Raw genomic sequence first — 115,343 nt, 5'->3', positions numbered from 1 at the left:
TTGACATAGCCATTAATAACAATGTTAAATGGGATGTGTTAGAGGGTTCTAATGAAACTGATATAGATTATGCTTGTTATGATTTTGAATCTGTGATGTTGCATGAATTTGGACATGCTTTGGGTTTATGCCATCCTGCCGGTGCTAATATCAACAATGATGTTATGCACGGCAATATAATGAATGCTCAAATAAGAAGAACTTTAAGCAATTTAGATGCAGAAGCATTAAAAGCACTTTACCCTGCAACACCTCCTTACCCACCCTGTGAAATTTTTAGGCCTGATAATGGATTTGATAAAGGCACAAAACAATCAGGAAATAATGGCGGCGGCGGCAGTATCTGTCATTACATACCGCCCGGTTCATTTTCTACAGAGGCTACCCGCGAGATGGCATTTTTTTGGGAACAAAATCTCGGCAATAATTTTAACCTTCTTATGCGTCGGTTTGTGCAAAATACCGATGCTCTAAACGATATTTTTACTTCTACTGACAGTAGATATGACGGTGTTCAAAATGCTTTAGACGATTTATTAATTATCCTTACACCCTTGCTTGAAGATAGTTTTGCCGAAAATGATTCGGTAAAAATTACTACGGCTCACATCAATGCCGTTTGTTGTTGGATAGAAGAAATGTTGCCGATGTTTGATATTTTAGATTTTCATCGCGAATCGGCTTTTTTATTAGAATTGAAAAACCTGCAAAAAGGGTTGAGCGCGCTGCTTGACAAAGATGTTCGTACCGCCTTGTTTGATTATGATAGTATCAGTAGTTTTTCGGGCATGGGTGAATGTGTATGCTCGTCATCTAAGCGGGGTTTTGAGGAAAACAGTTTGTCGGTAATGATGTATGAAGGTCGTCCTTGGTTGCGAATATACCTTGAAAAAGAAGCAAAGTTGCAATATCATTTGTTCGATTTAACCGGCGCACCTGTGTTGGTACTACATGAAGGGCATTTACCGACAGGAGTTCATCTGACAGAAATTTCATCAGGGACATTAAAACCCGGATTGTATTTGGCAGTACCCTTTTTAAACAATGTATTTCAACCCGCTATGACTGTTAAATTTACAGTGTTACAATAATCATTGATATTGATGTTACCAAATCCGTTAATTTGCGGTTTTGAAGTATCGTGGTATGCACTTTGTCAGTATGGAGGTGTTGCGGTAATGCTGTTGTTTGGTTGTTGGTATTATAAGCATGGAATAAAAGAAAGGTTTCTGCTATGGTGTACAACATTGTTATTTTGGTATATAGGCTTTTTAGCCTTGTTTGGTGCGCGTTTAGTGGGAATGTTAGAGTATTTTCTTGTTAAAGGCAGATTTGGTTCGATTGATGTTTTGTGGCAATACCCGCACTATGGGCATTTTAGTTGGTGTGGGGCTTTGCTGTTTATTGTATTGTTTCTGCCGCCGATTGGAAAAAAGCTGTTGGGAGTTTCTGCTTTTTGGCAATATTTCGATTTTGTTGCTATTTGCCTTTGCATGTTAACAGTTATAACTAAGCAGGGGTGTTTGTTATCGGGCGATGGCTGTTATGGCGTACCTACTGCATTGCCTTGGGGCATGCACTTTGCTTATGGACCGGTGCCTTCTTTACTTCCGGTTCATCCCACTCCTTTATATGACAGTATGTTTTATTTCTTGTTGTTATTGTTACTTTTGCACATCAACAAAAACAAACATTTTCAGGGTCAAACCATGCTGTGGTATTTTATGGCAAGTGCTATTTTTTATATCTTATTAGAAGTGATACGCATTAACCCCAAAATTTGGGGTGATATTACATTGCCACAAATCATTTACCTGATTGTGTTGGGTTATTGTGGGTATTTATATAATTTGCTAAAAAGCAAACCATCTTCACTATCCGTTTAGCGTAAGTTATTGATGCTTTCATGCTAAATTTGCAACAATTTCTACATTGATGTTCACTTGGTTTAAAACAAGTTAACGATCAATCCGTTTTATTGGACGTATCATTTCAACTCAATTCATACACTCATAAAAAATTATTCACCACAATGAATGCTGTAAATGCAAAAGACCACAATCAGCCCCCTTTAGTATCGGGCTTGCCTATTGTCGGCAGTACTTTTAGCTTGATCAACGCTCCGATTGATTTTATCGTTGAGCAGTATCACAAACACGGACCGGTTTTTAAAGTGAATACGGTCAATCAGCAAATTATTTTTTTAGCCGGATTGGAGGCCAATCAGTTTTTGTCGCGAGCCGCCAACGATTATTTAATTACCGGCGAAATATGGGGAAGTTTCGGCAAATCGGTAGGAGCCGATAAGTTTTTGGTCGCTCTTGACGGGGAAGAACATTTTAAAATGCGCAAGGTGATGATGCGCGGCTATTCGACAAGGATGATTGCCAACCGAATTCCCAAAGTAGCCGACATTACCCGGAAAATGGTGCTCAAAAAATTGAAAAACAAAGGCGAAATTAAAGTAGCATCGTTTATCCAACGCCTGATTACCGAGCAAATGGGCATTTTACTGGCCAATCGCGCCCCCGGAAAGTATTATGAACCCCTTTCTTTTTATGTGCGCACATTGCTCAATGTAAACATTGTCAAAATGTGGCCACGAATTGCCTTGTATCGCCCTAAGTTTTTGATAGCCCAGGAAAAAGCCAATAAGTTTGGCGAAAAAATTATTTACGAACACCTCACCGCTCCCAATCCCGAAACCCCCGATTTGGTGGATGATATTCTCAAAGCGGTTTATGAAGAAGGCTTGGAACTCAATCGCCCCGAATTATTGTTGGCGGTCATTGGCCCGTTTCTTGCCGGTATGGACACGGTTACCAATACCCTTGCATCCATGATTTACGCTTTGGCAAAGCATAGAGATGTGTTGAAACGCTTGCAAACAGAAGTAGATGCTGCTTTTGAAAACGGACTGCCCGATGTGAAAGAGGTGAACAATTTCCCCATTATGCACGCCACGCTTATGGAAACCCTCCGCCGCTATCCGGTAGCCTCTATGATACCCCGAACGGTGGCAGTGCCTTTTGAATTTGGAGGATATCGGATGGAAAAAGGACAAACGGTGTATATGGCTCAAGGCGTTACCCACTTTTTACCCGAACTGTTTCCCAATCCCTATGAGTTTGACATTGACCGTCACCTGCCTCCCAGAAACGAATACCGTCAAAAAGGCGCGCTTAGCCCTTATGGTATTGGCGCTCATAAATGTCTTGGTTTTCAGTTGGGCGAATTGCAAATGATGCTCACCATGGCCATTTTGGTTCACTTGGTTGATTTTAAATTAGTCCCCGATGATTATGAACTGAAGTTTCAAACCATTCCCACGATTGGGCCCGAACCGCGGTTTACAGTTCGCCTCATTCCTCGTAATATCCATAAACGGATGAGCTTCTGAAAAACGGGGTGAATCTTTTGCTTTTTTTAATTTTGCCGGCAAATCAGCCAATTAGTAGTGTTGTTTTGCCGGCAAAAATTCCGGTTTGTTATATTGAGCCGTTCAATTGCAGGTAAGTTGTTGAACTTCCATTCTGAACCATCTGCAATTATGGATGATATTGCAAGCGCATTGTTCCTCTATGTCCAGATGTTTTGATGTTTAACCGCCGGTTCAGCATAATCAAAAAACGGCAGCGGAACAACTTTTTTGTTCGACACTGCCGTTTTTTACGTTCAACTCAATCTATATTTTGCTTATTCGGAAACCTGATAAGGGGTATTCTCCAATCCTTCGGGAAGTTCTCCTATTTTTAGATGATTACCCGGCCCGGTTGGGTCGCAAATGGTATATTGCTTGTTTTCATAGATAACTGACCTGCCTTGTGGTTGTGGAAGCAATACTGCACAAGTTACATGGTCTTTAAACTCCAGCAATAAAACTTCAGTGTTCAGGAGTTTTTCTACCAGATATTTGAATAAAATAGCCCTGTCTTCACAATCGGAATATGGATAGTACAAAGTTTCTTCAGCGCTAAAAGCCAAATTGGGGGTTTTATACACCTCCATGTCTGTTTTATATTCAAAAGCAGTGCGGACAAAACTCAACAGTAATCTGACGGCTTCAGTATTGTTTTTATTTTTCAAAATGTTTTTCAGTGAAAACAAGAGGGAGTTCTGTGCATTTTCTGATAAGGGAATTTTGGCAATATCAGAAAGTGGCAAATTTGGATATTTCCACCTGATATAGAGCATGTTTTTATCAATATCAACATCAAATTTATAGCTATTGTTGTCGTGGATAAACGACAATGTCTTTGTTTCCAGATCAGGATTAGTAAAATTGGGTAGCTTATTTAACTGGAAAGAAAACGACTTACCGGTGTTCAGAACTTTGAAAATGTTTAAAGAGTTGTGAATCAATCTGTATTCTAGCTGTTTTTCCAACGATGACAAATCTATCATCCAGCCTTTTCCATAATCGCGATATGCAGCTTCATATATCTTTTCATCGCTGTAAACCACCAGATGCACCTCTTTCCCGGTATAGTTGATTTCGGCTATATAGCCTGATTTAGTTAATAAAAACCAGGAAAACAATGCATGGTAAGTGATGTTTTCTTTAGGGAATATAGCTTGTACACTTTTTCTGATTAACTGATAGTATAACCAGTCGTTTAACCCCATATTCTTTTTATGGTAAAACAGGTTTCCTAACAAAACATGGTACTTAGTGGCACTTAAATCCTGATAAAACCGGTAAAAAGCCTGTTCATTCTGCTCCCCTTTAAATGGCAGTAGCATAGAACTGCTATATGCTATTTCAATTTTTTCGGAGAAAAAATTGACTTCTAAGGTTTTCTTGTCGCTAAGCGAAGTTTGAGCGTTAAGTGTATAAATGGAAATTGTAAGTAGTAAGAGTAGGAGTTTTTTCATAAAAAACAAATATGGGTTAGAGCAGGGTTTAGTCGGTGCTAATTTAGAACTTTATATTTGTGTTGACAAGAATTTTAAAAAAATATTTGTATTTTACTAAAAATATGACAATTTTAGACGTGTTAAGCAAATTTGATAGAGTTTTCTGGTTTTGTTTGCTCAAAGTTAAGTCCGGGTTGGGTTGACGGTTGTTTTTAGAGTATCTAAATCATCAAACAATTTTGAAGTGATTTGACAAATCAACATGGCTGCCACACATTAAAAAAAAGAAGGGAGGCGATATCTTTGTAATTTTGCGAATTGCAAACCCAAAATCAAAGTATATGCCTCCCAACATTCTGCCTTTAGAGTTATATAAAGACATCCTGTCAGTAGCAAAGATATTACAATTAAGGGATTTTCTGTACTGTTTTATGTGTATTCGATATGGAGTAAGTGTACGGAGTTTATGCCGCTATAGTAACTACTCTGTTCGCACTTGGTTTCGTTTTATGTCAGAGGACTACCTGTGGGAGCGCATTCGTATGAAGTTGTTTTTAGAGTGGGTGTATCAACCGGAGGAGAATTATATTATAGCCATAGACAGAAGTGGTAGAAGGGAAAAGTCGGGACAAGACCTATGGTTTGTCAGAAGTTTTGGAGCAGCATTCAGAAATGCCCCATATTCGGGATTTGTTTTTTTGTGCTTCTCTGATAGCTGTGGGGAAACGGAAATCATATCCGATGGTGGTAGAGCAAGTCGTACAGACAGAGGGGGGACAGGAAGCGGATAGCGGAACAGAAAAAGAAGGCATTAGCTGGCAAGCGGCGCAGTGCCGAAGGCAGATGTTTGGTTCGTGGCAGGAAGCAAGGCAGCAAAAACCGACCCAAGCAGCCCAATCCTACGGCATCCTTTCGGGCATTCACCGCCTTGTTAAACAAGTTGCTTTCGTGCTTACCGGGCATCAACCTGACCTATATGGTAGCAGACTGTGCTTATGCCTCGGGCAGATTATTTCTCTGCGGTAACAAAGACCGGACTTCACCTGATTACCCGTTTGCCTGTAAATGCCGCCCTCGTCTATGCCTACTCAGACCCAGTAGCCCCAAAACATCGGGGAAGACCCAAAAATACGGAGAAAAAGTAGATTTGAACAACCTTGATAACCAAGAACTGAAAGACACCAAAACCGAAAATGGTCTCCTTACTCAGATATGGCAACTGCCCTGTTACAACAAATCCTTAAGCAAAAACCTGTTAAATGTGGGGATAGTAAAAATAACCAATTTGAAAACCCAAAAAGTAGCCTTCTCTAAATTTTGCACCACCGACCCTAACCTCGACTGGCAAACTATGATAGATTATTATAGTTTGCGTTTTCAGATTGAGTTTGACTTTCGGGATGCCAAACAATTTTTCGGACTATCCGATTTCAAAAACTACACCTCGAAAAATCTGACCAATTTTGTTAATCTATGCTTTACCGCTACCTTGACGGCTAAAATTTTGCAGGCACAATATCAGGTTAAATACAATAACCCTAACTTTAGCATTTTAGACCTCAAAATACTCTGTAATACGCGTTTTACGGTCAAAACAGTTATTAAATTGGTACGAAAATCGCCCGATTCAATTTTTAATACTCAATTCGCAGACGGGTTTATGCCAACAGATTTGGTCAATGTCGCTTAAATATCTATAATATAGAAGAAAAAACACGACCGTCTTATCTTATATTTGTGGCAGCCTTGTTGACAAATATAAACAAAAAAATTTTGGACTATCTCAGTTCGTTCAAAGTTGTTTTGCCGAAATTAGGTCGAAAAACCCCAAAATCGGGGAGGCCAGTTTGTCCGTCCATGTTTATATCTGTTGAAAAATAGCCGGTAAAAAAACCGATACTGCTTCGCCACAAATTGAAGTCGTGAAATGTTACTGCACCGTCCTGATTAACGTCTCCGCACGAAAGCGCCCAGAAACCATTGCCTTTGTCTGAAAGAATTAAATTGCCATATAGGGTGTTTTGAGGCAGTCTCAAATCACAGGTACTACCTGATGCACAGGCATTGCCATTGGGTAAGGTGATGGGGTTACTGCTCATTGCCGCCAAATGATTGCGATGTTTTACGGCAATAAAATAACTTCCGGTCGGGAGACCGGTAAAAGTTACTCCCGGTGAACCGTCTGCATCTTGCAAAGTACCATTGTTGAGCAATAACGCAGCTTTACGGGCTTCGACTACTGCGGGATTAGCCGGATTTCGGGCTTCAAGCACCTGAGATTGAATGTTTGTATTCATTGCTGTTGCTTCGGCGTTGAGGGCACCTTCTAAAAACAGACGCAAATGAACCGTTGGCTGAGGAATAACTTCGGCAATGGTTACAATTTGAAAATAGATGTAATCGCCTGTAGAGTTGCTGTCGTTATTGGCAGCGTTACCCACAGTGTAAAAGGTAATATCCCCTGTTCCTGTTGTGGATGGGGCTATCCAACTAAAGTTAAAGGTATAAGTATCGGTCATGACAGGGGCATTTTTATACCGATATGTGTGCTGCTTGCATAAGCCTTAATCTATGTTATTGGGAACCCAGGTGCCAACATTTTCATTTGCAGCATTACGGGCAACCATTGAAAACCCCCATCTTTTTTGACCAATATGGCTGAGGGTTACCGACATTTGGTAAGTTTGCCCGGCTATGTATTGATTGTTTCCGGCATTAAATGTTACTAAAATTGATCCGCTTCCTCCGGTGCCTGGACTATGACAACTCAGGCAGGTTTCGGTGGTTCCCGGTGCACCGGTCATGTTTTGTGGTGGTGTTTCTTCGTTTCCGGATACATAATTGCCATTTTTCCAAAATGAAAACAGCAGGAAACAAATCAACAAGATTAATATCTTAGATTTCATGAGTGCAATCAGAATTATCTTTAAACCTATTCAAATCAACTTAAAAGTAGCAAAGTTAAATCAAAAAAGGGCAACTCTTCCTCTAGTTTTATTTGTTCCACAAACATCAAAGACGGGATAAAGAATTAATATTCCTTTACCCCGTCCGGTTTATTTAAAAAAATCTGATTATTTTTTCAAAATTGCTTTTTGCATAGAGGGAGTGATTAAAATAATCCTTTGAAAGGGAATATTCATCGCTTTCACCTTTTTAAAAGTCAGGCAACTACTTCCTTGATCATCGCAAGGATCCACGGCACCAATCCCCATTTGTTGGGTTAATAATGTTTTTTGAGGCGCATCGAGGTGAGTAGTTGATTTGCCGCAGGTTTGACTGCCATCGCTTTTTACACAACAACAACGCCCGTCTGAGCTGATGATTAACATGCCGTTGGTACAGGTAGGACAATATTCTTTTACAAGTATTTTCTCTGTTGATGAAAATTCTTTAACAGTAGTAGCAAATTGTGCTTTTGATTCCTGGGTATTATAGAACAAGCAGGTGAAAAATGCAGCTAAGAAAATTAAGTTTTTCATGTTTGATTATTTGAATTGTTGTGATAAATTTAACCTAAAGAGGATAAGTAGGTAAAGATTTTTTAACTGATTACAATATTACACATTTTGGAGTTAAGAACAATAGTCTTCAGGAAAGTTTAAATCAATTTGAAGTTTTTTTTTGTTTTAAAATAGAGGATAGGTTATTTGACCTACCCTCTGATTGTAACCCCAAAAAACAAAGCCGGATATTCGAATAAAAAAGTAAGATACCCGGTTTTGTTTGTAGTTGGGTATTTTATTATTTAGTAACAGGAGCCAGGGGCATTTTCTCCTCCTTCAGCTTTCGTAATTCTGAACCAACGTTCTCCATTGAGGTAGGTTTTACCGTCTTCATAGCCAAGTCTATACTGAGATACATCGCCATCGGCATAATTGAGTTGTAAGATTGCGCCGCCTGCGTTGTCGTCTTTAATCACCCATGTACCGTCGCTTCCGCTGTTGCCGGCGTTGTAGGCGCTTGCGCCGGGGGCATTGACACTGAAATTGCTGCTGCCGGCGTAGGTAAAGTATCCCTGACTGCATAAATCCATGCTGCGTTTTACCGAATATCCGCCATAGCTGTCGCCATATCCCGAACTGTATGAACTCATATAGGTCAATCGGGTATCTGACAGTAAATCGCGCCATTGTCTGGCAGTTGCCGAGTTAGAACCTCCATTGTTAGAGGTTTGGGTGTGGTTTTTGATTGCCGGTTGAGTGGTGGCAGTGTTTGTATGTACAGGGGCAGTTCCTCTGTTAAAATTAAGAGTAACATCGCTAGTTTGATACGTTGAGGGATCAACGATGGAAATAGTAAAATCCAAACGGCTTCCACGAACGACTGCATGATAAGCGCTGACATCGCCACTGCTTGTTTCCTGTAATAAACCGTAGGATCCGTTGCCCTGAAGGGTGCCTAAAAAATTCGGCAGTTTCATTGCCCATAACTATTTGTCCTACGATGCCATCTTCATAAGGCATAATTTGCATGGAAATGTTTTGATTGTTGGCAGTGGTATAATAGGTGCCTTCAAAACTGTTGCTGACCTGAGCATAAGCACTGCCTACGGATAATAGCAAAAAGAACACTGCGAAGAAGAAAGATGCTGTTTTCATTGTTTTGTTTTTTTGGGGTAGTTAATTTTTGTTTTTGAAGTTAATTTTTGTGAGTAGTTATTTCCGTCTCACAATACAAAGATACCTCAACCTGTTTGGGTGCTGCAACCAAGTTTTACAAAAACATAGGTTTCTGATAGACCTTTATAGTTGGAAATGCTTTTAAATAAAGGGTTGGAGAGAGTTTGGACTTTATTACAAATGCTTGTAAACTTCGTTATTTTTTTGGAATAAACGGGAAAAATTGTCTTTAAACATATAGTAGCTGATCCGTTAGAGTATTAAAATTCCTTTTTAAATTGAGATTAAAAGTCAACAAGGCTGCCACAAATATAAGATAAGACGGTCGTGTTTTTCTTCTATATTATAGATATTTAAGCGACATTGACCAAATCTGTTGGCATAAACCCGTCTGCGAATTGAGTATTAAAAAATTGAATCGGGCGATTTTCGTACCAATTTAATAACTGTTTTGACCGTAAAACGCGTATTACAGAGTATTTTGAGGTCTAAAATGCTAAAGTTAGGGTTATTGTATTTAACCTGATATTGTGCCTGCAAAATTTTAGCCGTCAAGGTAGCGGTAAAGCATAGATTAACAAAATTGGTCAGATTTTTCGAGGTGTAGTTTTTGAAATCGGATAGTCCGAAAAATTGTTTGGCATCCTGAAAGTCAAACTCAATCTGAAAACGCAAACTATAATAATCTATCATAGTTTGCCAGTCGAGGTTAGGGTCGGTGGTGCAAAATTTAGAGAAGGCTACTTTTTGGGTTTTCAAATTGGTTATTTTTACTATCCCCACATTTAACAGGTTTTTGCTTAAGGATTTGTTGTAACAGGGCAGTTGCCATATCTGAGTAAGGAGACCATTTTCGGTTTTGGTGTCTTTCAGTTCTTGGTTATCAAGGTTGTTCAAATCTACTTTTTCTCCGTATTTTTGGGTCTTCCCCGATGTTTTGGGGCTACTGGGTCTGAGTAGGCATAGACGAGGGCGGCATTTACAGGCAAACGGGTAATCAGGTGAAGTCCGGTCTTTGTTACCGCAGAGAAATAATCTGCCGAGGCATAAGCACAGTCTGCTACCATATAGGTCAGGTTGATGCCCGGTAAGCACGAAAGCAACTTGTTTAACAAGGCGGTGAATGCCCGAAAGGATGCCGTAGGATTGGGCTGCTTAGGTCGGTTTTTGCTGCCTTGCTTCCTGCCACGAACCAAACATCTGCCTTCGGCACTGCGCTGCTTGCCAGCTAATGCCTTCTTTTTCTGTTCCGCTATCCGCTTCCTGTCCCCCTCTGTCTGTACGACTTGCTCTACCACCATCGGATATGATTTCCGTTTCCCCACAGCTATCAGAGAAGCACAAAAAAAACAAATCCCGAATATGGGGCATTTCTGAATGCTGCTCCAAAACTTGACAAACCATAGGTCTTGTCCCGACTTTTCCCTTCTACCACTTCGTCTATGGCTATAATATAATTCTCCTCCGGTTGATACACCCACTTCAAAAACAACTTCATACGAATGCGCTCCCACAGGTAGTCCTCTGACATAAAACGAAACCAAGTGCGAACAGAGTAGTTACTATAGCGGCATAAACTCCGTACACTTACTCCATATCGAATACACATAAAACAGTACAGAAAATCCCTTAATTGTAATATCTTTGCTACTGACAGGATGTCTTTATATAACTCTAAAGGCAGAATGTTGGGAGGCATATACTTTGATTTTGGGTTTGCAATTCGCAAAATTACAAAGATATCGCCTCCCTTCTTTTTTTTAATGTGTGGCAGCCATGTTGAAAAGTTGAAGCGGGCAATTTGCATGAGCAAACTACCCGCCTCGATTATGCTTTCAGGATTTTATGCACTTAAAATCCACTGCTGTTATTGCTTTCGTTGCCTTCCGTTACGGTGTTTTGAGTATCTACTACGATGGTGAAGGTAGCGGGGTCTGCCCAGTTATAGATGGCGGTGCTGGCATTATCCTGATGAGCGTGAACATCGTTTCCGTTGTTGCAGGACAACATGCGCATCAATTTCTTTTTAGATTTAGGACGTGCATAGCTGAATGATTTGGTTTCACCTGCGTTCATATTGGTAATGGTTTGTTCTTGTAAAACCGTGTTTCCACTTTTGAGTTGAACTTTAAAACTGCCTACAATCGGTCCACCGTTGTTCTTTACGCTCCAGGTAATGTTTGGCCAAGTGATTTCTTTTGTAACTACGGCTTGGCTTGTGCTGGGCGAACCAATGGAATTTTTTACTGTGTTGAGTGTGGCGTTATCGCTGCCAACTTTTCCTAAAGAACCACCGCATGAAGCGTTACTTTGCAGGGTATATTTTCCGGAAAGTGAACCTGGAACCAGGTCAGGTCGGGGATACAAGGTAATAGAAGGAATGGTTTTGCTGATTATGTGGTTGCAGAAAGTATGGGTTTCTGCAAATTTTATGCTTGTGATATTTGCCTGAGTGGTAGCTTTAAATACAACAGTGAATGTGCGGCTGGTAGAACTTCCTCCAGAGTTGACACTTGAACTTTGAACTTTTGAATCAGACAGGTCAAGCTTATTAACCGAAGTGCCGGTTATTGTCATTTGATACGTGCGGCCTGCTACTAAAAAGCTCGGAGTTGCTGTGCCTTCTTTTATAGTCAAAGTGCTGATTGTCGGTCGTTTGCGAATATCTACCTTAAAAGATGCTGTTAGCGTGTTGGCAATACCGAATAGGGATATGGTTACTCCATCCTGCTGAACAACATTTGTTCCTACGTTGATGTTAACATCTACCCATGTTTTGCATCCGTCAAAGTCGCCGATACCACCACTGTGTTTGCTTCCAATGGTTGCACTAATTCCAGAAACTCCAGATGAAGCTGAGCCAACTAAGTCACCAAACTTCACAAATACACGGATTTTTTGAGTTTCACCGGTTAATAAATTAGGTCGGTCGCTATTGCTTGTGTAGGTATGTCCGCACATCGTGCGTTTGCAAATGGTTTCTACTGCTTGTGCAGCTTGGAAAACGAAAAGGCCAATTACAGTGATTGCGATGGCAAAAAATTGGCGGGCTGAAAAATTGCTTTGTGTTTTCATGGTCGAAAAAGAATTTGGGGTTAAGAAATTTGAAAATTGTTTTTTGTTGTTGTTTTGAAATTGATTGTTGATGTTTCTTGTTTTCATGACTGCTGTTTTTGGGGTGTTAAAAAATTTTGTTGAGAAAAATTGTTGAATAATGCTTTCGATTTTCGTTTTCATGTTTTCTGAATTTTGGGGTGTTTGAAAATTTTGTGTTGATGATTTTGTTTGTTTGTGAAAGGCTGTTGTTTCCGTCTCACAGTGCAAAGCTACCGCAGCCCTAAGCTGCACGAACACCAGATTTTGCCAAAACATAGGTTTCTGATACCCTTTACCTTTCTTGAATCCTTTATTCCAAAGGGCTACAGAAAAGGAGGGCAGACGAATTAAATTTTGTAAAAAAAATGGAAACCGCCCGAAAAAACTTACTTTTAAGCCAACAAGCCCGTTTACTCATGCCCTCCGACGACCTTTTTACCCTCGTTAAATCACTTACCCCTGCCGAAAAACGGTATTTTAAACTCTTTGCCCAAACCCATGCTTCGGGCGAGGCCACCAATTACCTCCTCCTTTTTGAAGCAATGGATAAGCAAACCGAATATGACGAAGAAGCCATCAAGAAAAAGTATCGTAAAGAAAAGTTTGTGGCACAACTGACCTTTACCCGAAATGCCCTTCGCAACAAAATCTTGGATGCTCTTTGCGCCTATATCGGAGGCTCAAAAGACAATACTATAGTGTTTGAGTTCAGGCAGGCGCTCAATCACCTCCTTGCGTTGTATCGAAAAGGAATTTACGGGCAGATGGAAAAAGACCTGAAACGACTCCTGAAAATGGCAGCCGATTATGAAATGCCCATCTATACACTCGAGTTGTTGCAATGGCAACGCAGGCTGTTGTTAGAGCGAACCGACCGAAACATTACTGAGGATTTGGACGCACTGATTGAGGAAGAGCAGCGCGCTCAACAACTTCTTCAAAATGAAGCCCAATTCAAACATCTGCACGACCGTTTATTGGTTTCTTTAAAAGTGCGCATTCGCGCTAAAGATGCCGAGGCACTCCAAAAAATGGAAGAGCTGATACAAATCCCCCTTTTGCAGGCAGAAAACAATGCCTTAACGCGGCAAGCCAAGCTGTTTTACAACGAAATTTGGGGATTTTACCATTGGCGGATGGGCAACTTTGCATCAATGTATGCCCACCACAAACGAATCATCGAAATCTGGGAAACCAACGACTTGTTCCGAAACGAACACAGGCACGAATACCGAAAGGCTTTGTGTAATTTTCTAAATAGTTGTCACGCCTTTCAGAAATTTGAAGATTACCCGCCCACACTGGTTAAAATTCGCGCCCTTGCTGCTAATGATGTTCCTACCGAAGTCAAGATATTTCACATTTCCTTCTACCACGAACTGTTGTATTATCTCAATACCTTTTCGATTGCTAAAGGTGTAGCCGAAATTCCTGAACGCCTGCCTCAATTAGAAGCGTGGAAAGACCAAATTCACAGTTCCCGACTGCTGACCATTTATTATAATATTGCTTTGGTCTATTTTTTTGCTCATCGTTTTGGCGATGCCCTGACCTGGATTAACGAAATCCTCTCGCATCCCAAAGCCGATACCCGCCGCGAGGTCTATCATACGGCACATATCCTTCAATTGGCCATTCATTATGAGTTAGGGAATATTGATTTGCTCGAAAATCTGCACCGTTCAGTTTATCGAAATTTGAAAAATGCGGACGAACTTCAGTTGTTTGAACGATTGCTGCTGTCCAATTTTAAAAAATTAGCTACCGTCAATGAATACGACAAGAAAGCTATGCGCAGTTATTTTGAAAGTTTTGATAAAGAGTTGAAAGAACAGTTGTCAGAATTTCCCCAAAAGCACCTTTTGGGTTGGTTCGAGATACAAACATGGTTGTCGAGCAAACTTAATGGAATGACTATGAGCGAAGTATTAATCCAGAACAAATAGCCCGGATCCACTTAAAGTTACAGGCAAATGCTCTGATGATTCTCAAATCCACTGAGGATGCCGATACTTTTTGCTCTTTAAAATGTCAATGAGTTTATTATCTATCAACATTCTGTTTGTAACTTATTGTAACAGAGATTACTTTTTCATGATTAGAATCCTTTATAATTGATTCAAAGGTATTTTGCCTGCTTATTGCCCCAACCAAAAGGCTGACTTATACCTTATTTGAGCGCAGTATCAAATTGAACACGAAATAAAAAAACGGCAATGTAATATTGAATTACACTGCCGTTTTTTGTTTTTTGATTTATTTCTTAAATCTGACTATCTGGGCAATCTGATTTCGTGCGTTTCACCATCCGCAGTGGTAAGAATTGCAAATCTGTTGCATTCGCCGTCACCGTAGTCTAAAGTAGCGGTTTCACCGTTTCTGGTAAGTTCTTTTACCCCACTGACAATCCATCTGCAATTGTGTCTTTTTATGAGTTGCTCGGTGATAAGCGTACTGTATGCCACTCCGGTTTTACTGGTGCCACTGCTGTTTCCGGTAATTGCCCAAACATTATCCCAACGAGTATCTGGAGTATCCCACCCTTCAATCATGGTTACAGTTTGAGTCGCTTCGCGAGTCGCAATCGCACCATCGGGATAAGTCAGTGAGCCTCCGACAAGCGTGTGTGTATGGGACGGCTGCCCTTCATCATTCAACCCATTATTCGTTGTGGTATGCGTGCCCTGTACTAAAATGCCATTTACGGTATAATCCTGAAAAGTTTTGGTTTTAGTAGCACCCGGATTGCTCATGGCATCAGAAATGGTAATGATAATCTGACCGGAACGAATACGTCCGCCATCGCTTTCACAACTTGTGCCAAAATCAATGGTGATGGTGTTAGGATAAGTCCCTTCGGGGGCGGTTGAGGTAATTACAGGACATTCATCTGTTGTTTTTCCACTACCGCCGAAACTTTCGGCATATAAGTCTGTCAAGTCAACCACATCGGCAAACAAGTCTTCGGCATTGCTTTCATCGGTAGCAATAGTAATATTTTCATTATTGTTGTTGATAACCTCTTCCTTTTCGCAAGCAATAAAAGTAAGGGCAAACAAGGTCAGGACAAACAGGAACGATGAAACAACAAAGTTTTTTTTTCGGGTAATCATGGTAGTTTGGTTTGATGATGTTTAAAAAAATAAAAATAGAAACGTTTTAAATTATGCCGGCTTAGCTGTCGTGTTGTTGGCAGTTTGACAATTGGTTAATTTGCTTTATTCCCGCACTTTAAAAAAAACAAAAAGAAATTATCCTGTACCAATAATCAAGAACTGTCGTGCCGCAAAAAGAATTCAGGAGTTTATTGTCATATTCAATAAAAAAGTCGGTAATATTAACACAAGATAAAGTTATTTGCCCGGAATATCTATGTATGGGGTTATCTATATTTATTTGACTCAACATTTAAAGACCTGCAACAGGTTATTATCTTTGCGCCGCTTTTTAGATTACTTATATATGGCGTAAGACTAAATTTTCTACAAAACAAAAAAACAAATCAATGAAGTACGATGTAACAGTCATCGGTTCGGGTCCTGGAGGATATGTTGCTGCAATCCGATGTGCGCAATTGGGGTTTAAAACGGCCATTATAGAGCGCTACAACACATTGGGCGGCACCTGTCTCAATGTAGGCTGTATTCCTTCAAAAGCCCTTTTAGACAGTACAGAACATTATCATAATGCCCTGCACAGATTCGAAACACATGGCATCAAAATAGATGGCAATTTAAGTATTGACTTTGCACAAATGATGAAACGCAAAGAACAAGTCGTGCAACAATCTTGTGATGGCATCAACTACTTAATGAAGAAAAACAAAATTGATGTGTTTACCGGGCATGGTTCTTTTGTCAATACCAATACCATACAGATTGTAAAACAGGACGGAACTTCTGAAACTATCGAAACCGGAAAAACCATCATAGCCACCGGCTCGAAACCATCAACGCTGCCCTTTATTACCCTTGATAAAAAACGCATTATCACCTCTACTGAGGCATTGACACTGTCAGAAATTCCTAAAAGTATGGTGGTCATCGGGGGAGGGGTTATAGGTTGTGAACTGGGGTCGGTATATGCGCGCTTAGGAACCGAAGTAACGATTGTGGAATATATGGACAAACTGATAGCGGGCATGGATCACGATCTCGGCCATGAATTGGAACGTTCCTTGAAGAAAACAGGAATTAAATTTCACCTCAATACCGGTGTTACGGCAACAAGCAATGAAGGGACATTTGCCAAAATAACTGCCCATAATCATAAAACCAATACTGATATAGTATTGGAAGCAGAATATTGTTTGGTGGCAATCGGTCGGCGGCCTTACACCGATAACCTTGGGTTGGATAAAATCGGGATTACCCTAAACAAACGGGGGCAAATACCGGTCAACAAACATTTGGAAACCGAAGTGCCCGGAATTTATGCCATTGGAGATGTAATAGAAGGCGCTATGCTGGCACATAAAGCCGAAGAAGAAGGGGTATTTGTAGCTGAAACCATTGCAGGCCAAAAGCCACATATCAATTATCTGCTGATACCCGGTGTCGTCTATACTTGGCCGGAGGTTGCAGGAGTTGGTTATACCGAACAGCAGCTTAAAGAACAGGGCATCTCCTATAAGGTTGGCAAGTTTCCGTTTAAAGCAAGCGGCCGCGCACGCGCGAGCATGGATAAGGACGGGTTGATAAAAGTGCTTGCCGATTCGAAAACCGACGAAATACTTGGAGTACATGCTATAGGCCCCCGAATTGCTGATATCATAGCAGAAGCAGTTGTTGCCATGGAATACCGCGCATCTGCCGAAGATATTTCGCGTATGAGTCATGCCCACCCCACCTATACCGAAGCATTTAAAGAAGCATGTTTGGCAGCCACCGGCAATCGGGCATTACATATTTAAGTTAGTGAATTGTGGCTGATTGTCAGTCTATCAACTGATGAATGAATACCTGTATCGGGTAACATTAAAAACTTTATCTTTGCGGCATGAATACTCAATTAAAAATATACAATACGCTTACGCGTCAGAAAGAACTATTTGAACCGATTAATCCTCCTTTTGTAGGTATGTATGTGTGTGGGCCTACTGTTTATAGCGATGTACACTTAGGCAATTGCCGCACTTTTATCACTTTTGATGTGGTCTATCGTTATTTGCTCCATTTGGGATTTACGGTGCGCTATGTGCGCAATATTACCGATATGGGGCATTTGGAGGATGATGCAGATGAAGGGGAGGACAAAATTGCCAAAAAAGCGCGTATGGAAAGGCTTGAACCAATGGAAATTGTTCAACGATATACCAACGGGTTCAGAAAAGTCATGCAACAGTTTAACAACCTTTCACCCTCCATAGAACCTACTGCAACGGGACATGTGGTAGAGCAAATGGAAATGGTTCAGAAAATATTGGACAACGGATTAGCCTATATAAAAAATGGCTCGGTCTATTTTGATGTGCCCGCCATGATCAAACGGTATCCTGATGTTTACGGTAAATTATCGGGAAAAGTGATGGATGATTTGTTGCAGGAAACCCGCGATTTGAAAAATCAGGACGAAAAAAACAGCCCCACCGATTTTGCTTTATGGATTAAAGCAGCCCCTCAGCACCTGATGCACTGGAATTCGCCCTGGAGTATCGGTTTCCCCGGGTGGCATTTAGAGTGTTCGGTCATGAGTACAAAATATCTGGGCGAACAGTTTGACCTGCATGGAGGGGGCATGGATTTGCAGTTTCCACATCACGAAAACGAAATTGCCCAAAACGTGGGATGTTGCGGCGCAACCCCTGTGCGGTATTGGATGCACGGAAATATGCTGACCATTAACGGGCAGAAAATGTCAAAAAGTCTGGGCAATTCAATCTTACCCGGCGAATTGTTTGAGGGCAACAATAATTTTATGTCTCAGCCTTTCAGCCCCATGACTGTCCGATTCTTTATGATGCAGACCCATTACCGGAGCACATTAGATTTTTCGGATGCGGCATTGCTTGCGGCAGAAAAGGGTTATAAGCGGCTGATGGCTGCTTTGCAGCTTCTTCCCAACCTGAAACACCCGGGTAATACCCAACCTCAGGACCCGGCAGAAGATAAAGCTGTTCAGGATGCCTGTGATGCCTTATACCGGGATATGAACGATGATTTTAACACTGCCATGGTTTTGGCCGATTTGTTTGAGCTGGCCGGAAAAATTAATGCCATCCACAACAAACAACTACCGGACAATGCCCTTGGTATTGACACCTTTAATCGCCTTCAACATGTATTCCCTGCATTTATACAAGATATTCTGGGCTTGAAAGACGACACTGCCTCCAACAATAATCAACTGGCAGACGGGTTAATGGGTTTGGTGCTTGACCTGCGAACCGAAGCCAGGAATAAAAAAGACTGGCCAACTTCAGATTTAATCCGCGACCGGCTAAAAAACCTTCGAATTGTGGTCAAAGATGGCAAAGAAGGTTCGACCTGGACCGTAGAATAACGAAAAATCTGTAAGGATTACAGAATAATTTAAACATGACTGTTTTAAACAGAAAGCCTATAAACGGCATTATATCCTTTTAACTATGAATCTATTCACCCGTTTGTTTTTGCTGGTTTCAATCACAATAGTGTTTTTTGTTGCAGGTTGTACCTCTGATTCTAAACTGCCTCACTCAAAAGATACAACAACACCCGATTCGGGAACTACAACTGCCAATAATACCGGTAAACCGACTATCAATATCCCAAACTTTAGTGCGGACTCGGCTTATGCTTTTGTGCAGAAGCAGGTAGATTTTGGACCACGGGTGCCGGGCACACCGCAACACAAAGCCTGTGCCGAATGGCTGGAAGCTACTTTGAAAAGGTTTGCTCCGGAAACATTTACCCAAACTGCCACGGTAAAAGCTCATAACGGCAAACAACTCCCCATGTACAATATTATCGCAGCGTTTAACCCTCAGGCATCGCGCCGGATTATGCTGTGCGCACACTGGGATACCCGTCCCAACGCAGATCAGGATACCGAAAGAAAAGACGAACCCATCTTAGGTGCGAATGACGGCGGGAGCGGGGTAGGGGTTTTGCTCGAAATTGGCCGTTTGCTTGCAGCCAACCCGGTGTCCAATTTGGGGGTAGATATCATTTTGTTTGACACAGAAGATTACGGCAGTTATTTGGTGGATGATTCTTTCTGTTTAGGTTCTCAGTATTGGAGCAAAAACCTGCATACCCCGGGCTACAAAGCCGAGTTTGGCATTTTGCTGGATATGGTAGGTGCTCCCGATGCCTTGTTTATGCAGGAACTAAACTCGCTGAACTATGCCCCGAATGTGGTGAAAAAGGTTTGGAGCGTAGCCAACGATTTGGGATATGGCAGTTATTTCATCAATAAGCCCACCCGGTCGCCAATTACAGATGACCACTTATACATCAATAAACTTGCCCGTATTCCTACCATTGATATCATCCACTACACTTACGAAGGGAGTTTTGGTGCGTTTTGGCATACTCACAAAGACAATATGAAAGTAGTCAGCAAAACTACCCTTCAAGCAGTCGGGCATACCCTGACCACTGTTTTGTACAGGGAAGGCGCAAATTATAATTAGTCAGTCTGAAGTTCAGTTAAGATTTACCGGAGTTTTTCCCGGATTAGCTCCAACGTTTCAGGGTTACTCCATTGGTTATAACCTGTATGTGTGTGAACTATCTCGCCTTGAGTGTTAATCAGAAAGGTTTGCGGGTATTCAAAAACACCCAGCCATTTAGCACTGCTCTTAAGTTTGAAATTAGTTAACCCATTTGGCTGATGTCGCAGGTAAGTCTGAATAGTGTTCAGGTTTTCGTCTGACAGGCAAACAAACGCCACTCCTTCCTGTTCCAGAATTTGGCGGGCTTTATCTAATTCCGGTTTTTCGGCCCGGCAGGGCGGACACCAGGTTGCCCAAAAATTGACCACCACAGGCTTGCCGTTAAAAGTGTTCAAATCTACTTCGTTCCCCTCTAAATCGAGAACGGACAAATCTAAGATGCTTTGACTTGTGGGCGTACATCCGCTGTTGAAAAGCACAGAAAACACAAACAGAAACAAGAGCGCTTTTTTTGAAAGAAAAGACATGATATTCAGGGTTATCTAAAGAAAAACAAAAAACCCAAAAGAGGCGAAAAAGTTCGCAAAATAAAAAACCCCGGCAAGGATAACTTGCAGGGGTGTTGTTATAAATAAGAAAAGCGCCCTAGCCAAATTGATTTGCACAGCCGGAATATCCGTTAATGCAGGATTTTTAATCCGCTCAAATGTAGGATAAGGGATATTGCTTTTCAACTTTTTTTGACAATATAATGACAAAGTGATAAATCTTGACTACTATTATGCGTGCTTTTCTTCAAATGTCTTCATCACATCCACCAGAATTTTAACTCCATCCAGATCCATAGCATTGTATAAAGATGCTCTGAATCCACCAACCAACCGATGGCCTTTGATGCCCACACATCCGTTTTCGAGCGCAAAATTCAGAAAGCTTGTTTCTAATTCGGGTCGGTTCATCACAAAAGTAACATTCATTAAAGACCGGTCTTTTGAGTTAACCGTGCCGGTGAAAAGACTGTTCCGGTCAATTTCGGCGTATAAATGACCGGCTTTTTCCCGATTATCGGCTTCAATACGTTCAATTCCCCGTTTTTTTATCCATTGAAGCGTGAGATAACACGTATAGATGGCAAAAACAGGGGGCGTGTTAAACATAGATTTGTTTTTAATATGGATTTGATAGTCGAGCATAGTTGGAATTTGCCGGTCCACTTTTCCCAATAATTCAGTATTGACAATAACTAAGGTAGTCCCGGCAGGGCCGATGTTTTTTTGAGCACCTGCATAAATCAAATCAAATTTTGCTGCATCTGTTTTTTTAGAAAAAATATCGGAGGACATATCGGCCACCAAAGGGCAGTTACATTCGGGATATTCGTGAAACTGGGTTCCGAATATGGTATTATTGGTGGTAATGTGAAGATAGGAAAAATCGCTGCCTACTTTTGGGAATGAAGGAATGTATGAAAAATTGGCATCTTCAGAGGAGGCAACTACCGTTGTTTGCCCAAACATTTTGGCCTCGTGAATGGCGTTTTTTGCCCATACTCCTGTGTTAAAATATGCTGCTTTACCGTCTGAAGGGAGCAGATTGAATGGAATCTGGCAGAACTGCATACTTGCACCCCCCCCCAAAAACAGCACTTCGTACTTAGGGGGTAAACTCAACAACTCTTTCACCAAATCCCTTGCTCCGTTAATCACGTTTTCAAAAGTGCTGCTTCGATGTGAAGTTTCTAAAATTGACAATCCTGTTCCGTTAAAATCGAGCAATGCTTGTGCAGACTCTTCAATTACCTCTCGCGGTAAAATGGAAGGACCTGCGTAAAAGTTTATTTTTTTCATAAAGGTATTTTTAAGACTTAAACATGATAGGTTAGATACCGGACTCAAGACGTTAGATGTATGAGTTCAGATGTAAGACTTCAGATAAAAATACGTTGACTTAAAAATATAGGTGGTAAATCTGAAGTGGGTATGGTAATTTACACTTAGACCAAAGCGTTTGATACTATCCCTTTGTTAGGTCAGGTATTAAAATAAAGGGCTAAAAATCTATCTTCTTTCAATTTGAGCACCAATGTTTCGGAGGCGGTCATCAATAAACTGATAACCGCGGTCTATCTGATGGATATTGCTGATGACGCTTTTACCTTCGGCAGAAAGGGCGGCAATGAGCAAGGCCACCCCTGCCCGGATGTCGGGGGATGACATATTGATACCCCGAAGCGGGGAACGCCTTTCAAGACCTATGACTACAGCGCGGTGGGGGTCGCAAAGTATGATTTGTGCGCCCATATCAATCAGCTTATCTACAAAAAACAAACGGCTTTCGAACATTTTCTGGTGAATCAGCACACTGCCTCTGGCTTGTGTGGCGGTAACGAGCACCACACTCATCAGGTCGGGAGAAATACCCGGCCAGGGTGCATCGGCAATTGTCAGGATAGAGCCGTCTATAAAACGCCCGATATGGTAAATTTCCTGTTCGGGAATAAATATATCATCGCCTTTTAACTGAAGTTCGATGCCGAGCTTTTGTTGAAACAGGGCGGGGATGATGCCAAGCTGGTCAATTCTGGCGTTTTTGATGGTGATTTCAGATTGGGTCAGGGCGGCTAAGCCAATAAAACTGCCAATCTCCAGCATATCCGGCAATACTTCGTGCCGGCAACCGTGCAGGGTTTCCACCCCTTCGATGGTGAGCATGTTTGAACCTATTCCGCTGATTTTTGCACCCATATTGTTCAACATCAGGCAAAGTTGTTGGATATATGGCTCGCAGGCTGCGTTATATATGGTAGTGGTGCCTTCGGCCAAAGAGGCAGCCATCAGAATATTGGCTGTGCCGGTAATAGAAGCTTCTTCCATCAAAATATAAGCCCCTTTGAGTTGATCGGCAGAAACGATAAAGGCATTTTCCGTTTCGTCGTAATGAAAGTTCGCGCCTAAAAGTTGCAGTCCTAAAAAATGGGTGTCCAATCTTCGGCGTCCTATTTTGTCGCCTCCGGGCTTTGGCAGATAGGCCCTTTTGAAGCGTGCTAACATAGGACCGATTACCAATACCGAACCCCGGAGTTTACCCGTTTTTGTCCTGAATTCTTCACTGTCCAAATAGTTTAAATCAACTTCGTCAGACAGGAAAGTATAGGTATGAGCGTTGTTACGGGTAACTTTCACCCCCATATCCCTCAATATATCTATGAGTTTGTTGACATCCTGAATGTCCGGAATATTGGAAATTGTAACTTCTTCTTTGGTGAGTAAAGTAGCACTGATAATTTGAAGGGCTTCATTTTTAGCGCCCTGAGGAATTAACTCACCTTTTAACCGCTTGCCGCCGTTTACTATAAATTCGTCCTGGTACATTATTGATAAAGAGGGGATGCTAAAGGTTTTTTTTCCGGTTATTTTTCTTTTTACGTCTGCGGGAGGATTGGCCGTGAGGCTGTCCCTGCCCTTGTTGCTGACCTTTTAACACATTGCCTTGCCCCTGTTTGTTTTGGTTGTTTCCCATCTGTTGGATTGGGATAACCATTGGCTTAGGTACTCCTTTCGAGGCCAGGTATTTTTCTGCCCACTCGTGGTCCAGCAGCCCTTTGGACAGGCTGTTTAAATCGTGTTTAATCAAATCCTCGCTCACATTGAGGTCTTTGTTCCATGTTATATGAACCAGATTCATATAATAAACGATAATCCTGATTAACTCCGCTTTTTTTCTTTCGTCGTCAGTGGCAATTGCTCTTTGAACTAACGCCTCTATGTTTTTGCCATAGTGTTTAAGTTTGATTCTCGAAGAAGGGTAGGGCACTTCCCCGGCTTGCTGCATAATTTGGTCATAACTTTCCGGAGCAGGGTAGGGGGAGTCGATGTCTAATTTGAAATCTGCAATTGCGTGGAGCTGATCCCAAAGCTTATGCCTGAATTCTTCCACATTTTTCAGATTGGGATGTAGCTGTGCCATCAGGTTGACAATTTCTTTGGCAGCAGCAGTCCGCTCCTTTTTGGTTTCTAACTTGATGGTGGATTGTACCAATTTGAGCACGTTTCTTCCATATTCCTTAAACAGCAGTTTCTCCTGCTCTGTATTATAGGTTAAATTTCCTCTTTCGGTCATTTTTTTAATGGTTAATGGTTAGTTTGCCTATTGCACTAAGTCAATTGTCTTACGTCTATTGTCTTACGTCTATTGTCTTACGTCTTTTGTCTTACGTCTTTCGTCTTTCGTCTTTTGTCTTTCGTCTTTTGTCTTTCGTCTTTTGTCTTTCGTCTTTTGTCTTTCGTCTTTTGTCTTTCGTCTTTCGTCTTTCGTCTTTCGTCTTTTGTCTTTCGTCTAAACGCTACATTTTCCCCAATTCGCCTTTCAAAAAGTCTATCACTTTCACCTCTGTGGCATCCATATTGCGCTCCTGAGCAAGATACCAACTGAGCCAGTCGCCGAAATGAATCAGATATAGCAACCGTTCAGTTTTGGTGTTGCCCAATGCGGTCAGTTCATAAATGCTGTCCGTATATTGGCCGATGATCGTTTTGTTGATGTCTATGCGGTACTGTGAACGGTTAAAAACATCGGATGCCCGAAGGAAAACAGGAGCATAGGTATGGTCTTTGGTTCGCCATCCGACAAGTTCATTATGGTTCATTTCGGGGATAATATGATGCCAGCAGAGTTGTTTTCCGTTTTCGTTGATTTGTTGCCGCCATCTGATGGCAACTGAGCCGTAACCGTCCGGGGCATAGATTATAGGTAATTGTTTGGCCATGGTTTTTGCCCATTGAGCCGATTGACTTTTGATGTTTTCCTGCTCGCGGTCTAATAAAGCGATGGCAGCTTCGATTTCACCAATAAAACGGTTGTCAATAAACCCGAAGTATTGAAGGACAAAGAACTGCTGAACAAATGAATAACCCAAACTTGCTCGGGGAGGGCGACCGGAGGGTAGTTTGATGAGGTCTAAACCGTGTTCGGAGGCTATTTTTTCCATCGTACCACCTGTAGTAACACACACGATTTTAGCCTTTTTTTTAATCGCAATTTGCAACGCATGGGTCGTTTCTTCGGTATTGCCGGAATAAGAAGAAGCAATCACCAATGTATTTTCATTGACAAACCCGGGCAGCAAATAGTTTTTATTGACTAACATGGGAATCTGAAGATCGGAGGCAGTCAGGTCTATGACCACATCTGCACCCATGCCCGAACCTCCAAGACCTGTTACTAATATATTGGTAATGGGGTGGGTATGAGGGGTAAACGTTGCTTTTTTTCCAATTTCCAATGCCTCGGCAAGTTGTTTCCCGAAACCCGATATCAGTTCATACATTGTCATGTTTGCTAATTTTTGGTTAAATTTTGTGCAAAGTTACAAACCTAATGGTCAAATACCGAATCGTTGGGGAATTTAAAGAGGAAAGCAGGCTTTTTATGTTGAAAAAGTACAGAGGGTTTGAGAACCGGCATCAAACTAAATTTCGACTGATTTTTTTGGGCAAAACTATATCGTTTGCGACAACATGAATACAGGTGCAAGAATCGGTCAATTTTTAGGGTTGACAATAAAGCATTGCAGGGGTGCATTGCGTCATTGCACAGGTGATTTAAAGTATTGCAGAGTTGCATTGTGTCCTTGCACAGGTGATTTAAAGCGTTGCAGAGTTGCATTGTGTCTTTGCGCAGGCGATTTTATGCATTGCAGGGGTGCATTGCGTCATTGCACAGGTGATTTAAAGCATTGCAGGGGTGCAATAAGTCTATGTGCAGGTGATTTAAAGTATTGCAGGGGTACATTAAGTCAATGCACAGGTGATTCAAAGCATTGCAGGGGTGCATTGACTCTTTGCGGAGCAACAAAAAGCACCTGTCCAAAGGGAATTTCCGTTGCGCAGTTTTTTTCTGCCATAAAAACTTTTGAGAGTTCGATACAAATAAGAAAAGAGCAACTTCCAACAATAATCTTGCCTTGTTTGACCATAAGATTAAAACGAAATACAGTTTTTATTAATTGCTAATTCGTGAATTGTTTCATTAGGATACAGATAATTGGTCAATAGGTAATTTATTTTACAAAACCCCCGAAAATATTTATTAAAATTTGGATAATCGCCTCTGTTTTATAAGGAAATGCGATTTTTTGAATTTTTTTCCCCAATTTTTTTAAAAAAACCGGGTTGAATTGGTTGAATTAGCCTGATATAATGCTATATTTCCGCACCAGAATTTTTAAGGGTATATTTTTTAGAACAAAGAGCCCCGTTTTTCACCAGTATTTTGCGTGAACATTTCAATTTAATCACGCCATTTTTTAATTAAAACAAGTTTAATTCTACAACTAATTCAAATAAATACTTAACTATGAGAGAAATCTACAAAACCTTTAAATGTTTTTTTTATTGTTGTGTTTGTTTTTGCCTGTTCGCTCTATTCAGTTTAGAGGTTCATGCCCAGGCTGGTCAATGTCTTACGCTCGGATGCAGTACCGGTGTCTCTTTTGGAAGTACTCAATCAACTACATCTACTACTTTTGTCAATTCTGTATCCGGTACTTGGGCAGGAGAATATAACACCTATAACGTTACCTCCGGAATGCAGTATGAATGGTCTTTATGTACAGCAGATGGAGCTGTAGTAGGAACAAATACCGACAGCCAGTTAAGCTTACGCAGAAATGACACAAATGCTGCGTTATGCTATAGTGATGACTTATGTGGAGCACATGCTAAAATTTTATGGACTGCCACATTCACCGGTGTAGTAAGGGTGTATATTCACCGTTATAATTGTACCTCATTATCTACCAGTCATACTGTTCGTTGGCGTTGTGTTTCTTGCGGCGGCGGAGGCGGCGGGTGTGTAGGTCCTCCCTACTGCGATCAGACTCAACCAGGTCCGGGGTACACTCTTCTGCCTGCTTGTCAAACTTCAATATGTGCGGCGGATTCGTATTGTTGCTCTACTCAATGGGACAGCATCTGCGCAACTGCTGCTTCAACAAACGCAAATTGTGTCAATTGCCGCTCTACCTGTAGCGGCGGTGGCGGGTGTACTTATACTGTACCATTTTCAGGCAGTAACAGTATTACTACCTGTACCGGTACGATTTGTGAACATGCCGGTACGGCAAATTATAGTAACAATGCCAATGGATTTACAATTATTAATCCTGCAACAGCGGGCAATATGGTTCGTTTAACTTTTACTTCATTTTCTTTGGAATGTTGTTGCGACTTTGTTACCGTATTTAATGGTGCCGGTACCGGCGGTACAACGCTTTTTAACGGAAACTGTACCTCATTACCTCCTGTGTTAACCTCTACTGTAGGACCCTTAACCATTCGGTTTACTTCTGATTTTTCAGTTGTAAGTTCAGGTTTCAGTGCCAACATATCCTGTGTACCGCCCCCCTGTACACTTACTGCTAATGCGGGCTCAAATGTTTCGATTTGCAACGGGTCAAGCACAGTATTAACCGGAAGTTCTTCGGGAATTTCTCCCACCTATTCCTGGTCGCCTTCCGGCAGTCTGAACAATCCAAATATTTCCAACCCCACGGCTTCTCCTTCTACAACAACTACATATACACTTACGGTAACAGAAGGCGCTTGCACGGCAACCAGTCAGGTTACAGTTACGGTCAATCCCAGCCCATCCGCACCTACAAGTGTTACCGCTTCTCCCTCCAATCATTGTCCCGGAGGAGGAGTTACCCAGCTAAATGCGACCTCATCCGGTAACAGTATCCGGTGGTTCACCGTACCTGTCGGTGGCTCTTCTTTAGGTACAAGTGGAAGTGGAGTAAATTTCCCTGTATCAACGAGTAGCTCTACTACCTACTATGCCGAAGCTCTAACCGGTGCCGGTTGCATTTCTTCTACCCGTACTGCGGTAACTGTAACGGTTGGCGATGCTATTCCTCCCACCATTAACTGCCCATCCACGGTTACCGTTGGCAATATGGCGGGGCAGTGTGCTGCTACAGTAAATTTCATCACCCCAACGGGAACAGATAACTGTCCCGGAGCAACCACCATCCAAATTGGCGGGCTGCCCAGCGGCAGCAGTTTCCCGGTAGGCTCTACCACTAACACCTTCCTGGTTCAAGCGGGTAATGGTCAAACTGCACAGTGTAGTTTTAATGTGGTTGTCAATGATACACAAGCCCCAAGTGCCAACTGTCAAAACGCAACTGTTTCATTGGGACCCGGCGGAATTGCATCCGTGTCTGCTTCACAAATAAATAACGGCAGTGTGGATAACTGCGGAATAACAGGCACTTCCCTGTCTGGAACAACAAATTATAATTGTACCCATATCGGAGGCACCTTTACTGTAACCCTTCAGGTAAACGATGCGGCAGGAAACACCGCTACCTGTTCGGCAACTGTTACAGTCAACGATAACAACGGCTACTGTTGCGATGCCCCGCAAGCCATCTGCCATCCATCCCCTTCAGTTATATTAAATGGTTCGGGAACCGCTACTTTAACCCCCTCACAAGTTGATAACGGCAGCACCGCAGACTGTGGTTTGCAATCTATACAGGTCTCTCCCACCAACTTTAACTGTGCGCATGTCGGTTTTCCGCAAACCGTAGTGTTAACAGTTACCGATATCTACAACAATACCTCGACATGTCAGACCACATTAACCGTTGCTGATAATTCCGCCGCCGTCTGTGGTGTGTAAAAATCATCAGGTTTATTTGTCCGGTAATTCCGCCTCAATCACAACAACAGATGTTTATGGTTCGGGCAGCGATAACTGCGCACGGTCAATCTGCAGTCAGTCAGCCCCAATAGTTTTGATTGCAACGATGTGGGTTCCAATACGGTTGTTTTGACCGTAATGGATGTCAATGGCAATACAGCCACCTGTTCCTCTACAGTGATGGTCATTGACAACACCCCCCTTCTGTATCCTGTAAAAACATAAACGTCAATCTCGTCGGAGCATCGGTTACTGTTACCCCTGCCGATGTATATGATTTTGGATCCGATGACTGCGGTACGGTGATTTTGGAATCAGTCAGCCCCAACACGTTTACCTGTTCCGAAACAGGCACCAACACAGTTGTCTTAACGGTCAACGACGGCAATGGCAACACTGCCTCCTGTTCGGCAACCGTAACTGTAAGCGATACCGCTCCACCAATCTTTGGCTCATGTCCTGAAAACATATTGGTCAATGCCGATGAAAATTGTATAGCAATAGCGACCTGGATATTGCCCAACGCAAGCGACAACTGTTCGTCAAATATGATACAAATAGAAGGCTCTGAAAGCGGTCAATACTTCCCATTTGGCAGCAGTACCATAACCTATTTGGCAACCGATGACAGCAACAACACGGCCATCTGTAGTTTTACGGTAACCGTACAAGATGTATCGCCTCCGACAGTCGCCTGTCAGCCCGGCGAGGTTTCGGTTAACCTCAGCGGCTCAACGGCAACGATTAACCCGGTTGAGGTAATTTGGTATGGCTTTGACAATTGCGGCTACCTCTATTATGACTCGGTTTCTCCTGCCACCTTATCCTGCGAAGATGTTGGCAGCAGTCATACGGTTACGCTAACCGTACACGATGGCAATGGCAATTCTTCTACTTGTAACGCAAGCGTTGTGGTTTATGACAATGAAGCACCTGCGGCATCCTGTCAGGATATTAGTGTGGACTTAAACGAATCCGGCAATGTGAGCATTAGTGCCGGAGACATCAATGATGACAGTACTGACAACTGCGGTATATCGGGAATGTCTATAGACGTGAGCGATTTTGATTGCGAAGATGTGGGCGAAAATACCGTAACGCTGACAGTTACAGATGTAAACGGCAACTCTTCAGAGTGTACGGCAACTGTTACGGTCAATGATGATACAGATCCTGATGCTCAATGCCAAAACTTCACCGTCAACTTAGATGTCAACAACAGCGCTTCTGTCAGTGGAGAAGATTTAGACGATGGCAGCAGTGATGCCTGTGGCCTTGCAAGTTTAAGCGCAAGCCCCAATAGTTTTGGCTGCGGGGATGTGGGTGAAAATACCGTAACCCTTACCGTTTATGACAACAACGGCAACAGCAGTTCCTGCACTTCAACGGTAACTGTAGTGGATACCGAACCACCGGTAGCAGGATGTCAGGACGTAACGGTAACCTTAGATGAAAATGGTACGGGAAGCCTTTCCGCTGAACAAGTGAACAACGGCAGCAGTGATAATTGCGATTTCGACCTGTTATTGGATCAGACCGATTTCACCTGTGCCAATCAGGGCAGCAATACCGTAACGCTCACGGTTACAGACGGAAGCGGCAACACCTCGACTTGTTCGGCTATAGTTACGGTTATACCCGGTTTTAGTGCGTCAATCGAGCCAAGCGGATCTACTTCCTTGTGTGAAAATGAGTGCATTTATTTAGATGCCGGACTTTTTGCCTCCTATCTATGGAGTGCTAATGCAGGCAGTTCAACCGGTCAAACGGTAGAGGTGTGCGAAGCAGGAACTTATTCCGTAACGGTAACCGATAGCAATGGTTGTACCTCAACTGCCGAAATTTCTGTAACCGTAAACGCCAATCCTACCCCCGAAATTACCGCAGACGGGCCGGTAATTTTCTGTGAGGGCGGAAGCGTCGGGTTAGATGCCGGTCTTTACAGTGCTTATCTTTGGAATGAATTGGGTGGTAATGCCACCACTCAAAGCATCACGGCTACTGAAGGCGGTATCTACAGTGTTACGGTAACAGATGCCAATGGTTGTACCGGTGAGGCAAGTATTGAATTAACCGAATTGTCACTTCCCGTTGTCAGTGTAAGTGGTACAACCTACGGATGTGTGAGATGAAATCAGTTTTACCGCAAGCGGCGGGCTTGATTATGTATGAGCGGCCCGAACGATTTCACCTCAAACTCGGCAACGGTAACTTTCAGCAATGCTCAGGCAGATATATCCGGTGTTTATACCGTTACCGTAACGGATGCAAACGGATGTAGTTCCGAGTACGAGGTAACTGTAACGATCAGCACCATTGAAGGAGCAATGATAACCGGCAATACCATTGTCTGTCTCGACGATGTTTTGACCTTAACGGCATCCAGGGGCACATCTTACGAATGGAGCGGTCCGAACGGATTTACCTCAAGCGGCCCAAATCTGGTAAGACCCGATGCAGACGGAACGATGGCGGGTGAATATACGGTCAGTGTTTCAGACGGAGGAGGTTGTGTGGTAGTCTTATCTACAACGGTTACTGTATCCGGAGCCGGTTTTAGTGTCAGCATTTCCGGCATTAATTCAACCACTGCTATCGTTACAGGAACTACGGATGTATGTATCGGCGGAACTATCAACCTGATTGCTTCGGGCGGAAACAGTTATGTATGGAGCGGCCCCGGCGGTTATAGTTCGAATGCACACAGCATTTTACGAACAGGTGCCAATACAACGATGTCGGGAGTATATTCTGTAACCGTGAGCAATTCAACAGGCTGTACCGGAACTGCGAACATATTGGTTACCGTCCACACCAATCCATCGGCCACCCTTAGCGGAACCTCCACAATTTGTTCAGGAGGTACCATCACCATTAACGCTCCTGCCGGAGCAGCAGCCTATTCATGGACCGGTCCGAATGGTTTCACTGCCACCGGCGGTCCTTCGCTGATAAGAACGAACGCGAATTCTACGATGGCAGGTCAATACAAAGTAACCGTAACTAATACCGGAGGCTGTACAGCTTCGGCAGCCCGGAGCGTGTCGGTCAGTGCCCCGACAACTGCGGCCGTTACCCCCACAACCTCAACCACAAGCTTCTGCTCAAATGCCAATGTCATCTTTACCGCCACTACTGTCGGAACGGCATATAGCTGGACAGGCCCGGAGGGTTTACAGCCTCAACTGCCGCTATCAGCGCACCACCCGTAGCCGGTCAATATAAAGTAACCGTAACACTAAATACCGGTTGTATTGCCACTGCAACCCGAAATGCCTCAATTATCTCAGCCCCCAACGCAGTCATCACGGGTAATCTGAATGTCTGTGTGGGAGGTACGATTTCCTTGCTGGCATCCGGTGGTAATTCCTACAACTGGAGCGGTCCGGGCGGATATACCCGTATAGGTAATAGTGTGTTGAGAACCGGAGCAACAACAGCAATGTCGGGCACCTATACCGTAACCGTAACCGGAAGCGGCGGGTGTAAAGCTACGGCAAGTGTGGTTGTAACGGTTACTGCCTGCAAAAACGGTGAGGATGCAATAGCCTTTGAAACCTTGTTTGCCTATCCCAATCCGACCAATAATCAGACAACGATTACCTTTACTGCCCTAAAAGCCGAGCAGATGTACTTATCTGTATTTGCCGTTGATGGCAGGGAAGTTGCGGTCTTGTTTGATGGTATGACCGGGGAAGAAACCCCCTACGAGTTTGTGTTTGATGCCACTGAACTGCCTTCAGGCACTTACTACGCCATGCTTAGGAGGGCCGATGGAACTACTCAGCAAATTAAGTTGATGGTGGTGAGGTAATTGACGATTAACAATTGATTATTGAAAAATCCCCCTGCACTTTGGATAATTCCGGGTGCAGGGGGTTTTTTGTTAAACGGAGAATGGAAAATTGTCAATTGTGAATGATGAATACTTAAAAAATCAGCCCTTTGCGCCTAAGCGTTTTTGCAAGAACTAAATATCGTGTAAATCAGTGCTTCAAAAATGAATCTTGAATTCAACAAAGAATTAAAATTGGTGTGATTCATTCGTAGGTCTGAAACGAATCTCTAATACCGCCACATAGTCAAAAAAAACACCCCAACCCCTCCAGGGATGGGAATATTTAGAGACTTAAACCATTCATACGTGGTGCTATATTAAATCATAGTTGGTATAAGTTGTTGAATTTTCTTTTAGGTTTTAATCAACTTCTTCGTGGTTATTTTTATAAGGGTTTGCTCTTGTCCGTTCGGGATGAAGTCCCGTTGAAATCATCTTTCATTTAATTGACTTCTATGTTGTCGAGTTTCTAATCACAACCTGATTTTATAGAATAGTATTTAATACCCAAACAATTTTGTCAGAAAGAATCAAAAAATACAGCGAAATAATAGGATATTTTTGCTGTGCTTTTCATATATTTCGCCGCTATTTAAAAAAAGACAATGTTTATAGCTGTTTTACAAAAAGATAGTTGGAGATCGTTTTTCAAAATCTTCATTCCTTCATCATTAAAACCTTCATTATAAATCTGAATTTTTCAACCGAAAAAGAGTTCTACAGTTATGCGAAGTAAATTTTATGTTTTTGCGTTTTTTTGTTTTTCAATTTTTTTGGCAAGAGATGTACAAGCGCAATGTACCTATTCCATTTGCTTATCTGATACTTACGGGGATGGGTGGAATGGCGGGTATGTTAACGTTGTCGTAAACGGAAGTACGGTATTATCCGGCACTACCTTAGGATCAGGTTTAGGTCCTGCCTGTTATAACTTTACCGTAAGTTCAGGACAAACAATTGTGGTTAATTATTTTGCCGGCAGTTGGGCGTATGAAAATTACTATCGGGTTTATAATGGTGCTTCCGGGGGAGGCACACAAATATATAGTTCAACTATTGGAAGCAACCCGCCAAGTTCTCAAAGCATTACAAACAGTTGTAGCTCCGGTGGCGGCGGCGGAGGAGGAGGAGGATGTACTTATTCCATTTGTTTATCTGATACTTACGGGGATGGATGGAATGGCGGGTATGTTAACGTTGTCGTAAACGGAAGTACGGTATTATCCGGCACTACCTTAGGATCAGGTTTAGGTCCTGCCTGTTATAACTTTACCGTAAGTTCAGGACAAACAATTGTGGTTAATTATTTTGCCGGCAGTTGGGCGTATGAAAATTACTATCGGGTTTATAATGGTGCTTCCGGGGGAGGCACACAAATATATGGTTCAACAATTGGAAGCAACCCACCAAGTTCTCAAAGCATTACAAACAGCTGCTCTTCCGGTGGCGGCGGCGGCGGCGGCGGCGGGTGTGTAGGTCCTCCCTACTGCGATCAGGCTCAACCAGGTCCGGGATACTCTCTTGACCTTACTTGTCAATCTTCAATATGTGCGGCGGATTCGTATTGTTGTACCAGTTTTTGGGATAGCATCTGCGCATCTGCTGCATCAATTAACTCCGCTTGTGCCAATTGCCGTTCGACTTGCGTCGGTGGCGGTTGTACCTTAACAGCAAATGCAGGTTTAAATACAAGTATATGTAGTGGTGAAAATACAGTTTTAACCGGGAAGTTCTTCGGGAAGTTCGCCCACCTATTCCTGGTCGCCCTCCGGCAGTTTGAACAATCCTAATATTTCCAACCCCACTGCTTCTCCTTCTACAACAACTACATATACACTTACGGTAACAGAAGGCGCTTGCACGGCAACCAGTCAGGTTACAGTTACTGTGATTCCTCCAACCTCAGCACCTACAAGTGTAACGGCAAGTCCTGCAACGGTATGTACACCGACAACCGTTCAGTTAAACGCTACATCTCCTGGAAACACCATCTTCTGGTACACACAATCAACAGGTGGAACACCAATCGGTACCAGTGCAAGCGGAGCAAATTTTCCAGTTAACCCTGTAATGACCACCACTTATTATGCAGAGGCAGCTCAATCAATTCCGCCGGGTTCACAAACTTTTAATTATACGGGAACTTCACAGACATTTACAGTCCCTTTAGGAGTAACCTCAATTCAGGTGGATGCAAGAGGTGCTCAGGGGGGAACCGGAACTTCGGGTGCCGGAGGATTAGGGGGAAGAATACAAACTACCGTTTCAGTAACTCCCGGATCTGTCATTAATATCTATGTCGGTGGTCAGGGAGGCAGTTATAATACAGGAACTCCCGGATATAACGGAGGTGGTAGCGGATCGGGAGCTTATGCTTCAAATATAGGCGGTGGTGGTGGTGCATCAGATATCCGTTCCGGTGGCACTGCACTTGCTAACAGAATAGTCGTGGCCGGCGGCGGCGGCGGCGGGGCTTATAACGGATGTGGTGAGCCTGGTGCTGCCGGAGGTGGTTTGACAGGTGCTACGGCAGTTGCCGGTTGCGGATCTTCCGGTGGTGGCGGCGGAACTCAATCTTCCGGCGGACCGGGAGGTGCATATCCAGGTTATACCTCTGGCACACCCGGAACATCGGGTAATGGTGGAAATGGCGGCGTATCTACCGGCGGCGGTGGCGGTGGCGGCGGATATTATGGCGGCGGCGGCGGATCATGGAACGGCGGCGGTGGCGGATCGAGCTATTCTAATGGTTCCGGAACCACGCATACACAAGGCTTCCAAAGCGGCAATGGACAGATCATTATCTCATGGTCAGGAGGGACATCTTGTCCTTCTTCCAGAACTCCTGTAACTGTTACTTATGGCGATACAACACCTCCCACCATTAACTGCCCATCCACGGTTACCGTTGGCAATATGGCGGGGCAGTGTGCTGCTACAGTAAATTTCATCACCCCAACGGGAACAGATAACTGTCCCGGAGCAACCACCATCCAAATTGGCGGGCTGCCCAGCGGCAGCAGTTTCCCGGTAGGCTCTACCACCAACACCTTCCTGGTTCAAGCGGGTAATGGTCAAACTGCTCAATGCAGTTTTAATGTGGTTGTCAATGATACACAAGCCCCAAGTGCCAACTGTCAAAACGCAACCGTTTCATTGGGACCCGGCGGTATCGCCTCAGTTTCAGTTTCTCAGGTAAACAATGGCAGTTTAGACAATTGCGGGGTAGCAGGAGCATCCCTTTCAGGAACAACAAATTATAATTGTACCCATATCGGAGGTACCTTTACGGTAACCCTTCAGGTTAATGATGCGGCAGGAAACACCGCTACCTGTTCGGCAACTGTTTCAGTCAACGATAACAACGGCTACTGTTGCGATGCCCCACAGGCCATCTGCCATCCATCCCCTTCAGTTATATTAAATGGTTCGGGAACCGCTACTTTAACCCCCTCACAAGTTGATAACGGCAGCACCGCAGACTGTGGTTTGCAATCTATGCAGGTCTCTCCCACCAACTTTAACTGTGCGCATGTCGGTTTTCCGCAAACCGTAGTGTTAACAGTTACCGATATCTACAACAATACCTCGACATGTCAGACCACATTAACCGTTGCCGATAATTCGCCGCCGTCTGTGGTGTGTAAAAATCATCAGGTTTATTTGTCCGGTAATTCCGCCTCAATCACAACAACAGATGTTTATGGTTCGGGCAGCGATAACTGCGGCACGGTCAATCTGCAGTCAGTCAGCCCCAATAGTTTTGATTGCAACGATGTGGGTTCCAATACGGTTGTTTTGACCGTAATGGATGTCAATGGCAATACAGCGACCTGTTCCTCTACAGTGATGGTCATTGACAACACCCCTCCGTCTGTATCCTGTAAAAACATAAATGTCAATCTCGTCGGAGCATCGGTTACTGTTACCCCTGCCGATGTATATGATTTTGGATCCGATGACTGCGGTACGGTGATTTTGGAATCAGTCAGCCCCAACACGTTTACCTGTGCCGAAACAGGCACCAACACCGTAGTTTTAACGGTCAACGACGGCAATGGCAACACTGCCTCCTGTTCGGCAACCGTAACTGTAAGCGATTCCACTCCACCAATCTTTGGCTCTTGTCCTGAAAACATATTGGTCAATGCCGATGAAAATTGTATAGCAATAGCGACCTGGATATTGCCCAACGCAAGCGACAACTGTTCGTCAAATATGATACAAATAGAAGGCTCTGAAAGCGGTCAATACTTCCCATTTGGCAGCAGTACCATAACCTATTTGGCAACCGATGACAGCAACAACACGGCCATCTGTAGTTTTACGGTAACCGTACAAGATGTATCGCCTCCGACAGTCGCCTGTCAGCCCGGCGAGGTTTCGGTTAACCTCAGCGGCTCAACGGCAACGATTAACCCGGTTGAGGTAATTTGGTATGGCTTTGACAATTGCGGCTACCTCTATTATGACTCGGTTTCTCCTGCCACCTTATCCTGCGAAGATGTTGGCAGCAGTCATACGGTTACGCTAACCGTACACGATGGCAATGGCAATTCTTCTACTTGTAACGCAAGCGTTGTGGTTTATGACAATGAAGCACCTGCGGCATCCTGTCAGGATATTAGTGTGGACTTAAACGAATCCGGCAATGTGAGCATTAGTGCCGGAGACATCAATGATGACAGTACTGACAACTGCGGTATATCGGGAATGTCTATAGACGTGAGCGATTTTGATTGCGAAGATGTGGGCGAAAATACCGTAACGCTGACAGTTACAGATGTAAACGGCAACTCTTCAGAGTGTACGGCAACTGTTACGGTCAATGATGATACAGATCCTGATGCTCAATGCCAAAACTTCACCGTCAACTTAGATGTCAACAACAGCGCTTCTGTCAGTGGAGAAGATTTAGACGATGGCAGCAGTGATGCCTGTGGCCTTGCAAGTTTAAGCGCAAGCCCCAATAGTTTTGGCTGCGGGGATGTGGGTGAAAATACCGTAACCCTTACCGTTTATGACAACAACGGCAACAGCAGTTCCTGCACTTCAACGGTAACTGTAGTGGATACCGAACCACCGGTAGCAGGATGTCAGGACGTAACGGTAACCTTAGATGAAAATGGTACGGGAAGCCTTTCCGCTGAACAAGTGAACAACGGCAGCAGTGATAATTGCGATTTCGACCTGTTATTGGATCAGACCGATTTCACCTGTGCCAATCAGGGCAGCAATACCGTAACGCTCACGGTTACAGACGGAAGCGGCAACACCTCGACTTGTTCGGCTGTAGTTACGGTTATACCCGGTTTTAGTGCGTCTATCAATCCAAGCGGATCTACTTCCTTGTGTGAAAATGAGTGCATTTATTTAGATGCCGGACTTTTTGCCTCCTATCTATGGAGCGCTAATGCAGGCAGTTCAACCGGTCAAACGGTAGAAGTGTGCGATGCAGGAACTTATTCCGTAACGGTAACCGATATCAATGGTTGTACCTCAACTGCCGAAATTTCTGTAACCGTAAACGCCAATCCTACCCCCGAAATTACCGCAGACGGGCCGGTAATTTTCTGTGAGGGCGGAAGCGTCGGGTTAGATGCCGGTCTTTACAGTGCTTATCTTTGGAATGAATTGGGTGGTAATGCCACCACTCAAAGCATCACGGCTACTGAAGGCGGTATCTACAGTGTTACGGTAACAGATGCCAATGGTTGTACCGGTGAGGCAAGTATTGAATTAACCGAATTGTCACTTCCCGTTGTCAGTGTAAGTGGTACAACCTACGGATGTGTGGGAGATGAAATCAGTTTTACCGCAAGCGGCGGGCTTGATTATGTATGGAGCGGCCCGAACGATTTCACCTCAAACTCGGCAACGGTAACTTTCAGCAATGCTCAGGCAGATATATCCGGTGTTTATACCGTTACCGTAACGGATGCAAACGGATGTAGTTCCGAGTACGAGGTAACTGTAACGATCAGCACCATTGAAGGAGCAATGATAACCGGCAATACCATTGTCTGTCTCGACGATGTTTTGACCTTAACGGCATCCGGGGGCACATCTTACGAATGGAGCGGTCCGAACGGATTTACCTCAAGCGGTGCAAATCTGGTAAGACCTGATGCAGACGGAACGATGGCGGGTGAATATACGGTCAGTGTTTCAGACGGAGGAGGTTGTGTAGTGGTCTTATCTACAACGGTTACTGTATCCGGAGCCGGTTTTAGTGTCAGCATTTCCGGCAGCACCAATGCCTGTGTCAACGGCACGATCTACCTGACGGCCTCAGCAAGCGGAGCAGTATCTTACGAATGGCATGGCCCCGATGGATTAATCAGCCCCGGCGCTTCTTTAACAAGAACAGGAGTTACGACCTTGATGTCGGGCATTTATACCGTGTATGCCACCAACGCCGGCGGGTGTATTGCTTCGGCTACCCGCGAGGTTATAGTTAATTCAACCACTGCTATCGTTACAGGAACTACGGATGTATGTATCGGCGGAACTATCAACCTGATTGCTTCGGGCGGAAACAGTTATGTATGGAGCGCCCCGGCGGTTATAGTTCGAATGCACACAGCATTTTACGAACAGGTGCCAATACAACGATGTCGGGAGTATATTCTGTAACCGTGAGCAATTCAACCGGCTGTACCGGAACTGCGAACATATTGGTTACCGTCCACACCAATCCATCGGCCACCCTTAGCGGAACCTCCACAATTTGTTCAGGAGGTACCATCACCATTAACGCTCCTGCCGGAGCAGCAGCCTATTCATGGACCGGTCCGAATGGTTTCACTGCCACCGGCGGTCCTTCGCTGATAAGAACGAACGCGAATTCTACGATGGCAGGTCAATACAAAGTAACCGTAACTAATACCGGAGGCTGTACAGCTTCGGCAGCCCGGAGCGTGTCGGTCAGTGCCCCGACAACTGCGGCCGTTACCCCCACAACCTCAACCACAAGCTTCTGCTCAAATGCCAATGTCATCTTTACCGCCACTACTGTCGGAACGGCATATAGCTGGACAGGCCCGGGAGGGTTTACAGCCTCAACTGCCGCTATCAGCGCACCACCCGTAGCCGGTCAATATAAAGTAACCGTAACACTAAATACCGGTTGTATTGCCACTGCAACCCGAAATGCCTCAATTATCTCAGCCCCCAACGCAGTCATCACGGGTAATCTGAATGTCTGTGTGGGAGGTACGATTTCCTTGCTGGCATCCGGTGGTAATTCCTACAACTGGAGCGGTCCGGGCGGATATACCCGTATAGGTAATAGTGTGTTGAGAACCGGAGCAACAACAGCAATGTCGGGCACCTATACCGTAACCGTAACCGGAAGCGGCGGGTGTAAAGCTACGGCAAGTGTGGTTGTAACGGTTACTGCCTGCAAAAACGGCGAGGATGCAATAGCCTTTGAAACCTTGTTTGCCTATCCCAATCCGACCAATAATCAGACAACGATTACCTTTACTGCCCTAAAAGCCGAGCAGATGTACTTATCTGTATTTGCCGTTGATGGCAGGGAAGTTGCGGTCTTGTTTGATGGTATGACCAGGAAGAAACCCCTACGAGTTTGTGTTTGATGCCACTGAACTGCCTTCAGGCACTTACTACGCCATGCTTAGGAGGCCGATGGAACTACTCAGCAAATTAAGTTGATGGTGGTGAGGTAATTGACGATTAACAATTGATTATTGAAAAATCCCCCTGCACTTTGGATAATTCCGGGTGCAGGGGTTTTTGTTAAACGGAGAATGGAAAATTGTCAATTGTGAATGATGAATACTTAAAAAATCAGCCCTTTGCGCCTAAGCGTTTTTGCAAGAACTAAATATCGTGTAAATCAGTGCTTCAAAAATGAATCTTGAATTCAACAAAGAATTAAAATTGGTGTGATTCATTCGTAGGTCTGAAACGAATCTCTAATACCGCCACATAGTCAAAAAAACACCCCCCAACCCCTCCAGGGATGGGAATATTTAGAGACTTAAACCATTCATACGTGGTGCTATATTAAATCATAGTTGGTATAAGTTGTTGAATTTTCTTTTAGGTTTTAATCAACTTCTTCGTGGTTATTTTTATAAGGGTTTGCTCTTGTCCGTTCGGGATGAAGTCCCGTTGAAATCATCTTTCATTTAATTGACTTCTATGTTGTCGAGTTTCTAATCACAACCTGATTTTATAGAATAGTATTTAATACCCAAACAATTTTGTCAGAAAGAATCAAAAAATACAGCGAAAAAATAGGATATTTTTGCTGTGCTTTTCATATATTTCGCCGCTATTTAAAAAAAGACAATGTTTATAGCTGTTTTACAAAAAGATAGTTGGAGATCGTTTTTCAAAATCTTCATTCCTTCATCATTAAAACCTTCATTATAAATCTGAATTTTTCAACCGAAAAAGAGTTCTACAGTTATGCGAAGTAAATTTTATGTTTTTGCGTTTTTTTGTTTTTTCAATTTTTTGGCAAGAGATGTACAAGCGCAATGTACCTATTCCATTTGCTTATCTGATACTTACGGGATGGGTGGAATGGCGGGTATGTTAACGTTGTCGTAAACGGAAGTACGGTATTATCCGGCACTACCTTAGGATCAGGTTTAGGTCCTGCCTGTTATAACTTTACCGTAAGTTCAGGACAAACAATTGTGGTTAATTATTTTGCCGGCAGTTGGGCGTATGAAAATTACTATCGGGTTTATAATGGTGCTTCCGGGGGAGGCACACAAATATATAGTTCAACTATTGGAAGCAACCCGCCAAGTTCTCAAAGCATTACAAACAGTTGTAGCTCCGGTGGCGGCGGCGGAGGAGGAGGAGGATGTACTTATTCCATTTGTTTATCTGATACTTACGGGGATGGATGGAATGGCGGGTATGTTAACGTTGTCGTAAACGGAAGTACGGTATTATCCGGCACTACCTTAGGATCAGGTTTAGGTCCTGCCTGTTATAACTTTACCGTAAGTTCAGGACAAACAATTGTGGTTAATTATTTTGCCGGCAGTTGGGCGTATGAAAATTACTATCGGGTTTATAATGGTGCTTCCGGGGGAGGCACACAAATATATGGTTCAACAATTGGAAGCAACCCACCAAGTTCTCAAAGCATTACAAACAGCTGCTCTTCCGGTGGCGGCGGCGGCGGCGGCGGCGGGGTGTGTAGGTCCTCCCTACTGCGATCAGGCTCAACCAGGTCCGGGATACTCTCTTGACCTTACTTGTCAATCTTCAATATGTGCGGCGGATTCGTATTGTTGTACCAGTTTTTGGGATAGCATCTGCGCATCTGCTGCATCAATTAACTCCGCTTGTGCCAATTGCCGTTCGACTTGCGTCGGTGGCGGTTGTACCTTAACAGCAAATGCAGGTTTAAATACAAGTATATGTAGTGGTGAAAATACAGTTTTAACCGGAAGTTCTTCGGGAAGTTCGCCCACCTATTCCTGGTCGCCCTCCGGCAGTTTGAACAATCCTAATATTTCCAACCCCACTGCTTCTCCTTCTACAACAACTACATATACACTTACGGTAACAGAAGGCGCTTGCACGGCAACCAGTCAGGTTACAGTTACTGTGATTCCTCCAACCTCAGCACCTACAAGTGTAACGGCAAGTCCTGCAACGGTATGTACACCGACAACCGTTCAGTTAAACGCTACATCTCCTGGAAACACCATCTTCTGGTACACACAATCAACAGGTGGAACACCAATCGGTACCAGTGCAAGCGGAGCAAATTTTCCAGTTAACCCTGTAATGACCACCACTTATTATGCAGAGGCAGCTCAATCAATTCCGCCGGGTTCACAAACTTTTAATTATACGGGAACTTCACAGACATTTACAGTCCCTTTAGGAGTAACCTCAATTCAGGTGGATGCAAGAGGTGCTCAGGGGGAACCGGAACTTCGGGTGCCGGAGGATTAGGGGGAAGAATACAAACTACCGTTTCAGTAACTCCCGGATCTGTCATTAATATCTATGTCGGTGGTCAGGGAGGCAGTTATAATACAGGAACTCCCGGATATAACGGAGGTGGTAGCGGATCGGGAGCTTATGCTTCAAATATAGGCGGTGGTGGTGGTGCATCAGATATCCGTTCCGGTGGCACTGCACTTGCTAACAGAATAGTCGTGGCCGGCGGCGGCGGCGGCGGGGCTTATAACGGATGTGGTGAGCCTGGTGCTGCCGGAGGTGGTTTGACAGGTGCTACGGCAGTTGCCGGTTGCGGATCTTCCGGTGGTGGCGGCGGAACTCAATCTTCCGGCGGACCGGGAGGTGCATATCCAGGTTATACCTCTGGCACACCCGGAACATCGGGTAATGGTGGAAATGGCGGCGTATCTACCGGCGGCGGTGGCGGTGGCGGCGGATATTATGGCGGCGGCGGCGGATCATGGAACGGCGGCGGTGGCGGATCGAGCTATTCTAATGGTTCCGGAACCACGCATACACAAAGGCTTCCAAAGCGGCAATGGACAGATCATTATCTCATGGTCAGGAGGGACATCTTGTCCTTCTTCCAGAACTCCTGTAACTGTTACTTATGGCGATACAACACCTCCCACCATTAACTGCCCATCCACGGTTACCGTTGGCAATATGGCGGGGCAGTGTGCTGCTACAGTAAATTTCATCACCCCAACGGGAACAGATAACTATAGGCTCTACCACCAACACCTTCCTGGTTCAAGCGGGTAATGGTCAAACTGCACAGTGTAGTTTTAATGTGGTGGTCAATGATACACAAGCCCCAAGTGCCAACTGTCAAAACGCAACCGTTTCATTGGGACCCGGCGGTATCGCCTCCGTGTCTGCTTCACAAATAAATAACGGCAGTGTGGATAATTGCGGAATAACAGGCACTTCCCTGTCTGGAACAACAAATTATAATTGTACCCATATCGGAGGCACCTTTACGGTAACCCTTCAGGTAAACGATGCGGCAGGAAACACCGCTACCTGTTCGGCAACTGTTACAGTCAACGATAACAACGGCTACTGTTGCGATGCCCCGCAAGCCATCTGCCATCCATCCCTTCAGTTATATTAAATGGTTCGGGAACCGCTACTTTAACCCCCTCACAAGTTGATAACGGCAGCACCGCAGACTGTGGTTTGCAATCTATACAGGTCTCTCCCACCAACTTTAACTGTGCGCATGTCGGTTTTCCGCAAACCGTAGTGTTAACAGTTACCGATATCTACAACAATACCTCGACATGTCAGACCACATTAACCGTTGCTGATAATTCGCCGCCGTCTGTGGTGTGTAAAAATCATCAGGTTTATTTGTCCGGTAATTCCGCCTCAATCACAACAACAGATGTTTATGGTTCGGGCAGCGATAACTGCGGCACAGTCAATCTGCAGTCAGTCAGCCCCAATAGTTTTGATTGCAACGATGTGGGTTCCAATACGGTTGTTTTGACCGTAATGGATGTCAATGGCAATACAGCCACCTGTTCCTCTACAGTGATGGTCATTGACAACACCCCTCCTTCTGTATCCTGTAAAAACATAAACGTCAATCTCGTCGGAGCATCGGTTACTGTTACCCCTGCCGATGTATATGATTTTGGATCCGATGACTGCGGTACGGTGATTTTGGAATCAGTCAGCCCCAACACGTTTACCTGTGCCGAAACAGGCACCAACACCGTAGTTTTAACGGTCAACGACGGCAATGGCAACACTGCCTCCTGTTCGGCAACCGTAACTGTAAGCGATACCGCTCCACCAATCTTTGGCTCTTGTCCTGAAAACATATTGGTCAATGCCGATGAAAATTGTATAGCAATAGCGACCTGGATATTGCCCAACGCAAGCGACAACTGTTCGTCAAATATGATACAAATAGAAGGCTCTGAAAGCGGTCAATACTTCCCATTTGGCAGCAGTACCATAACCTATTTGGCAACCGATGACAGCAACAACACGCCATCTGTAGTTTTACGGTAACCGTACAAGATGTATCGCCTCCGACAGTCGCCTGTCAGCCCGGCGAGGTTTCGGTTAACCTCAGCGGCTCAACGGCAACGATTAACCCGGTTGAGGTAATTTGGTATGGCTTTGACAATTGCGGCTACCTCTATTATGACTCGGTTTCTCCTGCCACCTTATCCTGCGAAGATGTTGGCAGCAGTCATACGGTTACGCTAACCGTACACGATGGCAATGGCAATTCTTCTACTTGTAACGCAAGCGTTGTGGTTTATGACAATGAAGCACCTGCGGCATCCTGTCAGGATATTAGTGTGGACTTAAACGAATCCGGCAATGTGAGCATTAGTGCCGGAGACATCAATGATGACAGTACTGACAACTGCGGCATATCGGGTATGTCTTTAGATGTAACCGATTTTGATTGCGAAGATGTAGGCGAAAATACCGTAACGCTGACAGTTACAGATGTAAACGGCAACTCTTCAGAGTGTACGGCAACCGTTACAGTCAATGATGATACAGATCCTGATGCTCAATGCCAAAACTTCACCGTCAACTTAGATGTCAACAACAGCGCCTCTGTCAGTGGAGAAGATTTAGACGATGGCAGCAGTGATGCCTGTGGCCTTGCAAGTTTAAGCGCAAGCCCCAATAGTTTTGGCTGCGGGGATGTGGGTGAAAATACCGTAACCCTTACCGTTTATGACAACAACGGCAACAGCAGTTCCTGCACTTCAACGGTAACTGTAGTGGATACCGAACCACCGGTAGCAGGATGTCAGGACGTAACGGTAACCTTAGACGAAAATGGTACGGGAAGCCTTTCCGCTGAACAAGTGAACAACGGCAGCAGTGATAATTGCGATTTCGACCTGTTATTGGATCAGACCGATTTCACCTGTGCCAATCAGGGCAGCAATACCGTAACGCTCACGGTTACAGACGGAAGCGGCAACACCTCGACTTGTTCGGCTGTAGTTACGGTTATACCCGGTTTTAGTGCGTCTATCAATCCAAGCGGATCTACTTCCTTGTGTGAAAATGAGTGCATTTATTTAGATGCCGGACTTTTTGCCTCCTATCTATGGAGTGCAAATGCAGGCAGTTCAACCGGTCAAACGGTAGAGGTGTGCGATGCAGGAACTTATTCCGTAACGGTAACCGATATCAATGGTTGTACCTCAACTGCCGAAATTTCTGTAACTGTTAACCCCCTTCCCACACCTGAAATTACCGCAGACGGAGCGACAAGTTTCTGTGACGGTGGAAGTGTTGAGTTGGACGCAGGGGAATACAGTTCTTACCAATGGAATGCATTAGGAGGCAATGCGACAACTCAAACCATCACAACAACCGAAGCCGGTACTTACAGCGTTACAGTAACGGATGCCAACGGTTGTACGGGTGTTGATAATATAGAAATAACCATCTATGACCTGCCTGTTGTTTCTGTTGACGGAGTTACACAGGTCTGTGAAGGCGGTACTTTGAACTTTTCCGCAAGCGGTGGAAACGCATACACCTGGGTCGGACCGAATGATTTCAGTTCCAGCTCCGATAATGTGACGATTACCAACGCTGAGGCTTCTATGTCAGGAACTTATACGGTAACTGTTTCAAATGAAAATGGATGTACTTCAGAATATGAAGTGGAGGTATTGGTGAATACAGCACCCGATGCTCAAATAACAGGGAACTTTGTTGTATGCCAGGACGATGATTTGACTTTGGTGGCAACAGGCGGAACGACTTATTCCTGGAGTGGTCCAAACGGCTATTCTTCAACCGGAGCCACTTTGGTAAGAACCAATTTTGATGCTACTATGGTGGGAACTTATTCGGTTACGGTATCAGACAATATAGGTTGTTCGGCAGAAACATCTGTAACGGTTTCTATATCGGGTAGCGGCTTTACCGTAAATGTTACAGGAAATACCAATACCTGTATTGGCGGAAGCATCAGCCTTACTGCATCTGCAGTTGGCGCTGTTTCTTATTCATGGTTAGGTCCGGATGGGTTTGTAAGCAGCGGTGCATCTTTTACACGCCTGAACGCTACGGCCGGTATGTCAGGTATATATACAGTTTTTGTAACCAATGCCAATGGTTGTGTCATCACTGCAACCCGGGAAGTAACGGTCAGTTCTACGACTGCCATTGTAACCGGAACAACCAATGTTTGTGTCGGCGGATCCATCAACCTGATAGCATCGGGTGGAAACACCTATCAATGGAGCGGGCCGGGCGGCTTTAGCTCTACCGGTCACAGCATTTTGCGTACTAATGCCAACACTACTATGTCGGGTGTATATTCGGTAACGGTCAGCAACGCATTAGGATGTACCGGAACTGCGAACATCACGGTTACCGTACACCCCAATCCATCGGCCACCTTAACCGGAACCTCCACAATTTGTTCGGGAGGTACCATAACCATCACTGCCCCTGCCGGAGCTACTTCTTATTTGTGGAGCGGCCCCAACGGATTTACAGCCACAGGTGGTCCGTCAATGACCCGAACCAATGCCAATACAACGATGACAGGACAATATAAAGTAACTGTTACCAATGCCGGAGGATGTACGGCAACTGCTGCAAGAAGTGTATCGGTCAGCGCACCCACTAATGCCGCTGTTACCCCGACCACTACGACAACGAACTTCTGTTCTAATGCCAACGTGGTGTTTACCGCAACTACAGCCGGAGTTGCCTATAACTGGTCAGGACCGGGCGGATTTACCGCCACTACCGCCGCTATCAGCGCACCACCCGTAGCCGGTCAATATAAAGTAACCGTAACACTAAATACCGGTTGTATTGCCACTGCAACCCGAAATGCCTCAATTATCGCAGCCCCCAACGCTGTCATCACGGGTAATCTGAATGTCTGTGTGGGAGGAACGATTTCCTTGCTGGCATCCGGTGGTAATTCTTACAACTGGAGCGGTCCGGGCGGATATACCCGTATAGGTAATAGTGTGTTGAGAACCGGAGCAACAACAGCAATGTCGGGTACCTATACCGTAACCGTAACCGGAAGCGGCGGGTGTAAATCTACGGCAAGTGTGGTTGTAACGGTTTCTGCCTGCAAAAACGGCGAGGATGCAATAGCCTTTGAAACCTTGTTTGCCTATCCCAATCCGACCAACAATCAGACAACGATTACCTTTACTGCCCTCAAGGCCGAGCTTATGCACTTATCTGTTTTTGCTATAGACGGCAGGGAGGTAGCGGTTTTGTTTGACGATATGACCGAGGCTGAAACGCCATACTCCTTTGAGTTAGATATGAGTCATTTGCCATCGGGAACCTATTATGCAGTCTTGCGCCGTTCAGATGGAGCGGCACAGCATCTCCGACTGATGGTAGTGAGATAATGGCTGATTGACCGTGAGCTAAAGAGAAAATCCCCCGTACTTAGTTTTATCTAAAGTATGGGGGATTTTTTGTTTCTTCATATAAATGGCAAAAGAATGGTTTCTCACATAAAGCTGGTTTTAAAACAGTTTTTGTTATTATACGAAAATGACATTTTAAACAGCCCAAAAGGTATTTAAGCAGATATATTGGTAACTACAGATAGATTTTACCATATCCGGTGTAATGTTATTTATTGTTTCAGTAAAGAAGTTGCTGATTAGTTCAAGGCTTGTGAAGTGTTTGTTGGTGAACTTTCTTTTGATGTGGTGCCATATTTTTTCAGCTGGATTGAGTTCGGGACTGTAAGGAGGCAGAAAGACAAGAAAAATATTTTCGGGTATTTTGAGCTTTTTTGCCTTGTGGAAAGCCCCGTTGTCTAAAACAATGATTTTGTATTCAGCAGGAGTTTGAAGGGAAAATTCATGGAGAAACACCTGAAAGGTATTTGCACTGCAACAAGGCATTTCCAACTGAAACTGATCCCTGGTTACGGGAGAAAATGCTCCGAAAAGATAAGTGTATTGAAACACCTGCTGGAAATTGCAAACCGGCTGTATGCCTTTGGCGGTCAATCCCCTCCCGTGCCTGGTATGCAGACCAAAGCGGCTCTCGTCCTGAAAGTATAAATTTATGCTGTCATAGCATGGCGGAACAGACAACGCTATTTCCGCTATTTTTGAACTAAAGTTTTTTAAAAAAAACTACAGCCTCCGCATCCTTTTTCACATGACTTTTGCGTGCTGCCTTCACTTTGCTGCCAAATTTCCTGCCCGCATATTTTAGTAGCGTGTTATACTTAACTTCCTTTTTAAATTCCTGCTCTACCCATTGCTCCTGACTTTGACAGTTAAATGAGATAACCCGTTAATAATCAATGATAATAAGAAATAAAAAACCGCAATTGTAGTGGCAACTTTTTTTCTTAGGCTATTGTTTTTAAGACAATATGCTTACATTTGCGGTATGTTTGTAAAAGCCACTAAATCTAAAAACCATACGTATATTCAGTTAGTGGAATCTTTTCGTGAAGGAAAGACTACCAAGCACAAGGTAATTGCCAACTTTGGTCGCCTTGACCAGTTGCGTGATTCAGGATTCCTACTATCAGTTGGGCAGAAATTGCTGTCATTGAATAACACGCCTTGCATTGGGGCAGAGAATTTGCAGGAAACTGCACGCTTCTGTTATGGTCATTTGGTCTATAAAAAAGTATGGGAGCAACTTGGCATCGGAGAAATTATCAAAAAATGTGCTAAGGGAACAAGGATAAAGTTCGATATAGAAGAGGTGATTTTCTATTGTGTGCTTCATCGTCTGTTGAAAAGCAAATCAAAACATCAAGCATTTAAAGATCAGAAATTGTTTTATGGGCTAGGAAACATAATTGGGTTGCAAGAAATTTACCGAAGTTTAGATTTTTTGTGATAAAAAGCAGGCAATTGAGACACAACTGTTTTACCATAAAAAAGGCGTTTATGCTAAGCCCATCGAAGTTGCTTTTATGATGTAACGAATTATCACTTTGAGACAAACAGAGCAGATGCTTTACGCGAATTTGGGTTTAGCAAAGCTGGAAAGTTTAATGAAGTACAAGTGGTGATGGGCTTATTTATAGATAGCACAGGCAGACCGATAGGCTACGATCTTTTTCCGGGTAATACTTTTGATGGTCAGACGATGGTAGATGCGCTGAAAATGTTAGAAAAGCAGTTTAATATAAGAAAAGTCATTGTAGTAGCCGACAAAGGTCTCAACTCGAAAGAAAATTTTCATTTAATACGTCAAGCGGGTTATGACTACATTGTTAGTGCCCGCTTAAAATCGATGCCCCAAAAGTTGGTACAAAAGATTTTGGCAACCAATGATATGGAGACAAAGACTGTGTGCGAGGATACGGGTGAAGTAACATTTAGCTGGAAAGTGTTGGATTACGAAACAACCTACAGCGATGCCAATAAAAAGAAACAAAAATTGCAAGATAAACTCCTAATTACTTGGAGTGCCAAAAGGGCAGCCAAAGACGCAAGAGACAGGGAAAGACAAATACAAAAAGCAAAAGTCAAATTAGACAACGGAGCGGACTTGCAAAACAAAAAGGGGCTAACCGATTCCTGAAAATGGCGGAGAGTACCAATACAAAAGCTGCTGAAATAGACCAAGAACGAATAGATGAAGATGCAAAATGGGATGGTTACTACGGCATACAGTATAGTAAAACGGATATGACGAACGAAGAAGTCTTGGCAAACTACCATCAATTATGGAAAATAGAAGAAAGTTTCCGGGTATTGAAGACCACCCTATCCACTCGACCAATTTTTCATTGGACACCCAAAAGGATAAAAGGACATTTCATGACCTGTTTTTTAGCATTCATGCTCGAACGGACGGTGGAACTAACCCTAAAGTTTGCAAACATCAACTTAAGTCCATGCAGTATTAAAGAAGAACTCAATCAAATGCAATTGTCTGAACTAACAATTGATGATAAAAAGTACTTGCTGAAAGGTGCTGACACAGCATTAACCAACAAAATCCTTTCGGCATTTCGTATCCCTCCGTTCAAAGACTTAGCTCCAGCGAACTAAATAACCCGTTTTGTAGTGGCAACTATGCCATTTTTAGGAAACTTAACTCGCTGATTATCAATGGTTTGTGAAATTTAACTGTCAAAGTCAGGAAAAAAACTACAGCCTCCGCATCCTTTTTCACATGACTTTTGCGTGCTGCCTTCACTTTGCTGCCAAATTTCCTGCCCGCATATTTTAGTAGCGTGTTATACTTAACTTCCTTTTTAAATTCCTGCTCTACCCATTGCTGCAACTCTATATACCCCGCCAAACCATTATTGGGATCCTTTAACTTCTCTTCTATTCTATCTTGTTCTTCTTGCGTAAACACCGAGTGTCTGCCTGTTTTTCCTTTTCTGCCATTGTGAAGCAAGGCTTCTATTCCCCCTGTTCTATAATTTTTACGCCATGTGTTAATACTTTGACCCCATACCCCTACTCGTTCCATTAACTGCTGCTTCGTAATACCTTTTTCTCCGACCTTCTTCATCTCTATCAACATCAACAGTCGTAAACGAATCATCGCAGGTGACTGACGAAGTAGTTTCCTTATTTCCTCAAAACTCTCTTTTACAGGTATATATAGTGCCTTTGACATAACTATGACTCGGTTTTAAAATGACAAAGATAAAATTAATAACACAATTACTAAATCAAGGCTAAATTGTTTTTCATTTCTGTATTAACAATCATTTGGAATGAAATTTTTATATTTTTGCACCCGTCTTTTTACACTCAAACTTAAAAGCTAATCAACTTAAACGCTTTTATAGATATAATCTATTTTGTTCTTGCCCATCCATTCTTTTAATTTCCTCAAATTTTACATGTTTTATCTTTTTATTCAATTAATACCAAAATATGAACAGGAGTAGTACTATAATAAAAAGTGTATTTTATGCCATGGCTTTATGTAGCCTTTTTTTTAGTTTTTCTAATGAAACAGAAGCACAACCCGGAGCAGTAGGCACCAACAACCTCAATGGAAGTCCCTTTACCTGCACCACCCTTACAGATTTAGGTGCGTTTCGTCAGGCTCGCATACAAGCTAACGTAAGTTCATCCGGTGTTACGTGGGAGTTTCCGGAAACTTGCAGCTATCCGGGCAATGTGTGGCGACCTTACGCATCAGGCACAGGTGCCGTAGCTTTTAATTCGGTCATACCCCCCGTAGGCGGTACCGGCTCAGCTTTATTCAACAGCAGCAACGGCGGCAGTTCCGGCACTTTAGCTACTACTGTTAGCGGACGCTATTATACCTTTAATATAGAAGACAAAACTGCTCCTGATAACCTGTATATGGCGGTATTAGAAACCACTTACAATCCTAAAAGCATCACCTCAGTTACCCGATGTTTGGCAACACCTGCCGCCAATCAGTCGGTGTTGATTAGTATCGCCCTTTCTGCCAATCTCACATCGGGCGAGAACGTATTTGTGCGATATACTACCGATGCTTATGCTACTTCTACCATAGTGCAAGCTACTTTTAGCGGCACACTGGGCATCGCTACCATACCTGCTCTACCTGAATCAAGTGTGGTGAGTTATTATGTGTATTCCAGCAACAGAACCCTGGCAAACATCAATGCAAGTGTAACTTCACATGGACAGATAGCACACGATATGAGTACCTTAAATATTGACAACAATGGCGGCAGCAACTACGGTTACACGGTTATTGCTTCGGTAGGAAGCACATTATATGTAGATGCATCTATAGCCTCAAGCGGCAACGGTTACTCGTGGGCTACCGCCTTTAAAACCTTAGATGAAGCATTGGCTTTGGCACATTGCTCCGCAGTATTCAATACCATCAATGTAGCAGCCGGTACCTACAAGCCAACCAAAAAACCGTATAGTAGTGGTTTTGAAATGACCACTGATGATGTCCGTGATGTTACCTTTCACCTGCCCGATGGTGTAGCCTTATATGGCGGTTTCCCCAACGGCGGTGGCACACGCAACATCACCGCCAACCCTACCATACTCAGCGGCGATTTTAATAATGACGATGTAATTAGCGGTACAAACATCTTACTAAGCATCACCGGCAATACCGAAAACGCCTATCATGTAGTACTCTCTGTATCTGATGCTGCTACCACTATATTAGACGGTTTTACAGTAAGTGGGGGACATGCAGAAATCAACAGTAGTATATCGGTAGAAGGGGTAAGTATTTCGCGGCATTCAGGCGCTGGAATGTATAACCATGCCTCCTCTCCCACCATTACCAATGTTACCTTTACCGGTAATGATGCCCCCTTAAGCACACAAGGTGGCGGTGGCATGTATAATATCAGTTCGTCCGCACCTGCCATCAGTTACTGCACTTTTACCCTTAATTATGGGGATAACGGCGGCGGAATACGAAGCCGTGATTCATCGCCTACCATCAGCAACTGCTCTTTTATTGATAATAGGGGTATTGGTGGGGGTGGAATATCTATTGAATTATCCTCGTCTCCCACCATCAGTCATTGCACTTTCTATAATAACGGGGCTGCTAACGGTGCCGGAATACGAAGCTTTTCTACCGCCCTCCCCGTAGTTAGCAACTGCGCTTTTGTTGAAAACAGAGCCAGTACCGGAGGTGGTATGCATACCGGTGTTGCAAACATTAGCAATTGCACCTTTACCGACAACTTAGCTCCCACAAGCGCAGGCGGTATACATGCTACATCAACTGCCACCATAGTCAATAACTGTATCATTTGGGATAATAACAGTGGAATTGGTGGCACGCCCACCGTTAACAACTCCATAGTACAAGACGGTTATGGAAGCTGTACCAACTGCCCGAATACTAACGGCAATGCCGACCCCATCTTTGTAAATGCCGCCGACCCCGATGGCGCTGATAATATACACCGCACTGCCGATGACGGCATCCGCCTGCTAAGCAGCAGCCCCGCCATTGATACGGGTGATAACAGCCTCATTCCCTCCGGCATTACCACTGATATCATAGGCGCAGCCCGCATACAAAATACGACAGTGGACTTGGGTGCTTATGAAGGAGGAGTTTGCGTCACTTTAACCGCAGCAGCCCCCGCCGCCATAGTGAGCAGTCAAAGTACCTGCGCCGGCTGTACCCTTAGCGGTGGCGTTATAGCCCCGCCGGCTACTGCCTGCCCCGCCGGTTCTATCCTGCAATACTCTACCAATGGCGGAAGCAGTTGGACTACCACGCTGCCCACCTACAATCAAACCACCCCCATAACGGTACTCACCCGTTGCGCATGCATAATAGACAATAATATAGCAAGCCCCACAAGTAGCGTAACTACGGTGCCGGGAGTATGTACACCGGTTTCTGCCGGCATCACCAACAACACCGGCACAACAGGACTTACCTGCACTATTACTGCCATCAACGTTACCGCCACCGGCGGCACAAGCTATGCCTGGAGTGGCGGCGCAACTCCTTCAACGGCTGCCAATAGCTTTGCTGTTGCCGGAACTTATACGGTAACCGTAACCGGAACGGGCGGTTGTACGGCAACGGCGAGTATTGCCATATCTAATTCATCAGATACGACACCTCCAACCTTGGTCTGCCCTATCAATCAAGCGGTTACTACTGACAGCAATGGTACTGGCGATTGTACCGGCGGTTACACCATACTCAACCCTATGTCGGATGATTGCACGGGTGGCACATGGAGTGCTGTTTTTTCGGGGAATTCCAATGGTAATCCTGCCAATGTTTCGGGAATAGCCAACGGCAGTGCCAGCTCAATCATTACCTTCCAAAAAGGGGTTACCACTGTTACACTAAGCGCTACCGATGGGGCAAACAACACTGCCACCACCTGCTCTTTTACCATTACCGTAACCGACAACGAGCAGCCCACTATTACCTGCGCCGGAACTGTTACCATCAACAACACTCCCGGACTTTGTACAGGCACAACCACATTGACGGCGCCAACGGTGAGCGATAATTGTACGATATATGGCAATGCTCTGGATTTTGATGGCTCGAATGATTACATTTCGTTCACAGCCAATCTGTCAACTGTTACAAACTTCACTTATGAAACTTGGGTTTACCCGAGATCAAACAGCGGATGGCAACGAATTCTTGATTTTGGGAATGCTCCGGGTGTTAATATTTTCTTCACAACCTCTTATGATGGTGCAGGCCGACCGCGTTTTGCCATTAATTATGGTGTTGGTGAGCAAATAATTTCCGCACCCAGCCCATTAACCTTAAATACCTGGCAGCATATAGCAGTTACATTAGGAGGCGGCGTTGCCAGAATGTATATCAACGGCATTTTAGTGGCAACCAATATTTCCTTCACCTATACCCCATCAATTGTAGGAGGTACGGTAAACAACTGGATAGGAAGATCACAGTATGCCGATCCTTATTTTAATGGTAAGTTAGATGAAATCCGGATATGGAATGTTACACGAACAGCAGTCGAAATTTCTGCGAATATGAATGCTGAACTAAACGCACAACCGGGCTTGTTAGCAGTTTATCATCTTAATCAGGGAACCGCAGGAGGAGCAAATGCAGGTATCAATACTGCTATTGATGCTTCGGGCAACAGCCGTACAGGCACATTGAATAATTTTGCACTAACGGGAGCAACTTCTAACTGGGTAGGTGGTGTATTTGGCAGTTTAACCAACAACGCCCCCACCACTTATCCCGTTGGCAACACGACCGTAGTTTGGACGGCAACCGATGCAGCCGGCATTACCGCCACTTGCAGCCAAACCGTAACCGTTGTTGACAATCAGCCCCCCAGCGTAACCTGCCCTGCTACAACGACCACCATCAATACCAATGCGGGCGCGAGTTGTCAAATCACCATTCCCAACTATGCAGCCCTGTTAAGCCCTACGGACAACTGCACTGCTTCGGGCAGCATTGTGGAAGCACAAACTATTCCGGCAGGGGCATATAACGTCAGTGGCGATGGAGCGACTGTGGTGGTGAACTATACGGCAACCGATGGGGCAACCGTGCCCAAAACCACCACTTGCACCGTTACGATTACCGTAAACGATGACGATGCGCCGACTTTTACCTGTCCCACGCCAACATTAGTGTTAAATACCACCGGCAACGGTAGTTGCGAAGTAAGCATACCCGATTTGGTGGCGATGGTTTCCGATGCTGCCGACAACTGTGGATTGGCGGCTGTTCCGGTTACTCAAAGCATCCCTGCTGGGGCTTATAGTGGCGTATCGGATGGCAATACCATTCCTGTTGTCGTTACGGTTACGGATGCAGCAACACCTGCTAATACGACTACTTGTACGATTACCTTTACGGTGAATGACGACGATGCTCCGGTGGTTACCTGTCCATCGGCAACGACTGTTATCAACACGAATGCCGGGTCAAGCTGCGAAATTACCATTCCCAACTATGTGGCGATGCTTAGTCCTACCGACAACTGCACGGCTTCGGGTAGTATTGTCGAGGCGCAAACCATTCCCGCAGGGGCTTATAATACGGGGGTCTATCACGGGGCAACGATTACCGTTCAATACTCCGCTACCGACAGTGCAAGTCCGGCTAATACAACAACCTGTACGGTGGTGATTACGGTGAACGACGACGATGCACCCACGCTTGCCAATCCGGGCGATCAGGTGTTGAATACCATTCTGAATACCTGTGCTGCCAACTACACCATCATAGATCCGTTGACCGACAACTGCGTGGCCACCTGGAGTTATACCCTGAGCGGTGCTACTTTTGGTGCTTCCTCCGGCATAGCCGATGGCAGCAACAGCAATGTGATCTCGTTTAACAAAGGGATTACCAACGTTACCCTGAACGGGATTGATGAAGCCTCGAACCTGGCGATGACAGTATGGTTTACGGTAACGGTATTAGATATTCAGGCACCGACCTTGACCTGTCCGTCCAATCAGGTGTTCAATACTGCTCCTAATTCTTGTAATGCCACCTTTACGCTGGTTGACCCGATTTATGATAATTGTCCGGGAGTTACCTGGGGCTTTGGTCTTAGCGGCGCAACAACAAGCTCTAATTCGGGCATTTCCGACGGGGCAAACATCAACAATGTGTCGTTCAATCCGGGTGTAACGACTGTAACGTATAGCGGAGTGGATGCTTCGGGCAACCTGGCAACTACCTGCTCGTTTACGGTGTCGGTTACCGACAATCAGCCACCAACCTTTACCTGTCCGACACCTCCTTTGACACTGAACACGACGGGCAACAATAACTGTGAGGTAGTCATACCCAATTTAGTGCCATTGGTCATTCCTTCTGATAACTGCGGATTGGCGGTACCTGCTGTTACGCAAAGCATTGCAGCAGGAGTATATACCGGTGTCTCGCATGGAAGTACTATTCCTGTTTCTTTGACCGTAACAGATGCTTCGGGAAATACTGCGGGATGTACGGTTACGTTTACGGTGAACGACAATGATGCGCCCGGTCTAAGCTGTCCGTCCAACATTGTTCAGGCGAGCAATCCTTCAACCTGTGAGGCATCAGTGCCATTTACCCTTCCTACACCGACCGACAATTGTACGGGTGCAACCTTAGTGAGCACGCATTTGCCGGGCAGCTCTTTTGTTGTCGGAACGACCACAGTAGTCCTAATAGCAACAGACGGAGCAGGCAACAGCACGAGTTGTTCGTTTACGGTTACGGTCAACGATGTAACACCTCCGTTAGCGGTGTGTCCGTCAAACATTTCACAACCGGCAAGTCCGGGACAATGTTTTGCACCAATTACCTTTACCATTCCCCCTGCAAGTGATAACTGCACGGGTAACCCTTCTGAGTTTTCGAACATCCCATCGGGCAGCAATTTTGCAGTGGGAACAACTACCGTTCAGATAACCGCATCGGATGCGGCAAACAATACCGGAACCTGCAGCTTTACCGTTACAGTTACCGACAACCAAACTCCGGTTGCACAATGTCCGGCAAGTATCACGCAAACAGTAGGTACCGGAGTTTGCAACACGGCGGTTAGCTTTACGCTTCCACCGGCAAGCGACAACTGTTCTGTTGTTCAGGTTGCCAATCCTGCATCGGGCAGCAGTTTTGGTCTTGGCACCTCCACCGTAACAGTTACGGCAACCGATGCCTCCAACAACAGTTCTTCCTGCTCGTTTACAGTTACCATCAACGGAACCGCGCCTCCTGTTGCCAATTGTCCGGCCAATATCATTCAAGGGGTTGATACCGGACAGTGTTTTGCTACCGTTAATTTCACCCTTCCTGCTCCATCGGACGATTGCGGAGCGACCTCGACAGCTAACCCGGCATCGGGCAGTACTTTTGGCATTGGCACCACCACCGTAACGGTTACGGCAACTGATGCAGTGGGCAATATTGGAACTTGTTCGTTTACGGTAACAGTGCCCAATCCGGTTGCTCCAGCGATTTACGGAACACCTACCGGATGCAGCATCGTTACTCTGACGGCAAGCGGAGGGACAAGCTATCAGTGGAGTGGCGGCAACACGCCCAATCAGGCGTTAAATTCGTTTACCACAAGCGGCACCTATACGGTAACCGTTACCAACGGCAACGGATGTGTGAATACTGCAAGTGTGGTAGTAACGGTAATACCAACCACTTTCAATGTAACGACCGTAAGTACCTGTAACAGTTTTTTCTGGCCGATAACGGGTCTGACCTATACTGCAACGGGGCTTTATCATCACTTAGTCGGTTGTCATACGGAAACCCTGGATTTAACCATCGCGAACGGAGGCAACACCACGAATACGACCTATATGTTTGCGTGCGTTAGTTATACCTGGCCGGTAAACGGGCAGACCTATACCGAGACGGGTATTTATACCCATACGGTGGGTTGTACGACTGAAATACTCGACCTGACAATCAACGAAGGCAATGAAACGATTGGCTATGTATCCGGTATTACCAGCAGTATTTGCGAAGGAGAAACCATCAGCACGACAGCCAATGGCGGAACGAACTATCAGTGGAGCGGACCAAACGGATATACGGCAACAGGAGCAATCCTGAATCGCCCAAATGCCACGACAGACATGACAGGTCTATACACGGTTACAATCAGTGCCGGAAATGGATGCATTGAAACCATCATAACGACCCTGATTACGGTAAATACCAATCCGGTGGCAGGTATCACAGGGGTGAATAACCTCTGCATCGGCAATACAATCATGCTGACCGCAACAGGGGGCAATTTCTATCAATGGAGCGGACCGGGAGGCTATACCAACAGTGGTGCTGTTTTAACGCGGGTCAATGCAACTGCACCGATGAGTGGGGTTTATACCGTAACAGTAACCAATGCCAACGGGTGTATCGGTACGGCAAGTATGAATGTAACGGTCAATGCGGCACCGGTGATTACCATTACCGGAGCGACGGCAGTATGCACCGGCAGCATCATCAACCTGACGGCAACTGGTGGGGTAACCTATCAATGGAGCGGGCCGGGCGGCTTTACGTTTAACGGAGCAAACATGACCCGCACGGCGGCAGCCGGAACCGGGGGCAGCTATTCTGTAACGGTAACCGATGCCAACGGATGTACGGGCATCAAAGCAGTTACGGTGAGTGTAACCACCTCAACGGTATCTGCCAATATTACGGGAACGCTGACCTATTGTGCAGGCACAACGATTACCCTGACGGCATCGGGCGGTGTGTCGTATCAATGGAGCGGCCCGGGCGGGTATAGTGCAACGGGCAATGTATTGTCAATTCCCAACTCAACACCTGCCATGTCGGGAGTATATGTAGTTACGGTAACTAACGCAGGAGGATGCACGGCCTCCAACAGCCGCAACATCACGGTATATCCGTTGCCCAATGCGGTGATTACGGGCAATACCAATATCTGTGTGGGTAGCACGCTGATATTAAGTGCATCGGGCGGAACATCCTACGTTTGGAGCGGGCCGGGCTTTAGTTCCACCTCTGCCAATATCAGCCGTGCCAATGCGACTGTGGCTATGAGCGGAACATATACCGTTACCGTAACAGGAACAGGCGGATGTAAATCAACGGCAAGTGTGCTGGTAACGGTCAATGCAAAACCGGTTATCACCATTACAGGTGCAACCAGCGTTTGCAGTGGAACCACCATTACCTTTACGGCAACAGGAGGGGTTAGCTACGCCTGGAGCGGTCCGGGCGGATTTACCGACACCGGCGCAACGATGGAACGCCCCGGTGCTACCACTGCTATGGCAGGGGTTTACAAAGTAACGGTTACCAATGCCGCTGGTTGTACAAATACAGCAAGCAAGAGCGTTACCGTGTTAGCATCGCCCAATGCGGTGATTACCGGAATGTCGTCGGTCTGCGTAGGAGCAAACCTTTCTCAGTCTGCTTCGGGAGGTACCTCCTATTTATGGAGCTTCCCCGATGGACCGACCGCCAACACGGCAGCATTTGTCCGTATCGGAGCAACGCTGCCAATGGGAGGAACCTATACCGTAACCGTTACGGCAAGCAACGGCTGCAAGTCAACGGCAAGTAAAGTGATAGCAGTCAGTGCTTGTAAATCAGATTTGATCGGCGAGGAAATGGTGCAAGAACTGACCGCCTATCCCAACCCGACCGGAGGACTGACTACCATTGCCTTTACCTCCGTTGAAGCCGAACATGTTTCGTTGTCGGTATTTAACACCGAAGGCAAAGAAGTTGCAACGCTGTTCAACGGGCAGACGGAAGCACTTACCAACTACGATTTCGAGTTAGACCTGAGCCTTTTAACGCCCGGCCTGTATTATGCAGTATTGCATCCTGCCAACGGACAAATTCAGCGGATTAAGCTGATGGTGGTGAGGTAATTTTTAATGGTTAATGGTTAAATCCCCCTGTACTTAGGATTATTTCGGGTTCAGGGGGATTTTTGTTTTTAAATCCAGGACAAATCGTTCAAATCAAATTGATAAGCTCTGTTAATCTCCGTAATATTGCGGTTAAATCATTTAATACATGGAATTTAAAACCATTATTGAACCGTTTCGGATTAAAACAGTTGAGCCGATTACGATGAGCACCCAGGAGCAGCGGGAGCAGTATCTGAAAGATGCCCATTATAACCCGTTTCTCCTCAAATCGCGACATGTCATCATAGACTTGCTGACAGATAGCGGCACTTCGGCCATGAGCAGCAATCAATGGGCGGCTATGATGCGTGCCGATGAGTCTTATGCAGGTGCCCGTAGCTGGAAACGATTTGAAAAAGCCGTACACAAACTTACCGGAATGCCGCATATTTTACCCACCCATCAAGGACGGGCTGCGGAAAGAATTTTATACACCTATATCGGCGGCAAGGGTAAATACTTTTTCAGCAATACTCATTTCGATACCACCCGTGCCAATATCGAATACAGCGGGGCAACAGCTATTGATATTCCGGTTCCGGAAGCCAGAGATTATAACTCCCCCTTTCCGTTTAAAGGGAATTTAGATGTAAGTGAACTGGCGAAGCAGATTGAAAAAGTTGGAGCCGAAAATGTTGCCGGGGTCATATTAACCGTAACCAACAACAGCGGCGGCGGCCAACCGGTAAGCATGGAAAACACGCGACAAGTCCATCAATTGTGCAGACAATACAATATCCTGTTTATTTTAGACTGCTGCCGGATTGCAGAAAACAGCTACTTTATTCATAAAAACGAAACGGGGTATGCCCAAAAAACCTACCGCGAAATTGCGCAAGAGATGTTTTCATTGGCCGATGCGGCGGTAATGAGTGCAAAAAAAGACGGATTGGTGAACATGGGCGGATTTCTGGCACTGAGAAACAATGAGCTATCCGATGCCTGTATGCAGTTGCTTATCATTACCGAGGGGTTTACCACCTACGGCGGTTTGTCGGGGCGCGACATGGAAGCAGTAGCTGTTGGATTGGAAGAAGTATTTGAGCCTGATTATCTGAAATACCGGATAACAAGTACACAGTATTTGGGAGAACAGATTCTTCAGAAAGGCGTGCCTATCATATATCCTGTCGGAGGTCATGCCGTATATGTGGATGCTAAAAAGCTCTATCACCATATTCCGGTTCACCAATATCCGGGGCAGGCGTTGGTCTGCGAACTGTACCGGATTGGCGGCATCCGCAGTGTTGAAATAGGCTCGGTTATGTTTGGCAAATACGATGAACGGGGAAATTTAATACCCGCCCCCATGGAATTGGTCAGGCTTGCGATTCCACGAAGAGTTTATACACAATCGCATATAGATTATGTGATAGAGGTGTTTGATGAAATTCTGGCAAACAGACAACAGGTCAGGGGGTTAAAAATTACCAAAGAACCTCAGTTTTTAAGGCATTTTACCGCTCATTTCGGACTATTGGATTAATGGAAGTTCCTTTGTTTTCAGCTTCCGGTTATTTCTGATTTTTAGCCGGTTGCAACATGCTCTCTCTTTGGCCCGTAAATTGTAATTTTAGTGTAAATTATTTGATAGGTCAGATACTTATAAGTTATTTGGCAGAACAATAAACTCAAAAAAACAAATATTTGTTGTTTTTTTTTGCGAAAAATTAAGAACCGTTCTGTTTTGGTGCTTAACTTTTACAAAGAAGAGAAGCATTTTTGCAGATGAAATGTCTGAGATAAAAACTAACCTGTCTGAATGCAATTTCCCAATTTTAACCCCTATAGCATAAGGGTTTTGACCTTGATTCTTTGGTTAACATTTGCCGTGCACCTAAGTGCCAGGGAATACCTTGTGCAAATCAGACATTTTAGCATAGAAGATGGCTTGTCGCACCGCGATGTACAAAGTGTGTATCAGGATCGGCAGAATATGATTTGGTTGGGCACCAAATACGGATTAAACCGGTTTGACGGGTTGAATTTTAAATGGTACACCAAAGAAACAAGCGGACTTCAGGCAAACGATATCACCAATATCATTGAGGGGGCAGATGGCCGGATGTGGTTGATTTCGACAGAACATCACTCATTCGGAGCTATTAAAAACATTGACATTTTTGACCCTGTCAGAGAAAAGGCGGAACCATTCGAACAAGTATTTGGAAAAACAGCACCCTTTGCTCCGAAAGATGTTTTGAGCTTTTGTCGCAATGCTGCCGGACACCTACTTTTTTTAACACAATACAGCGAGTTAATCATTTATGACGGCAGTTTCAAAACTATGCCACTTTGTATTGAAGTGGCTAAAAAGGGGATGACATTAAGCAGCTCGCCTTCAGGGTTAATTTGGTTGGTTTTGAATATCCCGTTTACCGGATCTCCTGAGGACGGAGGCTCGACCACCATCTATGCCTTCAACGAAAAAGGCGAAGAACTAAGACGTTTTAAGCATGAAGATTATGACTTTTCGGCTATTATTGATATGGACGCGTTTGGAAACTGCAAATATATTATAGCTCAAAGTGGAAAGGCCAACCAATTTTACAAGATTATGCCTGATGGAAGGCGAACTAAAGACCCCGAAACGGAGCAATTATTTACCGGCTACTCCCTCAATACCCGTTCCTGGGATTACTATAACAATGTGTTGAAGGCCCATAACTTTTGGTGGGTGAGTACCGGAGATAATAAAGGGGGGGCGGGCTTTATGGGAATTCCATCCAACAATTCAAATACCCTTGTAACAGGAAATAAGTTTGATGGCATTACTTATGTAAATGACATTTTTCAAGACCGGAGCGGCAGATTGTGGTTAGGCACTCAGTTCGGCTTTTATCTGATAACACTGAAACCCAACCACTTTTCAAAACTGCTTTATACGGAAGGCAACGACAGAATGGCTATGCGCGCTATTGTTCAGGATGATGCTGAAAATTTATGGGTTGTTCAGGACAACAGATTTAACTTCTGGAAAATAGACGGGAGAACGGGCAAAGCAGCGATGGTCAATCATTCTGAGGAGATTCAGGACAAATTGCCGGTCGGCAATTATTTTATAGCCCTGTTTAAAGACAGCAAAGGGTTTTTATATTATCAAAGCGAAAATCAGATAGTTCAGTTTAACCCTGTTACACTGGAGTACGAACTGTTTAAAATATCGGATCCCGATACTAAATGGATGTTTTACCGTGTTTGGACGTTTTACGAAGATGAGTTTGGAAAAATATGGTTTTCGATTGATAGTGGGGAAATCGGATTTTTAGAGAACAAAAAGATTGTGATGTTGCCACCTTTAGAAAAGCTGAACGGGGCTGTTTCATTTGCTTATCAGTTCTTTAAAGACCGTACCGGCAATACATGGTTAGTTAGCGACGGGGGATTGTATGGTTTAGAAGTGCAGACCGGTAAAATTTTTGAACGGTATTGGTCAGGTGGGAAGAACCAATATTATTTCCCTTTTGATAACCTCTTGTATATGTATCAGGACCCGGACGGCTCTTTTTGGATAGGCACAAGCGGTTCCGGGCTGATACACTGGAACAAGGGGAAACCTTTGAACCGGCAACACACTTTTACCAACGGACAAAACTCATATAGCCCTGCATCCGGATTTTACGAACAGTTCACTACGGTTCATGGGCTAAGCAACAATGTAGTATATGCGGTTTATGATGACAACTGCGATAATCTGTGGTTGCCGAGCGATTACGGCATCATGCGCTTTAACAAAAATACAACCCGTACTGAAACTTTTTTGACCGGTGACGGAATAACACACAATGAATTTAACCGCGTTTCACATTTTAAAGCAAAAGACGGAACGCTATATTTCGGAGGTTTAAACGGGATTACATTTTTTCACCCCGATCGCTTTTCTGAAACAGAATCTGAGATAAATCCGCCCTTAGTCATCACAGATTATCAGCAGTTTACAGAGGATGGGGAAATTTCTGAAACAAGAAAGTCCGCATTTTTAAGGGATAAAACGATTACATTGTTGCCGGATGACCGCTTTTTCAGATTGGAATTTATGTTGCTCAATTACGAGGAAACAAGCAAGAACCGGTATGCCTATCTGTTAAACGGAGTGGACCGTCAATGGCATTTTATTAAAGATAATGTGGTTAATTTCAGCAGCGTGCCTTATGGCAAACACCGGCTTCAAATTAAAGGACAGACTCCGGACGGACAATGGTCTGATAATTTGTTGACGCTTCAGGTGGTTGCTGTCAAACCGGTTTACCTTCAAATCTGGTTTTTATTGCTTTCCCTCTTTATGTTGGGGCTTGCCTCTTATCTATATTATAGAAGACGGACACAATTGCTTCGCAAACGAAAGCAGGAACTCGAAAAAATTGTCGAGGAAAGAACGCATCAGATTTTGGTGGATAAGGTTACGATTGAACAACAGGCAAAAGAACTCAAATTGCTTGAAAGACAGAAATCCAGATTTTTTGCCAATGTCAGCCATGAGTTACGCACCCCGCTTTCGCTCATTATCGGGCCTGTAGCCACGTTGCTCAAAAGTAAAGTGTTGGAGTTTCAGGATCGTCAATTGCTAAATTTTGTTTATCAGAATGGCAAACAATTGCTTCGGTTGGTCAACGAAATATTAGACCTATCCAAGTTAGAAATGGGGTTTTTGGAGGTTAAAGAATCGGCCATCAATTTTCATGAGTTTATCAATTCCTTAGTTGCTCAGTTCGGCACTATCCATCATGGTAAATCCATCGAAGTTGGGTTGGAAAATTTATCTGACCCACAACTCAATATCCTGACAGATGTGGGAATGTTGGAAAAGGTAATTCTGAATTTTTTGTCGAATGCTGTCAAATTTACCGATCAGGGAGGCACTATAATTTTAAGGGTTGAGGATATCGGTGAACAATTGATGGTGGTTGTTTCTGATAACGGAACGGGTATTCACCCGGAAGACCTGCCGTTTATTTTTGAGCGCTATTTCCAGTCCAAACTGAAAAATGCTCCGACACAGGGCGGAAGCGGGATTGGGCTTTCTTTATGCAAGGAGTTAGCTTTATTGATGGGCGGGACTGTTTGGGTTGAAAGCGAGTGGGGCAGGGGCAGTACTTTTTATTTTCAGTTTCCCAAAAACGAAGCACCTGCCGACCTGGTTGTATCTTCAACTACAAACGAATTGGACAACGTTTTGACGAATAATTCAATGAATGGTAATCTGCAATTGCCGGAAGGAAACAATCCATCAATTGCCGTTAAACCGGTAATTTTGATCACGGAAGACAATAACGACCTGCGAAATTATCTGAACATTTTACTAAGCGACCAATATGAGGTGATTTCCGCCACCAATGGTCAGGAGGCTTGCGAAATCCTTATGTCCGGCAGAATTCCCGACCTCATACTTTCTGATATTATGATGCCGGTTATGGATGGGTTTCAGTTGCTGGATAAGATAAAAAGTAACGACAATTTCCGGCATATTCCCATTATTATGCTGACTGCCCGCGAAGACCTGAAGTCGAAACTTAAAGCGCTCCGCATAGGGGTAGATGATTACCTGACCAAACCTTTTGAGGAAGAAGAACTGAAGGTCAGGATAAAAAATCTGCTCGATAATTACAATAACAGGTTGGAGTTTGCAAAAAGCCCGTCCAATAAAAACAGCCAAAAGCCGGAGGAGAAGCAAATGATCATCAGTAGTGTGGATGCTTTATGGTTGGAAGAAGTTGAAAAGGTTTTTACCCAATATCTTGCCGAGCCTCAGTTTGATATGGATTGGGCTGCCGACAAACTGAATCTGAGTCAACGACAGTTTAACCGAAGGATTAAACAACTAACGGGGCTTGCTCCCTATCAGTATCTCAGAGAAATGCGCCTTCAAACTGCTAAAGTTTTTTTGGACCAGGGTAAATTCAGCACCATTAAAGAGGTGGGGTATGCGGTTGGCTATTCGGACATCAAGTATTTTTCGGCACAGTTTAAAGAGCGTTTTGGCATTTACCCTTCCGCCAGTCTTCATAGTTCAATCCATCACTGATTTTCTTCTGAATGTAATAGAATCCGGAAACTTATAATAAAGCCCATGGCAGGCGATTTTTGTTTCCCTGCAAAGACTTCATGCACCCCTGCATTGGCTTGAATCACCTGCACATAGCCTTCATGCACCCCTGCATTGCTTTTAATCACCTGTGCAAAGAAGCAATGTATCTTTGCAATGCTTTAAATCACCTTTGCAAAGACGCAATGCACCCCTGCAATGTTTTAAATCACCTGTGCAAAGACTTATTGCACCCCTTCAAAGCTTCAAATCACCTGCACAAAGACTTCATGCACCTCTGCAATACTTTAAATCACCTGTGCAATGACTCAATGTACCCCTACAATTTCCCAATGCACCCCTGAAAATTCTGCGAAAATCTGCGTTATCTGCGGGAAAAATAATGTGAACCTGTAATAACTAAGAGCTAATCCGACAACACTAAGTAATTGAAATGTTACTTGAATTAAAATTCTAAAACCGAAATTCAATACAAGATCATAAAAATTGCCTTTAATATGGATTGTAATATTAAAATAGTCCATTCAAGATAATGGCAGTTGATATTTTTTGGAACTGAAACAATTTTGTTATCCTTATCCCGTAGGGATAATATATTGGTAGCTACGAAAAACAACCCGTAATCATCATTCCGTAGGAATGTAATAAAGGTTGTAAAAGATGTTGTTCTATGTAAATTACATGCCTACGGCATTGAGATTCCTTGTACCGGCTGTTCTACCAATATAATATGCCTACTGCATTACATTTATCCCAAAACGCCAGATTTTGGGATATACAGAACAATTGGATTAGACTATAATGAATTGGCAATCCGTATAACTCCAAGATGCAACAGGTGCTCTTTTAGTGCTATTCACTTGGAATTAGTTGTCGGACAGGCACTTAACTGACCTGAGTTGCAATTTTTTTTATCGCAAAGTGCACAAAGTAAGACGCAGAGTTTCACAGCGTTTTTTAAAACATTGACTTAGCCTGATTTAACTCCAACTTCTCTTGTATAAACCTTAGAAAATAGTTGTTCAGGGGGCAAATATTTAAGAATTGGGGCAAAAATGTCCATTTTGACCCCCCAATATGTCCATTTTGTATCCTATTGGGCAATCTAAATTTGCGGCGACAATCACAATCTTATTATGAATCCTGTACGCCCGCAAAACATGATGTCAAACAACAGCAGAATTATCATCGGTGATTTATTTCCCAACCCGCCTATGCCCGATGGTGGGGTCTATCTGAATTGCAGTGGAAGCATACAACATGCGTTGGCTGTCATCATTAAGTCAGATCAGGGCAATGTGGTATATGAAGCAGCACATAACCTCCCTAATTCCGGTGGAACTATTTTTATGGACTTGAGCGCATTGCTACCGGGTGAATATGAAGTCATGATTGTTTGTGGCTATTACAAAGAAAGGCGCAAACTCTATATCTGGGAAACTGCCAAAAAAAGTATATGGAAAAAGTGGTTCAATTAGTTGGGATGAAATACCCGGCACCTTGTCAAGACCATAATCACAAGAAATGTTTTTATTTAACTATAATTTGAGGATCATGAATCTATCAGTACACAATCTCCAACTAATTAAAAAGTCAGCCAAGTGGCTAATTTTATTCTTATTGCCCTTCGTATTTATCAATAAGGCATACTCTCAAAACACTTATTATTGGGTGGGGGGTACCGGTGTTTGGAACGACCTCAATCATTGGGCGACCACTTCGGGTGGCACTATCAAGCATACCATTGTTCCCAGTATTTTGGACAACGTTGTTTTCGATGCCAATTCGTTTACGGCTTCAGGACAATCGGTAACGCTCAATCAGGAAGCTTTTAGTAAGGACTTTTCATGGAACAGTGTTAGCAACAACCCAACCTTCACCGGAGCAGGGTATAACCTCAATATTGCCGGCAACTTTACGGTACAGGGGACACCGTTCACCTTTAGTCATGCAAATGGTAACCTGCTCATCACCGGCGATTTATTAGTTGATGGGGTCAATATGTCGTTTACTAAATCGGGCGGCACTATGACCGTAGGTGGAGCTTTGACCATTCAAAACTCTGCCCCGACATTTTCCCGTACAGGGGGCAACACACAGGTTTCGGGCAATATGACCCTGCAAGGATTGACCGGAGGAACCTTTACGACCAACAACACCGTAACCGTGGGTGGAAACATGACTTTTCAAAATATTTCTTCGGGCAGCTATTCCATGGGCAACGGCCTCAATGTTACCGGTAACCTGACCTTTCAGAATATGACACCTTCTGCCTTCACGGTAAGTGGGTTGGTCATAGCCGTAACGGGAGATTTCCTGATGGATAATGCACCGTTCAATTTCAACCTCAATAATGTTGCCATGACCGTCAATGGAAACTTCTCTATTATCAACGGAGCAAGTACCTTCACCCATAGCAATGTCCTGACGGTGAAAAAATCATTTACGCTCAGTTCGGCTGTTACCTTTAACCAAACAAGCCGAGTAGATTTTACAGCTGTTACCACCGGACAAACCATTACCTCAGCAGGTAAGTCGTTCACCAATGTTCGTTTTAACGGGAGTGGTGGCGAATGGATTCTGCAAGACAATTTTAAAGCAACCGGCACCACCGAACATTTCACCGGTATTTTCCGGTCTAACGGAAAATCGGTTGATTATGGTCAAAACTTCAATGGTGTTGATAATGGATCAGTTCGCACCCTCGATTATGCCGGCACCGATACCGTGCGGGCACAATACCAGTTCAGGGTGAGTGCTAATGTGAATACCATCCTCACTATGGGCGGAGCAGTATTGTTGCTGCATACCGTAAACTGGAGTGAAATGTATATAGATGGAGGCGGTAAAACTTTCGGTACGGTAGTTATCCGGCATTTATACAATACAAATAGTGCTACCAACATCCGTTTCCGCAACAGCAACTCGGTGTATGGCAATGTATTCATCACCATCAATAACGGCTCACGCATCTACAAGGAAGACACCAACAATACTTTTGGCAATATAACAATTAATTATATTAATGCCTCAGTAAACAGTACCGACTGGAACTATATTTTGGGGACAAACACGTTCGGCGATTTCACCATTACCTCGAATGGTTTGAATCCGATGTTTTATTGCGACCAAAATAACACATTCGGGCAGGTAAGCCTGCCTGCCGGAACTAACTGGCAAATCGCTAATGCCAGAGTTCAAAACCTGACCGGTTTGTCGGCTACCGGCACTTGCCTCAAATTCGTCAATATCTACAGTAGTGGATCCGGTTCTACCATTACCGACTCAAACGGCGGCTCAAATGCCATAGACTTTGTTAAACTTACCAATATGGTATTTACCGGAGCAACCTGGAGCGCAACCAATTCGCTTGACTACGGAGGCAATAGCGGAATAACGATGACTCCGTTGACAGGGCAAACTTATTATTGGGTAGGAGGTGCCGGCAATTGGAGTAATACCGCCCGATGGTCGCTCACAAGTGGCGGAGCACCGGCAGGGTGTATTCCCGTAGATGTTGACCATGTAGTATTCGACAACAACTCGTTTACAGGCACAGACCAAACGGTTACGCTCGACATAGCTCCAACAATTACGAACATGACCTGGACGGCAGGCGTAACGGGCGGGCCTAACTTTAACGGCAGTCAGGCTTTAATACTCACCGGCGACCTGAATGTTGCAGGAACTATGGATTGGAACTTAACCGGGACATTGACTTTGCGAAAATCTATCATACTGAACAACACGATGACCTGGAACCACAACAATATCGTGTATTTTAGTGGTACTACCGCCGGCAATACCATCAATATGTCCGGAAAAACCTTTATTAACCGCGCAGTTTTTGACAATCCGGGTAATACCGCAAGCGGACAGTGGACTTTGGCTGCTGCTTTCAAGGTATTGCCCTCTACCTATACTACAATCAATGATGCTACTTTTAGTTCGGGCGGATATAGTGTTGATTTTGGCGACTATTTAGAAGCAAATGGAAATGCAATTAAAGTCATGGATTTTACCGGAACGGATACAGTACGGGTAAAAAGGGGTTGGTATATACTGAACAATACAAATGCCACTTTGACGATGGGCAATGCGGTGGTCTTATTGCGCCAACCTGCCGGCGAAGGCAACCATATTGTTTTTGAGGGTGGTGGTAAAGCCTACTATGATGTAGTGTTCGATGCTAAACAAACAAACGGAACCTACACTATATATGTCCGCCATAACAGTACAACGTTCAGAGATGTCTATTTCAATATTTCGGGTAACCAGAATGTGCGCATGGAACAAACATCTTATGTTTTCCGCGATGTGTATGCCGGTTACCTGAGTAGCAATACGGGCTATTCACCGAACTTCGAGGTTTTCAATAATCATACTTTTACAAGCCTTCAATTCACCAACCCCTCGGTGGTGCCAAAGTTATATCTCCATGCAAGCAACATCATTGATACCCTAAAGTTGTACCATGGAATGAGTGTCTTTTTTGGAAACAACCAAATACAGACTTTACAATCTGTTACCGCGACAAGTCTATGTACCCGTTTGATTAACATTGCCTCTACTTCGGCAGGAAACCAAGCCACGTTAACCGATGCAAGCGGAACCAACTCGCTCGATTATGTTTCTTTGAAAGACATCAAAGCTCAGGGTGGCGCTTCCTGGAATGCATCAAATGTGGTGGACAATGGCAACAATACGGGATGGACAATTACCGTAGCACCTTCCGTAACCTACTACTGGATTGGCGGCACCGGCAACTGGAACGACGGGGCACATTGGTCGGTGAGCAGCGGTGGTGCGCCTGCAGGATGCTCGCCAAACCCACAGGATGATGTGGTGTTCGACAACAATTCCTTCAGCGCAACGGGGCAAACTGTCACCCTCCTTGCAAACGCAATTTGCCGCAATATGACCTGGACAACAGGCGTAACACAAAATCCAACCTTTACGGGGTCTTTTGTAATGGAGGTAAACGGCGATCTACAAGTGTTGGGTACCATGACCTGGGTGCAAAACAACATACTCTACCCTCGCGGCGATTTTATTTTGAATGGAAATGTTACATGGAATCACGCTCATTACTTATATTTTTACTCCGACTCGACCAATAATATCGTCAATACGGCAGGGAAAACGCTCCTGCACGCCGTGGCTTTTGATGCAAAAACAACAGGATCAGCTCCTAAATGGACATTAGGCAGTAACTATAAATTGCAAAATGGCTCTAATCAATATATTACTTATGTGGTAGAAGGAACGTTGGAAACAGCGGGCTATACCGTAGATGCCGGCTATGAGTTTCGGGCTAACGATGGAAATGATGTGCGCACCATCAATCTAACGGGCACCGATACTTTGCGAATGCAAAATGCATGGCGCATCCATTCCGGTGTAAACACCACCTTTATAAAAGATAACGCAACCATTTTGCTTTTAACAAGTTCAGGCGATAACCAGCAATTTGAAGGAGGCAACCGCACCTACAATGACGTAGTGGTGCGCAATACGAGCAACACCCACAACTCCTATATTCAATTTTTGGGCAATAACAATATCCGGGATGTTTTCATAAGATTCCCTTTCACCGGAAATGCGGGCAAGCAAGTGTTTTTCGACAATGTAGCTGTTTTCAGAAACATAGATATAATTTATTCGGCAACGAACAATTTATTGGTGCATTTCCGCAACGGACCTAATACGTTCAACAATGTGAATGTCAATATGTCGAGTAGCGGGAGTTCCTATTTTTATTTTCAAAACACCGGGCACCAGTTCAATAATTTCAATGTACAGTCGGTCAGTGGAAATGCCAACTTTTACTTTCAATCGGCAAATAACCTGTTTCAAGATGTGGTGGTTACCTCGACGAATTTGGGAAGCGCCTATCTGCAAATGGAACAAAACGCAAGTTTCAACAAGCTCGATTTGCCCAATGGGTTTGACATGCTCATCTATGCCGGTCGTACCCAAACAATCGGCAACTTTATTCCTCGCAGCACTTGTTTGAAACGTTCCAAAATTCGCGGGCAAAATGCAACCACGTCTAAAATTTCACAGGCAAGCGGTGTTATCAACACCGAATGGATCACGTTGGAAAATCATACCGTACAAGGCGGAGCCACGTTCAATGCAACAGACGTAACCCAGGTAGGAACTATCACGGGTTGGAATGCGGTGGCAGTGCAGCCCATCACCCTGTTTTGGGTAGGCGGTACAGGCAATTGGAACGACGCTAATCATTGGGCTTTCGTATCGGGCGGCCCCGGCAACGGCTGTCTCATCCCCACATCTATTGACCATGCTGTTTTTGATGCCAATTCTTTCACAGCCGTGAGCCAAATCGTAACGATGAACATCACCGGACAATGTAAAAACATGATTTGGAATAACGTGGTGTTCACCCCAACGTTTTATCAAAACGGAAACACTCAAGACCTGACGGTGTATGGCGACTTAGTCGTGAACAGCACTATGGTTTGGAACTGGACCAACTCCGGCAACAGTATCCTTTACCTAAAAGGCTCTGTTACCATCGCTTCCACTGTTACATGGAACCACTTTAAAGAAACTCGTTTTGAGCCGTTGGCAGGAACCTATACGATCAATATGGGCGGGAAAACGTTTTTGAATAACATCCGCTTCAGCGGTGCCATATCAGCAAAATGGTACCTGTTGAACGGCTTAACTGTCTTTAACTCAGTTACAACTTACTTCGTACAGGGAGAGCTATATTCCAACGGGTATGCTGTTGACTTTGGTTTTGCCTTAGATTTCAACAACACCAATATCAAGAAAATGGATTTCACCGGCACTTCAACGGTAAAGGTACGCCGCGACTGGTTAGGTAACGGAACCGGAACTACACTGGTGTCGGGTGATGCAATCATTCTGCTCGAATCAAGTTTCAGTGAAAACCTTACGTTTAACGGGGGAAGTATTTCTACCTACGGTGACGTAACTATAAGACACCTTCATGCCAATAACCTGACAGTTACCCTCAATGGAAACAATGTTATTCAAGACCTTGTTTTTGAATATACCAACCGTAAGGACATCACTATAAATGGAAATAGTACATTTGGAAATTTCACCCTGACACAGGATTACAGTGTTACATCCAACATCCCGCAACACAGTATTACCGGCATCAATACATTTGGGTCATTCGTTATTTTATCCTTAGGGGTACAAGGTCCCGAATTTTCCATATCGCAAAACAACACTTATGGCAATCTCGTATCAGCGGGTAGAGGTACTCGTCTTAAGTTTGGCAACGGTAAAACTCAAACCATAAACGGAGAAATTTTGGTGTTGGGCACAGGAGGACAGCCCATTTTCTTCAATTCTACAACTGCAGGCGCACAGGCCACTATTTCAAAAGCTTCCGGCAATGTCTGCCTCGATTTTGTCTGGATAAAAGACATCAACGCCACAGGCGGTGCTACGTTTAATGCGGGAATCAACGGGGCCAACCTCGGCAACAATACCGGCATCAACTTTAATTCGGCCTGCGCCGCATATTATTGGATTGGAGGTTCGGGCAACTGGTCAGACCTGAACCACTGGGCAACCTCTTCGGGAGGCTCCACTCTGCACGTCCAATTGCCTACGGAAATTGACGATGTGTACTTTGATGCAAACTCCTTCACGGCGAGTGGCCAAACAGTTACCTTCGACGACCCTAATGCCGAATGTAGGAGTATGAACTGGTTTTCTGCCCTGTATCAACCTACGCTCGCCGGCTCAACAACCGGAATTGATATTTACGGGAGTTTGGTGCTCACCCCTTTTATGAACCAAAACTGGAACGGCACCTGGAATTTTATGGCTCAAAACGGGCAGTCCTCTATTGATACCAAGGGAAAAACGCTGCAAAACTTAACTGTCAATACCCTAATGGGAAGTGTACCGGTATTGTTGACCAACAATTTGAAAATTGCCAACGATTTAACGCTCACAAGAGGAAATTTCCAAACCATGGGATATGGTATAGATACCAAAAACTTCAATCTTGTCGGTACAGAAAGCAGAACTTTACAATTAGGTGCCTCTGTCGTTACTGTCTCAGACGGAAAATGGGATGTGCAGGATGCTACCAACCTGACCATCAACCCCGGAACCTCTAAAATTATCGTGAAAAGTAATGGCGGCTCGGCACATTTCTATGGCGGAAGTAAAACGTACAATAATGCGAATATTTACACCACCACCACGATGAGCAGCACAATGACCGGATCCAACACCTTCAGTGAACTGAAAGTAGAACCGGGGGTAACGCTTTCGCTGGAAGCGGGAAGCACGCAAACAACTACCTCATTACTCACTTCGGGCACTTGTTCCAAGACCCTGACGATACAGTCCACCGTTCCCGGTACACAGGCAAATTTCAGTCAGGCTTCGGGTGTGGTAAGTACCAGTTTTCTCAACCTGAAAGACAATAATGCCACCGGTGGCGCTACATTCAACGCCACCCAAGCCACCGACAATGGCAACAACTCGGGCTGGAATTTTATTAATGTTCCGGCACTTCAGGTATCGGTGGCAATAACAAATGCGACCTGTCCAACTCCTAACAACGGTGTAGCAAATGCAGTGGTCATTGGTGGTTCTGCTCCTTTTTCTTATCTGTGGAATACTATCGAAACTACTCAAACACTCAATAATCTGTCTGCCGGTACATACGCTGTTACCGTAACCGATGGAGCAGGCTGTGTGGCAATGGCTTCGGGAACTGTTAGTCAACCGGCTTCGTATAATTTTGCAGCGACGACTACCGGCAGCATGGTTTGCTACGGTTTAACCAATGGCACTGCTTCCGTAACATTGGGTGGTACTGCGCAGTTGCCTGCAACCTATCTTTGGAGCAACTCTGCTACTGCTGCAACAATAACTAACCTTGCTCCTGCAACTTATTCCGTTACCGTAACAGACGCAGTAAATTGTAAAGCCATCAGATCGGCGGTAGTGGACGAACGACCCAATATCAACACGAACTTATTCGTCAACAGCGGGAAATGTTTAAATGCTCCGATAAGTTTCACCGGTAGCGGAACGGGTACCGGGCTGCAATACGCTTGGGATTTCGGCGATACGGGTACGGCAAATATTCAAAGCCCCAGCCATACTTATACTGCTCCTAACTCCTATACGACACAACTTACCATTACCGACGAAAACAACTGTTCCAGTTCTGCTTTACAGGTATTGACAATCACTACCCCCCCGGCTCTTGCGGCGGTTACCGCCACCAATGCCAGTTGCCTCAATACCTGTGACGGTGCTGTAACCTTAACACCCTCCGACGGGCTTTTGCCTTTTTCAGAAGGGAATTTTGAATTTATCCACAACTTCGATGGAACAGTTTTCAATTCTTCAGTTTTTAGCAGGGATAATATTGCGACCTATTCTCAAAATAACGCACTGAACGTATCACATGCCACCCCTTCATGGGATAAATATGTATATACCAATCAGACTTTTGCCCGCGCAACCGGCAAGGATTTTACCTTTTCCTATTATCATCCGGCAAGTACAAATTCTATGATTGGCTGGCACGGCAACAGTACCACCGGCAACAACACCAGCCGGTATATTGATATGCTCTACGCATTTTATTTCAACGGCAATAGTACACTGAACATTTACGAAGACGGCAATAACAGGGGTACATTCACAGCTCAGGTGCCCGGGGGATATACCACAGATACATGGTATGAGGGTAAAATAGTTCTGAGAAATACCGGTGCCGATTACTACCTGCGCAAACAGGGCGATGCTACTTATGCGCTTGTTTACAGTTCTACATTTTCTACCGAAACCAATCTCAGGGCAGGCTTTACTTACTACAGTTCAGGTACGGCGATAACCGACAACTGGAAAGTGGGGTATTCTAACCCTGCAACTGCAAACGTTTGCCCCGGTACCTACCAATATTTTGTTACAGATGCCAATTTCTGTACAGCTTCTGCTTCAACTACGGTTAGCGTAGGCGATGCAACCCCTCCGACTGTGAATTGCCCGATCAATCAGACGGTGAATTTATCGGCGGGAAATTGTAGTGCCGCTGTTACCGTAGCAGCGCCGACTTTCAGCGACAACTGCACTATGTTAGGTAATGTATTGGATTTTGACGGCACTAATGACTATATCACCATTCCGGGTTCGTTCAATTCCAATTTCAGTAGCAACCGTATCACCATAGAGGGTTGGGTCTATAATGCCTCAGGCTATACACCCAATAACTGTATGTTGGCAGGCGAATCCTTCCTGGGCGATGGTAATATCCGCTTTGCCGTACATTTAATAGGTGGAAATATCTACGCCGGTACGCACCCTGCCAACCTCGCCGGAGTATTTGCCCCATTTGCTACCAATACATGGGTTCATTTTGCCGGCACCTACGACGGCAGTCTAATTCGGTTGTACCTGAACGGCACACAGGTCGCTTCGGCAGCAGTAGCCGGACTGCCAAACGGCAACGAAGAATGGCGAATCGGCCGCCGTTGGGACAATGCAGATTATTTCAAAGGGAAATTAGATGAAGTGCGTATTTGGAACGTTGCCCGCACCGCAACCGAAATCAATGCCAACAAAAACCAGACTATCAGCCCACAGACAGGGTTGGTGGCTTATTACCGGTTCAATCAGGGCGTTGCCGGAGGCAACAACACCGCTATTACTCAGGCAACCGATGCATCGGGTAACAACAATAACGGAACCCTGCAAAACTTTACACTAAATAGTGCAACTTCCAACTTTTTGTTGGACAACCCCAATGTCAGTTTCTCAATACCAACCAACTCCTTTAATTCCACTACCAATGCTTCGGGTACGTATCCTCTCGGTACTAATACGGTAACATGGTCGCTGACCGACCAAAACAACAATATTGGCACCTGTTCACATACCATCACGGTACTTGAACCAACTCCGCCTTCGCTCACCTGCCCCGCCAACCAAACATTGTCGCTTGACGGCTCGAATCAGGCAACGCTACCTGATTATTCCGGTTTAGCAACTGTGAGCGACAACTGCCCGGGTGCTGTTCAGCTTGTGCAATCACCGACAGCCGGTAACACCATAACGGGCACGACACCTGTAACCGTAACTTTTATAGCAACCGATGTATCGGGAAATACCGCTACCTGTTCGTTTACCGTAACGGGTGTAATTATAGATATGTTGGTTGAAGGCAACAGCCAGCCCATTATGGATGGAGATACCTCACCAAGCTCTGACGACCACACGCAATTTGGAAATGTAAACGTGGGAGGAAACTTGGTACGTACCTTTACCATACAAAACACAGGTACAGCCCCGTTAAACATTAGCAGTGTCAATTCAAACAACCCTTTATTTACGGTCGGCGCACTTACTCCTGCATCTCCGATTCCGGCTCCCGGCTCGGCAACTTTTACGGTAACATTTTCGCCAACGGCTACCGGCACACAGAATGCTGATATCGGCATTAACTGGGACGAGGGAGTCTATGATTTTTCAGTACAGGGAACGGGAGTATGCGGCAATACCTGCCTCAACGGTGCTACTCAAAATAACGATTGTAGCTGCAATTGCCTTCCAGGTTATTCCGGTGCAAATTGTCAAATCGTCAGTTATATTTTCTATGGTTATACCAACACCGACTGGTCAACCGCCTCGAACTGGAATACCGGGGTGGTTCCCACTACAGCTTTGCTCAACAGCGGCGATGCTGTAATTGTTGCCGCAAACTGCATCATGCCTGCGCTCAGTATTTCATTCCCTTCGGGTACAACTTTTACAATAAACCCGGCAGTATCGCTGACTGCCGATTTGAATGCTTATATTACCATCAATTCAGGCGTTGTCTTTACAATTAACGGCAATCTCTACCAAGGGCGCGTAACCAACACCGGAACCATGGATGTATATGGCATCTATTCCGCCTTTTATATGACCAATATGTCGGGTGGTAACATGAACGTCAAAACAGGAGCATCGTATTCATGCCCCGCCTGTGCAGAATCGATGCAAGCCGGAAGTTTTGTCAATAATGAGGGCACATTACATGTAGGTACTTCGGGTACTTGGAATTGTACGTTGACCAATTATGCAACAGGCTCGGTAACGGATGGTGGTTTGGGTGCTCAAATTACGATAGGCAGCAGTGGAACGGTTCATAACTACGGGTATTACCTCAGCAGAACCTCCGGAGTAGCGGGCGTTTTCAACAATTACTCGACCGGCATACTCACCATGCCCAGCTCTTGCAATTTTACCATTTACAATGGAGGGCAGTTTTTCAACAGTGGCAATATCACGATACCCGTTGGCGATCCATTCAGTGTAAATGCAGGAGGAACCCTTACCAATAATAGTACAGGCATAATCACCAATAACGGCAGTATGCCGGTTGCACTGACGGCAACGATGACCAACAACGGTACTTACAAAGGCAACGGCACTTTTAGCACCAGCCTGTTTACCAACCAAACGACGGGTTTTGTCGTGCCGGGCAGTTCTCCGGGTTGTTTAACTTATGGCAGTGGATTTACCAATTCGGGTACCTTAAATATCGAAGCAGCAGGAACTACGCCCTGCACCGGTCATGATAAATTATTTGTAACCGGAACTGCTACACTCGGCAACACACTTGCTTTAACCATTACCTTTACTCCGGTTGTTTTAACGATTTTAACCATTATAGATGCCGATGTTTTGTCGGGAACGTTTACCACTGTAACAGGTCTGACGACCAATTGGTCGGTCAATTACAACACTGTTGCGGGGAATGTAGAGTTGGTTTATACGCCACCGGTTCCGGCAACCGCCCTCCACCTAAATGGTGCTGCTCCGTCCGACAATGTAAATTCGCCTTCCATCACCGCCTTCGGCACTCAACCGGTTACAATAGAGTTTTGGGCGAAGAATGAAAGTTCATTTTGCTTCCCTGTCGGTTTTGCCAATTCCTATTTATTTATGTTTGCCGGCGGTAACTTTGTCATCCGTAAAGATTTTGTAGGTGATTACAACACAGGTGCTACGGTGAGCAATACCGGAACGGTGTGGGAACATTTTGCATTGACTTATGACGGGATCAATACTTTCCGTGCATACAAAAATGGTGTACCCACACCAACACCCTCGTTTACCGGCTTTTCCGGCTCGGCTGCTACCGGCACCTTACAAGTTGGCGAACCCAAAGGAGGATATCCCTATACCGGTGCTATTGACGAAGTGAGGATGTGGAGTGAACTGCGCTCCGATGCCCAAATACTTGCCAACTACAATACAGAACTGACCGACATGACCCCTTGTTTACAGGTTTACTGGAAATTCAATCAGGGGTATATTGGAGCAAACAACAGTGCTGTTACTTCCGCTTATGATAATGCTTATGCGGTGAATCAAGGCGGCACACTAACCAATTTTGCGTTGACAGGCAGTACCGGAAACTGGGTGGCAGGTTCGGGAATCACAGATGTTGTATCTGAGTACATCCTTGCGCCCGAAGCCGATTTGAAAGGAAACGGAAATGGGATTGCCGATGGCGACCCCTCTCCAACACCTACCGACCATACCGATTTTGGAAACGTGCCCCTTTCGTTAAGCAGAACGTTTACGGTCGAAAACAACGGAACGGCTACGCTTAACATTTCGGGATTAACGATTACCGGAACGAATGCCGCAGATTTTACTGTAACCACTCCTCCGGCGGCAACAGTGTCTATTGGCAACAACACTACTTTTACTGTTCTGTTTACACCTTCATCGGTCGGTTTGAAAACTGCCGTTATGCACATCAATAATGACGATTGCGATGAAGGCGACTACAATGTTACCATTCAGGGAACAGGTACTTGTGTTGCTCCGACAATCACCTGTCCGGGTAATTTGTCGGCTAATACATCGTCAAATTGTGATGCAGTTGTAACTTATTCGCCCACAACTACCGGAAACCCTGCACCATCTGTCACTTATGTATTCAGTGGCGCATCTTCAGGCAGCGGGTCGGGCAATGGCAGCGGCAGTGCATTTAATAAAGGAACAACTACCGTTACTTTGACGGCGACAAATGCTTGCGGTAGTCAAACCTGCTCGTTTAATGTGGTAGTAACAGATACAACCCTTCCGACAATTACCTGCACCGGCAATGTCAGCATCAACAATACTCCCGGACAGTGTACCGGTTCGACCACACTTACTCAGCCCACGGTGAGCGACAATTGTATTGATTTAGGTAATGCTTTAAACTTTGACGGCGTTGATGACAGAGTGAACTTACAGACACCTTTATTCTCTACTTCCAATGCCGGTCAAAATTATACCATTGAACTATGGATGAAAGCAAGCCCATCAGCTAACGTGGGTGGTTTGATAACACAATACCCTAACACCGCCAGCCCAATCCGCTGGGGAATACGATTGAATGGAAGCAACCGTATTTCTTATTGGAGGGGAGGGGTATATCTTCTGACTTCTACCATAGATGTTGCTGATAATACCTGGCATCATATCGCCTTCGTAAAAAACGGAAGTGGTTCTAACCAGTTGTTATTATATGTTGACGGAGTTTTGAACGGAACCGGGACCGATAGTGACTTTTTTGAAAATACGAATACTGTGCTTGGATTTTTTCCAAATGCAGGCAGTCCTTACAATGGCAGCTTAGATGGAGTAAGAGTTTGGAATGTTGCCCGAACACAGTCGCAAATAGTTGCGAATATGAATTTGGAATTAAATGCACAATCAGGTTTGATAGCCGCATATAATTTTAATCAGGGAACAGCGAATGGGAATAATGCGGGGATAACGAATGCCATAGATGATTCGGGGAATGGAGTAACCGGAACCTTGCAAAATTTTGCTTTAAACGGAACATCGTCTAATTGGGTGAATGGAAAAACAGTGGTACCGACAATCACCAACAATGCGCCCGGTACCTATCCCATAGGCACGACAACGGTTACCTGGACAGCAACGGATGTTGTCGGCAATACCGCCACTTGCGCCCAAACGGTAACGGTAACCGACAACGAACCTCCTGCACTTACCTGTCCCGCAAATCAAACCATCAATGCGCTGTCTGGTATTTGCACAGCCAACTATACGATTGCCGACCCTGTGTCCGACAATTGTAGCGGACCAATCTGGAGCTATACTTTATCGGGTGTAACTTTAGGTTCGGTTTCCGGCATTGCCGATGGAACCGGCAGTGGCTCGCTTACTTTTAACAAGGGGGTTACCTTGGTGTCGCTTTCGGCGACCGATGCGGTCAGTAATGCCTCAACCTGTTCTTTTACGGTAACGGTGAATGATACGCAAGTGCCAACAATAACCTGTGCCGCCAATGTCAGTATCAATAATACCCCCGGACAATGTACAGGAACTACCACATTGACACAGCCAACGGTGAGCGATAATTGTCCGAACAATTATACGTTGAGTAACGCCATTAAATGTGATGGCAGCAATGACTATGTTGAAAGTTCGCCATTATCATTGGGCAGTAGTGATTTTACGGTTGAATTCATGGTAAAACCTGCAACACTTGGCGGTTACCCTGTATTGTTTGCACAAGATCAGGCAGGAACAGGGGCACCGGCATTTAGAGTAGAGGCTACCAACGGGAGTAATGTACTTCTTTTTGTTATGTCAGATGCATCATACTCGGTTGCATTTTATTCAACAACAGCTCTTTCTGTGGGAACTTGGACACATGTTGCCGTTGTACGTTCGGGAAGTACTTACACCATCTATATGAACGGGGTAGCCTCGGGCACATCAACAATTGGGGGAAGTATCAATCAAAGTGCAAACACTTTTAACCTGCGAATAGGGTCGCGAAGAAATAGTTCGGGTACAGTCCAGGATCCGTTTAATGGAACTTTTGATGAGTTTAGGGTTTGGAATGTGGCAAGAACTCCGGGTCAACTACTCACCAATATGACTGTTGAGTTGGCCGGAAGCGAGAGCGGCTTAATCCGTTATTACAAGTTTAATCAAGGAACAGCAGGGGGTAGCAATGCCGGATTAACGACTGTTACTGCCACCACCGGTGCCAATGCCACTCTATTCAATTTCGCTTTGACGGGAGTGGCTTCCAATTGGGTACAAGGTATTCCTACTACAGCATCATTTACTGTAACCAATGATGCCCCCACCACCTACCCGAAAGGCAATACCACTGTTGTATGGACGACAACGGATGCTGCGGGCAATACGGCGACTTGTGGACAAACGGTTACGGTGGTGGACAATGAAGCCCCCACTATTTCTTGTCCGGTGGATCAAGGAGTAAATGCGAATCTAAACACCTGTACAGGCACTTTTACCATTGCCGACCCTGTTAACGATAACTGTAGCGGTGCTACCTACGGGTACATCCAAAGCGGTGCCACGACCGGCACTGCATCAGGCTTTCCCGATGGATCAGGTAGTGGGCCTATATCGTTTAATATTGGCACAACAACCGTTACCCTTGTCGGTACGGATGCTGCCAACAACACGGCAAGTTGTTCCTTTACATTAACCGTCTATGATATTCAGCCGCCCTCTATCACCTGTGCCGGCAATGTCAGTATCAACAATACTCCCGGGCAATGTACCGGAACAACCACATTGACACAGCCAACAGTGAGCGACAACTGCTCTGTTGCCAATAACGCACTACATTTTGATGGAAGTAATGATGGAGTAGCTACAGCCTCCTATTCGGGCACGAGCATATTTACCGGCGACCTTACCATCGAAGCATGGTTCAGAAGTTCCGCCAATCTGAACGGGCAATGTCTGTTATCGAGAGCGCATAACAGAGAATTTGACCTAACTTTTTGGGGGAATCAGTTGAATTATTATCATGGTAACGGTTCTACTTATGTGAACAATGTTGCCTTTAATTATGTGTTTTCGCCTAATATTTGGTATCATATTGCCGTTGTCAGAAACATTTCTACGAATCAGATTTCGTTGTACGTAAATGGTGTATTCGAACAAACCATCGTTGCACAAGTAGTGGCAATTTCGCCTACTACTATACCGCTATACATAGGAAGGCGACCGGGCGGAAACTATTTTCCGGGAGCAGTGGATGATTTGAGAATTTGGAATGTTCAGCGAACAGCCTTGGAAATATCGGGCAATTATAATTCTGAATTGAATACTTATCCGTCCTCTTTAATTGCCTATTATAAATTCAATCACGGTGTACCGGGTGGGAGCAATGCCGGAGTAACAACCCTGACAGATTTTGCGACAACCCCTCGTAACGGAACTTTAAGCAGTTTTGCATTAACGGGTGCGACATCAAACTGGATAGCAGGTCCGTTAGGCGGTCTTAGTTGGGTAAGCAATGCACCCGGTACCTATCCCATAGGCACGACAACAGTTACGTGGACGGCTACCGATGGAGTAGGGCTAACTGCCACTTGCAGCCAAACGGTAACGGTAACCGACAGCGAAGCACCGACCGTAACCTGCCCTGCTACAACGACCACCATCAACACCAATGCGGGAGCGAGTTGCGAGATAACTATTCCCAACTATGCAGCCCTGTTAAGCCCTACGGACAACTGCACTGCTTCGGGCAGCATCGTGGAAGCACAAACTATTCCGGCAGGGGCATATAACGTCAGTGGCGATGGAGCGACTGTGGTGGTGAACTACACGGCTACCGATGGGGCAACCGTTCCCAACACGACCACTTGCACCGTTACGATTACCGTAAACGACAACGATGCGCCGACTTTTACCTGTCCCACGCCAACATTAGTTTTAAACACGACCGGCAACGGAAGTTGCGAAGTAAGCATACCCGATTTGGTGGCGATGGTTTCTGATGCTGCCGACAACTGTGGATTGGCGGTTGTTCCGGTTACTCAAAGCATACCTGCTGGGGCATATAGCGGCGTATCGGATGGGAATACCATTCCGGTAGTCGTTATGGTTGCAGATGCAGCAACACCTGCTAATACGACTACTTGTACGATTACCTTTACTGTCAATGACGACGATGCTCCGGTGGTTACCTGTCCTGCGGCAACGACTGTTATCAACACGAATGCCGGGTCAAGCTGTGAGATAACTATTCCCAACTATGTCGCGATGCTTAGTCCTACCGACAACTGCACGGCTTCGGGCAATATCGTTGAAGCGCAAACCATACTTGCGGGCGGATATACAACCGGCGTGTATCACGGGGCGACGATAACGGTTCAATATACGGCTACCGATAGTGCAACTCCGGCAAATACAACAACCTGTACGGTGGAGATTACGGTGAACGACGACGATGCACCCACGCTTGCCAATCCGGGCGATCAGGTGTTGAATACCATTCTGAATACCTGTGCTGCCAACTACACCATCATAGATCCATTGACCGACAACTGCGTGGCCACCTGGAGTTATACGTTGAGCGGTGCTACTTTTGGTGCTTCCTCCGGCATAGCCGATGGCAGCAACAGCAATGTCATCTCGTTTAACAAAGGGATTACCAACGTTACCCTGAACGGGATTGATGAAGCCTCGAACCTGGCGATGACAGTATGGTTTACGGTAACGGTATTAGATACTCAGGCACCGACTTTGACCTGTCCATCCAATCAGGTGTTCAATACTGCTCCTAATTCTTGTAATGCCACCTTTACGCTGGTTGACCCGATTTATGATAATTGTCCGGGAGTTACCTGGGGCTTTGGTCTTAGCGGCGCAACAACAAGCACTAATTCGGGCATTGCCGACGGGGCAAACATCAACAATGTGTCGTTCAATCCGGGTGTAACGACTGTAACGTATAGCGGAGTGGATGCTTCGGGCAACCTGGCAACTACCTGCTCGTTTACGGTGTCGGTTACCGACAATCAACTGCCTGTGTTTACCTGTCCGACACCTGCTTTGACACTGAACACGACGGGCAACAACAACTGCGAGGTAGTCATACCCAATTTAGTGCCATTGGTCATTCCTTCTGATAACTGCGGATTGGCGGTACCTGCTGTTACGCAAAGCATTGCAGCAGGAGTATATACCGGTGTCTCGCATGGAAGTACTATTCCTGTTTCTTTGACCGTAACAGATGCTTCGGGAAATACTGCGGGATGTACGGTTACATTTACGGTGAACGACAATGATGCGCCCGGTCTAAGCTGTCCGTCCAACATTGTTCAGGCGAGCAATCCTTTAACCTGTGAGGCATCAGTACCATTTACCCTTCCTACACCGACCGACAACTGTACGGGTGTATCCTTAGTGAGCACGCATTTGCCGGGCAGCTCTTTTGTTGTCGGAACGACCACAGTAGTCCTAACAGCAACAGACGGAGCAGGCAACAGCACAAGTTGTTCGTTTACGGTAACGGTCAACGATGCAACCCCTCCGTTAGCGGTGTGTCCGTCAAACATTTCACAACCGGCAAGTCCGGGGCAATGTTTTGCACCGGTTACCTTTACCATTCCCCCTGCAAGCGATAACTGCACGGGTAATCCTTCTGAGTTTTCGAACATCCCATCGGGCAGCAATTTTGCAGTAGGAACAACTACCGTTCAGATAACCGCATCGGATGCGGCAAACAATACCGGAACCTGCAGCTTTACGGTTACAGTTACCGACAACCAAACTCCGGTTGCACAATGTCCGGCAAGTATCACGCAAACAGTAGGTACCGGAGTTTGCAACACGGCGGTTAGCTTTACGCTTCCACCGGCAAGCGACAACTGTTCTGCTGTTTCGGTTGCCAATCCTGCATCGGGCAGCAGTTTTGGTCTTGGCACCTCCACCGTAACAGTTACGGCAACCGATGCCTCCAACAACAGTTCTTCCTGCTCGTTTACAGTTACCATCAACGGAACTGCGCCTCCTGTTGCCAATTGCCCTGCCAATATCATTCAAGGGGTTGATGCCGGACAGTGTTTTGCTACCGTTAATTTCACCCTTCCTGCTCCATCGGACGATTGCGGAGCGACCTCGACAGCGAACCCGGCATCGGGCAGTGCGTTTGCGATTGGTACGACCACCGTAACGGTTACGGCAACTGATGCAGTGGGCAGTATTGGAACTTGTTCGTTTACGGTAACAGTACCCAATCCGGTTGTTCCTGCTATTTACGGAACACCTACCGGATGCAGCATCGTTACCCTGATGGCAAGCGGAGGGACAGGCTATCAGTGGAGTGGCGGCAACACGCCCAATCAGGCGTTAAATTCGTTTACCACAAGCGGCACCTATACGGTAACCGTTACCAACGGCAACGGATGTGCGAATACGGCAAGTGTAGTGGTAACGGTAATACCAACCACTTTCAATGTAACGACCGTAAGTACCTGTAACAGTTATTTCTGGCCGATAACGGGTCTGACCTATACTGCAACGGGGCTTTATCATCACTTAGTCGGTTGTCATACGGAAACCCTGGATTTAACCATCGCGAACGGAGGCAACACCACGAATACGACCTATATGTTTGCGTGCGTTAGTTATACCTGGCCGGTAAACGGTCAGACTTATACTGAGACGGGTATTTATACCCATACGGTGGGTTGTACGACTGAAATACTCGACCTGACAATCAACGAAGGCAATGAAACGATTGGCTATGTATCCGGTATTACCAGCAGTATTTGCGAAGGAGAAACCATCAGCACGACAGCCAATGGCGGAACGAACTATCAGTGGAGCGGGCCAAACGGATATACGGCAACAGGAGCAATCCTGAATCGCCCAAATGCCACGACAGACATGACAGGTCTATATACGGTTACAATCAGTGCCGGAAACGGATGCAGTGAAACCATCATAACGACCCTGATTACGGTAAATACCAATCCGGTGGCAGGTATCACAGGGGTGAATAACCTCTGCATCGGGAATACAATCATGCTGACCGCAACAGGGGGCAATTTCTATCAATGGAGCGGACCGGGAGGCTATACCAACAGTGGTGCTGTTTTAACGCGGGTCAATGCAACTGCACCGATGAGTGGGGTTTATACCGTAACAGTAACCAATGCCAACGGGTGTATCGGTACGGCGAGTATGAATGTAATGGTCAATGCGGCACCGGTGATTACCATTACCGGAGCAACGGCAGTTTGCACCGGCAGCATCATCAACCTGACAGCAACTGGAGGGGTAAGCTATCAATGGTCCGGCCCCGGCGGCTTTACTGCTACCGGAGCATACATGACCCGCACGGCGGCAGCCGGAACCGGGGGCACCTATTCTGTAACGGTAACCGATGCCAACGGATGTACGGGCATCAAAGCAGTTACGGTGAGTGTAACCACCTCAACGGTATCTGCCAATATTACGGGAACACTGACCTATTGTGCAGGCACAACGATTACCCTGACGGCATCGGGCGGAGTATCCTATCAATGGAGCGGCCCGGCGGGTATAGTGCAACGGGCAATGTATTGTCAATTCCCAACTCAACACCTGCCATGTCGGGAGTATATGTAGTTACGGTAACTAACGCAGGAGGATGCACGGCCTCCAACAGCCGCAACATCACGGTATATCCGTTGCCCAATGCGGTGATTACGGGCAATACCAATATCTGTGTGGGCAGCACGCTGATATTAAGTGCATCGGGCGGAACATCCTACGTTTGGAGCGGGCCGGGCTTTAGTTCCACCTCTGCCAATATCAGCCGTGCCAATGCGACTGTGGCGATGAGCGGAACATATACCGTTACCGTAACAGGAACAGGCGGATGTAAATCAACGGCAAGTGTGCTGGTAACGGTCAATGCAAAACCGGTTATCACCATTACAGGCGCAACCAGCGTTTGCAGCGGAACCACCATTACCTTTACGGCAACAGGAGGGGTTAGCTACGCCTGGAGTGGTCCGGGTGGATTTACCGACACCGGCGCAACGATGGAACGACCGGGTGCTACCACTGCAATGGCAGGGGTTTACAAAGTAACCGTTACCAACGCCGCTGGTTGTACCAATACGGCAAGCAAGAGCGTTACCGTGTTAGCCTCTCCCAATGCGGTGATTACCGGAATGTCGTCGGTCTGCGTAGGAGCAAACCTTTCTCAGTCTGCTTCGGGCGGTACCTCCTATTTATGGAGCTTCCCCGATGGACCGACCGCCAACACGGCAGCATTTGTCCGTATCGGAGCAACGCTGCCAATGGGAGGAACCTATACCGTAACCGTAACGGCAAGCAACGGCTGCAAGTCAACGGCAAGTAAAGTGATAGCAGTCAGTGCGTGTAAATCTGATTTGACCGGCGAGGAAATGGTGCAAGAACTGACCGCCTATCCCAACCCGACCGGAGGTCTGACCACAATCGCCTTTACCTCTGTGGAGGCCGAACATGTTTCGTTGTCGGTATTTAACACCGAGGGCAAGGAAGTTGCAACGCTGTTCAACGGGCAGACGGAATCACTTACCAACTACGAGTTTGAGTTAGACCTGAGCCTGTTAGCCCCCGGCTTATATTATGCAGTATTGCATCCTGCTAACGGGCAAATTCAGCGGATTAAGCTGATAGTAACCAGATAACAGGATGATGCCGGCAACCTGCTAAAGGCTATGCCCTAATCATTCCGTTCTGTTTTAACTTCCCGAAGGTTTTGGCTTTCGGGAAGTTTTGTTTTAATACAAACTGAAACAGTGAACACTCCGGAACCTGTTCTTTGCTAAAAAACTCAAAAATCATCGTTAAAAGTAAAGTAGCTGTTTTCAAAAAATCCTTTATTTACAATGACTTGATGCCAAGTATTGTGATGGATGACAACAAGTAGTGTTACAGGCTGCAATACATTGTAACAGATGACAACAAGTAACGTTAAATGAAGCAATCCATTGCGATGGATGACAACAATGTAGTCTTATACACTTCAATCCATTGTGATGGTCGAGAACATGTAACGTTACATACTTCAATCCATTGTGATGATCTGGAACATGTAGCTTGCGTTGTTGCCAACTATCGTAAGACATGGTTATTTGTAAAACATTTTCTTGTAAACGATTGAAAGAAGACATCTGCCGAAAGAATTAGGATTGTCATCTCTTCAAAACAGGGAATGCATGTTGGATGTATGATTTTCATCCATCAAAAACATAGGCTACAAACCATAGTGTATTTTATCGTTCATTCAAAAAAATTAACTCGCGCCAATAAACTTGACATGTCATATTTTCATAAGTTGGCTGAGATGCTGGTATAAGCTATAGGGGGAATTGATAAGTTTGATTGCTCCCCTTTTTTGATTTTCATACATCCAAGCCGCCAAAATATTTCGGTATGGGACCATAACATCAATGGACTACCACTTGATTATTTTTTGCAAAACGGGTCCTGCCTGTGTATTGATATATACAAAATACATACCTGCCGGTACAAAGTGGATATCTATTTGAGCAGTTTCTGTTTCATAAATGATTTGTCCGAATGTGTTATAAACTTTCGCACAGGTGATGGGATAATCGGAGTGAATTTGGTAAGTGCCAAATCCGGGATTGGGATATACATACAAGGTATTTTCTTTTACTTTAGAAGGCGCAATATCGGTTGGCAAAAGGGAACAGGTCGTTACACTGTTAAAATCAAGCTCAATTCCCTGTTTTCGATAGGAAACAGATGTAAAAGAGCTTTCTATACCCATAGAACAACCCCAGAAATCAAAAAAACCTCTACCATACCCAATCCCTTCAATAATAAAAGCATTGAAACTATCCGGTTGAAAACAAGAGCAGCAGTATTTTTTCAGAGGCGTTTCGTTAAAGTAAATGGTATCAATATCGCTGATAGTGCAAGTAGTAACAGTACTGCCAATGTTGTAGTTAAAATCCACAAAATTTACCTCCGTGCCGTTAGTATTGAGATAATAAAATCTTTTCAAACTGTCTTCCCTGATTGGTTTTGAGGGGTGAATGGAGGTATTTGTAGTAACAAACGGGATATTAGCTCCATTGACACAAAAAATAGAATCTATTAAATTGTATTCCATTTTATAGTAAGCCATACTATTTACTACTGTATCGCCGGTGATGTAATAAGTAAGATAGGACTTATGATATATAGTGCCAAAAGAGCCGCAATAAGTGCCATTAAAATCTGTATCTAAGCTTATATTCAGAATAGTCCATTCGCTTGTATAATCAATATAGTTAGAATACGGAGTTTGGGCTGCGATTTTTGGAATCACCCCCACAAAAAGGCAAATTGTCAAAGCAACAATAAAGTTTCTCATGGTATAAATGTTGTAGTTTGTAGATAAAGTTAAATTTGTAAATTAGTTGTTCAATGCCATTTAGAATGAACAATAGTGTTAGATTTGCTACGGGCAATTTCATTTCGTACTGACTATGAGCAAGTGATTGTTGAGTATCTGTTTAAGTTTGAGGTTTCATTTTCTGCTTTCATTTGTGTTGAAAAAAAAATAGTTATCAGAAGCATCGTGCATCCATAAAGAGATAGCCGATATAACAATAGGTCATTTAAAAGTCAGCCAATCATTGTTCTGATTTACCTGTAACAGCATGATAAGACTTGATGATTGGTTTACCATCCCAACCTTAATACCTAGTAACCGGATGATTTCTATTCTTTTCAACCTTATTACTTAGGTATCACGAATATGCCGACAACTACCGCTTCAATAAAATAATAAGGTTTGAGAAGTTGTTTGTTTCTGTTTTGTTACTAAGGCAATAAGTTTTCTAAACTTTTCCGACTTCTGCCTTCCGCCTTCCGTCTTATAATTTCCGATTCGCCGCTTTATAATACCAAAAACCTGACACAATAAGGCTTCTAATTCCAACCTAATATAAATATTAACCTAAAAAGAAGACAATTTAAGCAAGTTGTAAATAAAAAGTCCGAAGTTTGTATAAAATATACCTCAATCAATCTCTTCTTTCCTCCTCTGTTAAATATTAAATTACTTACGATGACCAATCTCTTATCGCGTCTTGTAATTTTGCTGTTAGTTTGTGCCGCTACGTTTACTATGCAGGCACAGGAATACTGGAGTTACGAATGGAGCAAGTACAACCTTTCGTTTATCCTTCCTAATGACTTTAAAGAAGTAACCAACACTGCCGATGAATTTACTGCGGTAGGAGATGGCATGGAGATTGCCATTTTCCCGTTCAACGATGCCTCCATAGAACATTCAGACATCACTTCCTACACCATTTCTATTGCCAAGGCTATAGAATTGGGAGAATTGGACGATGTAGATGTGTTAGAAATGAACGGACTGAAAGGGGCTTTTGTAGAAGGCTATAAAGACGGCGACCGAATAATATTATTGGGCTTTATTGACCCCGTTTCGGCTACCAACTTTTTTGCTACGATTACCTTTGGCGATGCAGATGAGGCAGCCGAAGACGAAGCAGTTCGTATAATTAGCAGCATCAGAAGAAAATAATCTCACTATAAACGGTTTATTGCGTGGCTGTTTAATGCCACTAAACAACAGGCAGCATATTTTCGCTACTTCATCTCATAGAACGGCGTTCTTTACGTCATCAACGGTAGTTACGAGGATATGCTGCCTTTGTTTTTTAAATAATGCTTTGAAGCATTGCCCCTCATTTTAAACCGGAAATAATTTGGTGCAACAAGATGCAAGTTTTGGTAAGAGTCAGCACTAAGTTAAAGGGCTGAAGGCAATGTTTGGCAATCAGCTAAAAGTAAAAGGTATTTTTCTGCGCAGAATAGAATAGGAAGCAAAATCCGGTTAAATCATTATTTTTGCATTAGTTAACCGGAAACAGGATTTACATTTTTCAATGACACAACTTATGGCAAAACATATAGAAACCGGAAAGCTTGGTGAAAAAATGGCCGTACTTTTTCTAAAAACTAAGGGATACCAAATCTTAGAAACCAACTGGCGTTTTGAAAAAAGCGAGATAGATATTATTGCCCAGAAAAGCGGTCTGATTGTATTTGTCGAAGTTAAAACCCGAAGTACCAATTACTTTGGATATCCCGAAGAATATGTTGATAAAGGTAAACAAAGGTTAATGAGCAAAGCGGCATCAGCCTATCTTGCGGCCAATTGTGAGGATTGTGAAATGAGGTTTGATGTTATTTCTATTACCCTGCCCAAAAAAACTCATCCGGAAATCAAACATATCGAAGATGCTTTTTTCCTCTACGACGAGCCGTAAATTTTATCTTTCAGGGTTTAAAAATTTCAGATTTTGCGGGCAGATTTCTTCAGTTTTGTTTTATGGGCAATCATTCTATGGACAACATATAAACCCTCCATGCTCAGGTCGCAGCCAACTAATCCCGAATGGTATCAACAAACGGTAATTTACCAGATATATCCCCGCTCATTTCAGGACAGCAATGATGACGGCATTGGCGACCTCAACGGCATCATCAACCGGTTGGACTATCTCAAAGACCTCGGTGTCGAAACCATCTGGATTTCCCCGTTTTTCCAAAGCCCGCAGCAGGACTTTGGATATGATATCAGCAACTACCTCGACATTGCGCCCGAATATGGCAACATAGAAGATGCAGAGAGGTTGATTGCTGAAGTTCACCGCCGACAGATGTACATCGTATTGGATATGGTGATGAACCATACCTCTGACGAACACGAATGGTTTACAGAGTCGAAAAGCAACCGCACCAACCCCAAAGCCGATTGGTATATCTGGAAAGACGGCAAGGGCAACAAGCCGCCAAACAACTGGCATTCTATGATTGGGGAAAGGGGATGGCATTACGAAAAATCGCGCGACCAATGGTATTACGCTTCTTTTTTACCGTTTCAGCCCGACCTGAACTATCGCAATCCGGAGGTAAAAAACGCGATGTTCGATATTGTCCGGTTTTGGTTAAACAAAGGCGTTGACGGGTTCAGGCTCGATATTTTTAACGCCATTATGAAAGATACTTCTTTCAAAGACAACCCCTTTAGCTTAAGATTGATACCGGGTACTTCCAATCCGGATGGCTTGTTTCAGGAACACCGCTACAATATCAACCATCCCGACGGGTTTGTGCTGGCCAAAGATTTGCGCAAAGTCATTGATGAGTACGACCATCCCAAACGCTTTACCCTGGGAGAGGTTTTCGGTCCGCATCCTACCATCAAACAATATTTGGGAAACGGGACAGATGCTTTGAACCTTGTTTTTCAGTTCGATTTGCTGCATTTTAAGTTTAACGCTACTTTTTTGAAACAACTGATTCAGACTTACGGGAACGAGTACCCTGCTCCATATCTGCCCACACTTGTTTTTGGAAATCACGACCAAAAACGAAGTATTGGCCGGGTGAACAACAACAGGGAAAAAGCCAAACTGCTGGCATTGTTTCAATTGACCGCAAGAGGAGTGCCCGTGATGTATATGGGTGAAGAAATAGGGATGACCAATGCAGACATTCCGCTAAAAAAAGCCAAAGACCCGGTTGCAAAGCGTTTAGAATGGCTTCCACAATGGATTATAAACCTGATACCTGTGGCGTTAAACAGAGACATTTGCCGGACTCCGATGCAATGGAACAACAACAGGAACGCCGGATTTTCGGATGCCACACCCTGGCTGCCGGTAAACCCTGATGTGGAAACAATAAACGTAGAAACCCAAATAAAAGACAGTAGTTCTTTACTGAACACTTACCGAAACTTGCTGAATCTGCGGAAAACTTTTACAGCCCTGCAAAGTGGAAATATAGCCCTGATAAAAGAAGTGCCTGCTGATATTCTTGCTTATCAAAGACAACAGGAAGGCGAACTTGTCATAGGCGTTTATCTGAATTTTTCGGAAAAACCCGTCAAAGTCGCTTCAAATTTCACCCAATTGATATTGCAAACTCAACCCGGGGGCAGGATAGAAGCAGGTTGGTTAATTTTACCCCCATTAGGTGGAGTGGTGGTAAACTGAGTGGATGAATGGGATGGAAAACGTTACAAATAAAGGGGAAAGGCGTTCAGTTTCGGGACATTCAGGTTGGATTAAATAAATAAGACCGGGTTTTGCCGGTTTTATATCAACTTTACGAACTTTGAGGTTTATTCTTCTTTTCATAACTTTGATTTGACGGAATTTAACTTTTATGATCATGCCGGTTATATCAAACCAAATGCCTCCTGTTTTTAACAATCCCGAACATCAAGCGGTCTTTGAACAGGATGGATATATTGTTATCCCCAACTTTCTGACTTCGGAAGAAATATCGGAGCTAACCAAAGTCTATCAAAGTATGGAACATCCTAATCCCATTGGATTTCACCGCACTTATGACAACCCCGATAAAGCATACAAAACGCGGTTAAGCCAGGCTATTCATCAGACAGTAACACCAAAAACAACCGCTTTGCTTTCTGGCTACCGCTATTTTCTTGCTTCGTATATGGTCAAAGAGCCGGGCAGCGATACCGCATTTGAACTGCATCAAAACTGGAATTTTGTGGATGAAAGCAAACATCAATCGGTCGTTTTATGGATACCGTTAGTGGATACAAACGAGCAAAACGGAACCATGTATGTCGTAAAAGGCTCAAACCGTTTGATGCCAACCTTCAGAGGAGGTCCGTACATTCCTTCCGTTTTTGAAAACATTCTGAGCCATATCAAGCAGCATTACCTCACACCGATACCTTTAAAAGCAGGCGATGCTCTGATTTTGGACGATGCTCTGCTGCACTACACCTCGCCCAACCATAGCAACCATACCCGTTATGCAATGGCACAGGTAATGATTCCGAAAGCCGCAACACCGGTTTACTACTACCTTTCCGAACCATCGGACACTAGGCTTCATGTTTTTGAAATAGACATGGATTTTTATCTTTTCTACAACAACCGTTATCCGAAAGGAGAATATCCTCAGGACATGAAACACATTGGCACCATTCCCTATTCACATCGCCCGTTGAACGAAATAGCCTTCGACCGCTTATATTTTGAACACAATCCCCAACTTATCAAGCGAAAACCTTTTCAGGTCCTGCGCCAGTTGAAAAACAACCTTCTCCGGCTTTTTAAATCGGAATAGCAAATATTAACCCCTCTGCCGGTATTGGTCATGTCAAGTCCGAACTTATCTAACCGTTTGTCTGAAGCGTGGAACTACAAAGCTCCCGTATTGGTTTCGGTGCCTTATTTTTTTGCAATAATAGGGTCTTTAGATGTCTTTCAAACCTTTGTCGCGATGGTTGCCTCCTACTGCACAATTGCCGGGATCGCTGCCTTCGGCTATTTTATCAACGACCTATCCGATGTAAAACAGGACTCAGATGCCGGAAAACCCAATTTCATTGCTAAACTTTCGACAGGTCAACGGGTTGGTTTGATGGTTGTCATTCTGATGTTGGCGTTGCTGCCATGGTGGTATCTTCCGCTCACTTTCCTGACAGCAACTTGCCTGTTCATTCAGTTTTTGTTGTTTTTGGTCTATTCTTTACCCCCTTTCAGACTGAAAGAACGGGGTCTGTTCGGAATTTTTACCGATGCAGCTTACGCACATGCCAACCCTGCTCTATTGGCGGCTCTGACATTTAGTGTAATCATTAAAATGCCCGTTTCTGAAATTGCCGGTTATTTGGTTTGTCTGTTTTGCTGGCAAATGTTTTGGGGTATCAGAAACATCCTCAACCATCAGTTGGAAGACCTCGACAATGACAGGGCGGCAGGAGTTAAAACCTGGGTTCAATCATTTCCGACCGGAAAAATTGAACGGTTGATTTCGCGGTATTTAATTCCACTTGAGTTGGTTACATTTTCGTTATTCGTTTTATCCCATACTGTTCAAACCATTTTCTTATCGGAACTTGTGCTTTTTCCGATCTTTGCTTTGGTTCAGTTTATAGCCTTGTATTTAGCAGGACAGCTTCCGATTGGGTTTTTAAATAGAACAACCCTGTTGACAACTCGATTGTATTTGGTTTGGTTGCCATTGACTTTGTTGCTGATCGGGGTCTTTCATCTAACTTCCAATTTGTGGTTAATTGTATTGCATTATCTGCTTTTCCCCAAAATGAAAGGGCTGACAATTTCACCGTTCATTTTTATCGCGGGTTATATCTACAATGAAGTTCGCTTACCCCGTTATACCTTGAATGAAATGGTTTCGGAATTTAAACTAAAAATCAGACAAGCAAGAAAACAAAAGTAATTGCCCAAGCATTAAAAGGCTTCAAATAGAAACTAAAAATGCCTTAATGCTGAATCGTTACGCGCAAATATTGAGGGGAAGGGTTTGATTCCAAATAGATGGCTGCAATATAAAACCCGTCGGGAATTAGCGAAACATCAAGAGCCTGACTTCCCTTGTCAATCGTATAGTTCAGGACTGAATTTCCTTTGATATTATACAAAATCATTTCGGCAGGTTCGACGCTATCAATAAACAATTGTTTATGTGCAGGGTAGGGGTAAAGCCTGACCGGAGTCCGTTCATAATCATCTGAAATACCGACAAAATCTTCAATAGTCAGCAAAAAAGTGGATCTGGAAACCGTTTGGTTGTCCGTCATGCCTCCTGCAACAACAAATTGGTTGGGAGAAATTTTGGCGAGGCCACGCAAGTCCATCACATTGGGTAAGATATCGTTAATGGTGGTCATTGTTCCGGAATTGGAATGGTAAATCTGAATCCGGTCGAGTGCATGAACTCCGCCGCTTCCGTCATAGGCTATGCCATCATAATTAAAAGACTTTAAAGAACCTCCAATCCAGATTGCTTTATCTCCGAAACTGCCAACTCCCATCCGGTATCCGCTAAACGTCAGGTTTTCATCAGAAGTCCAGTTGATTTGAGCCGGTGAAGAGGGATTGATCGTTCCTTTTCTGAGCACAGTTCCTAATGGAAAGCCGGCACTGAAAATTGCCCCTCCGGCATAGTAGATGGTATCGCCTATCACTACTCCTGATGCACCAAAGACTTTAAAATTTGCCTGATTGGGTACCGGAGTTCCGATTTGCCACAAATTGGTGGAGGGATTGTAGATTTGTACGTTGGCAACATTGCTGTTGTTGCTCCACCCCGAAATGATATATAACAAACTATCCCGCCAAACTACCTGAACATGGTCTTTTACCGGAACCGGCATAGGAGGTGCATCGGGCAAAAATGCATTTGTCTGCGGGTCATACACATGAACCTTGTTGGAGGTAACTTCAGCACCACTGCTAAGCACATGATATCCGCCGGTGATGTAAATCTTATTTCTGATGAAGCTTGCTGCTGTTCCGAGTTTTCCCATCGTATCCGGTAAGGAGGGGATCGCCTCCCACAGGTTGGTATTGGTTTGTAACCGGTAGGAACGGCGGTGGATGCCTGAATAAGATTTTGAACTGTCAATCCCCCCAAATGAATATACATACTGAATTTCGCCAACGATTGCCGATACCACGGCATTATTGCTGATGGCTTCAGGCAGTTGTTTCATCGGGGCAACCACAAAAGTTTGCGCTTCCACTCGCAACGCAAAAATACTTAACACAATAAACAAACATAACCGCCTGTTTACTTTGTATAGATATGTTTTCATGGAAATTAACGCTTTAATGGTAAAGAAAACAGCAATTAAAGCACAAACTACAATTTTATTGCCGATTTTTGCCCCTATTGGTTTTTTGGTTAAACAATTTTTATTCCAGTTCCTATTTTACCACCTGTAAATACCTCTTCACAATGAAAAATCTTCTGTTTCTTGTACTTTTTGGTTGCGCTGTCTGCCCTGTACTTGCGCAGGATACTTCCAAAGAAAGCTACAAAGATTATAGCTATATCACGCTTCAACCGGAAGACAGCGAATATTTCGCCAATATGAAGCAAGCCATTTCAATCATGGATATTGCAATGGACAAAACACAACTCGAACAAGCCATTAACTTTTTTACCGAAATCAGCGAAGAACAGCCCAAAGAATGGTTACCTCCTTATTATGCAGCTTATTGTTATGCCACAATGTGTTTTCTGGAACGAGACCGGTTGTTAAAAGATACCTATCTAAACAAAGGACAGACCTATATTGACAGAGCTTTTTCTATTCAGCCCGGCAATGCTGAAATTTTGGTCCTACAAGCCTATCTTTACCAACAAAGGGTAGAAATAGACCCTGCCAACAGACTCGATGAATACGGAACTTTGGTTCAGGTAACCCTGGACGATGCCGCCAAATTAGACCCCGAAAACCCGCGATTGCATTTCCTCTATGCCCATACTACCTTTTTTGCCCCGGAATCAACCGGAGGAGGAATGATTAAAGGATGTCCTTTGGTCAACATTGCTGCAAAAAAATACGAAGAAAATCCACCGCTCAACGACATAGCTCCTAAATGGGGAATTGCATTGACTAATTATATGCAGACGATTTGTGAGTCGATTAACCGGTAACTTTTAAAATGCCGGACACTAAACCTGATCTGTTTTTTTCGCTTAAGATTTTTGACATAAGTTAATCTTAATGCCGCACTAACTTTTTCCAATACTGTAAAAACTCCAATGTCGCCTGTACTCATCCTGTCAGTTGTCGGACTTTATTTTGTAGTGCTGTTTATTATAGCCCTTTTTACCGGCAAAGACAGCGGAAATAGCGCTTTTTTTGTAGGAAACAAACAATCGCCCTGGTTTTTGGTAGCCTTCGGCATGATTGGCACCTCTATTTCCGGGGTTACGTTCATTTCTATTCCGGGATCGGTGGGAAATCTGGCGGCATCAAACCCCAATGCAGCCTTTTCTTATATGCAGTTGGCCATGGGGTATGTTGTGGGGTATATCGTGATTGCAACCATACTGATGCCGGTTTATTACCGCCTCAATCTGGTATCCATCTACACCTATTTAGAGCAGCGTTTTGGTTTTTGGAGTTATAAAACCGGTGCTTTCTTTTTCCTGCTCTCCCGCACAATTGGTTCTGCTTTCCGGTTGTATCTGGTAGCAATGGTCATGCAGATTTTTGTGTTTGATGCCTGGAATGTCCCTTTTGCGGTCAACGTCAGTTTGATTTTATTGCTGATTTGGCTTTACACACTAAGAGGAGGAATCCGAACCATTGTTTTTACCGATACCTTTCAAACCGTTTTTTTGCTCCTTGCTTTAATAAGCGCCGTTTGGTTTATGAGCAGCGAAATGCAACTTGGTTTAGGCAGTCTGATTCAAACGGTACATGACAGTCCTTATGGCCAATTGTTTTTTTGGGACTTCCGGGAAAAAAGCTTTTTCTTCAAACAGTTTTTGGGAGGTGCTTTTATCGCCATAGCCATGACCGGTTTGGATCAGGACTTGATGCAAAAAAACATCAGTTGCAAAAATCTGAAAGATGCCCAAAAAAACATGTTCACTTTTAGCTTTATCATCCTTTTAGTCAATCTTGTTTTTGTAACCCTCGGTGCTTTGCTTTACCTGTATTCAGAAGCTAAGGGCATTCAAATTCCGGCCAAAACCGATCAGCTTTTTCCGGTTTTGGCTTTTGAACATTTCCCCCCCTTAATGGGCATCCTTTTTTTACTCGGCCTGACTGCTGCAACTTTTGCCAGCACCGATTCGGCTTTAGCAGCCCTGACCACTTCCTTTTGCGTTGATTTTTTAAACTTCGAAAAAAGAACAGCAACGGCCGGATCAGATTCTTTAGTCAGAACCAGACATCTTGTTCATATCGGGTTTTCGGCTTTATTTGTGGGGGTGGTGTTGATATTTAAATATTTTTTGAATGACAGCGTGATTAACGCAGTTTTTACTATTGCCGGATACACTTACGGGCCTTTGTTGGGGCTTTATGCCTTTGGTTTATTTGTTTCCAACCGAACACTTAAAGATCGGTTTACCCCGGTGGTATGTGTTATAGCACCTTTGATAACTTATATGGTCAACACCAATTCTCTGACTTTAATGAACGGATATAAATTTGGATTTGAACTCTTAATTCTCAACGGACTACTTACCTTTGCAGGATTATGGCTTATTTCTGAATCCCGCACGGATAAACAGACAGAATTGTCAAAAAATTTATAGACAGAATTGCGAATTATGGATGCTTTAAAAACCAAAACACCCCATCACGAAAAGCCCTGGTCAGAACTTCAGGCAGAGTCCTCCTGGAGAATTTTTAAAATCATGTCTGAGTTTGTAACCGGTTTTGAAACTCTGAATACCTTAGGCCCCTGTGTATCAATTTTCGGTTCTGCCCGTACAAAACCTGAACATCATTACTATCAAACTGCCATCGAAATTGCCAGATTACTGGTGCAGGAAGGTTACGGAATTATTACAGGAGGAGGTCCGGGCATCATGGAAGCGGCAAATCGGGGTGCTCAAATGGCGGGCGGCAAATCGGTAGGTTTAAATATTAACCTGCCGTTTGAAACCGGCGCTAATCCGTTTATTGATCGCGATAAATCGTTAGACCACAACTACTTTTTTGTCCGTAAGGTCATGTTTGTAAAATATGCGCAGGCTTTTGTCTTTATGCCCGGCGGTTATGGCACCCTGGACGAGTTGTTTGAATGTCTGACTTTGGTGCAAACACATACGATTGAACGAATTCCAATCGTATTGGTAGGCAGCAAATTTTGGCAGGGCTTGTTGGATTGGATAAAGTCAACACTGTTGGAACGCGAAGCTACTATCAGTCCAAACGACCTGGATTTAATACCTGTAACCGATGATGTGAATGAAGTAGTGCAATACATCGCAGACTTCTACAAACACGGAATTTTGCGCCCAAACTTTTAACCTTTTTTCCTGACTTTGACAGTTAAATTTCACAAACCATTGATAATCAGCGAGTTAAGTTTCCTAAAAATGGCATAGTTGCCACTACAAAACGGGTTATTTAGTTCGCTGGAGCTAAGTCTTTGAACGGAGGGATACGAAATGCCGAAAGGATTTTGTTGGTTAATGCTGTGTCAGCACCTTTCAGCAAGTACTTTTTATCATCAATTGTTAGTTCAGACAATTGCATTTGATTGAGTTCTTCTTTAATACTGCATGGACTTAAGTTGATGTTTGCAAACTTTAGGGTTAGTTCCACCGTCCGTTCGAGCATGAATGCTAAAAAACAGGTCATGAAATGTCCTTTTATCCTTTTGGGTGTCCAATGAAAAATTGGTCGAGTGGATAGGGTGGTCTTCAATACCCGGAAACTTTCTTCTATTTTCCATAATTGATGGTAGTTTGCCAAGACTTCTTCGTTCGTCATATCCGTTTTACTATACTGTATGCCGTAGTAACCATCCCATTTTGCATCTTCATCTATTCGTTCTTGGTCTATTTCAGCAGCTTTTGTATTGGTACTCTCCGCCATTTTCAGGAATCGGTTAGCCCCCTTTTTGTTTTGCAAGTCCGCTCCGTTGTCTAATTTGACTTTTGCTTTTTGTATTTGTCTTTCCCTGTCTCTTGCGTCTTTGGCTGCCCTTTTGGCACTCCAAGTAATTAGGAGTTTATCTTGCAATTTTTGTTTCTTTTTATTGGCATCGCTGTAGGTTGTTTCGTAATCCAACACTTTCCAGCTAAATGTTACTTCACCCGTATCCTCGCACACAGTCTTTGTCTCCATATCATTGGTTGCCAAAATCTTTTGTACCAACTTTTGGGGCATCGATTTTAAGCGGGCACTAACAATGTAGTCATAACCCGCTTGACGTATTAAATGAAAATTTTCTTTCGAGTTGAGACCTTTGTCGGCTACTACAATGACTTTTCTTATATTAAACTGCTTTTCTAACATTTTCAGCGCATCTACCATCGTCTGACCATCAAAAGTATTACCCCGGAAAAAGATCGTAGCCTATCGGTCTGCCTGTGCTATCTATAAATAAGCCCATCACCACTTGTACTTCATTAAACTTTCCAGCTTTGCTAAACCCAAATTCGCGTAAAGCATCTGCTCTGTTTGTCTCAAAGTGATAATTCGTTACATCATAAAAAGCAACTTCGATGGGCTTAGCATAAACGCCTTTTTTATGGTAAAACAGTTGTGTCTCAATTGCCTGCTTTTTATCACACAAAAAATCTAAACTTCGGTAAATTTCTTGCAACCCAATTATGTTTCCTGCCCATAAAACAATTTCTGATCTTTAAATGCTTGATGTTTTGATTTGCTTTTCAACAGACGATGAAGCACACAATAGAAAATCACCTCTTCTATATCGAACTTTATCCTTGTTCCCTTAGCACATTTTTTGATAATTTCTCCGATGCCAAGTTGCTCCCATACTTTTTTATAGACCAAATGACCATAACAGAAGCGTGCAGTTTCCTGCAAATTCTCTGCCCCAATGCAAGGCGTGTTATTCAATGACAGCAATTTCTGCCCAACTGATAGTAGGAATCCTGAATCACGCAACTGGTCAAGGCGACCAAAGTTGGCAATTACCTTGTGCTTGGTAGTCTTTCCTTCACGAAAAGATTCCACTAACTGAATATACGTATGGTTTTTAGATTTAGTGGCTTTTACAAACATACCGCAAATGTAAGCATATTGTCTTAAAAACAATAGCCTAAGAAAAAAAGTTGCCACTACAATTGCGGTTTTTTATTTCTTATTATCATTGATTATTAACGGGTTATCTCATTTAACTGTCAAAGTCAGGTGAATGAAGTAGTGCAATACATCGCAGACTTCTACAAACACGGAATTTTGCGCCCAAACTTTTAACCTTTTTTGTATCTCTAAACACACAACCCTGTCGCTTCAACAGATACCTTACTAAACGAAAACTCCCCTTTTTCATGCCTCAGGCATTGCAAAAGGGGAGTTTTTTTGTAGCGAGCTTCAGACAAGGAGCTAAAGGCTCATAAAAGTTACATCTATATTCCTATTCCATAAAAATAAGTGCTTTTGGGAGCATTGGGATAGATGCCCTTCAGCAATGCGCCGTTGCCTTTTTTCTCGTACAAAACTTCGGACAATTGATCGGTCGAAGATACCAGGGTATCGTCAACTTTAGTGATGATAAATCCTTCGCGAATATTGGTATTGTTGGATAATTGGCCGTTTTTTAGCTTTTTTACCCGCACTCCGCCCTGAATTCCCAAATCTGCACTTTCGCGGTTGGTCAGGTTTTCAAACTCAGCGCCTAAGGAGGTTAACAAATCAAGTTTTTCGGTGTTTTTGGTAACCAATCCGGTATTGCCTTCTTTATTTTTCAAAACTACCGGTAATGTTTTTTCGGCACCTTTTCTGTTTACGGTAACCATAAGCCGGTCGCCGGGGCGGTGAAGTGCAATTTGTTCCTGAAGCTCAGAAATAGACTTGATTTCGGCATTTCCAATTCGGACAATCACATCGCCTTTGGTGATACCGGCTTCAACTGCCGGACCGGATTCCAACAATTCACCCACATAAACGCCTTGTGTAACGTTCAGCCCGTTTTCTTTGGCCAATTTTCCGTCAACATTGCTAATGCTGATGCCTAAAAACGCACGCTGAACCACGCCGTATTTTTTCAGATCATCTACCACTTTACCGACAATATTGGCAGGCACAGCAAAAGAATAGCCGGCATAGGTTCCGGTTGGCGTTGCAATTGCGGTATTGATACCCAACAATTGCCCGGAGGTATTGACCAAAGCCCCTCCACTATTTCCCTGATTGACTGCGGCATCTGTTTGAATAAACGATTCAATGGCCATCTTATCTTCCAATATTTTGATATTGCGGCCTTTCGCACTGACAATACCTGCGGTAACTGTCGATTCGAGGTTAAACGGATTGCCGACAGCCAACACCCATTCGCCAACCTGCGCTTCGTCAGAATTAGCCAATGCAAGGGTCGGAAGGTTGGTATCGTCAATTTTAATCACAGCCAGATCGGTCGAAGGGTCTGTTCCTACGAGAGTCGCCTTGTAGGTTCTTTTGTCATATAAGGTAACTTCCAGCTCTGTGGCTTTGGCTACAACGTGATTATTGGTTACGATATATCCGTCAGAACTCAGAATAACTCCGGATCCGGTTGCAATCTGAGGCCTTGGCTGACCCCCTCTGCCTCTGGGGCCAAAAAAGAAATCATCGCCAAAAAAATCAAAAGGATTTGTGTACTGATTGGATGTTGCCTGATATTGAATGGTGGATTGAATATGCACCACAGCCGGAGTAGATTTAGCAGCAGCAGCAGTAAAATCAGTAGGTGCGCTCAACGGCAAAGAGGAGGGCATGCCATAGTTAGTAAGGGTTGAATGAGGTGTTGTCAGGTTTTCAGAATTGGTAATTGATTCTGAATTACCCGGATTGGATGCAGGAATAAATCCCATTTTTTGGTAGGCAATTAAGGTAACTGCACTACCCAACACAGCAGCAAGTACTAACTGAAATAGTTTACGCATAGTTTATAGGTATTTGGTTAAAATAAAATTTTGTTTTACGTTTTTGGACGATTGCAATATTAACAAAACAACAACAGAAAAATTTTTCAATTGCCTATAGATTAACCTTTTTTAACGACAATAAAACGGAAACCTGCATTAGCCAATATGTATTTCAGTCCCGGGTTGTTTAATCGCTTCGTCTTTTTTGCCCAATGTGATGATCAAAATACCATCCTGATAGGCAGCACTGATTTTTTTGACATCTATATCGGGGTCGAGTTTAAACGATCGGGAGAACGCAGAATAGGTATGCTCGCGCAATACAAACTGCTCGCCTTCTTTTTCGCTGTCCACTGTTTTTTCAGCACTGATAGTCAGGGCATCATTGTTTACCTGTAGTTTAAAATCAGATTTAGTATAGCCGGGAGCAGCAACTTCAACCCTGAAATTTTCACCGGTTTCTACAATATTGATTGTAGGAACTGTGCCTGTAGTTTTTCCGGCATTTCCACCACTACCGCTAAATACATCTTTCATGGTTTTGTCGAGCATATCCATGCCTTTATTCAAACTTTGAGCACCTTTGTTGATCAGGTCTTCAAACATTTCTGAAATTTTCTCTTTCTTTTCCATCTGTCCGGATGTTTTAAATGTTAAATAACTAAGTTATCAGGTTAAAAACGCAAATTATTGGGGTAAAAGTTCAAAGGATGTTTTTTTTAAACACAAAAATTTAAAGTAAAAAGCAGTAAAATTAAATCAAATGAAAATTTTCGACTACGGTTGTTTTTCTTAGCATAATTACACGCAGTTACTTTTTATGAAATCAGAAGTCCACACTAAGCCCGTAACAACAACCCAAATCTAACGCTCAAATTTTAACACAAAAACGAAACTTTCTCAAGACAAAACACAAACCCTAAAAGTTGACAATAGTATTGTGAATTTTTGAATTTAAAATTTAGCCGTTAATTAAAAATGCCCTCCCCTTCCTTTAAAAATATAACGGACAACATCGAAAAAACACTAACCCTTATTGCTGTTTTGCTACGCCATTTTCAAATTTTAGAGATAATAAACAGAAAAAGGTTGAAAAACATTTCAATTAAAACTTAGAAAATTGCAATTGTAAAGAAAAATGAAACAGGAAATGAACCATTTCTTGTTTGAAAAACGAGTGAAATTGCAATTTAAAGGAGAATTGAAACAGGAAATGAACCATTTCTTATTTTAAGAACCGGCCAAATTGCAATTTCAAAGAGAATTGAAACAGGAAATGAACCATTTCTTATTTGAAAACCGGAGAAAATTGAAATTCAAACTCTGAAAATTGCAATTTCAAAGAGAATTGAAACAGGAAATGAACCATTTCTTGTTTTAAAAACGGAGGAAGTTGCAATTAAAAACCAGCGATTCTCGGTTTAGGGATAATTTACTATAATTCTATTCAAGCGGGGTACTTTAAGTTGTTCGGCTTTACCAATAAATCTATAAACTGCCCCGATAGAAGTTATTGGGACAAAATAAACAAGCGCTCTTACTTTTTCCCACAATGCTTTGAGGGTTTTGGCAGCTTTTTTGGCAGCTTGGAAATCTTGGTCAAGATGTTGGGCTATTTGGTTTACTAAAAAGGAAAAAAAGGTAAGTAGCATAAAGTTGGTAGGCAAGTACATCTGTCCATGTACGTAATTGTGCTCTAAGTTGTAACCCTGATTTTTGAGGGTATTTAAGGGTTCATTTTCTATTTTCCACCGACAACGGGCTACGACACATAGTTCTTGAACGGTCGTTTCATCAATAGGCAAGAAGTCAGTGATAAAAGTACCAAAATGAGAGCTAAGCTTTGAAGTGAAACATAGCAAATGCCAAATTCAGTAGCTCACCCAATTCATTGGTGCAATTTGATTTCCGTTTACCTTCCACCTTACTAAGACCCTCTCTCACAAATTTGAATAAATTGTCTATCATGGTTATGTTTTTTCTAAAAAAAAGACTATTCTTGCAACAATGTTATCTACAAGATTATATTTTTATTCCGTTAAACCGAGAATTGCAGAAGGGAACAGTGTCATTTTTATTAAATAATAAATATATTATTTAATATCGTTTTTAAGTGAGATTGCTTTTTTGCCACTTTTTTCTAATCATTGTTTATTATTCAATAAAATAACACAATATGCAATACCTGATATTGTGTGTTTTGTTTTTCAAAATGATAGATGTTGCAGTCCTTAAACAATGCTATATTTTCAATATGTCTCTTTTTTTATCACATATTAAACAGTCTGTTCTATGAAAAAAAATACCAACTCCAATGTAACAGTAGTAAACATTATATTGATGCTTGCACTAATGGCACAGCCGGCCACTATAATAACTAATCCAACAGGTCATTGGCAGTGTCCTTTGGTGGTAAACAACCAGACACGCTTACAAGCTATTGACTTCTACACAATGCCCAGAGCAAACCTAAATGGCAATTTTGTAGCTGCCAATGCCACCAATCACTCATTTTCCCGCCCTGCTGCGGCTGCAATAGACAATTTTAACAACAACAACAATTTTCAGGTCGCTAATACTGTAAACTTACAAACATTGGTAGCAGGAGGTTGCAACTTACCGCCTACCAACCCCACCATAAACCCGCCCTCCAGCAATAATTTGTGTATTGTACCTATTACCCTTACTGCCTCATCAATACCAGCTGGCTATCCAGAATTCGTTTACCATTGGTTCAGGAACGGCACCTTTATACAAATGACTAGCTCTTCAAGTTTATTAGTTTTCAACCCCGGAAGTTATACAGTACGTTTACAACATGCAGCAATGTCCAACTGTTTTACTACTCAATCTTCACCGATTGTACTTATTGAACTTCCTCCCGATGGGCCCATCATTACTCCTTCAGAACTAACTTTATGCCGAGGAGGCAGCGGTGTTTTAACAGCATCGGCAATACTACCTCCTTTTTCATCTATGCATTATAACTATCGTTGGTACAAAGATGGCGATTTGATAAAAGGTGCCTCAGCATCAACTCTTACTGTAGGTTCTATAGGTGCCGAAGGGCATTATACAGTAGAAATTTACTCAATACTAAGTTCCAATTGCGTATCTCCGTTATCCAATTCCGTTTTAGTTTTGGTTAATCAGGCATTAAATCCACCCGGCTCGCAAAATTTCTCCTCCCCATTCCCCCCACCTGGATACGAAGTAGTAAACGCCGATAACCATATAACCTGGACTGCACAAACAACTGTTTGTAACGGGCAATCGGCTTTTTTAAATCACTATAATTATAGCTCCACAGGGCAGGTAGATATTTTGACCCTCCCTATTTATGACCTTTCTTCTCTATCCAACAGCACCTTTACCTTTGATATAGCCTATGCCCCTTATGATGCCACCTACTTTGATGCCCTTAGGGTAGAAGTTTCTAACAACTGCGGCATTGATTTTAATACTGTTTATGACAAAAGCGGTAGCAACTTAGCCACCGCTCCCGCTACTATAAACAACTTTGTGCCAGATTGTAGCCAATGGCGTACAGAAACCATTGAGTTAAACCAATATGTCGGCAATTCGGTATTGGTGCGTTTTGTAGCCATAAATGGATATGGTAATAACTTGTATTTAGACAATATAAACATTAGTGGCACACCCTCACCAGGAGTAAGGGTAGAAGCTACTGTAAACTTACAAGGTCCTTTCAACTCTGGTACAAACAATATGAATACTACACTAAGCAACCTCAACATGATACCATTATTCCAACCCTATAATTCAGATCCATGGTATTATGAAGGCACCGAAAGTGTAGAAAGCATACCACCCAATGTGGTAGATTGGATTTTGGTGGATGTATGCGACCTGTTAGGCAATGTAATTTTTCGTAAAGCAGCTTTTTTACGAAACGACGGCGTGGTACTACATACCGACGGCACTGTAGGTGCCTTGTTTCCGGCAGCCGGTTTTTATCATGGCAATAACTACAAAATAGCCATTAGGCATCGCAATCATCTGGCGGTTGTGAGCGCTAATATCCTTAGCTTACCCAATGCCGGCACGCCTTACAATTTTACACTCCCCGCCAATGTAGCAGGCGGCGTTACACAATTAGCGCCGTTAAACTTTACTTACGGCCTCAAGGCAGGCGATGCCAATGCAGACGGTGTCATTAATTACCAAGATTACAACGTATTCAGAAACCAATTAGGGTTCACTGGTTATGTTAACGGAGATTTTGACCTTAATGGCCAGGTAATAGTTACAGGAGACTATGCCCATCATACTGCTAATGCCTCAGCCATTGGGTGGAGTTCTGTAAGGTAACGAGTTAACAATCAACCGTTTCTTCTGGTGGTTTATAGAGCAAACATACAACACCTTGTAACCCACAAATACCACCCCAAACACTTGATTGTGCCGCGTTGCTGCACTTTTGTAAAAGCGGTATGCCTTTTACCGTCTTTTTTCTTAACATTTGTACCAAAACCCATTAACCATTTGGGTAGCAGGTTGTTTTATGCCCCAAACCATATAGGTTGTTTGTTTCACCTCGTTATTGGCTACATATATGCTTCAGCAACTCAGCGATTCTCGGTTTAGGGATAATTTACTATAATTCTATTCAAGCGGGGTACTTTAAGTTGTTCGGCTTTACCAATAAATCTATAAACTGCCCCGATAGAAGTTATTGGGACAAAATAAACAAACGCTCTTACTTATTCCCACAATGCTATGAGGGTTTTGGCAGTTTTTTTTGGCAGCTTGGAAATCTTGGTCAAGATGTTGGGCTATTTGGTTTACTAAAAAGGCTAAAAAGGTAAGTAGCATAAAGTTGGTAGCCAAGTACATCTGTCCATGTACGTAATTGTGCTCTAAGTGATAACTCTGATTTTTGAGGGTATTAAAGGTTTCATTTTCTATTTTCTACCGACAACGGGCTACGGCAAATAGTTCTTGAAAGGTCGTTTCATCAATAGACAAGAAGTCAGTGATAAAAGTACCATTATAAAGTTGCTCGCCGGTGCTTTTGTCTTGCACACTTACCTCAAAATAATTGGTCGTCTTGTCCTGATGTTGCCCATTTAGCTCCATTGCAATATAGTCCGTCTAAAAGGACGATAATCTTTTCCGCTCCAATTCTTTCCCTAATCTGTGGCAGTAGTCGTTTAATGGCATTGAGTTCGCAGTCATTTTTACTGTTGCCGTCTTGTTTGACTATAGCCTCTGCACCTAACACAAATACCGTTGCCTGATCCGGATGAACACATACCGCACCATGTGTCTGATGGTAGTAACCCGTTTCCCCGTCTCGATGCTCTTTCACTAAACATTGCGCACAACACTTATTGCCTGAACAATAATGATTGGTACCATCAATGGCTACCGCCGTAAAACCGCTCAGTTTAGCCAACACCCTACGTTGTTGCAACACACCACAATCACGCAAAAACTGTATAAATACTCCGAACAGACCCTGCAAAGCTCTTGGCTCTTCTGTGTCTATTGCCTGCCTTAGCGTGGTGTCACCCGGTAGTGTTTCTACCCCATAAACCATTTGCAAATTTTTGGCACGTACAGCATATTGATCACGAAATGAGCTTAGAGAGTTAAGCTTTGAGGTGAAACATAGCAAATGCCAAATTCAGTAGCCCACTCAATTCATTGGTGCGATTTGATTTCCGTTTATCTTCCACTTACTAAGACCCTCTCTCACTAATTTGATTAAATTGTCTATCAAGGTTATGTTTTTTCTAAAAAAGACTATAATTGAAACAATGTTATCTACAAGATTAAATTTTTATTCCGCTAAACCAAGAATTGCTGAATTAAAACTCAGAAAATGGCAATATTAAAAAATTGAAAAAAACCGCTATGAAGTTCTTATCCTTCATAGCGGTTTATAATCTCTGCTATCCTTGTTTAAATAAAGGCTTAATTGTTTATAAACATTTACCAGTTAATACAATAACATTTTCCGGTATTCGAATCGCAATAAGCATCTCCGGAACAAACGTTAGTATCGAACATTTTGATACAATCATCTTCACCATCACATTCGCATATAATAAACCCGCAATGGAAGTTTAAACCTTTACCGCCGGTAGTTTTAATGCTTTGTGCTTTTGCTGTATTAATTTCGGCAATTAAATCGTTGCTTTTGTTTTGGTTATTAACCGCGAACATGGATACAATCTGACCGCTTTGTTGTACAATTTCAAGGGTTTTAAATTTATTGACTGCAATGATGTTCACGCCTTCTTTTAACGCTCCTTTTTGAATGACATTTGCGGTGGTTTTACCTCTGTTAAAGGCTTTTTGGCTAATTTGTTTTTGTGAAACATAGTTGGTATTAACCGTCGTAGTTGTAGTATTAGTTGTTTGCTCATATTTCGTATTCATCCAATCTGATTTAGTTTTGTCATAGTTGTTAAACTTACCTGAAGAATTAGATTTTGGTAACTCTTCACAATTTCCGGCAGTATCGCAGATATACTCTTTACAATTGGTTTTCATTTCTTTGTCATCGCAAACAGTACAACTGATACAACCTACTCCACAACTGCCACATTCTTTATAAGGACCTAAATCTGATTTTTTCTTAGCTTGAGCATAAACATGAGAGGCACTGAAGATAAAAAGACAACATAAAACGGAAAGAAATAAAATTGAAGTTTTCATTTTTAAGAGTTGTTTAATTGGTGAATTAAGGAATTGGTTTTTGTTTTGAAAAGAACACCCTCTTTATTCGGGAAAACAAAGAGGATGTTTTCGATGAGATTTTAATGGATTTAGAATTTAACAGTACCGGCTGAACATTCATACTCTGTGCAAAGACCGGTTGTATTGTCTTTTTTCACACATTTGCATTTGATTGGTGGGCGAGGATTAGTAGGCGGTGTTTGGTTAGAACCTGCTTTTTTTGCCGAAGAGGTCGTTGCGTTTTGAATAGCAGCTACATCAAGAATAAGGTTTACATTGTCGCCAAATTGATTTACAGCAAAATACTCTTTGCTTTGATTGGAATTCGTTGTGGCATAAATTTTAATTTCTTTGTCTTCGTGTATCAGCTCTTTTGAATCTTTGTTTTTGGCATCTACACTTGCTCCCTGAGCTTGAAGGTGTGAAAGGTTTTTTAAACTGTTAATACCACTGTTTTGGGCATTTAAAGCTCCGGAAAAAAAGAGCGCAGTAAAGAATGTAAACAGAACAATTGTGTTTTTCATAAGACTTAAAAAATTTTGGGTTGAAAAAATGTTTTTTGAATTTGAAAATTTGGGAAGGTTTGAGTTTTTCATTTAAAGGATGATTTGTTGTTTAAAAATTTTGGTGGGTTACTTTCGGGTTCTATAATGTACTTCCGGCTTTATTTCTTTTGTGACAGTTTTTTGAATGATTTTTTCATTTTTTTTTGCGCAGGGTTACCAAATTTTAAAATGGCCAATTTTTGTAGATGAAAAGATTGATAAGGTCTTATTGCTCATGTAGTTTGATGAGCAGTTTCTTATTTCACCATATTCACAGGAATTGAAACTAAAGGTTTTAACAGACGTTTCTGGTTGAGTAAAACAGAGTTGGTTCTGTTTTTATCTGTAAGGTTTTATTTATGTAGCTACAAAGTTTTACTTTGATAATCACTTTACACGGCTTTAAATTAACGCCCTGACTGTACCAAATCTATGATTATCTAAAGTGAAATGCACAACCTGGAATTTATCTTCATCTTTTTATCAACATAGATTGGACTATGTAATGCTTTTTTAGCATATAAACAAAACCACTATGATGGTTAAATCATTCATAGTGGTTTAGTGTTAAAGTTTTGATAAGAGTTTTAGTTATTTAAATTTTTGATACTACTATATCAGTTTGTTAAAACCTAAGACAAAAACATTTTTCGATCTCTAAGTCACACCAGACAGTTCCGCCACAAACAGTTTCTAACATATCTTTACAATCGGCTTTATTTTCGCAACCACAAGCAAATAAACCACAAGAAAAACTTAACCCTTTTCCGCCGGCAGTTTTCATGCTTTGTGCTTTTGCCGTATTAATATCGGCAATTAAATCGTTGCTTTTAATTTGGTTATTAACTGTAAACATGGATACAATTTGACCGCTTTGTTGTACAATTTCCAGGGTTTTTGATTTATCAACGGCAATGATGTTCAACCCCTCTTTTAATGCTCCTTTTTGGATAACATTTACAGTTGTATTGCTTTTATTTAAGGTTTTTTTGCTTATTGCATTCTTTGAAACATAGTTGATGTTTACGGGGGAAGTTTTGGTTGTGTTGATTTGTTCAGTGTTTGATTGTATCATTTCTGTATTGTTAAAATCATAAAATTTAGATTTAGATTTTGGCAATTCATCACAATTTCCTGCGGTATCACAGATGTATTCTTTACAGTTGGTTTTCATTTCTTTGTCATCACAAACAGTGCAGCTGATACAGCCTTCTCCACAACTTCCGCATTCTTTATTAGGACCTAATTCTGTTTGTTTCTTTGCCTGAGCAAAAACATTGGAAGCACAAAAGATAAAAAGACAACACAAAACAGAGAGATATAAAATTGAAGTTTTCATTTTTTGGAATTGTTTAATTTGTGAATTAAGTAATTGGTTTTTGTTTAAAAAAAAACACGCCCTTTTTTCAGGAAAACAAAGAGCGTGTTTTATATGAGATTTTAATGGATTTAGAATTTCACATCGCCGGCTTTACATTCATATTCCGTGCATAGTCCGGTTGCAGGATCTTTTTTCACACATTTGCATTTAATCGGTGGGCGAGTATTTGTCAGAGGGGTTTTGTTGGAACCTGCTTTTTTTGCCGAAGCTGCCGTAGGATTTTGAGATTTAGAATCGTCAAAAACAAGGTTAACAATGTCGCCAAACTGATTGACTGCGTAGTACTGTTTCGGTTGGTTAGTGGCTGTTTTAACAAAAACTTTAACTTCGCTGTCTTGATAGATTAACTCATTTGAAAAACTTTGGACATCAAAATCAAGTGATTTAAGATCGGCTTCAACATCTTTCATATTGGCGGTATTACCAATTTTGTTTTGGGCAGTTAAGTTGCCGGCAAATAAAAGTGCAAAACTAAATACAAACAGGGCAATTGTGTTTTTCATAAATCTTAGAAAATTTTGGGTTGAAAATTGTTTTTTTGAAATTGAAATGTTGTGGTTAATAGTCGTTTTCATTTTGTTTAGGTTTTGCTTGTTCTAAATTTTTTGGTTGCTTTCTGGCAGGTTTGTTTGGGTTAGTTATCTCTTACTACCCCTTTTGATTGGATTGTGACATGCCGGCTGAAAATTTTTTACATTTTTGTATCTTTGATTGACATCTTCGTAGGGTAGGATCAAATTTCAGGCGATATGCTTCAAGAACAGATAGAAGTTGTTCAACAGTTGTTTAATAGAAATCAATACGCAAAAGCATTGGAAATAAGCCATCAGCTACTTCCTTTGTTGGAAGCTGAGGAAAATTGGGAAGCGTATATAGACATGTTAATTCTTGAATGTGAATGTAATTGGCGCACCGGAGCCAACGCCATTGCTTTGGAAACAGCAGAAAAAGCACTGTCAACAAGTTTGAAGCAGTTGGGAGAAAATGATTTACACACAGCAAATTGCTACCATCATATCGGAGCAGCCCTCCTTAATTTGGGAGATTATGACAAGGCCATCGGTTTTTTTAAAACCTCCCTGAACATTCGTCAAAATAAGCTTGGAGAACATCATTATGAAACTACTCACAGTTATAATAATTTAGGGGTATGTTATGTAGAAAAAGGTTATCTGGATAAAGCCATCAGTCATTTTGAAACCTGTTTGGATATTCGGCTAAAACATTTTGGCAATTTACATCCGTTAGTGGCATCCGGGTATAACAATCTGGGTATCTGTTTTCACAAAAAAGGGGATTATGACCTGGGTGTAAGATATATGGAACGAGCTTTGAATATTCGTTTGACCTTGAATGGTGAGCAACACCTTTTAACTGCAATGAGCTACAATAACATGGGCGTTTGCTATGAAAGCATGAAGAATTTTGATGAATCTGTTTTATACTATAAAAAATCGCTTAAAATCAGAAAAAAAGCCTTCGACAGCCGGCATCCTGAAATTGCTATGAACTATAACAATGTAGGCATTTGTCACGAAAAAAAAGGCGATTTTGATAAAGCCATCTATTTCCATAAACGCGCCTTGAGCATATTGCTTTTTGCGTTTGGCGAAAATCATCCTTTGGTAGCAGAATGTTACAACAATCTGGGAGCTTGTTATGAAGGGAAAAATAATTACAAAAAAGCCATTGAATATTTTGAACGCTCTTTAAAAATAAGACTTCAGGTTTTAGGTGAAAAACATTCCGATACGGCAGTTTCATATTTGAACCTCGGATTGTGTTTGAATAAACTGGGTAAGGACCCGCTCCAATGTTTTCATCAAGCTATGAATTGCCTGTTTTCAGACTATTCCGATCCCGACCCATTTCACAACCCCACTATCAGGGATTACAGTAACGC

The 115,343-nt window shown here is 43.6% G+C and carries 72 protein-coding genes and 1 pseudogene (2 of these 73 cut by a window edge); 41 read left to right on the top strand and 32 right to left on the bottom strand.

The annotated features are described in order from the left end of the window. From IPM47_21410 to IPM47_21400, 3 genes are all read left to right on the top strand, one after another. On the top strand, positions 1-1,091 hold the 3' portion of the coding sequence (locus IPM47_21410) for a matrixin family metalloprotease (GenBank protein ID QQS29351.1). The gene continues 508 nt to the left of window position 1, outside the view; only the last 1,091 of its 1,599 coding nucleotides appear in the window; its start codon lies off the left edge, out of view; it ends in the stop codon at positions 1,089-1,091. Positions 1,092-1,103: 12 nt separating this feature from the next. Then, positions 1,104-1,886 carry a prolipoprotein diacylglyceryl transferase gene (locus tag IPM47_21405; GenBank protein ID QQS29350.1) on the top strand — a complete coding sequence of 261 codons (783 nt, stop codon included), beginning with the start codon at positions 1,104-1,106 and terminating at the stop codon, positions 1,884-1,886. 146 nt (positions 1,887-2,032) lie between these two features. Then, positions 2,033-3,400, top strand: coding sequence for a cytochrome P450 (locus tag IPM47_21400; protein QQS29349.1), 1,368 nt, complete (start codon positions 2,033-2,035; stop codon positions 3,398-3,400). Positions 3,401-3,696: 296 nt separating this feature from the next. Here the strand turns inward: IPM47_21400 and IPM47_21395 are convergent, their stop codons facing one another. Continuing rightward, on the bottom strand, positions 3,697-4,875 hold the full coding sequence (locus IPM47_21395) for a hypothetical protein (protein QQS29348.1): 1,179 nt from the start codon (positions 4,873-4,875) through the stop codon (positions 3,697-3,699). A 323-nt stretch (positions 4,876-5,198) separates the two neighbouring features. Here IPM47_21395 and IPM47_21390 point away from each other — a divergent pair, with 323 nt between their 5' ends. Beyond that, entirely contained in the window at positions 5,199-5,648 is a 450-nt protein-coding gene (locus IPM47_21390; GenBank protein QQS29347.1) for a hypothetical protein, read from the top strand. A 56-nt stretch (positions 5,649-5,704) separates the two neighbouring features. Then, complete coding sequence (locus IPM47_21385) at positions 5,705-6,547, top strand: hypothetical protein (protein ID QQS29346.1); 843 nt, start codon at positions 5,705-5,707, stop codon at positions 6,545-6,547. An 88-nt stretch (positions 6,548-6,635) separates the two neighbouring features. Here the strand turns inward: IPM47_21385 and IPM47_21380 are convergent, their stop codons facing one another. The 8 genes from IPM47_21380 to IPM47_21345 all read right to left on the bottom strand — a co-directional run bounded on the left by IPM47_21380 (position 6,636) and on the right by IPM47_21345 (position 12,641). After that, on the bottom strand, positions 6,636-7,376 hold the full coding sequence (locus IPM47_21380; protein QQS29345.1) for a hypothetical protein: 741 nt from the start codon (positions 7,374-7,376) through the stop codon (positions 6,636-6,638). Between the two features lie 45 nt (positions 7,377-7,421). Beyond that, positions 7,422-7,763 (bottom strand): hypothetical protein, encoded by a 342-nt coding sequence (locus IPM47_21375; protein ID QQS29344.1) that lies wholly within the window; start codon positions 7,761-7,763, stop codon positions 7,422-7,424. A gap of 168 nt (positions 7,764-7,931) precedes the next feature. After that, a complete protein-coding gene (locus IPM47_21370) occupies positions 7,932-8,339 on the bottom strand; it encodes a hypothetical protein (GenBank protein QQS29343.1) in 408 nt (135 codons plus the stop codon). Positions 8,340-8,605: 266 nt separating this feature from the next. Continuing rightward, positions 8,606-9,280, bottom strand: a complete 675-nt coding sequence (locus tag IPM47_21365; GenBank protein ID QQS29342.1) for a hypothetical protein — start codon at positions 9,278-9,280, stop codon at positions 8,606-8,608. A gap of 604 nt (positions 9,281-9,884) precedes the next feature. Then, positions 9,885-10,376 carry a hypothetical protein gene (locus IPM47_21360; protein QQS29341.1) on the bottom strand — a complete coding sequence of 164 codons (492 nt, stop codon included), beginning with the start codon at positions 10,374-10,376 and terminating at the stop codon, positions 9,885-9,887. A gap of 2 nt (positions 10,377-10,378) precedes the next feature. Then, positions 10,379-10,804 carry a transposase gene (locus IPM47_21355; protein ID QQS29340.1) on the bottom strand — a complete coding sequence of 142 codons (426 nt, stop codon included), beginning with the start codon at positions 10,802-10,804 and terminating at the stop codon, positions 10,379-10,381. Positions 10,805-10,809: 5 nt separating this feature from the next. Beyond that, a complete protein-coding gene (locus IPM47_21350; protein ID QQS29339.1) occupies positions 10,810-11,178 on the bottom strand; it encodes a hypothetical protein in 369 nt (122 codons plus the stop codon). Between the two features lie 152 nt (positions 11,179-11,330). Beyond that, the gene (locus tag IPM47_21345; GenBank protein QQS29338.1) at positions 11,331-12,641 is read right to left on the bottom strand and encodes a hypothetical protein; all 1,311 of its coding nucleotides are present in this window, start codon (positions 12,639-12,641) and stop codon (positions 11,331-11,333) included. Positions 12,642-12,940: 299 nt separating this feature from the next. On the opposite strand from IPM47_21345, the gene IPM47_21340 reads away from it, so the two are divergent. Then, entirely contained in the window at positions 12,941-14,521 is a 1,581-nt protein-coding gene (locus IPM47_21340) for a hypothetical protein (GenBank protein ID QQS29337.1), read from the top strand. 327 nt (positions 14,522-14,848) lie between these two features. Here the strand turns inward: IPM47_21340 and IPM47_21335 are convergent, their stop codons facing one another. After that, positions 14,849-15,688, bottom strand: coding sequence for a hypothetical protein (locus IPM47_21335; GenBank protein ID QQS29336.1), 840 nt, complete (start codon positions 15,686-15,688; stop codon positions 14,849-14,851). Positions 15,689-16,080: 392 nt separating this feature from the next. Here IPM47_21335 and lpdA point away from each other — a divergent pair, with 392 nt between their 5' ends. The 3 genes from lpdA to IPM47_21320 all read left to right on the top strand — a co-directional run bounded on the left by lpdA (position 16,081) and on the right by IPM47_21320 (position 20,190). Continuing rightward, positions 16,081-17,487 carry a dihydrolipoyl dehydrogenase gene (gene lpdA / locus IPM47_21330; GenBank protein ID QQS29335.1) on the top strand — a complete coding sequence of 469 codons (1,407 nt, stop codon included), beginning with the start codon at positions 16,081-16,083 and terminating at the stop codon, positions 17,485-17,487. 86 nt (positions 17,488-17,573) lie between these two features. After that, positions 17,574-19,076, top strand: a complete 1,503-nt coding sequence (locus IPM47_21325; GenBank protein QQS29334.1) for a cysteine--tRNA ligase — start codon at positions 17,574-17,576, stop codon at positions 19,074-19,076. Positions 19,077-19,161: 85 nt separating this feature from the next. After that, positions 19,162-20,190, top strand: a complete 1,029-nt coding sequence (locus IPM47_21320; protein QQS29333.1) for a M28 family peptidase — start codon at positions 19,162-19,164, stop codon at positions 20,188-20,190. Positions 20,191-20,213: 23 nt separating this feature from the next. On the opposite strand, the gene IPM47_21315 is transcribed toward IPM47_21320, so the two are convergent. The 5 genes from IPM47_21315 to IPM47_21295 form a co-directional block, all read right to left on the bottom strand. After that, complete coding sequence (locus IPM47_21315; GenBank protein ID QQS29332.1) at positions 20,214-20,699, bottom strand: TlpA family protein disulfide reductase; 486 nt, start codon at positions 20,697-20,699, stop codon at positions 20,214-20,216. 252 nt (positions 20,700-20,951) lie between these two features. Next, entirely contained in the window at positions 20,952-22,019 is a 1,068-nt protein-coding gene (serC, locus tag IPM47_21310; GenBank protein QQS29331.1) for a 3-phosphoserine/phosphohydroxythreonine transaminase, read from the bottom strand. A gap of 210 nt (positions 22,020-22,229) precedes the next feature. Next, the gene (gene murA, locus IPM47_21305) at positions 22,230-23,543 is read right to left on the bottom strand and encodes a UDP-N-acetylglucosamine 1-carboxyvinyltransferase (GenBank protein QQS29330.1); all 1,314 of its coding nucleotides are present in this window, start codon (positions 23,541-23,543) and stop codon (positions 22,230-22,232) included. 19 nt (positions 23,544-23,562) lie between these two features. Continuing rightward, complete coding sequence (locus IPM47_21300) at positions 23,563-24,291, bottom strand: DUF4290 domain-containing protein (protein ID QQS29329.1); 729 nt, start codon at positions 24,289-24,291, stop codon at positions 23,563-23,565. A gap of 223 nt (positions 24,292-24,514) precedes the next feature. Beyond that, positions 24,515-25,504, bottom strand: a complete 990-nt coding sequence (locus tag IPM47_21295; protein QQS29328.1) for a bifunctional phosphoglucose/phosphomannose isomerase — start codon at positions 25,502-25,504, stop codon at positions 24,515-24,517. A 1,022-nt stretch (positions 25,505-26,526) separates the two neighbouring features. Here IPM47_21295 and IPM47_21290 point away from each other — a divergent pair. Beyond that, positions 26,527-28,857, top strand: a complete 2,331-nt coding sequence (locus tag IPM47_21290; GenBank protein ID QQS29327.1) for an HYR domain-containing protein — start codon at positions 26,527-26,529, stop codon at positions 28,855-28,857. A 38-nt stretch (positions 28,858-28,895) separates the two neighbouring features. On the opposite strand, the gene IPM47_21285 is transcribed toward IPM47_21290, so the two are convergent. Then, on the bottom strand, positions 28,896-29,066 hold the full coding sequence (locus tag IPM47_21285; GenBank protein QQS29326.1) for a hypothetical protein: 171 nt from the start codon (positions 29,064-29,066) through the stop codon (positions 28,896-28,898). Positions 29,067-29,186: 120 nt separating this feature from the next. Here IPM47_21285 and IPM47_21280 point away from each other — a divergent pair, with 120 nt between their 5' ends. From IPM47_21280 to IPM47_21225, 12 genes are all read left to right on the top strand, one after another. Then, positions 29,187-31,010: an HYR domain-containing protein gene (locus IPM47_21280; protein QQS29325.1), complete on the top strand. Its 1,824-nt coding sequence runs from the start codon at positions 29,187-29,189 to the stop codon at positions 31,008-31,010. Positions 31,011-31,046: 36 nt separating this feature from the next. Continuing rightward, positions 31,047-32,090 carry a hypothetical protein gene (locus IPM47_21275; GenBank protein ID QQS29324.1) on the top strand — a complete coding sequence of 348 codons (1,044 nt, stop codon included), beginning with the start codon at positions 31,047-31,049 and terminating at the stop codon, positions 32,088-32,090. Positions 32,091-32,206: 116 nt separating this feature from the next. Continuing rightward, positions 32,207-32,692, top strand: coding sequence for a T9SS type A sorting domain-containing protein (locus IPM47_21270; protein QQS29323.1), 486 nt, complete (start codon positions 32,207-32,209; stop codon positions 32,690-32,692). Positions 32,693-33,489: 797 nt separating this feature from the next. After that, positions 33,490-34,506, top strand: a complete 1,017-nt coding sequence (locus IPM47_21265; protein ID QQS29322.1) for a hypothetical protein — start codon at positions 33,490-33,492, stop codon at positions 34,504-34,506. Further along, positions 34,493-39,352 carry an HYR domain-containing protein gene (locus IPM47_21260; protein ID QQS29321.1) on the top strand — a complete coding sequence of 1,620 codons (4,860 nt, stop codon included), beginning with the start codon at positions 34,493-34,495 and terminating at the stop codon, positions 39,350-39,352. The genes IPM47_21265 and IPM47_21260 overlap by 14 nt, the downstream gene beginning before the upstream one ends. After that, positions 39,265-40,317, top strand: coding sequence for a hypothetical protein (locus IPM47_21255; protein ID QQS29320.1), 1,053 nt, complete (start codon positions 39,265-39,267; stop codon positions 40,315-40,317). Before IPM47_21260 ends, IPM47_21255 begins: the two co-directional genes overlap by 88 nt. Before the next feature lie 1,071 nt (positions 40,318-41,388). Beyond that, positions 41,389-41,955 (top strand): hypothetical protein, encoded by a 567-nt coding sequence (locus tag IPM47_21250; GenBank protein QQS29319.1) that lies wholly within the window; start codon positions 41,389-41,391, stop codon positions 41,953-41,955. Continuing rightward, entirely contained in the window at positions 41,873-42,670 is a 798-nt protein-coding gene (locus tag IPM47_21245; protein QQS29318.1) for a hypothetical protein, read from the top strand. Before IPM47_21250 ends, IPM47_21245 begins: the two co-directional genes overlap by 83 nt. Continuing rightward, the gene (locus IPM47_21240; protein QQS31549.1) at positions 42,583-43,317 is read left to right on the top strand and encodes a hypothetical protein; all 735 of its coding nucleotides are present in this window, start codon (positions 42,583-42,585) and stop codon (positions 43,315-43,317) included. The genes IPM47_21245 and IPM47_21240 overlap by 88 nt, the downstream gene beginning before the upstream one ends. A gap of 155 nt (positions 43,318-43,472) precedes the next feature. Further along, positions 43,473-43,796, top strand: coding sequence for an HYR domain-containing protein (locus IPM47_21235; GenBank protein QQS29317.1), 324 nt, complete (start codon positions 43,473-43,475; stop codon positions 43,794-43,796). Next, the gene (locus IPM47_21230) at positions 43,748-44,704 is read left to right on the top strand and encodes an HYR domain-containing protein (GenBank protein ID QQS29316.1); all 957 of its coding nucleotides are present in this window, start codon (positions 43,748-43,750) and stop codon (positions 44,702-44,704) included. Before IPM47_21235 ends, IPM47_21230 begins: the two co-directional genes overlap by 49 nt. A gap of 248 nt (positions 44,705-44,952) precedes the next feature. Further along, positions 44,953-48,066, top strand: coding sequence for a T9SS type A sorting domain-containing protein (locus IPM47_21225; GenBank protein QQS29315.1), 3,114 nt, complete (start codon positions 44,953-44,955; stop codon positions 48,064-48,066). Between the two features lie 156 nt (positions 48,067-48,222). Here the strand turns inward: IPM47_21225 and IPM47_21220 are convergent, their stop codons facing one another. Next, positions 48,223-48,768 (bottom strand): IS630 family transposase, encoded by a 546-nt coding sequence (locus tag IPM47_21220; GenBank protein QQS29314.1) that lies wholly within the window; start codon positions 48,766-48,768, stop codon positions 48,223-48,225. Positions 48,769-49,015: 247 nt separating this feature from the next. On the opposite strand from IPM47_21220, the gene IPM47_21215 reads away from it, so the two are divergent. The 3 genes and pseudogenes from IPM47_21215 (at position 49,016) to IPM47_21205 (ending at position 50,697) form a co-directional block, all read left to right on the top strand. Continuing rightward, positions 49,016-49,534 (top strand): hypothetical protein, encoded by a 519-nt coding sequence (locus tag IPM47_21215; GenBank protein QQS29313.1) that lies wholly within the window; start codon positions 49,016-49,018, stop codon positions 49,532-49,534. A gap of 63 nt (positions 49,535-49,597) precedes the next feature. Next, positions 49,598-50,224 (top strand): annotated as a pseudogene (locus IPM47_21210) (IS1634 family transposase). Between the two features lie 2 nt (positions 50,225-50,226). After that, entirely contained in the window at positions 50,227-50,697 is a 471-nt protein-coding gene (locus IPM47_21205; GenBank protein ID QQS31556.1) for a transposase, read from the top strand. Positions 50,698-50,719: 22 nt separating this feature from the next. Here the strand turns inward: IPM47_21205 and IPM47_21200 are convergent, their stop codons facing one another. After that, positions 50,720-51,277: a helix-turn-helix domain-containing protein gene (locus IPM47_21200; protein ID QQS29312.1), complete on the bottom strand. Its 558-nt coding sequence runs from the start codon at positions 51,275-51,277 to the stop codon at positions 50,720-50,722. 263 nt (positions 51,278-51,540) lie between these two features. On the opposite strand from IPM47_21200, the gene IPM47_21195 reads away from it, so the two are divergent. The 6 genes from IPM47_21195 (at position 51,541) to IPM47_21170 (ending at position 89,076) form a co-directional block, all read left to right on the top strand. Beyond that, entirely contained in the window at positions 51,541-60,492 is an 8,952-nt protein-coding gene (locus tag IPM47_21195) for an HYR domain-containing protein (GenBank protein QQS29311.1), read from the top strand. Between the two features lie 148 nt (positions 60,493-60,640). Next, the gene (locus IPM47_21190; GenBank protein ID QQS29310.1) at positions 60,641-62,020 is read left to right on the top strand and encodes a tryptophanase; all 1,380 of its coding nucleotides are present in this window, start codon (positions 60,641-60,643) and stop codon (positions 62,018-62,020) included. A gap of 276 nt (positions 62,021-62,296) precedes the next feature. Continuing rightward, positions 62,297-66,556 carry a response regulator gene (locus tag IPM47_21185; protein ID QQS29309.1) on the top strand — a complete coding sequence of 1,420 codons (4,260 nt, stop codon included), beginning with the start codon at positions 62,297-62,299 and terminating at the stop codon, positions 66,554-66,556. Between the two features lie 1,157 nt (positions 66,557-67,713). Next, entirely contained in the window at positions 67,714-68,055 is a 342-nt protein-coding gene (locus tag IPM47_21180) for a hypothetical protein (protein QQS29308.1), read from the top strand. Positions 68,056-68,131: 76 nt separating this feature from the next. Next, on the top strand, positions 68,132-88,021 hold the full coding sequence (locus tag IPM47_21175) for an HYR domain-containing protein (GenBank protein ID QQS29307.1): 19,890 nt from the start codon (positions 68,132-68,134) through the stop codon (positions 88,019-88,021). Then, positions 87,937-89,076 (top strand): T9SS type A sorting domain-containing protein, encoded by a 1,140-nt coding sequence (locus tag IPM47_21170; GenBank protein QQS29306.1) that lies wholly within the window; start codon positions 87,937-87,939, stop codon positions 89,074-89,076. Before IPM47_21175 ends, IPM47_21170 begins: the two co-directional genes overlap by 85 nt. A 770-nt stretch (positions 89,077-89,846) precedes the next feature. Here IPM47_21170 and IPM47_21165 read toward each other — a convergent pair. Then, positions 89,847-90,773, bottom strand: coding sequence for a T9SS type A sorting domain-containing protein (locus IPM47_21165; protein ID QQS29305.1), 927 nt, complete (start codon positions 90,771-90,773; stop codon positions 89,847-89,849). Positions 90,774-91,472: 699 nt separating this feature from the next. On the opposite strand from IPM47_21165, the gene IPM47_21160 reads away from it, so the two are divergent. The 3 genes from IPM47_21160 (at position 91,473) to IPM47_21150 (ending at position 94,437) form a co-directional block, all read left to right on the top strand. Next, a complete protein-coding gene (locus tag IPM47_21160; protein QQS29304.1) occupies positions 91,473-91,955 on the top strand; it encodes a hypothetical protein in 483 nt (160 codons plus the stop codon). Between the two features lie 376 nt (positions 91,956-92,331). Next, positions 92,332-92,703 carry a YraN family protein gene (locus tag IPM47_21155; GenBank protein QQS29303.1) on the top strand — a complete coding sequence of 124 codons (372 nt, stop codon included), beginning with the start codon at positions 92,332-92,334 and terminating at the stop codon, positions 92,701-92,703. 99 nt (positions 92,704-92,802) lie between these two features. After that, complete coding sequence (locus IPM47_21150) at positions 92,803-94,437, top strand: alpha-glucosidase (GenBank protein QQS31548.1); 1,635 nt, start codon at positions 92,803-92,805, stop codon at positions 94,435-94,437. Here IPM47_21150 and IPM47_21145 read toward each other — a convergent pair. Then, the gene (locus tag IPM47_21145) at positions 94,414-94,581 is read right to left on the bottom strand and encodes a hypothetical protein (protein ID QQS29302.1); all 168 of its coding nucleotides are present in this window, start codon (positions 94,579-94,581) and stop codon (positions 94,414-94,416) included. The two genes, IPM47_21150 and IPM47_21145, sit on opposite strands and share 24 nt — an antisense overlap. Before the next feature lie 34 nt (positions 94,582-94,615). Between IPM47_21145 and IPM47_21140 the strand changes: the two genes are divergently transcribed. Then, positions 94,616-95,551 carry a phytanoyl-CoA dioxygenase family protein gene (locus IPM47_21140; protein QQS29301.1) on the top strand — a complete coding sequence of 312 codons (936 nt, stop codon included), beginning with the start codon at positions 94,616-94,618 and terminating at the stop codon, positions 95,549-95,551. A 30-nt stretch (positions 95,552-95,581) separates the two neighbouring features. Further along, positions 95,582-96,670, top strand: coding sequence for a UbiA family prenyltransferase (locus tag IPM47_21135; protein ID QQS29300.1), 1,089 nt, complete (start codon positions 95,582-95,584; stop codon positions 96,668-96,670). 43 nt (positions 96,671-96,713) lie between these two features. On the opposite strand, the gene IPM47_21130 is transcribed toward IPM47_21135, so the two are convergent. Beyond that, positions 96,714-98,048 (bottom strand): hypothetical protein, encoded by a 1,335-nt coding sequence (locus IPM47_21130; protein ID QQS29299.1) that lies wholly within the window; start codon positions 98,046-98,048, stop codon positions 96,714-96,716. 143 nt (positions 98,049-98,191) lie between these two features. On the opposite strand from IPM47_21130, the gene IPM47_21125 reads away from it, so the two are divergent. From IPM47_21125 to IPM47_21115, 3 genes are all read left to right on the top strand, one after another. Beyond that, positions 98,192-98,896, top strand: a complete 705-nt coding sequence (locus IPM47_21125) for a hypothetical protein (protein ID QQS29298.1) — start codon at positions 98,192-98,194, stop codon at positions 98,894-98,896. 108 nt (positions 98,897-99,004) lie between these two features. Continuing rightward, a complete protein-coding gene (locus tag IPM47_21120; GenBank protein ID QQS29297.1) occupies positions 99,005-100,513 on the top strand; it encodes a sodium:solute symporter in 1,509 nt (502 codons plus the stop codon). Positions 100,514-100,528: 15 nt separating this feature from the next. Beyond that, complete coding sequence (locus IPM47_21115) at positions 100,529-101,233, top strand: TIGR00730 family Rossman fold protein (protein ID QQS29296.1); 705 nt, start codon at positions 100,529-100,531, stop codon at positions 101,231-101,233. A 100-nt stretch (positions 101,234-101,333) separates the two neighbouring features. Here IPM47_21115 and IPM47_21110 read toward each other — a convergent pair whose 3' ends face one another. The 6 genes from IPM47_21110 to IPM47_21085 form a co-directional block, all read right to left on the bottom strand. After that, positions 101,334-102,245, bottom strand: coding sequence for an IS1634 family transposase (locus IPM47_21110; GenBank protein QQS29295.1), 912 nt, complete (start codon positions 102,243-102,245; stop codon positions 101,334-101,336). Between the two features lie 19 nt (positions 102,246-102,264). Next, positions 102,265-102,537, bottom strand: coding sequence for a hypothetical protein (locus IPM47_21105; protein QQS29294.1), 273 nt, complete (start codon positions 102,535-102,537; stop codon positions 102,265-102,267). 5 nt (positions 102,538-102,542) lie between these two features. Beyond that, positions 102,543-103,019 carry a hypothetical protein gene (locus tag IPM47_21100; GenBank protein QQS29293.1) on the bottom strand — a complete coding sequence of 159 codons (477 nt, stop codon included), beginning with the start codon at positions 103,017-103,019 and terminating at the stop codon, positions 102,543-102,545. Between the two features lie 290 nt (positions 103,020-103,309). After that, complete coding sequence (locus tag IPM47_21095; protein QQS29292.1) at positions 103,310-104,824, bottom strand: Do family serine endopeptidase; 1,515 nt, start codon at positions 104,822-104,824, stop codon at positions 103,310-103,312. Between the two features lie 138 nt (positions 104,825-104,962). Beyond that, entirely contained in the window at positions 104,963-105,343 is a 381-nt protein-coding gene (locus tag IPM47_21090; GenBank protein QQS31547.1) for an Hsp20/alpha crystallin family protein, read from the bottom strand. Positions 105,344-106,227: 884 nt separating this feature from the next. Further along, positions 106,228-106,611, bottom strand: coding sequence for a hypothetical protein (locus tag IPM47_21085; protein ID QQS29291.1), 384 nt, complete (start codon positions 106,609-106,611; stop codon positions 106,228-106,230). Between the two features lie 487 nt (positions 106,612-107,098). On the opposite strand from IPM47_21085, the gene IPM47_21080 reads away from it, so the two are divergent. Continuing rightward, positions 107,099-109,138, top strand: a complete 2,040-nt coding sequence (locus IPM47_21080) for a hypothetical protein (GenBank protein QQS29290.1) — start codon at positions 107,099-107,101, stop codon at positions 109,136-109,138. A 721-nt stretch (positions 109,139-109,859) separates the two neighbouring features. On the opposite strand, the gene IPM47_21075 is transcribed toward IPM47_21080, so the two are convergent. The 5 genes from IPM47_21075 to IPM47_21055 all read right to left on the bottom strand — a co-directional run bounded on the left by IPM47_21075 (position 109,860) and on the right by IPM47_21055 (position 113,943). Then, positions 109,860-110,369, bottom strand: coding sequence for a hypothetical protein (locus IPM47_21075; protein QQS29289.1), 510 nt, complete (start codon positions 110,367-110,369; stop codon positions 109,860-109,862). A gap of 395 nt (positions 110,370-110,764) precedes the next feature. Beyond that, entirely contained in the window at positions 110,765-111,493 is a 729-nt protein-coding gene (locus tag IPM47_21070) for a hypothetical protein (protein QQS29288.1), read from the bottom strand. 110 nt (positions 111,494-111,603) lie between these two features. After that, on the bottom strand, positions 111,604-112,038 hold the full coding sequence (locus IPM47_21065) for a hypothetical protein (GenBank protein ID QQS29287.1): 435 nt from the start codon (positions 112,036-112,038) through the stop codon (positions 111,604-111,606). Between the two features lie 646 nt (positions 112,039-112,684). Next, positions 112,685-113,398, bottom strand: coding sequence for a hypothetical protein (locus tag IPM47_21060; GenBank protein QQS29286.1), 714 nt, complete (start codon positions 113,396-113,398; stop codon positions 112,685-112,687). Positions 113,399-113,508: 110 nt separating this feature from the next. After that, entirely contained in the window at positions 113,509-113,943 is a 435-nt protein-coding gene (locus IPM47_21055; protein QQS29285.1) for a hypothetical protein, read from the bottom strand. 246 nt (positions 113,944-114,189) lie between these two features. Here IPM47_21055 and IPM47_21050 point away from each other — a divergent pair, with 246 nt between their 5' ends. Further along, positions 114,190-115,343, top strand: the 5' end (the start) of a protein-coding gene (locus IPM47_21050) for a CHAT domain-containing protein (protein ID QQS29284.1). The gene runs 1,867 nt beyond the window's last position; only the first 1,154 of its 3,021 coding nucleotides appear in the window; it begins with the start codon at positions 114,190-114,192; its stop codon lies off the right edge, out of view.

The sequence above is a fragment of the Sphingobacteriales bacterium genome, from assembly GCA_016700115.1.
Taxonomy (GTDB): Bacteria; Bacteroidota; Bacteroidia; order Chitinophagales; family UBA2359; genus UBA2359.
This window is presented reverse-complemented; position numbering and strand designations above follow the sequence as displayed.

What these genes read in the sequence shown, in the direction of transcription:
- IPM47_21405 (QQS29350.1), top strand. Translation starts at nt 1,104, where the DNA reads ATGTTACCAAATCCGTTAATTTGCGGTTTTGAAGTATCGTGGTATGCA.
- IPM47_21400 (QQS29349.1), top strand. Translation starts at nt 2,033, where the DNA reads ATGAATGCTGTAAATGCAAAAGACCACAATCAGCCCCCTTTAGTATCG.
- IPM47_21395 (QQS29348.1), bottom strand. Translation starts at nt 4,875, where the DNA reads ATGAAAAAACTCCTACTCTTACTACTTACAATTTCCATTTATACACTT.
- IPM47_21390 (QQS29347.1), top strand. Translation starts at nt 5,199, where the DNA reads ATGCCTCCCAACATTCTGCCTTTAGAGTTATATAAAGACATCCTGTCA.
- IPM47_21380 (QQS29345.1), bottom strand. Translation starts at nt 7,376, where the DNA reads ATGACCGATACTTATACCTTTAACTTTAGTTGGATAGCCCCATCCACA.
- IPM47_21375 (QQS29344.1), bottom strand. Translation starts at nt 7,763, where the DNA reads ATGAAATCTAAGATATTAATCTTGTTGATTTGTTTCCTGCTGTTTTCA.
- IPM47_21370 (QQS29343.1), bottom strand. Translation starts at nt 8,339, where the DNA reads ATGAAAAACTTAATTTTCTTAGCTGCATTTTTCACCTGCTTGTTCTAT.
- IPM47_21365 (QQS29342.1), bottom strand. Translation starts at nt 9,280, where the DNA reads ATGAAACTGCCGAATTTTTTAGGCACCCTTCAGGGCAACGGATCCTAC.
- IPM47_21350 (QQS29339.1), bottom strand. Translation starts at nt 11,178, where the DNA reads ATGCCTCCCAACATTCTGCCTTTAGAGTTATATAAAGACATCCTGTCA.
- IPM47_21345 (QQS29338.1), bottom strand. Translation starts at nt 12,641, where the DNA reads ATGAAAACAAGAAACATCAACAATCAATTTCAAAACAACAACAAAAAA.
- IPM47_21340 (QQS29337.1), top strand. Translation starts at nt 12,941, where the DNA reads ATGGAAACCGCCCGAAAAAACTTACTTTTAAGCCAACAAGCCCGTTTA.
- IPM47_21335 (QQS29336.1), bottom strand. Translation starts at nt 15,688, where the DNA reads ATGATTACCCGAAAAAAAAACTTTGTTGTTTCATCGTTCCTGTTTGTC.
- lpdA (QQS29335.1), top strand. Translation starts at nt 16,081, where the DNA reads ATGAAGTACGATGTAACAGTCATCGGTTCGGGTCCTGGAGGATATGTT.
- IPM47_21325 (QQS29334.1), top strand. Translation starts at nt 17,574, where the DNA reads ATGAATACTCAATTAAAAATATACAATACGCTTACGCGTCAGAAAGAA.
- IPM47_21320 (QQS29333.1), top strand. Translation starts at nt 19,162, where the DNA reads ATGAATCTATTCACCCGTTTGTTTTTGCTGGTTTCAATCACAATAGTG.
- IPM47_21315 (QQS29332.1), bottom strand. Translation starts at nt 20,699, where the DNA reads ATGTCTTTTCTTTCAAAAAAAGCGCTCTTGTTTCTGTTTGTGTTTTCT.
- serC (QQS29331.1), bottom strand. Translation starts at nt 22,019, where the DNA reads ATGAAAAAAATAAACTTTTACGCAGGTCCTTCCATTTTACCGCGAGAG.
- murA (QQS29330.1), bottom strand. Translation starts at nt 23,543, where the DNA reads ATGTACCAGGACGAATTTATAGTAAACGGCGGCAAGCGGTTAAAAGGT.
- IPM47_21300 (QQS29329.1), bottom strand. Translation starts at nt 24,291, where the DNA reads ATGACCGAAAGAGGAAATTTAACCTATAATACAGAGCAGGAGAAACTG.
- IPM47_21295 (QQS29328.1), bottom strand. Translation starts at nt 25,504, where the DNA reads ATGACAATGTATGAACTGATATCGGGTTTCGGGAAACAACTTGCCGAG.
- IPM47_21290 (QQS29327.1), top strand. Translation starts at nt 26,527, where the DNA reads ATGAGAGAAATCTACAAAACCTTTAAATGTTTTTTTTATTGTTGTGTT.
- IPM47_21285 (QQS29326.1), bottom strand. Translation starts at nt 29,066, where the DNA reads ATGACCATCACTGTAGAGGAACAGGTGGCTGTATTGCCATTGACATCC.
- IPM47_21275 (QQS29324.1), top strand. Translation starts at nt 31,047, where the DNA reads ATGAGCGGCCCGAACGATTTCACCTCAAACTCGGCAACGGTAACTTTC.
- IPM47_21255 (QQS29320.1), top strand. Translation starts at nt 39,265, where the DNA reads ATGGAGCGCCCCGGCGGTTATAGTTCGAATGCACACAGCATTTTACGA.
- IPM47_21205 (QQS31556.1), top strand. Translation starts at nt 50,227, where the DNA reads ATGGCGGAGAGTACCAATACAAAAGCTGCTGAAATAGACCAAGAACGA.
- IPM47_21200 (QQS29312.1), bottom strand. Translation starts at nt 51,277, where the DNA reads ATGTCAAAGGCACTATATATACCTGTAAAAGAGAGTTTTGAGGAAATA.
- IPM47_21195 (QQS29311.1), top strand. Translation starts at nt 51,541, where the DNA reads ATGAACAGGAGTAGTACTATAATAAAAAGTGTATTTTATGCCATGGCT.
- IPM47_21190 (QQS29310.1), top strand. Translation starts at nt 60,641, where the DNA reads ATGGAATTTAAAACCATTATTGAACCGTTTCGGATTAAAACAGTTGAG.
- IPM47_21185 (QQS29309.1), top strand. Translation starts at nt 62,297, where the DNA reads ATGCAATTTCCCAATTTTAACCCCTATAGCATAAGGGTTTTGACCTTG.
- IPM47_21180 (QQS29308.1), top strand. Translation starts at nt 67,714, where the DNA reads ATGAATCCTGTACGCCCGCAAAACATGATGTCAAACAACAGCAGAATT.
- IPM47_21175 (QQS29307.1), top strand. Translation starts at nt 68,132, where the DNA reads ATGAATCTATCAGTACACAATCTCCAACTAATTAAAAAGTCAGCCAAG.
- IPM47_21170 (QQS29306.1), top strand. Translation starts at nt 87,937, where the DNA reads ATGGAGCGGCCCGGCGGGTATAGTGCAACGGGCAATGTATTGTCAATT.
- IPM47_21165 (QQS29305.1), bottom strand. Translation starts at nt 90,773, where the DNA reads ATGAGAAACTTTATTGTTGCTTTGACAATTTGCCTTTTTGTGGGGGTG.
- IPM47_21160 (QQS29304.1), top strand. Translation starts at nt 91,473, where the DNA reads ATGACCAATCTCTTATCGCGTCTTGTAATTTTGCTGTTAGTTTGTGCC.
- IPM47_21155 (QQS29303.1), top strand. Translation starts at nt 92,332, where the DNA reads ATGGCAAAACATATAGAAACCGGAAAGCTTGGTGAAAAAATGGCCGTA.
- IPM47_21150 (QQS31548.1), top strand. Translation starts at nt 92,803, where the DNA reads ATGCTCAGGTCGCAGCCAACTAATCCCGAATGGTATCAACAAACGGTA.
- IPM47_21145 (QQS29302.1), bottom strand. Translation starts at nt 94,581, where the DNA reads ATGAAAAGAAGAATAAACCTCAAAGTTCGTAAAGTTGATATAAAACCG.
- IPM47_21140 (QQS29301.1), top strand. Translation starts at nt 94,616, where the DNA reads ATGCCGGTTATATCAAACCAAATGCCTCCTGTTTTTAACAATCCCGAA.
- IPM47_21135 (QQS29300.1), top strand. Translation starts at nt 95,582, where the DNA reads ATGTCAAGTCCGAACTTATCTAACCGTTTGTCTGAAGCGTGGAACTAC.
- IPM47_21130 (QQS29299.1), bottom strand. Translation starts at nt 98,048, where the DNA reads ATGAAAACATATCTATACAAAGTAAACAGGCGGTTATGTTTGTTTATT.
- IPM47_21125 (QQS29298.1), top strand. Translation starts at nt 98,192, where the DNA reads ATGAAAAATCTTCTGTTTCTTGTACTTTTTGGTTGCGCTGTCTGCCCT.
- IPM47_21120 (QQS29297.1), top strand. Translation starts at nt 99,005, where the DNA reads ATGTCGCCTGTACTCATCCTGTCAGTTGTCGGACTTTATTTTGTAGTG.
- IPM47_21115 (QQS29296.1), top strand. Translation starts at nt 100,529, where the DNA reads ATGGATGCTTTAAAAACCAAAACACCCCATCACGAAAAGCCCTGGTCA.
- IPM47_21110 (QQS29295.1), bottom strand. Translation starts at nt 102,245, where the DNA reads ATGGTAGATGCGCTGAAAATGTTAGAAAAGCAGTTTAATATAAGAAAA.
- IPM47_21095 (QQS29292.1), bottom strand. Translation starts at nt 104,824, where the DNA reads ATGCGTAAACTATTTCAGTTAGTACTTGCTGCTGTGTTGGGTAGTGCA.
- IPM47_21090 (QQS31547.1), bottom strand. Translation starts at nt 105,343, where the DNA reads ATGAAAGATGTATTTAGCGGTAGTGGTGGAAATGCCGGAAAAACTACA.
- IPM47_21080 (QQS29290.1), top strand. Translation starts at nt 107,099, where the DNA reads ATGAAAAAAAATACCAACTCCAATGTAACAGTAGTAAACATTATATTG.
- IPM47_21075 (QQS29289.1), bottom strand. Translation starts at nt 110,369, where the DNA reads ATGGTTTATGGGGTAGAAACACTACCGGGTGACACCACGCTAAGGCAG.
- IPM47_21070 (QQS29288.1), bottom strand. Translation starts at nt 111,493, where the DNA reads ATGAAAACTTCAATTTTATTTCTTTCCGTTTTATGTTGTCTTTTTATC.
- IPM47_21065 (QQS29287.1), bottom strand. Translation starts at nt 112,038, where the DNA reads ATGAAAAACACAATTGTTCTGTTTACATTCTTTACTGCGCTCTTTTTT.
- IPM47_21060 (QQS29286.1), bottom strand. Translation starts at nt 113,398, where the DNA reads ATGAAAACTTCAATTTTATATCTCTCTGTTTTGTGTTGTCTTTTTATC.
- IPM47_21055 (QQS29285.1), bottom strand. Translation starts at nt 113,943, where the DNA reads ATGAAAAACACAATTGCCCTGTTTGTATTTAGTTTTGCACTTTTATTT.